This window comes from Vibrio antiquarius, from assembly GCF_000024825.1.
Lineage (GTDB): Bacteria > Pseudomonadota > Gammaproteobacteria > Enterobacterales > Vibrionaceae > Vibrio > Vibrio diabolicus.
Genome location: NC_013457.1, coordinates 1,671,512 through 1,786,854 on the forward strand (window position 1 = coordinate 1,671,512; position 115,343 = coordinate 1,786,854).

Sequence of the window (115,343 nt, forward strand, 5' to 3'; positions counted from 1 at the left end):
AAAGTGACGCTACCTTCAGGATCGACGCTGTAATCGCTGTTTGGTTCGCCCTCATTAGCGGTTGCGATATATCGGCCATCTTTCGAGAAGCCAACCATGTCTGGCAATGCGCCTGTTGGGAAAGTCATGACTAATGACAAATCGTCGGAGCGGTACAAACCAACAATACCATTCGCTTGTTTATTACTGTTTTCAATCGCAACCGCGACCAAACCATTGAATACAGCGACACTGTTTGCAGCGCCAATTTCAACGCCAGCCGCTTCGCCAGCGCTGTTGAGATCAATGAATGCGGTTTGGGTTGGTACGCCGTTGTCATCCATAGAAAGTACATCGACACGTTTTGCTTCAGCATTGACCACATAGAGCTTATCCGTACAGGCGTCATAACTGACGATTTCAGCTGCCGATGTTTCGAATGGGGCATCAGCAACGGATGTCCCGATAAATGTTAACCCTTGAATTGAAGTTTCCCCAGCAACGGGCGCAGTGGTAGGTTTGCATTGTGTAGCGAATGAAGCCACGGTATCTTCGGGTTGTGATGAACACGCGATGGCAAGTGATGACAATGCGAGTGCACCGATTGCCTTTAAAGGGGTGATCATGATATCTCCTTATCAATCCGATACGTTGTCAATCAGCATGGGGTTTATGCTTCTGTCCATTTCCGTAATTGGAATGATGGAACGCTGAATGACGTGTGATTTGGTAAGGCTCTGAATATATGTATGATTGATGACTCTTATATTGGCTTTTTATGAAACTAATGTGTCATCAAAATGATGAAGTAGGGATAGAGGAATAATGGAATTAAAATCGTTTTTAGATTTGTTGGCAGCTTCACCAGAGCAGGTCGAATTTGAAGCAACGATGGCGGTGATCGAAGAAAACTATACGTTTGAGCCAACCGCTTTTGTTAATGGTGAGACGCAAAACAACGCGGGTGAGAACAACGGTTCGTGTAAGATCTTCGCTTTCGGCTTGCTACATAACCTAGACAAAGAAGCGACACTAGCCTGCTTTGGCCGTTTTTATCGTGAAGATGTATTGCTGCATCCAGAGAATAGCGATCACCAGAATATTCGTAATTTTATGGTAACAGGGTGGGATGGTATTAGGTTTGAAGCACCCGCTTTAACCGCTAAATAAACACCAGTCTGAAAACGCAGAACAGTAAGCCAGTCGTATTATGCGACTGGCTTTTTTTCTAGACATTTTCGGCACAAACACAGCTGGTTGGCGCTTGGCTTGGGTAAATCACGGGTTTCAATAGTAAAGCACCAACAGGTTTCTTTGCCTGCGGCGATATCACAATGGGCTTGAGTCCCGCACTCAGGACAATTGTGCGTTGAATCTTTCCCTGCGATTTGTTCGATAATCGTATCTCGTTGGAGATCGGTTTTGTCTTTCCATTGGATGATTTCATCCATTGTTCGGTGACAACCAGAGCATATTCCGGCGTTATTTTTACATGCTGCTCGACAAGGTGACTTCATTGCTTTCTCGTTCTCATTTTTTATGCCGCGTACTCTAGCACAAAGCGAGTCAAGGCCGCCAAAATAAACGTGAGTGCGATTTGCTGGTGAGGAGAGGGCGGCAGTGATATTCTTGGACGAGTTACCTCAAATCTTTGTCACTTATGTTAGAAAAAGAAAACCTCATTAAACTCGCTAGAATGCAAATGCCATTTGGGAAATATGCAGGGCGAGTGTTAATCGACCTACCTGAAGAATACTTACTGTGGTTCGATAAAAAGGGCTGGCCAAGCGGCGAACTAGGGGATTTGCTCAAGCTGTGTTTAGCGCTCAAAATTGAAGGCTTAGATAGTGTCGTGAAGCCTTTGAAGCGTATGTAACTAGCCACAGAAACTGCCACTTTTAATGAAAAGACTTATTATGAATTTTGATATCGATGCACTGAAACACCACCAATTGGTCGAAGATGGTAAATTAGAGGGATGTTACATTCATCAGCCAGCTCAAGGTAGCCAGCAAGATGACAAAGCTGTTTTGGCAGAGCGCCAAGCGTTGGAAAAAATGGGGTATAAGGTAATACAGGTGAAAGCTAAAGGCGGGACAACAACGTTTGCCGAGGCGATGCAAAAGCTTGCGAAGGACACTGGTCACCTGCCTAAGGAGTAAGTGAGTGTAACCTGCACAGACTTACAAGTTATTTCACCAGACTATTTTTTTCATTCAAAAGAGCCAGACCGTTAGGCTGACTCTTTTTTGCTCCCAACCCGTTGAGAGCTTAAACATTGATCGTATCAATAAAGTCTGTCAGTAGAGAAACCAGTTAGTTGCATAAATAACGAGAAGGACTAGAAGACCTAGAAGGAATGGGAAGGTTAGCATCATTACGAACTTTTTCTTGAAGCTTGGTTTATCGAATACCACGCCTTCGGCCTCCCTTACTCTTCGCTCTTCATCAAAATGCCATTTAATAGCTAAGTAAGCTCCAATACCTAATACAATAAGCTTAAAAGCTCCAGCAAAGTACGGAAAGAAGTTAGCCCAACTGTCGTTCATTATCTATCTCTCTCAAATTAAATATGGGCTTTACGGTAGCAGAATCCAAGGTTTATGTTTAGTGCTCTCCCCAAGTCAGGTGCCCTGACTGGCACAAGCCTACTGATACTGCTAACTGTCCACAACTCTCTTTGCAATATCCTTGGTTATTAATGATTTAATAGAAAAGGACTAGAGCATTTATATTCAGAGGCGTGTCTGTATGGTTTGTAACGTCTTTGCCCCATTCCAATTTAGCTCGTTTGATCGTCTCTTTGCCTAATAGTTCCCATTTATAATGATCTTGCGTGGTTCAAGGCCCATTTCATCCAATGTTACCGTTGTCAGCCCATCAACATGTGCAGTATAGGGTCTGAGTTTTGAGTGGATACAATCTTCTCGGATTAGCCACCATATCGTTCACGATGACCAACAGCCAAGGTCAGGTCACGCGTTTGTCTCACAGCCCAAAAGTGCAAGTGAGAACCGCGGTCACAGTAAAGAATTTGTTTTGTATCATCTTGGGTTTGCCATCATGCCAAGATTTATGATGGAGAAAGAGTTAGCTCGAGGAGATTAAGTTCGCATCCTATTTGATGTGCACGACTTGGAGAACCCGACTTATGCGGTGTACTAATAGAAAGCTTCGATTCCGCTTCGAGTTGAGTTCTTGAAGAAAAAGGCCGGTGCGTTTGAATAGCATCGAACGCCACCTATTAAACTCAGTATTCCCAAAGCAAAGCCCACCGACAAGTGGGCTTTGTTCTCTTTCAATAACGAAAATAATAACTAGTAGCTCGCTTGAATGCTGACACCGCTATAGTTTGAGTAACCTTGAATCATGACGTGATAACGTCCACTTTGTGTCGCGCTGACCGTACATGTTTCATTGTTACCGTATTTGAAAGGTCGGCAGTCCCATGCATTCAGTGTCGGTTTTGCACCAAAACGGAGATACAAATCCGCATCACCGCTGCCACCATACATTTGTACGGTTAAGCGCTGCCCAGCTTCGACATCAACATAGTAATACGCGACTTGACCGGTTGAGCCACTTAAACCGCTCACTGGCACACCCGAGGTTAACTTACCTTCTGGATCCGGTGTTGGATCTGGGCCACCACAGTCTTGGCCACAATCAGCATCCGTTAAGCTATAAAGTAGCTTGTTCACGCTGCCTCTTGTGTCCGTCACCTTTCCGCTAGTTGCGCGGCTCACGATCAAGGCCTCTACTTGGCTTGGAGATAACGAACTGTTTTCTTGAAGATACAGTGCTGCTACACCCGCTACATGTGGCGTCGCCATCGATGTACCACTAATGGTTTTGTAACCACCGTCATACCACGCAGATTTGATTTGTGAGCCTGGCGCAAACACATCCACACAACTGCCCCAGTTTGAAAAACTCGAACGTGCATCCGTGCTTGTGGTCGAACCGACAGTTACTCCTGTAGCAACGCGTGCAGGAGAGTAGTTACATGCATCGGCGTTGGAGTTACCTGCTGCAAGCATAAAGCTGACACCTGATTGAACCGCACTTTGCACCGCACTATCGAGAGCGACAGATTGACCGCCACCTAAACTCATATTGGCAACTGAAGGTCCGGAAGCGTTCGCAGCCACCCAATCCACACCGGCGATAACACCAGACGTAGACCCCGATCCGCTACAGCTCAATACTCTCACGCCGACAAGGTTGACGTTTTTCGCAACACCATACAAGCTGCCGCCAATGGTGCCCGCCACGTGTGTGCCGTGTCCATTACAGTCACTTGCATCTGCATCATTATCGACAAAGTCATACCCAGAAACCGAGCGCCCACCAAACTCAACATGTGCATTGTTCACACCAGTATCGATAACATAAGCCGTTACACCAGTCCCATCAAAGTTGGCACTGTAGTTGTTATCGAGTGGCAAGTTACGTTGGTCGATTCGATCTAGTCCCCAAATGGCATTGGTTTGATTTGCGTCTGCCGAGACTATTGGGTCAAGCGATAGGATTCTGTCTTGCTCAATGTAGTCCACACGAGGATCAGAACGTAGATCTTGTAGCTGCTCAGGACTCAAGTTAGCGACAAATCCACTTATCGAGTGGTCAAAAACCGACTCCACTTTTATCGAATATAAACCGGACATGCGGTCTACAGACTGTTGCGTGAATTGCTCGAATTCCGGTGAGCTGCTCGCCATCATTTGCGGTTGTTGAAATACCACTATATAGCGATCTGCAATGGCGATGTCGTCCGGTGCAAGCATTAATGTGGCAGGCAATGTGTCGGGAGCTTGTTGTAACTCTGCACTGTCCGCAATCTCATTGGGTTGCGAAAAAGCGAGAGAAGAATGAAAACAGAGCGCGGAGGTGATACAACAACTTAGTAGTTTCTTTAACATAAAATGTTCCTTGAAATCATAGTCTTGTTGATTTTACCTAGTACCAAACTGTCAACACGAAAACACAGACAATCAGCGAAGTACGCTCAATACGTGCTGCAGTGACGTTACACAAATCAAACTAGACAATGAGCAGTTATATGCATAATTGATAATAATTCGCATACTCAGAAACATGATCAATAACCAAGCTTTATTGAAATTGAAATGCAAAGATTCATTTAGATTTAGAGCAAAATCCCTAAAATAGAATAATTCTACACGCCTGGCTTATTGCCTGTTATATGCACTATTCTTACCGATAATTTACGCAATAAAAACCTAACTATCCTTTCATTGGTCATGACTCAAATTGGTTGATAGATGTTAATATAGCCACCTGATTTCTGATGTTTTTTAACTCATGGCTACTATCCAAGTTCAATGTCGTTTCTGTAATAAAACAGAGCCCGTCCGTGAACATGGAAAAGGGCATTCTGGCTTTCCTCGTTTCAGGTGTATCGAGTGTCGAAAGGGCTTTCAACTCGATTAAGTTTACGAAGCCCGCAAGCCAGATGTAAAAGAAAAAATTGTCGATATGTCAATGAATAGCTCTGGAGTTAGGGAAACAGCACAAGTGTTGAATGTCGCATACAACACGGTATTGAGCACTTTAAAAAAATCTCGCCAAGGTAAGTAACCGCAATACCTTTCGATAGAGCAAATATAAGACTAATTTGTAAACTTGAAAGGCTTGCTGCATTGGTTGAGGAATATGAGGAAAAATACTTCCCCATTTAAGAACTGCAACACACCTTTGCTCCTTCCCGTGCCAGTGACGCTCAATCTCACAAATCACAGTGAGTGACTTTTCCTTGTCTGTGTAGTGTCTGGTAAGTCGGAGAACTATCATCTTATGCTTTTAAACGCCGTTAATTTTCATACGCATTGAGCGCTTGCAGCAGCAAAGGTTTAACGATGGGGTAAATTTGATTTAAACGCAACTGGTAGAAATCAAACGCTTCTTTCCAAGACTCTTCGTTCTGCCAGTCAAGAGTTATTACAGGTAGCGAGATTTTTAGCTTCTCTGGGACAAATTCAGAGTCCTCCGGCAATAGTGGCATCAATGACTCTCGCCTAGCATACAGGTACTCAAACAAGTATTGTCCAAGTGCGTCATTTCTGAATCTCACAAAGACACCCACCTCATTGGGTTTAGATCGGTAAGTTGTTATCCAACTATTGTGTGCCCTTGGTGGTAACTCGAACCATAAGTGCCCCTTAGCCGAAGGGGTTGGTAACCTTACACTAGTGTCATCAAGCTCAAGATAATCAAGCAATGCACTCCAATACTCATAGGATTGACTAGAACCTTTGTTTGTGGCTGATTCATTTTGCTCGTTGGTGGATTCCAGTTTCTCAGTAACTTCACTACTTACTTGATTAATCGAAATCACTCGGCGCTCAGTAATTTCAGTTTTGCGCATCACTTGAGGATTCACGAGCAGTTGTTCGCCTGGCATGTGGAAGATCTGCACCTCAACCATGGCAAAAGAAAACTCCATTGATGCATACGTATTAAGAAAGTCCTTTATCTCAAAAGCCCCCTCTCGAATACCATCGCCCACGACCAATAATAAGAAGCGGCCTTTTGAGAGGTTTCGCTGAACCGCATCAATGAATGAGGCTTCTAATACTTCATGGCCATCCGCCTCAACCAATTCAAAAAGCGACAGACCACCATTAATTGCACAAACCTTAGTATCAAGTTCGTCGTAGCTCCAATTCATCAAGTCTTTAGCGTAATCGAGTATCTGTCCAATCACTTCTCTACGAGATTGAGGATTACGATAGAGTTTGGTTTCCGCGATGACCAATCGGCCCGATGGCGTCACATAGATGCAGTCCACTCGACCCGACTTAGTGGCAAGCTCCATACACACTGGTATCGCACCGGTATAGTCCGCATCAATCTCATAAAAGGGTAATAGGTCAGCGTTGGCAAAGATAAGTTGCTGTAACCACTTCTCATCGTAGATACCTGTTGCCTGCAACTCGACTCGTTGAAGCCTCTGAACGCTGCTTTCGGGGGATACGATGATTGGACCATTGCTCATGAAAGAACTCCGTTGCTAGCTAAAAACGCTGAGAAAAACAAACTGTAAGGTTAGCCTAACTTATTACTTTACGGCGTTTACGAAGTCTCATTTACCTACTTTGACTTGCTTACTTCATTAGTCAGCAAGCAGTTCAGTACGCCCATAAGAGCAAGCTATTGCACTGTCGTGATGCAGTCGGATGGGAAGGCGTGTTGGCTAACTCAATTCTGCCCCTTTTCTATTTAGAGTCGTTGCTCGTAACACTTATGATGCTTTCTATTTGACCAAATATTTCTAATGTATGTAATATGAACTCAGGTGGTTATCGGGCTGGTAGAAATTAAGGATAGGGATAATTCTAATGACAAGAATACAGTTGCCTAAAAATGCTCTAACAAGGGTGAAAATGGGTCAATCGTTTGCTGAATATGATCTAATCAGATCTGATCCCCATCTATTCGTTACTACACCTGCGACGGTAAGTTCTATGGATCAAGAAGGAACTAACTGTTTTTACATCGGGAGACGAGGTGCAGGTAAAACCGCTATCACTTATGAAGTGCAGCGCAAGTTTCCCAGAACAGTACACATTACACCACAAATTTTTGATTTAATCGCTTTACCTTTAGAGCATGATGAATTTATAGATACTAGGCAAAGGCCATTTAAGTCACTAATGCATTCTATGGAGAGGGCATTGGTAGATGAAGTCATAAAAGCATGGGTTGATAGAGGAATTTTTAAATTTGATAAATCGTTCGATTCAATAAGGCGTGAACGAGGTCTTATTGAAGACTGTGATTTTGATTTACGTGTTCTTAATCTTACCGAAGAAATATTTGACGCATTTTCAAAAGAGAATGACAAACTATGGCTGCGCCAAGTAAAAAGAAGTAAAGAAATAGTAAAAGAAGCTAATGCGGTGTCGACGGGAGGAGGGTATGACTTTATTTTATTAATCGATAGGCTAGATGAGTCATGGGATGGTTCAGATTCAGCAATTATTTGTCTCATGGCCATGATGCATGCAGCTGTTCGCTTAAGAGCCTCAACAAACTTTCTTCGCCCTTATATTTTCATCAGAGAGAATATCTATGACCGAATTAGAACAATTGACAATGAATTTTCTAGACTAGAAACTTCTTCCGTTTTTTTAGAATGGTCATCAATAAAGTTAACTGAATTAGTTGAAAGAAGATTAGTTAAGCCTTTTAGCACAAAACCAAAGTTAGGAGGAGAAGCATGGAGCTACTTCTTTGAAGAAGATGAAAATGGATCATCCGTTGATCACGTAATGAAATTGTGTCAGCACAGACCACGCGATGTACTCATGCTTACAAGCTATGCTATAGATAATGCGATAAAAAATGGTAATAATAAAGTAGCCCCCAAGGACTTAACCGATGCTTCAGTAAGATATAGTACAAGTAGATTAAAAGATCTAGGCGATGAATATGCTGAAAACTTCCCAAACATCAGCTTAATATTAGAGTATTTTTACGGACTCGGTAACCAATACACAGTCAACTCAATCGAAGACTTTATACAGAAGATACTTGTTAATGAATCAATAGCTAAATATTGTAGTGATTGGCTCTATAAACAGACTACTCCATATAGGTTTATTGAGCTCCTGTTTGGTATCGGCTTTATCGGCATTCAGAGAAAAAACCATGTTCAATATAAGGAATCAGGTAAAGATTTGAATGCTAAACCAGCATTTGATAATAATTCAATATTTGAAGTACATCCTACTTATCATCAAGCTTTGAACCTTAGAAACGTATTAATAACAGACCTTTCAGATGGAACAATACTTAAGAATGAAGGGATACTAGAGGACTTACCTGAGAATTTTCAACTTGATGACTATAAGATGATCTTAGAAGACACTTTATCAAAATTGAAATTTTTACCAAAAGGTCATGAAGGTGCAAAAGACTTCGAAGACATCGTCGGGAAAATTATAGAATTATGCTTTTTTAGATCACTAAATAATGTCCAACCCACTGAGCGGACAAATGATGGTTCAACGATAAGGGACTGGGTTGCCTCAAACAGAGCTTCAGGTGGCTTCTGGGAAATGATAAGGAATAAATATGGGGCAACTCAAGTCGTTTGGGAATGCAAAAACTATGATAACCTGAAGTCGGATGATTTCCACCAAATTCAATACTACCTAAATGATACTTTTGGCCGTTTCGGAATTATTGTGTTCCGAGGTGATGAAGTAAAAGATTCACACATTAAGCATATTTCTAATATAGCAAATAAGAACAAAGCTGGATTAGTAATGGTTCTTACCCAAAAAGATCTCGAAGTATTCCTCCGACAATCAATTAAAGGGGCATTTAAAGAAAGTCATATACAAGACAAATATGACAATCTTATTCGAAAAATATCATGATGATCGTATGGATAAATTGTACAGCTAACACTCGAAGTAACAACTTGAGGTGTTACGTTCAATACATCCTGACACCTCGGCCGCACACTTTAAGTAATTCATAAACATCTAATTTAGCAAAATCATTGACTCGTTTATGTCCATCTATGAGTTAGCAACTCTGCTAACTCATAATTACCCCAAAGTGTGTTTCGGAAGTCATCAGCTTGACCTTAACCTTGTAATGCTTTGAGCGTCTGTGTAAATGTACAGACATAACGGATCTTTGCCATTATGGCAAAGTTTCGCTTCCGACTATGTAAATCGGTCGTTCTCGCTTTCTTTCGCGCTAGTCACAGAAATCTTGAAAAAGTGAGCGCATTATTATTATATATTTCATGTAATTAGTGGCCAAAGAAGTGAGAGTGCATTAGGTGCTTGTGAGTTACATGACCCAACAGTTTCACTAATAAGCGTTAGATTCCCATCAGAGATTTCCTATGGAACCAAAAGATTTACACGGATTTGCTTCAGATAGACCAATTACAAGAGTAGAAGAAGACTTGTTGGGTCGATCAGGGTTTTCCACCGACTTGGCAAACGCTATGGCAAGCTGGCACGGAAAAGATAGTTTGGTGGTTGCCTTGCATGGCGATTGGGGGGCAGGGAAGTCTTCTATTAAAAACATGGCGCTATCTCGATTGGAAGAAATCTCCGAAGACAAGCCAGATGTCATAGAGTTTTCTCCATGGGAATGGGCCGCCCAAGATAAAATAACAGCTTCATTTTTTCAGGAGATATCAAAATCTATTGGTCGCACTGATAAAAGCAAATCGGGGAAGAAATTAGCAGCGACTCTTAAAAAGTATGGCCTCTATCTTAATACCGGGGAAACTCTCGTTACTGGGTTTTCAGCGGCTCTACCTACACTCTTCGTGCTTGCAACACTTATCGGAGTTAGTGGAAATTTTTCCGATGAAGCTTGGGTTAAAAACGCTAGTGCTTCTATGCTAATTGCTCTAGGCGGATGGGCTGCGGCCTTAAAGTGGGGGAAAACATTCCTTGATAGATTAACTGGGAATATTGAGGCAACCGTAAAAGCAAATGAACAGAGCCTGAGCGATATAAGGCAGGATTTATCAGGATTATTGCTAGAAAGAAAAGCTCCATTGATCGTTGTAATGGATGACTTAGATAGGTTAACTACATCTCAACTAAGGATGGTGTTTCAGCTTATAAAAGCAAACCTAGAATTTCCGAACGTGGTATTCCTTCTTCTCTTCCAGCGAGATTTAGTAGAAGATAAGTTGAATGATGGTGCTCAACTAGGTCGCGATTATTTGGAAAAAATAATTCAAGTACCTTTTGACATTCCTCGGATAGAAACTACACGCCTTCACAGTTTGTTGTTTAATAAGCTGGACAAAATTATCGAGCAAGATGCCTCTGCCACTAAGATGTTTGACTCCGGTCGGTGGGGAAATATATTTCATGGTTCATTGAACACCTATTTCGACAATTTGCGAAGTGTCTATAGATACACCTCCACGCTATCATTCCACTTTACTTTGCTGAAAGGCAAAAGTGCCTTTGAGGTAAATCCGGTAGATCTAATAGCTATTGAGTGTCTAAGGGTTTTTGAACCGGATGTTTATAAGGAAATTGCACGCTCGAAAGAAATTTTCACTAAAAACGGATCAGATAGATATGGTGGAAGAGCCGATGCTACAGCTGACTTCATCAATCGGATCTTGGACAAAGCATCTCCTGATAAGCGAGATTCCGTTAAAGAAATGGTTGAGCAGCTATTCCCAACTATTCAATGGGCTCTTGGTGGGACGCACTATTCTGGAGACTTCTTCAGTACATGGTTAAGAGAAATGCGTGTTTGCCACCCTTCTAATTTTGATAAATATTTCCAGTTCTCTATTCCAAGTGGAGAACTCTCAAACTCCGACTTACAGGAAATGCTCAGCCTAACTGCTGATTCTGATAGATTTTCATCTTTTATTCTTTCACTTAAAGAGCGTGGAATTCTAAAAAATGCTCTTTCACAATTTGAATCTTTCACTGATGATATTCCACTAGGCAATGGGCACTCTTACATCAAAGGGATTCTAGATATTGGTGATCAAATCGATCATGAGTCAACAGGCTTCACGATGTTTAGTTCGAATACACATGCTGTAAGGCTTGTCGTCTGGTTCCTACGTCGTATTGATAACTTAGAAGAAAGAGGAAAACTGTTGCTAGAATGCTTCAAAGCATCAAGTGGGATTTCTATTGTTGAGCACATATTGCTGGGCGATGAAAATCGTAGAGAAAAGTCGGATGCAGACCAGATACTACGAGATGAAGAGTTTGAGCTACTTAAAGTGGAATTTGTTAGAAAATTGGACGAAATGTCTAAAAATAATTCTAACGAATTACTTTCTCACGAGCACTTAGTTTCCTTTTTATATAGATGGAAGCGTTGGGGCGATGAAAATAAGGTTACAGACTGGCTGAAACTTCAGACTAATACAGTTGAGGGCTGTATAACTTTATTGAAAGGTTTTGTAGGGAAGTCATCATCTCAAGCAATGGGGGATTATGTAGTTAAGATTACTACATACATCAAACTCGAGAGTATAGAAGACTTTTTGGAAATTGCACCAATCGAAGAAAAGTTAAGAGGTATTGATGAGAGTAAATTTGATTCCAAGGAAAGAGAAGCATTGAAAGCTTTCCAAGAGGCACTAGAAAAGAGGGAAAAAGGAATTTCAGATTACTGGTAAAGACTCTAACAAGGCCAACCTGAGATAGGACAACCAGAGGAACAGCCAAACTGTTGTGAGCTTCGGCTGTTCCTCTGGCGTCATTAACATTAACAATACTTTTCCTAATCTAACGCATTACCTTTAGAAGGTTTACGTTAACGCATTTTTGTCCAAAAGCTTGTTGGCGTAGTTCAAAGCAAACACTCGCTTTGGGTTACTCGACTCCAAGTAACTTTATTGCTATGTTTCGCAAAATATATGGAGAATCTCCTGCGCGTTATTTTTTCCAGATGCCGTGCAGAATAATGTGTTGACCGGCTGGGGTAAAAATGAAAACCAAAATAATAATGTCGTTTCTACTCGCTTCATTGTGTGTCAGTGTCAGCGCCAGTACGAATGGGCCGAAATACCATTCTGCGCTAACAGTCAAAACGGTATTCAGTGAAGACAGAGACAAGCCTGTAGAAGTCTACTACTGGTATCCCACAACGAATGAAAAAAACAACTTCACGTTTGGTAGGGGTAACATTTTTAAATCAGTCGAAACGCAGTTAGATGCCCCGTTAGCAAGTGGAAAATTTCCCGTTGTGCTTTTGTCGCAGGGCGGAACACGGTCAGCATTTTCCCATAGTGGTTGGATAGCCTCGAGCCTGGCGCAACAAGGTTATGTCGTTGTTGTACCAAAGCCTCCTGCACCGAACGAAATCAATGCAGAAATGGCTGTTGATGAAATCACATTCAGAACCAGTGAGTTGGTGCTTGGGCTGAACGAATTAAGTTCGGTCGGGATACTGTCCGGAGGCGTAGATACTGATGCAGTGCAGGGTGTCGGCTTTTTTCTGGGCGGGACATCTATGCTGATGCTCTCCGGAGCGCAAATAAGCCCGGAAAAATATCGAACATCGTGCCACAACGTCACCAATGTAGACTGTCATTGGTTACGTGAAAATAACGTTGATATTACCAACATCCCGGATCAAAAATTCCCCCGATTTCAGTCTGAAAGCAAACTGAAATCGGTCGTCGTTATCAACCCTGAGCTAACGAAAACTTTTGTCCCTGAAACTTTGGCCTTGATGAAAAATACCATCACCGTGGTGACGCTTTCTGATCGGGTACATCCCGCACTGACACCAGCCGAATCACTTGTTGCTCTTCCCAATGTGACATTTCAAGAGATTCCCAGTGCGAGTCAGTTTAGTGCGTTCGCAGAATGTACTGAGCGTGGCATTAAAATTCTCGCATCAGAAGGGGAGGAAGCACTTTGCCAGGAGCGTGACGAGGTTTCCAGAAAGGACAATCACCAGCAAATTTTGGATGTAATTCTGGCTAGCTTAACAAAGTCATAAGAGTGCAACAATGCGGAGCTTTCTTACACATTGTGTGCTTGGACCAGCAAAGCGAGAAGTAAGTTTTTCAGGTTTGTCCCCACAACATATTGCAAGACATACTGATGACTGTATTACTTGCCTTAATTAAGTACTTGTACCAGCATTTTAAAACTCAGAAGAACACACAAAATACCAACGATTTTCTTAAGAACTTTATTTGGGAAATACTCTGCGCAACGCACGCCGAGGCTAGTAGTTAAGTAGCTGCTAATGGAGAAGCTGATCATTGCAGGAAGGTATATGTATCCTAATACTAAGTTGTTCCAATCTGTATTTTCCCATCCGTTTAACATGTAACCGAGGCTTCCTGATAGCGCGATAGGGAAACCTATCGCAGCAGAGGTGCCAATAGCTCGTTTTACCTCAAAATTTTGCTGGACAAGATAGGGGATGATCAACCCCGCACCGCTTATAGAGACAAGTGCTGATACAGAGCCAATCACAGAGCCTACAGTGATATTACCGATAGCCCCATGTGGGTTAGGGTTGTACTCATTTTCAGTGTTGAGAAACATCTTATAAGCTACATACAACATGAATACGCTGAAAAAACCTGCCAGATAGATTCCCTGTAGATACGATGCTACGAATGTGGCGCAAAATGTTCCGACTAGAACTCCGCTCAACATTTTTACTACCATTGTCGAGTCTACATTCTCTTTTTTGTAGTGAGCGCGCATGCTGCCCAATGTTGTAATAATCATTGAAGCCATTGATGTCCCTAACGCAAGATGGACCACTTCTGTATCAGCTATTCCCTGTAGTGAAAACAGAAACGCAAAAATAGGGACGGCCATTCCACCACCACCAACACCAACGAGTCCAGCGAGAAAGCCAATGCCCAAGCCTGCTGTAATGTAATAGATAATAAAGATAGGTTCGTTCATGATGGTTCTGCCTTCGATAAAATGGTCGTTGCTAAAATGTTACTCGAACGCTAACTTGCTATGGTAACGTTAAGAGGACAGAAAATAATGAATAATGGCCAAAATGGAATTGAGTAAATAAAGTGACAAACTCTGATTACAGCGAATGGAAAAATGGAGCCGCACTGATCGCTAAGGAGTGGCAGCATGAAAGGAGCGACTTCAACCATTTGGAGCAACGGCCACATAATTGGCACAGTCATCATCGAGGCCAGCTACTGTGTATAGATGAAGGGCTAATACAGGTAAAAACCGATGAAGGAGCGTGGATACTACCCCCTCACCGAGCTGGTTGGATCCCCCCGGGTGCGATGCACAGTGTTTATTTTTGTGGTTCTCTGAAAGGTCGTTCATTACTGTTTACTCCAGAGAGTTGTGAGCGGTTTCCAATGAGACCTTGTGTGATCCAAATGAGCGATGTCTTGAAAGCCCTATCGGTTAGGGCATCGATATGGAGCAAAACAGACGAGCTATCCATACAGTCTTTACGTATTCTTGCCGTAATATCCGATGAAATCGTCAATAGCCCTCATGAGTCACTCCACATCCCACTGCCCAGAGATCCGAGACTGCAAAAAGTTACTCAAGCAATTTTAATAGACCCAAACAGCAAACATTCTGTGGAGCATTGGGCAAAGATCGGGGCAGTCTCATCTCGGACATTAAGACGATTGATTCGAAGTGAGTTAAACATGAGTTTTAGTGAATGGCGGCAACAAGCACTGCTAATACATTCGTTAGAAATGATGGCACGCGGAGAATCAGTAGGAGCGGTTGCACATGCTTTGGGTTATTCGACACCCAGTAACTTTATCGCTATGTTTCGTCGGGTATATGGCGATTCACCCACGCGTTACTTTTCGAGTCGTGGCATATAGTTGCCAAGAGCTTACCTAAATTAGGTTCGTTTTTATGTACTGAGGTTTTGCATACATTTACTCACCTAACATAAACAAGTGCTTCTCTCACCAATCTTCTGTTTGGGCCATTATCTCTAACATCCAGACGCGAAATAGCATAAGATACACGGCCTTTACTAGCACTGAGCCACCCATCGTAATGACAGATAAAACACAGCAAGCGACATTTGCCGATCTTGGCCTGATTCCAACCTTAGTCGAGCGACTAGAAGCGTTAGAATACAGCCAACCGACGCCCATTCAATCTCATACCATTCCTTATATCCTTGAAGGGAAAGATATTGTTGGCGGTGCCAATACGGGCTCTGGTAAAACCGCTGCTTTTTCGCTGCCAATTCTGCAAAAAATTGTTCAGCAAGACGAAACAAATCATCGCCGTGGTAACTTCGTTTCTCACCTGATTTTAGTTCCAACTCGTGAGCTGGCATCACAGGTGGCATATAACGTCAAATCTTACTCATACCATCTTAGAGATAAGATCAAAACGGTTGCCGTATTTGGTGGTGTGTCGGTGAACCCACAAATGCTGGCGCTTCGCGGTGGCTGTGACATTATCGTAGCTACGCCAGGTCGATTACTTGATCTGGTATCCAGTAACGCGATTAAGTTGGACCAAGTAAAAACGCTCGTGCTCGATGAAGCTGACCGTATGTTGAGCCTCGGATTTACCGAAGAACTCAATAAGATTCTTGCGTTACTGCCAGAGAAGAAACAGACGCTGCTATTTTCTGCTACTTTCCCTGATAAAGTCACGACGCTGTCTCAGCACTTGCTCCGTGACCCTGTTGAAGTTCAGTTGCAGAGCGCAGAAGCCAGCACTTTGGTGCAACGCGTGTTTAGTGTAAATAAAGGTGAGAAAACGGCGGTACTCGCGCACTTAATCAAACAGCATCAGTGGCGACAGACTTTGATTTTTGTGAATGCTAAGAATGCCTGCAACCATTTAGCTCAAAAGCTGTCAAAACGCGGTATTACTGCTGAAGTTTTCCATGGTGATAAAGGGCAGGGCGCTCGTACTCGTGTACTTGACGGTTTTAAGTCTGGCGAGATTCAAGTTCTTATTGCTACCGATATCGCAGCGCGTGGCCTTGATATTGAAAAGCTGCCAGTGGTGATTAACTTCGATCTTCCACGTAGTCCTGCTGACTATATGCATCGAATCGGTCGTAGTGGTCGTGCTGGTGAAGTGGGTCTAGGGTTATCTCTTATCGATTACGATGACTATCACCATTTCAAAGTGATAGAAAAGAAAAATAAGTTCCAACTTGAACGTGAGCAGGTAGAGGGCTTTGAAGTGGAAGACGACCAAAGTGAAGCCTACTTTTTACCGATGAAGCCGCGTGCAAAGCCAGCAGGTACAGGGAAAAAGAAGAAAAAGCGTAATCAATAGAAAACGTAAACTACATGTGAGTTTACTTATGGGAGGCGCTGGAGAAGGGGGCGCACTAGCTTGAGTATTCTCTTCTAGCTATTTCTTTAAAGAACAATAGAGCCTTGCTGGAGCCACCAGTAGGGCTCTATTGCTTTTCAAGGTAATGTGCTATCGACGCGTCGGACGTCCACGAGGTGAACGTTTTTTAAATGCGGATGCAGCTTTAGCTTGTGACTTAAGGATAGAGTCAACGGTTAGCGGCATTGGCTCTTTAGGTTCAAGACCATGAGGGAAAGTACGAGCTCTCGGTGGTAAATCATATTCTTCTTCACTTGCGCGTGGCATGCGCTTAAAGCGATAAAGGTAAAAGTTTTCTAATTTTTCTCTCGCCCATTCGGTCTTCTTTAAATACTTCACACTACTTGCAATCGAAGGCTTAGTGTTAAAGCAATTAAAGCGCATTGCTGTATCTAGAATGTCCCAGCCATAAAAATCCACCAACTCTTGCAACATAGTTTCTAGCTTTAACCCGTGCAGTGGGTTGTTCCGTTGCAGTTCGATTCTTTCTTCGTCAGTCATCATTTTAGGGGCCTTACTCATCAAAGGGTGGAGTTTAGCAAAGTATACATTACAGAGATATCTATAGTTAGGCAGCGTGGTTTGGGTTGCAACTCGATTTGATGTTGTTAGTGCGTACTTGCATGAGCAAAATTAACCAATTACCTGTGTGAATACGGATATGTTTTTTCTACCTTGAAAAGCACAGGTGGAGTTGCGACTGTTCCTCTTGTTGAATTGCTGTTCAAAAACTCTCACTAAAGATCAGCGTACTCTAATGTAATGTTAAATCTTTGTGCAATAAGTGAGATTTTTGTTGTTCTTTTACTAATGTCTAATATTCCTACCGATAGCAATACATGCTTAATAGGTTCAAATCAAAAATTAGCCATACCACTTTCTTGGTGTGACCTCGATGTTTGATGTGGGTGTTGTCTCGTATTGGTCTGTATACCAAGCGAAACTCTAGTTGGCATAGTTCAACGTTGAAATATAACAAAGGATAGCTCAATGTCTGACTCAAGTAAGACCTTTTACAGGGATGTGCGCAAGAAACCGCATGAATTTGAAAGTCGTGAAGACTTTCTAAACCATGATTTAACCATCATGAGCTTTCGTCGCTGGGGTATTCATTTGCCATCACGTGATTACAGTATTGAAATCGAAGACTGGGTGCCTGCATTGGCCGCAACCATTGGTAAAGTGGTGATGGTCACCGCCATGGTTGCTGCCTTTGCTGCTCAGTTCGGTTTATCTCCGGAGTTCGTTGCAGAAAACGTGCGTTACGAATTGCTTATCGCGGGTGCTCTGTTCGTTATTTTGTTTTCTGCCATCCTAAACCCGAACGCAAACCTAGCCGGTACCCACGGCCCAATGATACCGCTGATTCCCATGATTGCTGCCGCAGGAGGGCATCCTCTGGCGCTTGGCTTGATGGTATGTGCTTTTGGCTTAATTCTCGCTTTGACTAAAGGCGGTTCTAAACTCATGACCTTGACTGGCATTGGGGTTAGAGGAGGGTTACTGATCTACCTTGGTGCCGTTGGGTTGCTCGGACAGATTAATAAGACTGAGGCGTGGGCTGCTAGTACGGATCAAGGTTACATCTCGTTTGTGGTCATAGGCCTAACCGTTATGGTTTATGCCTACCTAGCTAAGATCAACAAGCGTTGGTTGGCAATCCCATTGTGCTCTGCACTCGCGGGTATTGTTGCTTATTTGATGGGCGCTGAATTTGCTTTTACCACAGAGCCGGGCCTGCCTAATTTCAGTCCATTCTACTGGTGGGGTGAAGATACAGGCTGGCAGCTAGGCTGGCCAACCCTAGAGCACTTTATTGCCGTGACTCCTTTTGCGCTACTGGCAGTCGCTATGTGGTCCCCTGATTATCTCGGCCATCGTGTGTTTCAAGAACTTAACTACCCAAAAGAAGCGAAAGGCGTACTCATGGATGTCGACGACACGATGGTCGGAGCGTCTGTTCGTCAGGGGGTTGGCTCACTATTAGGTGGCGGAAACCTAGCTTCTTCTTGGGGAACGTACATGATTCCAGCCGCAATTGCTAAACGTCCTATTCCAGGTGGCGCACTGTTAACGGGTTTCATGTGTATTGCTGCGGCGGTAATTGGCTATCCAATGGATCTAGCAATGTGGGAGCCTGTTCTGCGCGTTGCTTTGATTGTCGGTGTATTCTTACCACTTCTTGAGGCGGGCATGCAGATGATCCACAAGCATAAAGATTCACTCAGTGCAGGTATCTGTATTTTTGCCTGTGCATTCGTTAATCCAGTCTTTGGCTGGGCAATCACGATGCTACTGGATAACCTTGGACTTATCGGCGACCATGAGCGTGCCAACGAACTCTCGCGAAAAGATAAATACCTGATTCCTGGCACTGCATTTATCGTTTGTGCAGGTTCGCTTGCTGTCGTTGGTCAGCTTCCGGGTATTCCTGCTCTGATCGGTTAATCGAATTATGTTCTAAAGGACTAGTTGGAGTGGTAAGTAAGATGGCTTTCTCAAGCTATGCCTATTTCTCAAAAGTAAAAGGTTTGGACTGTGTAGTTAAGCCTTCAAAGCGCATGTAGGGAAAGTAAGGCTCAAACAAAAAGCTACCTAGTAATAGGTAGCTTTTTGTATAGACATTTAGCCTACGAAGTCGTGACTAAATAATTGATTCAATGCCATATTTTTCGCCGTAGTGTTCAACGACAAAATCAATGTCTTTGTCACCGCGACCGGATAAGTTGATCAGAATTGAGCCAGTTTCTCCTTGCTTCGCGAGTTTAATCGCGTAAGCGACAGCGTGTGAGGATTCAATCGCTGGAATAATCCCCTCTTCGCGAGACAGTTCAAAGAAGGCATCAATCGCTTCGTCATCAGTGATTGAGCCGTAATTGACACGGCCAATGTCCTTTAAGTAACTATGCTGAGGCCCAACCGATGGGTAATCCAAGCCACTTGCTACAGAGTACACTTCTTGAGGTTCGCCTTGCTCATCTTTAAGCATGTAAGACTTAAATCCGTGCATAATACCTGGCTCACCGAGTGTGAGTGTTGCAGCATGCTCGCCAACCTTTTGCAAAGAACGGCCCGCGGGCTCGACGCCGTGAATAGCGACTTGTTCATCGTCTAGGAAAGCAGTAAATAGCCCCATCGCATTAGATCCTCCCCCAACACATGCAACGAGATTATTGGGTAGCTTACCAGTCATTTCTTTGAATTGAACACGTGCTTCGTTGCCGATAATTGACTGGAAATCTCGTACCATTTTTGGGAATGGGTGAGGGCCAACGACGGATCCTATCGCGTAAAGTTGTGTGTCAGGATCTTTTAAGTAGGCTTCGAAGGCAGAATCAACCGCTTCTTTGAGAGTCTTGCGCCCGTGAGTAGCAGGGATGACATTGGCACCAAGGATTCTCATACGGACGACATTCGGGTGCTCTTTGGCAATATCAACTTCACCCATGTAAATATCGCACTTTAAGCCGACCAGTGCGGCGGCTGTCGCAAGCGCGACCCCATGTTGCCCTGCGCCAGTTTCAGCAATCAGTTTCTTCTTACCCATCTTTTTAGCGAGAATGGCTTCTCCTAAGCAGTGGTTAATTTTATGTGCGCCTGTATGGTTTAAGTCCTCGCGCTTTAGGTAGATGTCTGCTCCGTATTTCTTAGACAAGTTTTCTGCATGGAAGATTGGGCTAGGTCGTCCAACAAAGTGCTTATACAGGCGAGCAAGTTCCGCTTTAAATTCAGGATCTTTGCTGCATTCCTCATAAGCTGCGTTGATGTCACGCATGATTTGTTCAAGCTCCGGCGGCACGAAGCTGCCACCGTATTCACCAAAGTATCCTTCTTCATTGGGCATGGTGAGATCAAACGAGTTTTTCATTATTTACATCCTAGTTAACGAAAGTATTGATACTTTTATACCCAAAATTTAGAAGTAGTTGTGTGATCAGTTGCTTAAATAAGAGTTCGCGATCTAGTGAACTAGTTAAAAAGTACAATTTGTATGGTTGGTAACGGGTTGGATACAACATAAGGTAGGATTTAAGAGACGCAAAAAAGCCCCGAGAGATCCTAGGCTGTCATAAGAACCTCTCGAGGCAAACAGAGTGCTGGAAATACACTCTGCGATGGTGTCTGGAAACAAAAGTTAGATTCGTTTCCTTTGCCAGATATTAGGGTTTTAGAATGAGCTGATGTCAGCGAAATGTCACAAGTTAATCGCGGTATCTAAAGCTTATTTTTTATTTTTGAACAATGGGTTAGAAAATAGACTACAACAGACTAACCAACCGTGTGTTCTGCATCTTTTAAATTGAACATGATCTTTCTTTGTTTCGAATCGACGTCTTTAACTAACACGTGCACTTTAGTCCCTAAAGTAAACGTGGTGCTCTGGCTAGAAATTTTTTGTTTGACTGCATCAAATTCGAACTCACCATTTTGAAAACTTGATAAAGGAATGAGACCTTCGATTCGGTTTTCCTCTAACTCAACAAATACTCCGAAGTGTGTGACTCCAGACACCTTCCCCGTGAAGTGTTGCCCAATAAATGGCTTCATGTAATGACATTTCAGTGCAGACTCAACCTCTCGGCTCACTTCATCTGCCTGACGAGATTGATGCGAACAGTGCACGCTCAGTTGCTCGATTACTTTTGTATCGTAAGGGTAGTTGTTCGCAGCACCTGTCAATTGACGAATAGGTTTTAGTTTCATGAGCAGACTGCGTAGCTTGCCTGTTTTTTGCTCTCGAAGTTTAGCGCGAATGGCGCGGTGAACGAGTAAGTCTGGGTAACGACGAATTGGCGAAGTAAAGTGTGCGTATGCGTCATAGGCTAAACCGAAGTGACCCATATTCTTCGGCGAATACTCGGCTTGACTCTGAGAACGTAGCAGTAGGGTACGAATCACATCACACTCATCCAAATCTCGCACTTGTTCCAGTAATGCGTTGTAGTCATGAGAAGTTGGTTTATCACCACCCGCAAGCGTTAGCCCTTTCTCTGCAAGCATCATTCTTAATGAAGACAGTTTTTTCATCTGAGGACCAGAGTGCACGCGGTATAAGCTCGGTATTTTTTGTTGCTGCAAAAATTGAGCGGTGGCAACGTTGGCACACAGCATGAATTCTTCGATCATTCGGTGGGCATCATTTCGAACTACCGGAACGATGGACGCGATTTTCTTTTTATTGTTTAACGTGAATGAAAGCTCTTGCGTGTCAAAATCAATGGCACCACGGACTTGACGTTGACCAGATAGGTTCAAATACAAGCGATGGAGATTCACCAGATGCTGTTTAATGTTTTGCTTTGGGTTCTTACCTTGGTATTTTTTTGCTTCCGTTGATTGGGAAACAATGCGGTAAGCTTCGTTATAAGTTAAACGAGCATGCGAGTGAATGATCCCTTCAGAAAACTCTGAATCTAGCATGTTACCTTCGTCGTCAAAGGTCATCTCACATACCATAACCAATCGGTCTTCATTCGGGTTAAGCGAGCACAAACCGTTAGATAATGTTTCTGGTAGCATTGGTACAACGTATCCGGGGAAGTAAACGGACGTTGCACGAGATTGCGCCTCAAGATCTAAATGGTCGTTTGGCTGAACGTAGTGAGATACGTCTGCAATCGCAACGAATAACTTCCAATGCCCATTGTCCATTTGGTATGCGTAAACGGCATCATCAAAGTCTTTCGCGTCGTCCCCATCGATAGTGACGAACGGTAAATCTCGATAATCCACTCGGGACGTTTTGTCTTTTTCTTCTACGTGATTGCCAAATGCGGAGGCGGCGTGAAGAACTTCATCATCCCAATGATCATTGATGCCATGTCGACGTAACGCCAATTTAACTTCGATCCCTGCTTCTCCCGGACGCCCTAATACTTCTGCCACTTCAACCGTTGTTGATTGTCTGTGATCTGGGTAGGCCGTGACTTTACAATGAACGAGTTTACCGGCATTTTTGGCGATAAGATCATTTGGTGTGACATGAATGGTTTGAGTCAGTTTCGCGCTTTCTGGCACTAGATAGAAGTTCGAACCTTTTCTCTTTAACAAGCCCACGATGTGGGTTGTTTGTCGTTCCACTATTTTGATGAAACGATGATTTGAGCGTCCTTGATGCTGAGCATTGCCTTTCAGAACCAGTACGATATCGCCATCAAACACATGAGTAAGTTGGTGTTTAGGTAAGAAAAGGTCTTTTTCATTACTGTCGTAAGTGACAAACCCAAAGCCGTCTGCGTGAATGCTGACCTTTCCAGAAACCAAAGCGGTTTGATCGACTTTTTTATAACCACGGCGATGCGTGAAAATCAACTGGCCATCGCGCTCCATAGCGCGTAAACGTTTTTTTAAAGCGTCTTTTTGTGGTTTCTCATCTAAGCCAGTAGAGCGAGAAATTTGCTCGTGACTTAAGTGATTTTTAACTTTATCGAAGAGGCTAAGGATAACGTCTCGGCTAGGGATAATGTGCTCGTAATTATTAGAATTTATTGATTGTGCGGATATATTTAATTTCATTTTTTTCTCTTATATTCGCCAATCGCTTTTATTTTATAAACTTTATTTATATGAGCAAAGCATGAGGCGAAGTGATTCAGATATGAATCAGATTAATTTAATTCCAAACTGGAATTGCAAGGTAGGTAGTGTGATTACCTAAAGATGTATACCAAAGTGACTTTATGAAAGTGATTAATGACGGTGTGGGAGAGGTAAGTGATTTGGGTATATAAACTTAGATAGAGAATAGTAAGGACGGTAATAAGTGGAAGGGGATTGTGGCACCAACAACGTTGATGCCACACAAAGAATTACAGTGCAGTTACTTCAGCAGCTTGTAAACCTTTGTTACCTTGTTCAACAACGAACGATACTTTTTGGCCTTCAGTAAGAGTTTTGAAGCCTTCAGAAACAATAGAACGGAAGTGAACGAATACGTCATCACCGCCATTGTCTTGAGAAATAAAACCAAAACCTTTAGTTTCGTTGAACCATTTTACTGAACCAGTTAATTTATTAGACATAGATACCTCTATATTTGATTGTTTTAAATATTGAATTTTTAGCTAATATCAAGTGCTACTATATGATTTTAGAGATAACTATTTTGTCGCAGGAACGTAAACGAGGAATTCGATGTGGAACTGAGAGAAACTTTGATCTTTAATTACATTAATAGCTCTTTCCGTAAGAGCTGATGTGCAGTATACCGACAAAATTAATAAAGGCTAGCCTTTTCTTTTTTTATTTTTTTAGTACACCAAGCGCATTGCTTTCAAAGCATACGCTTGGTGTATAAGATGGCATGGTGTTATAGATGGTGCTGAGCGCTTAGTGTTTTCTGGTTGGGCCGTTACGAACGATGTCTTTACCATTGTCATATACGTGCTGCGAAACCCAGCGGCCAAGGAGCAATTGGTGCTTTTCTCCTAATACGGCAACAAATGGACGGCCATCGGTATTAGAGGTGGCTAGCGCAACGCCAGTGACACCTTCAAGACCCAGAGCGCCGCTTTCTACTAAATGCAGAAATGCCTCTAACTCTTCAATCGTTTCGATTACATGGTTATCAATATTCATTGTATTCAATCTCTTCGAATTGCATTGCGGTCGCGTACTCTACCTAAGTTAAGCGTGGAAACCAAGTTTCTGCGTGAGTCATGTAATGAGAGAGCCTCGTCCTGCCACTAATCATCGATAGTTAGTCTCGATAGTCCGGAACTTGTCTAGATTCAATAAAGGTGAAAACCCTCGCTGGTTAGACATGAGTCACATAATGTTGTCTGGTTTATGTCAACAATACTTTTGCTATTGGATGGGGTGAAGGGGAGTGCAATAATTTGTGAAACTCTTTTCCTAAATACTGTTATGAAGAAAGTCCTGATTACCGGTTTTGAACCTTTTGGTGGTGACGCCATTAACCCCGCCTTAGAAGCGGTCAAGCGATTAGAGGCTGCGGCAATAGAAGATGCCATGATCGTTACTTGCCCAGTTCCTGTGATTCGGCATGAGTCAGTGAATACCGTTATTGATGCAATAGAAGCGCACCAACCAGATTGTGTGATTACCGTTGGGCAAGCGGCTGGACGTGGCGCGATCACCCCAGAGCGTGTCGCAATTAATGTGGATGATTTTCGTATTCCAGATAACGGTGGTCATCAGCCGATTGATGAACCCGTAGTGGCTGACGGCCCAGATGCTTACTTCTCGACACTGCCGATAAAGCGAGTTGTTCAAACGCTGCAAAAGCAGGGGATACCTAGCCAGATTTCCAACAGTGCCGGAACATTTGTATGTAACCACCTTTTTTATGGCATTCAACATTATCTAAAAGACAGACCTATTCGTCATGGGTTTGTTCATATCCCATTATTGCCAGAGCAAGCAGCAGATGGCCGTCAGCCTTCCATGTCTCTGGAGATGATAGTCGAAGGGCTAAGGCTGGTGGCTCAAGTTTGTATTGCCAATGAAAACGACATATTGGTCAGCGGCGGGTCGATTTGCTAGTAAGCGTTTTACAGTCCACTAAGTATCTGAAAGCTAGTAATAAGTTCATCGTTTGATGTTGTAATAAATGTTAGCTTTGTCAAATTTCACAAGTAGCGAAAGGAGTAGCATTGAATAGTCAGGTTGGATGTTGTTCAAACTGGCGTTCCCCTAATACAGGAGGTGTTAGGGGCTACCCTTACGAAAGGCGAGTTATCATGAAAAGCAACAAAAGTAAGTCTATCGCACTTATCTCTGTCGTTGTTTTCGTATTGGCTATCGCTGCGCTTAAATTCGAAAACACGCTCGGAGTTCTTCCCATCGTAGTCGCTATTATCGCGTTTTTTACCTGCGTCATTTACACCAGTATGTATCTTTCTGATATGAAGCGTTCAGAGTTGATAAGTCACTCTGATCATTCTCAAAAAATGTGTACCCACGCATCACGCAATGAGCTTGATGAGCGCGATAAAAAGCGTTGAAGCGAGTCACATTCTCCGTATACTTTGCTGGAGCATTAATGCACTAACGTGTCGGAGATAAGCATGTCAAATCGAGTACCAACCAACATACTGACCGGATTTTTGGGTGTCGGTAAAACGACCACGATTTTAAATCTACTGAAGAACAAACCGGAAAACGAAAGCTGGGCGGTTTTGGTCAATGAATTTGGTGAGATTGGCATCGACGGTGCATTGATGACCGACCAAGGTGCGCTGATTAAAGAAGTGCCGGGTGGCTGTATGTGTTGCACGGCGGGCGTGCCAATGTCGGTCGGTATTACCGCGTTACTGCGCCAAAAACCGGACCGTTTATTGATTGAGCCGACAGGCCTTGGTCATCCAAAACAGGTTATCGCGACGCTTACCTCAGAACAGTATGAACCTTACGTTGATCTAAAAGCGACGATCGCTCTGGTTGATCCGCGTAACTTAAGTGATGAAAAGTACCTTTCTAACCAAAATTTCGTGGACCAGTTAGACAGCGCAGATGTGGTTATAGGCAGTAAGGTTGACCTTTGTACCAGTCACGACATTGATGTGTTTAATGACTGGGTGACGGACCAATCTCCCTCAAAAGTATTCAGTAAGCTTATTCATGATGGTGAGTTACCGATAGAAGTCTTGGATATCGAACGGGTTTACGGCAGCGCTTCTTCCCATATCGAGTCACATCATCATGAACATGCTCACCAAGAGCCTCAATTCCAGTTGCCGCCAGGTGAAACCTTTGTGCGCAAAGAGAACAAAGGGCAAGGGTATTTTAGCTGCGGGTGGTTGTTTGGGGCAGAGTACACGTTTGATTTTGATAAACTTTTCTCAATGCTTTCGGACTTAACGGCGGAACGTGTTAAAGCGGTGGTCAACACAGATCAGGGGTGTTACGCGTTTAATGTTGCCAACCGAGTCGTGTCGGTGAATGAAATCAGCTTAGAAGGGTTTGAATCACGATTAGAAGTGATAGATTCTCAGCTGTTGCCATGGGATGAACTTGAGCAAATTCTCCTTCAGTTGTCTGGCATCAAGCGTTAAATCGAACAAATGTTAAACGGAAACGGTGAACCTGCAATCTGTCTGCGTTCGCCGTTTTTGCTTTTGTAGCGTTTCAATGAGAAAAGTGAGATAAATCACTCAAATTCGGGTATAGTGCACGGCTAAATTTTTAAAGCTATTTTTAGTGGTTTGTTTAAGGAATACGCTCAATGTCATTTTCATCTCAAGGTTTTGCGCCAGAAGTGGTTAAAGCACTGGCAGAATGCGGTTATGAAAAGTTAACGCCAATTCAACAGAAGGCGATTCCAATGGCTCGCAAAGGCCATGATATTTTCGCTACAGCACAAACAGGTACTGGTAAAACGGCTGCGTTTTCTCTGCCTATGATTCAGCAGTTGTTAGACAGTAACCGTAGCGCTTCTCGTAAGACTGCTCGTGCACTTATCTTGGCTCCAACTCGCGAGCTTGCTGAACAAATTGCTGACAACATCAAAGCTTACACGAAGTACACCAATCTGTCGGTGGCGGCGATTTTCGGTGGTCGTAAAATGTCTTCTCAGGTTGCGGCACTGGAAAATGGTGTTGATATCCTTGTGGCTACACCTGGTCGATTGGAAGAACACATCGAACAAGGTAATGTCTCGGTGGCACACTTAGAGTTTTTGGTGTTTGATGAAGCAGACCGTATCTTGGATATGGGCTTTATTCATGCAGTTCGTAAGATCATGCTGGATGTGGATACAGATCCGCAAATCATGATGTTTTCGGCAACGACTTCAAGCCAGCTAAATCTGTTAGCGAAAGACATTCTGCGTAAACCAAAACGTATCGAAGTAGAGCGTGCAAATACTACGGCACAAACAGTTGCTCACGTGCTATATCCAGTTGATCAAGAGCGAAAAACGGAACTGCTTTCAGAGCTAATTGGTCGCAAAAACTGGAAACAAGTGTTGGTATTTGTGAACTACAAAGAGACCGCAAACGAAGTGGTAAAAGAGCTGAAACTTGATGGTATCAAAGCGGTGGTTTGTCATGGTGACCGTGCTCAAAGTGCTCGTCGTCGTGCGCTAGAAGAGTTTAAGTCCGGTAAAGCACGTGTCATGGTGGCTACCGATGTCGCTGCTCGAGGTCTAGATATTGAAGACTTACCTCACGTTGTGAACTATGACATGCCTTTCCTAGCGGAAGATTACGTTCACCGAATTGGTCGTACGGGCCGTGCAGGTAAACAAGGTCATGCTGTTTCATTTGTAAACCGAGATGAAGAGCTCACGGTGGTTCAGGTTGAAAATCTAATCCAGCAACGCATTCGCCGTATTGAGCTTGCAGGCTATGAACCAAAACAGCGTGAATCTTACATTGAAAAGCTGCACTCAAAACCAGCATTCAAGAATCGTCAAGGTCGTCGTAATAATCCGAACCAGTCAGCAACAGACCAAGGGTCGGCAGAGCGTCGTCTTGCTATGGTGAAGCGCCTGAAAGCGCGTCGTGGCGCAAAGTAAATTACATCAGTTTGTGATGAAAAGAGCCCCTCAATTGAGGGGCTCTTTTTGTTTGCCGTTTCGTGTTAATTTAGGCCAAGCATATTGGGTTCACCACGATAAATAATGCGATCGTTTCCTCGGTGAATACCAAACGTAACAATGACGGGTGGGTTTTCCTCTTCACTTGTAGAGCTATCCCAGTCGTATTTCAGCCAAGGGATGCGATTGCCTGAGCTGTCTAAATCTAGGTGGAATTGTATTTGCTCGCGCGCTGAGTCAATTTGGCTTGCAACGATATCGGTCATCCTGCCAATACTCATCGTTCCAACGCCAGAAAGCAGGGCGTTGTTTGCTGGCGCATGCGACCAAATTGGCGTGCTGAAGTAATATTCACCATTCGCCGTTGTTGAGCTGTCATCGAAGTTAGTCGTAAATCGACCGTTTTGCCAAATTTCCACATCAAGTGGCACTTTGATCACCATGCCTTGGTTGCCACCCACATCTTGAAAGTTCAAACGACCGAATCGAATGTCCGGTTGTTGAGTGAGCACTTCGCTGTTATCAAAGAAATTTACCTCATCAACGGCTTTAGTCGTGACTATACCTATTTTGCTGCTGTCACTGTTAGTCCCATTATTAAATGGACCATCAGGGTATTGTTTATCGGTTGTGTTCTTTTTCCAACATGGGCTATTGTTACAAGTCGCATTGGTCGAGGGCTTCTCGATCACAAACGTTCCAACACTCGCGTTACCCAGTAGTTTCCAGTCTACCTTCTTAGGCTTAGGCGGCAAAAACCGTTCGGAGTATGAGCTTAGTTCGCCTAAGTCGAAATGTTGTTGAAGGTTAGATGAAAAGTGGACGTAGTTCTTCACGTTTTCCTTATTCGCATTGAGTGCGACAACATCGTAAGTGACTTTCTCAAAAGGTTGATTCATGTAAGCAAAAGTTTGGCCATGTGGGTAGTGCCATTCTTGGTCTTGCACTTGAAAATATTTTGGGTAAAAACGACCGATGTAACGATAGCCTTCGTTAACAGTCATACCTAGATATTTACTTTCTAGGTTTGCTTTTACTCTCAAGCTCCCGACTTCTTCCCAATATAACCCATTAAAGACGAATTGATCATTCTTGGCTGAATTATGCGCCTGAGCCAGTGAGTCACTACTTTTTAGCAATTTCGAGGTTTGGTTCGCTGTCTCTGATGGCGTATGTTGCTCACTCGACAAGACTACCGATGCTGCTGGAGCGTCATCAAGCATAAAATTACGGGTGATAGAGGCATCACAATAACGTGCTGATTCCACAGAGCCACTTACAGAGCCGTCAGGTTGCCAAATGATGGGTTTCACTGTTAGAGAGAAAAGTTCTCCGGCAGCAATAAACCCATCTCCTTGTTCAGAGGTGCCAGAAGGCAAAGCACGTTGGTTGTCACAGATAGCCAATGTCCATGGTCGCGAGTACACATTAAATGTTCCTTTCACTTCCACTTTGCCTTCTTCTGGGCACTCTTCAAATCCCTCACATTCAAAATGATCGGACAATGTCACTTCAAATATGCCGGACTCGTTCGTGATAAGACCATGCTCAGACAAGCCGTCTTTAAATTCCGCTGAATAGCTAAAGTTTCCTTCACTTCCTCCTAATGGTTGAACCAATGGATGAAAAATCTTAGGAGTACCATTGTAGTTGCTTGCGACTACAGGTTCGCCGGTGGAAGCACAAGCCAGCAATCGCGTATGCACGTTTTCTGGTTTACCTGCAATAACGCGTATTTCATTTAAAGTTGCGCTTTTCGTCTTTGAGTAGGCCTCAAACATATATGGCGTAAACATAAAGCTAACCGTTTGATGCTTGCTGGTGTCTTCTGCCATAGTGAAAGTCAGCGTGTAGTTCGTATCTAACGCGATGGTATCAATATCGTTCGGGACCACTCGAACAACGAGCTTACCATTGTCGTCAGACATAAATTGGTTTGCTTTTAATGTCTGCTGACCTTTGACCACCTCTAAAGTGAACAAGTCAGGGTGTGATAGGGCAGCACTGACTTCTGCGCTTACAACTTCTCCATTATTGGTTGTTGTTGCTGTAAATTGCGGAAGATCGTCGCCGCACATCAGTGCCATGTCGTCCGATGGTGTGACGTTTAGGTCGAAGTCGTTCTCTGATGGAGGTTGCATGCTGCAATTCGGAATATCTTGAGGGGTGATCGGACAGAGCTGAGAAGAGTAGTGACAATCAGTGTCGCCCAATCCACAGTATTGCGTGTATTTGTTGTCTTGTGCTTTCGTTTGTGCACTTCCTGGCGTTTGTTGGATTTCACCACAAACTTGACTTGGCTGATTTGGAGCGTTGTTGAAGTTCAATGTTTGGAAGTATTTAATTGCTGTAGTAGAGTCATAGAACGAACCGTTCAATGCGGCAGATGCTCCTTTAGTCTCAGTAGTGCCGTAGATCTCCATGTCATCAATAAGCAGAGAACTGTGCGCCACAATATCACCGACGACGAAATGTCGTTGGAGAGGGTTCTTCGTCTTGAGATGCAATTGATGGCCTTTTGATTCAATGGTGCCACAAACGTTAGCATTGAATATATCGGTCGTGCTGTGTGTCGAAATATCACCAATAATGGTGTTGTGCGCTCCATCAATGTGAAGTGTCGAACCTGTTAGCTTAATATTCCCGTCTATGAGAATGTTATGCAGCTTTGTTGGATATGCCGATAGAAGATCACCATAGATAACAGTGTGCTTGTTTTGGTAATCGTCAATGCTTGAAGCTTTCTCATTGTTAACCGTTAATCCGGTAGCGAGTGCGTGTAGAGAGATACGCTTATTGGGGTCACCAATCGTATTGTTCCCCTCTAACACAATGCCATAATCTGCTTTTAACGTTATCTCTTTTTCCGGTAATGAGGAGATAATTTTGTCACCTGCGGGTAGGACTATTTCCCCTGTACAGCGATAAGTCGTGCCATCGCTTCCGATACTAAAACTCTTGTGTGAGCAAAGTTGACCTAACTCAGATAGATCTTTGACGTCATAAGTGGTGGCGTGTGAGGCTAGCGGTAAAACAAGAACCGCAGCGAAAATACTGCAAAGACGCATCATCAAATGTCCTAAAAAAGTGGAACAAGATGGCATCAAGCGAGCGTGAGCAAGTGCTCACAGAAGTTGAAATGTCGGCGGTGTTTTTGGTTTTTAATCCGCTTACTTATTGAACTTTGGCTATTTTTATTTCGTATGTCATACCAAAGCATAGTGGTGTTATTAGAACGTAAGTATGTGATTAGTTCAATAGCTAAGTGTGACATGAGTCGCTTTATTCATGTAACTATTTGTTGGTAAAAGATAATAATTAACCATGTTGGTTCAGAATCAGTAGCTTGAGCGTCCTGATTCTGAACAGAACTTAATCCTAGGCTGCGTGAACAATGAGTGGGGCCATTTGATATAACTCTTCTAGTATGGCTTTCGTTTGTCTCGAATAGACCAGACGATCGCGATCGCCAACGAGTTGAATGGCTCTGACTTTACCTGCAACCAGGCATTGCCTAATGGTGCGTAGAACCATTTGGATATCAATTTCTGAGGTACCATCAAGGCTGTTTTTGGTTTTTAGGGAGCCAAGGTCGATACTGAGGATTATTTGGTCGCAATGGTCGAGGTAATTGCCGATCAACTGCTTTACATTATTGCGATGACGAAAAGAAAACTCTTTATCGGTTACCCAGTCACAACCTTGATCCTCCGCGTATTCCCACGTTTCTTGCTTTGTATCTTGTTCGCTAACACCAGCAAAAAATAATCGCACGTTTTGATAGCGAGAAAGAGCAAAATGGAATGCGGAGCCTAAACGTGGTTCAAGTGTCGGCTTCAAGTTCATGTCATGTCCAATATTTACCACACCCACTTCGTCTCGATAGGACCCGACCACAGGTAACATGGACAAGATTGCCTCGGTACAGTTAGTTACTAAAACAGGAATTGAGTGGCGAGAAAGCGAAAGGCTTAACGCTTCCTGAAACTCGCCATTTTCCAGCTTGTCGTGGTTGAAGTGACCAAAGTTTTCAGCGGTTTCATGATCATGCTGTTGGTATAGCCAATCACTAGCATTTTCCAAACTTTGATCAGCTAATTCAAACGCGCCCTTAGACATGGGTGGCAAATACTCACACACTGTCATAAAAGAAAAAGGGTAATGCTGCGGCTGTTTCACGGTGTGGTGGAGTTTATAGCGTTTGAAAAAGCTTAACATGATGAATTACCTTTCTGGTGGTAGTGCCCTTGCCGCTTGCAACACATGCAAAATAATGCGCTGCTTATCCTTTTCGACTCGGTGGGCCGGAGCCATCACCGAGACCGCGCCGATCAGTTTGCTTCCTTTCATCACTGGTGCACTGATGCCAGAAACACCCGGGTCAATTTCTGAAGTACTGACGGCATATCCGTGTTTACGGATGGTTGTGAGCTCTTGTTCCCATTCGTCTCGTCGGTGATCTTGATTAAAGTATCTCAAGATTTTCTCGCATCGACTTTGAGGCATAAAAGCGAGCATCACTTTAGATGAGGCACCACGTAGCAGAGGTTGACTTTGACCCTGGACGAAGCTGCAACGCAGCGCCTGCATACTTTCTTTTTGTCTGACACAAAGCGCGCGATACCCTGCAGGTACCATATAAGCGGCCATTTCCCCTGTTTGTTGTACCAACCGAGCCAGTATGGTTTCGACCATATCTAAACCATGCTGTGCGGTCTCATAGCTATGCATGAGCAGCAATGCTGCCGGGCCAACGACAAATGTCTTGTCGTGTACGCTTTCTTCAATCAAGTTCCACTCTTTGAGCAGCTTCAAGTGTCGGTAGAGACTGCTCAAAGGAACGTTCAATTGCTCGCTTAGCGTTTTCGCAGAGACTGGGAATGGACTAACTGCAACTTGCATTAACAACTGCAGTGCTTTTTCGTTTACCTGGTTCGCATTAGCTTTGTTTGTCGTCATGAGAGTGTTGTAACGTGTTATATGAATTACGACAAATATAATTCTTAATCACTGAGAAAAGAAAAATAATTTTAATGGGTAATTCTCGTAGAGTGAGAATTTGACGACTGAGGGCTTACCTCGGTACCGATAGGCTCAAAAATGATGTCGTATTGACGTCTCAGGTTTGAGTCGTTTGATGCTAAATTGGAACAGGAGGGATTAAGGCATTGTTTAGTTTGCGGTATTACCAAGTGTTTCGCATACTGAGTTAATCTAAATAAATAATATTATAAACGAGAGTTGCTAGTGGGTATCAGAATCCAGATACCATCTCAGTAAATCGGTTTTATAAAAGGTTACTTTTATATGCTGAATAAGGCGCTTTTTAAAAAAGCCATCATTTTTTTGTTGCCCATTCCTTTGATTGTTGGCGAAGTCTTGTATTTAGCTCGTGAAAGCGTGCAAAACAACCTCAACCATCTATTAGAAAAAAACGTTCAAATCGCAGACGAAATTTTATTCCAAATAGAGACCGAAAACCGCACGGCTTTGTTGCATCCTAGACGATGTGAAGAGCTTCAGCAAAACTTGATGTTTGAACGAGATATCGAAGAAATGCTGATTGTAAAAAATGGGGTCATTACGTGTTCTTCTAAACTGGGCGTAATTTCTAAGCCGTTAGCCGAGCACATTATATTTCCCGAGGGACAAGCGTTAGCACTTGGAAACGTGGATAGCGTATATGACCAATTTTTGCTCGTCGTGACCGAAGGAGAGCACGGTTATCAAGCGGTGACGATTATTGATCATGACTACTTTAATGCGAAGATAGGATTTAATAACGATTTACGCTTAAAACGCTCTGCCTTATTTATTCATGACCAAGTTGCACCTGAAGAAGCGTTGAGAACGGGAAGTAATCCTATTGGCATCAAATCGTCGCAAATGTTTGAGTATGAAGCTTTGAGTGAAGCTAGCGATCTATTCGTCAAACAGAGAACACTTTCCTATTTTTTGTATTCAATTCCAATCATTTTTGTTATCTATCTTTGCTTATATGCGTTAAATAAATTTATCGATCCTCATCGAAGCTTGGTTCTGGATTTAAAGAAAGCCATAAAGAAAGGCGAGTTGACTCTGTATTACCAGCCCCAGATTAACGTCGATACTGGTCAACTATTTGGTTTTGAAGCCCTAGTGCGATGGGAACATCAGAATAAAGGGTTCATTTCTCCTGATGAGTTTGTGCCAGCGGCGGAGCAAAGTGGATTGGTCTTTCTGCTCACGGATTACGTTCTCGATAAAGCGGCAGAAGACTTTAGTAAATTAGACTTTAATCAGTCTGTTCACCTTGGTATTAATGTGCCGCCCGGTTACTTAGTTGGGCCAAACGCGATTAGAAAGATTCAACTCATTGATAGGAAGTTAAGTCAAAATAACGTCTCATTAGGCATAGAGATAACAGAACGTCAACTCATTGATGCTGAAGCCAGAAAGTGCATCGCAGCGCTGCGAGTACATGGAATTGATGTGTTGATCGACGATTTTGGTACCGGTCAAACCTCGCTGGCGTTTCTGCAGCACATGCGTATTGATTACCTAAAAATCGATAAATGTTTTGTCGAAACTATTGGTATACCTAGCCTTAGTGCTTCCGTTTTAAAAGCTATTGTTCACTTTGCGGAAGAGCTAAAAGTACAACTCATCGCTGAAGGTGTAGAAACAACGGCGCAAGCCGACCATTTGAAAAAGATGGGAGTGCGATATCATCAAGGATATTTTTACTCCAAGCCTTTACCTTATGATCAACTTGCTCAGCGAAGTCATTATGATTGGTAAACGTTAGCCCGATAACATTGGTTATTGTCATCAAAAACAAACTCTAACTCATTCTTGATGCTATCCAAGCGGTCTTCTTGGTAATGAGATACATACAATAGCTGGCTTAAATTTTCTCGGGCGATGAGCTCAAGTGTATTCTTAACTAAACGCCTACCAAGAAAATCTAACCCTTGATATGGCTCGTCCAAAATCAGTAATGTTGGTTGTTTAACGATGGCTCTTGCAATCAACAACAGGCGCTGCTGACCGTACTCTAATTGCTTGAATGAGGTTTTTCGGTATTGGCTCATATGTAGGATGTCGAGCCATTCGTTTGCGATGTCCACTTCTTTACGAGTGGGTTGGTTATACAACCCTATGGAGTCGTAAAAACCGGACAAAATCACGTCTAGCGCACTGTAGTTAACGCGGTATTGAAGGTGTAACGCTGAAGATACCATGCCTATGTGCTGCTTAATTTCCCAGATTGTCTCGCCAGACCCTCGCTTTTTACCAAAAATATCAATGTCATTGCTGTAGCACTGAGGATGATCACCAAAGATTAACCCAAGCAAGGTGCTCTTCCCACAGCCATTTGGGCCTTTGATCTGCCAATGCTGACCTTTGTCTATTCGCCAGTTTAAGTCAGTAAAGATCTTCTTATCAGTGTATTCAACAGACCCATTTGTTAGTTTAAATATTGGGTTGTCGAAGTGTGTCGAGTGCTGATGCTGACGTATCAAGTTCATCATTTCTTCACTCTGTTGCTCGGACTGAGATTTAATTTGTTCAATGACTGGATGATTATCCCAACTGGATTTATCCATCGTACTGTCCAGCTTTCCTGCACTGAAAAGCGCAACTCGATCAATCCACTCAGGTATATCAGACTCGCGAGAAAACGTGACCAGTAGCTGTACGGTTTGAGAAAGCGAGTGTAAATAGTGAGCGAGAGCTGCTCGATGGGCGATATCTAAACCAGTAAATGGGTTATCTAGCAGTAACAAATCAGGCTGTGTTGCTAAAGCGCGAGCTAGCATCACTCGTCTTGTTTCCCCTGTAGAGAGAACACGAAAGCCACTGTGTTTAAGGTGAGTTAGGTCGAGGTCGGTAATCAGTTGATCTATTAAATTAGCGTCTTGGCTGCGCTCCTGAATGAGTGAGTAAACGGTACTGCCTTGATCGATACGATCAAGAAAGTCTGTATCGTCCTTTTCTAATTCTCTTTCCAGTAATCGCTGTTGCTCTGATAACGACACTTGAGCAACGGACAGCCCATCAAGCTCAAGTTTCCCGCTTATTGGTAAAAGTTCACCACAAATAAGGTCTCCAAGTAGAGAACCAATATCCCCATCCGCGCTGAATATTCCCCAAGAGTGCTGAGTGTCTATTTTCCAATCGTCAATAAATAGGTGAGCCGTGTTTCCTTGAGCGGCAAGCTGACTAAAACGAATAGTCATATGTTTGTCTTCCTTGTTTTCGTTGTAATCGTTTATTTATAACAATTTACGAACTCAGTAAGGAAGCGCTTTTGTGTATTAATTTTAATCAATGCAGCATCTTGTGAGCACTCAAGGGTAGTGCTATTTGAGAGTGAAACCGCCACTATGTTTGCAGGTAATAAATTGACCTATCAGTAATTTCATTGAATTTTACAATGAGCTTATCATTATGCGCATAAATGTTATGCTGCTACACTCATACTTGCCGTTTATTTAATTAATCAATGTAAGGACACATGTTTATGAGTGAAACGGAATATGATTACCCTTCGAGTTACAGCCTAGTTTCTATCACCGATACGTCCAGCTATATCAAATATGCCAGTGAAAACTTTAATGAAGTCGCGGGGTTTGATGATGGTGAACTTATCGGTAAGCCTCACAATGTTGTACGCCACCCCGACATGCCGAAACAGGCTTTTAAAGATTTATGGACTCACCTGAAAACTGGAAAGCACTGGATGGGAATGGTGAAAAACCGACGTAAAAACGGAGGGTATTATTGGGTTGATGCGTTTGCTTCTCCTATCAAATCCAATGGTGAAGTTGTTGAGTACCAATCGGTTCGATTTAAACCTGAGCGTATACACGTTCAACGAGCGGAAAAAGCGTATTCAAAACTTCGGAATAACAGTAAACCATTGCAAATGTATCTTCCCCGTACGCGTTTGTGGATGAGAGCAGCCTTCTTTCTTTTCATTTCAAACCTTCTTGGCTTGCTAACTCTACAAATGAATCAATCACCAGCGGTGGCCTTTGGCATTGCTGCATTACTTTCCGTTTTCTCAATTTATGTATTAACAAGGCCAGTTGAGAAGCTCGCTAGACAGGCTAGGCAAGACTTCAATAATCCACTAATGGAGTATATTTATTGCGGAAAAATTAACGATCTGGCTGAAATTGAGCTGGGTATGAAGATGCGTAAGCAATTTGCAGATGCGCTATTAGGGCGAGTCGGGGTGTCTGTAAAAGACTCTTGCGAAGAAACGCGTGCAAGTGCCAACAGTGCTGCGACTAATAGCCAGCAAGTGACGGAAAACTTGAGTGCACAGAAAGTAGAGATCGACTCGGTCGCTACAGCGGTCAACGAGATGCAAGCCTCATCATCTGAGATATCAAATAATGCTCAAGCGACGGCCGATGCTACGCTGGAAGCGCAGAACACGATGACAGATAGCCGTAGCGTTATCGATAATGTTAACCACTCGGTACTAGAGCTGGTGGATGAGCTCGGCGAAATCTCTAAAGTGGTCATGCGTTTGAACCAACAAACCGAGCAAATAGGAACCGTTGTTGAAGTGATCAATGATATTGCTGAACAAACCAACTTATTAGCGTTGAATGCAGCAATTGAAGCGGCGAGGGCAGGCGAACAAGGGAGAGGGTTTGCAGTCGTTGCGGATGAAGTGAGAACCCTTGCTAAAAGAACACAGGAATCGACAACAGAAATTAAAGCGGCCATTGAAGGAATTCAAAAGGGCAGTAAATCAGCGGTTTCTGCGCTAGAGAAAGGCAATGAAATGTCGACCGGAACGGTAACATTATTAGGCACGGCTTTAGAGAGCATCCAACAGCTGCAATCTCTCGTTCAGGATGTAGTCGAGCGAAATCAACAAATTGCGGTAGCGATAGAAGAACAGGTTTACGTAACGGATGAGATTAACGAAAACATCCAGTCGCTTAACTTAAAGTACAGTGAATCGTATGATCTGATGACAGAAACGAATCAGATGAACTCTAAAGTGCAAAGTTGTACCAATGACCTATCTGAAATGATTAAGAAGTTTGCTTAAACACTAGAAAATAGAAATAAAGAGCCCGCTAATTTTTAGCGGGCTCTTTATTGGAATGTGGTGAAGTTCTGGGGCCGTATACGACTAGGGGTTCGAACCTCCGTCATTTTACAAGCGCTAAAACGACGAAAGCTCGCAATAAATGCGAGCTCTCTAAATAAGTGGCGGAGAGATAGGGATTTGAAAACTATCTACACTGAAACCTATAAAAATCAAAGTCTTTGACTAAATGGAGGTTTTTCCATCAAAATTAGAAAAGTCTAAGTTACAGTAATGTGTCATATTAGATGATACGCTACCAGATATCATTTACAAGCCTGATTGAAATGTTTGTGACATAGCAACTGCCTTTTGGCCATCGAAAGTGTCTCATTATCATAGAACTAACCAGTTATTTAAGGTTGACGCAAAAAACCATCAAACTTTATCTTTACGACAAATAACTCCTATCAATCAAAAGTGTATTTTTGATTTATATCAAAATTAGCGTTCATTTAATCCATAGAATGCACTGAATTTTTTACAACTAAACTATTTGGTGCATATGAAAGCTAAATTACTAGCGACACTTGGTCTAATCCTTTCTCTTTCTCTAACGGGATGTGCGAATATTCAGCATTATGAAAATATCAGCGTAAACCAGAACGTAAGTCTACAGACCTCTATCGGTGGTAGCGTGTTCCGCTTACAGAAGACTAAAGATCTCCCTAACGCTTTCGGAGGTGCTGATATCTATGGCGGCAAAGTTAATACAGGTTACTCTGATTTAAGATTCATGGGTATGTCTGACAATAATGAAGTGGTTTTTCGATTCACAGATGTTGTCGTTGAAAGCAATGAGACAACGATGTCTCGCTATGGCTCGGATCGTACTTACATGAGTGCTGATGCTTGGGGGAACGTATCAGCGACTACATACCGTAAGCAAGATGCTCAATCTACTCAATTACCACCAAATACAGTTGAGTTTAAAGTACCTATGACGACGAAGTCCTTCCCAATTGGTGGTTACAATATCGTGATTGAGCAAGCGACAAGTTACAGTCTGCAATACGTAGTAACTAAGTAAGGCTGATTGAATTAATGTTTAAGAAAATCATATTAGCGACTGCATTACTTGTTATTTCTGGCTGTGCAAATGTTGGACAGCCAGAAAAGATGCGTTCTAATGCGACTTTGGAGTGGGCAGACGGTCTCACTGAGCGTGCACTAGTCGCTGGCTCAAAGCGCTCTATTACTGTGCCATTTGGAGATCAAGTATTTGTTTTCCTCATCGATGAGCAAAGTATTGGTAAAGACTGCTTAGTTTACAGCTATAAACACGTTAGTGGTGGTGTAGCACAAGCAGATATCTGCTTTGGTAGTGAAATGACTCTATTTTTAAATGGTCAGGTGCTTAATAGTGGTAACATTTATCTAGACAACGGACAGACTTTTACTGAGGTTGCTCAGACTCGTGAATACGCTGCGAAATTAAAATTTCAAGAACAGTTAAAGCAAGAACAGGATGAGAAGCAAAAGGAACAAGCTGCGAAAGCTCTAGAGCAAGACTTAAAAGCTAAAGAGTTAGAGTTATTCATCATTGAGCAACAAAAAAAGCGTGTAATTGCTGAGACGAAGGCAATTGAAACTCATAGTGATAAAACTGACGAAAAAATTGATGCTACAAATGACCTAATCCGAAGTGTTGGAAAAGGTATTGAAAATCACGGTGTCAAATAGTTAATAAAAGTTAACGAGTAGAGCCTCATCAAAAGATGAGGCTCTACAATTTAAATAGAACCAATTTTTTAGATTAGAATTTTATATTCTATTTCAATAGCACTAATCTAATGCATGTCCCATCTAACCAAGCATTAATGCGGAAATCTGTATGGCTAAGATCTATCCTTCCTGGAGCAATATTGAAAGACTAACTGTTAAACCAACTGAAGGTGAACTGTATCTCCTGAAAAAAATAGATGAAAGTCTTGATGAATCATATGAGGTGTTTTTTAACCCATTTCTTGATGGAGACAGACCTGACATAGTTATCGTAAAAAGAGACTATGGGGCTATTATTATAGAGGTTAAAGATTGGTCAATTAATAACTATGTAGTAACAAAGGACAACAAGTGGTTAATCAAAGATAGCGTCATTCGCTCACCTCAAACACAAGTTTTCAGATACAAACAGAATATGTTTGAATTGCACCTCCCTATTTTAGGCTTAAAGGAGCTAGTAAATAGAAACTTTTATAATGTAATTAGTACGTATGTATATTTTAACTGCGCAAGCAAGTTAGAAATTAGAGAGCTATACCAAACTCCAGAAAATGAAGTAAGAATGGAGTTGAATTTACTAAATGCTTCTATAAAGAATCGAGAGATAGTTCATTTCGAGTATGATAAAAAACAAAAGTATTTGAGTAATAAGATAAAACAAATTTCTCGTGACGCTTACATCTCTTATGGTAAAGATAATATTAATGATCTTGTATCTAAAATAAAGAGAATGAGGAAGAATAATCTTTTTACGAATAACATATATCTTGACTTCATCCGTAGGTTATCTCCTCCTACTCACATTTTAGATCAAGGTTTACCTATAGTATTTGATAGAAAGCAAGAATCTCTAATTAATAGCGTATCTGAAAAACGTAAGGTAAAAGGGGTGGCTGGTTGTGGAAAAACTTCAATTCTCGCAAAACGAGCGATAAGTGCCTTTGAACGGCATGGTAGTGAAGTTTTAATTCTCACATACAACATTACTTTAAGGCATTACATTCGCGATAAGATTTCGCAGATTCAATGCAAAGGAGCAGGTAATCAGTTTGAAATCATGCATTATCATGGTTTTATCAATAATAAACTAAATGAGTATGGTTTAGATGTAGCTCCGTTGTTAGAAAAATACCAAGGCACAGATAAAGAGAAGCTTGAAAAACTGTATAAGGATCGAAACTTATTTGAGTCTTTACCTATAAATGAAAAATATAAGACAATATTTATTGATGAGGTTCAAGATTATGAACCAGATTGGATAAAGATTATTCGAGATTGCTTCCTTGAACCTAATGGTGAAATGATTTTATTTGGTGATCAATCTCAAAATATTTATGAGCGTGATGATAATAAAAGAGAGTCAGCGTTAGTACAAGGCTTCGGACGTTGGTTTAAGTTGAGTAAATCTTATCGATCAGAAATCGATACGCCTTTGATTCAGCTTTTCAAAGGCTTCCAGGAAGAGTTTCTGGTAAGTAAATATAGTGATGTATTTGAATCGAATTATACCCAAGGAAGTATGAACTTTGACTTACTAGCATATGAATCTTATGGTTCGATTATTAATACAGAGAAGGTTATTGACTTGATCAACTCTTATGTAAAAGAGAAGAGTATAAATCCAAATGATATAGCAATAATATGTTCTAAGGTTGAACCTCTTATTGCCATCGAAAAGAAAATACGAAGTATTGAAAAAACTAAAATTATGTTTGAGGATGCAGATGATTTAAGGCAGATTGAACATATTACAGGAAAGGAACGTGTCAATAGAATAGAAAAAATCAGAAGAAGGAAGAAATGCTTTTTCATGCAGAACTCTGGCGTTATAAAAATGTCTACTACCCATAGTTTCAAGGGGTTGGAGTCTGATACAGTGTTTTGCATTTTGTTAAATGATGATCACGAAGAAATGGTATATACAGGTATAACTAGAGCAAGGAAAAATTTGGTTACTTTTGATTGCTATGATAGTAAATATAAAGGATTTTTCAGTAGAAATATAAAACCGTGATGACCAATGTTACTAATTACTATTAATTTTTATTATAAACATGAAAAGAAAAAGTATAAATCAATTTAAGAAATATTTTATTATATTTCCTTTCCCTGGAATGGGAAAAATTGATTTCGCTGATTTTAAGTTTGACATTTGCTATACTGCCATAGGAAAACTTAAAGCTATAATTGTAAATCTTCCAATAATCATTATAAATTATTGGCACGTTACCTTATTAGGTAGGGAATACCTTAAACCAATAAAGGAGTTGGATCTTTCAATTAGTTCAGTTCGAGATTCAATAAGTGAAGCAATAATAAAATCAAACTATATTCGTAACAATAATAAATTTGTTTGGTTAATATTCTTAACCTTCGCATCACTTATGATGCTGTTAGCAATTCCGATTTTATTTGCTCACTTTATTTTCTCAGTTATCAAATTGTTCACTGCAATCATTAAACAGTTGACAAAGGGTATTTTCGTTGAAGAAAATGTGCTTGGTCATGTATCTCCTATCAAGGGAAATCTAATTTTTATAAATAATAAAGGCAGCAGGCGTGAAGAAAGAACAATTTCTCACGAACATATGCACTTAGTCCAATATTCAAGGGGCGATTTGGCTGAAGTTATATATGAAAATAAAACTAATCTTGAGAGATTATTATTGTCGAATAATCCTTCTTCTCATGAATTATATCTCTTCTCGAAGTTAGAATTAGAAGTTAGGCTTCATGAATTTATTAGATTTAATTACCATAATAATGGTAAAGTGCCTATGTCTCGTGATGAATTCTATAATGAGGTTCGTTTTTTCATGAATAATGAACACGACGAAGATGTACTAGGAAGTGATATTATAAAAATGTCTAATGTAATTAGTATTTCTGCATACGAGTTTTGTCGTAATAAAAATGGTCACATAGAATTAGATGAGCGGAAATTTAAAGAGTTTCTTGACATTGAGAATAAACTGTTAGATAAGTTTGTGCTTGAGATACTTTTTGTAAGTTATATAAAGCTAATTCGGTATTATGGTTATGGTGATTTATCCAAAAAACTTGGTAGCGAGGTGATGTTTCCAAACTTATATAACTTTACTTACGGCTCCTAACTTTGAACTGCATTAAGTAATTTATTAGTAAGATTGTTATAGATTACTTACTCTTAGCTATTGTCACCAGGTTAAATAGCAAATTTTTACTGATATTGGTACCACTTATTCACTATTTCAACTTAGAAATTTCGTGCTTGTAGTTCTCTCCCTTAGCCAGCATCGGCAACAGGTGAAGCTCTAATTGATAGACTCTAGCCAGGCATAACAAGGTTTCGATGGTGCAAGATGCTGGTTCATTTTCGATTTTAGATATCGTTGCTTGCCGTAGCCCGCTTAACTCTGAAGCCTGCTTTTGTGTCAATCCACTGTTTTGCCTTGCTTCTCGCATCCAGTTTGCCAACGCTAATGGATCACTCACGTACATCTTCTATCTTCCTTTTACCCAGTAATTCAAATCCTCATATACTCTATGGCGTATATTTTCTATTTATACGCTAAAGAGTATATTTGAGCCGTCAGCCTCGGGCGGATAGGTACTTGTAATAAGTTGCTCTACCTACACCCTGTGCTTTACATGCAGCACTGACGGTTTCACCGTCAGAAACTAGCAAATTAACAGTTCGGCACTTTTGTGCTGTCTCTGCGTTCACAGGTCGTCCTTTGTAGCGTCCTTCTACCTTTGCTTTTGCGATACCTTGCTGAGCACGTTTCTGGCGCGTTTCGTAATCATCACGAGCCATCGCTGCGCCCAGATCCAACATGAAGTTTGTTAACGCCTGCTGAATTGCCGAGACTGACACATCTGCATCAGATAAAGACTGGTGGGTCATAGGTTGATCTACAACTACGATTGATATCCCTTTAGCTTTGATTCGCGCTTTGAGGGTTTCCCAGATTTGGAACGGCAAGCGCGTCAATCTATCCATTTTTTCAATCAATAGGACATCGCCATCTTCAGAGTCTTCAATGAGCCGATCTAGCTCAGGACGCTCGGCTGCTGTACCTGATATATTCTCCTGATAGAAAGATGCAATCTGTAGATTATTGGATTTAACGAATTCTCGTAATTCCTGCTTAGCACGAGAAGAGTCTTGCTCATCAGTTGAGGCTCTTAAATAAGCTCTTATCATTTTCTATGTCCCTAGAATGGCATTTTGTCTGCGTTAAACTGTCTACAAAATAGTGTCTATTTTAAACTGTTTTTTAAATGAAGATTTGTGAGGAGTGACCTGTCTCTTTTGGGTATGGCTGTTTTAGGCGTTACTGGAAGTTTCCGCTTCTTCACAAAGAAGATGAAGTCTGTACAACGTTGCTTAAGCTGAACAGAAGATAGATGAGTAATGTTTTCAAGGCTTTTAGAGCGAATAAAATCATCTAATTCCGTTGCGAAGAACTTCGAGTCCTTAGATTGTTGTTCAGGTAAGGCTTCCACAGGAGTTGGTGGCGGAGTTTCGACGGTAACTGGCGCATGATGAGGCTCCATCTTCGAACTCGTCTTAAACTCCTCGCGTACACGCTTTATCAACACCAGGAGAATGGCTTTGAACGTTTTGTATGGCATGCACTGATTGAATGCTCTGTCAAAGAGAGAGCAGATAGCACTAGCTAACCGAGTATTGCGTTTAATCGCTTCACGACGCGTTTTAGTAAGCAGAGAGAAGCGAACTTCCTTCGGATAGTCATGGGAGTTTTGTAGAAAAGCAGGGGTGGCAATACGTGTGTAGTACACGCCAGAAGCCAGTTTTATCAAATACATATGTATCACCTATCTGTGTTAGGTGACTTTTCTATGCTTCAGATACGAAAAAAGCCTTTGATAATCAAAGGCTTTTTTCTAAGAATAAGTGGCGGAGAGATAGGGATTTGAACCCTAGATACGCTATTAACGTATGCCGGTTTTCAAGACCGGTGCTTTCAACCACTCAGCCATCTCTCCGTTGCGGAACGTATAATAGGGAGCATAGTCCGACTTGTAAAGTGCTGAATTATAATAGAAGTACTGTTTGCTCGTTTTATAGTCTCTGATGTGATGTTAAACAGTTTGAAAATGGGGTAAAAAAGAGACAAATAGTAGCGATTTATAGAGTTTTTACTTTATATTGGCGCAAGTCAATAAAATGGTGTTTTATTGCTATCTTTATGATATTTAATAAATAACTTGCTTTTAGGGTACAGGTGTTCGCCCGAAAGTATTTGCAAGACTTTGTGAACTAATTCAAAATTAACTGGTATAGCCAGTTGTGCTTAAATTTTTTAAGGGTGTTTATGAAGGTCACAAATCTATTTAAAGACAAAGTTGATGCGATTTCTGCTCATCAATCCGAGTTTATGAATTGGATGTCTCCAACGTTACGCGATTATTGGAGTGACTTTTTGGGAAAAGCTCAGAATAGCTTTCTTTTCTCAAAAGTTCGTGATCACCAACAGCCAGCTGTTAACGAAGAGGTTGCGCCTCAACCTGCACCAATCGTAATGGCACCTGAGGCTCAAAAGCTGTATGACGAGTTAAGTGAAAAAATTGGTGAAGTGATTCACACTGGTGACTGGGTGCATGTATCTCAAGAACGTATCAATCAATTTGGTGCGGTAACGGAAGACATGCAGTGGATTCACACAGATCCAGAACGTGCGTCAGTTGAATCTCCATTTAAGACAACCATCGCTCATGGCTTTTTAACATTAGCATTGTTGCCTAAATTGACTGACTCAGTGGACCCTGATAAGCCAATGTTCCCAACAGCCAAAATGGTCGTTAACTTAGGCTTAAACCAAGTTCGTTTCCCTTACCCTGTTAAAGCAGGAAACAACGTTCGTGCTGTCAGCACCTTAACAAAAGTAACGCCGATCAAAAAAGGTTTGGAGATCGAGCGTGAAATTAAAGTGGAAATCGAAGGTATTCGTCGACCTGGTGCTGTTGTCGTTTCTGTTATTCAACTGCATTTCTAATTCCAGAGCCAGATAGAAAACATATAAAAAGAGAGCATCAATATGCTCTCTTTTTGGTTTTATTGATTAAAGCTTTTTACTGGAGTGTAACCGTAATCAGCAATCGCTTTTTGTCCTTGTTCTGAACGAAGGAAGGTGACGAATCCTTTACCTGGTTCGCTAATCTTATTGACTTTGTAGAGTACTAGGAATGGCCGCGCCAATTTATATTTGTGATTGCTAATGTTTGCCGAAGTTGGGTCAATACCATCTAATTGAATCGCTTTTATTGAGCGATCTACTGATCCCACAGAAATAAACCCAATTGCACGAGTATTATGGTTCACGATGGTTTTTACCATGCTGTTGCTATTTACAACCAAGTTGTTCGGGCTGATATCTGAGACGAGGCGATCATTTACGATTTTGGTTAGTCCTAGCAGACTTTCAAAACTGTAGCGTGAGCCTGAAGACGCCTCTCTAGTGACAACAGCGATAGGTTGATCTGCACCACCAACCTCTTTCCAATTCTTGATTTTACCTTTGTAGATATCAAACAGTTGTTGTTGAGAAAGGTTTTTTACAGAGTTTGTACGGTTTACAACAACAGCTAGGCCATCATAAGCGATAGGATATACGTTGAGATCTTCACCTTTTTCGCTTTCTGTCAGATAGCGAGAGCTCATCCCAATCTCGGCTACGCCTTTATTAACCATTGTAATACCCGCACTAGAACCAATACCTTGAACTGCAATGTAATCGTCCGGGTGTGTTTTGTTGTATTCCTCTGCAAGTACATCCATTACGCGAGCAACCGAGGTTGACCCAGAGATATTAATTTCTTTTGCAATGGCGGGGAGGGAGACTGCTATGGCCAATAACGTCGCCACAGTAAAACGTAACATATTAAACTCCATATACGGTATAAAGCAGCGTTTATGATATTGCGTTCAGGTTACACTTTTGTGAACTGTCAGGTCTAAACAAGGGAATTCTTTCTAACCAAGAGGTGATGTAGGTAGCGTTTCCAAGTAAAGTGAGATGATAATCTGAGGAAATGAGAATATAGCCACCCTTTGTTTGAGGTAGGCAGATAATCAGCATCGGTGGTGGTGTAAAGGTTATATACTAGGATCGACAGCTCTAACTATCATCCATCGGGAGAACGTTGATGTCAGTGTCCCAAATGGCGACAAGTCGTTTATACAAATCAGTTCAATCGCTCTGCTCTGCGCGTAATGCTAACCTGCCTGTCGAGCAGGGTAAGTGCCTATATGAGCCAGTGGAGAATGGTGTCGAGCTTCATAGAGCGCATTTTCTTCTTGATTCACAGCACAGCGAATATACCTCTCCCGTCGCGAAGATCGTGTTTGATGAGGGCAATCAGCTTTGGTATTTCTACGTCCCAACGTATCGCAACGAATTATTAAGGTGGATACCTTATAAGCCACTTCCATACAGCCAAACGCTTGAAGAACTACTCACCGAATTGGAAAGCGATCCTCAAGCGTGTTTTTGGGAATAGGGAACGCTCCAATTCTAACAGCTGCCAATGTCGCCATAATTTATGCTTTGGATTTAACGACTTGGTTTCTAAAGTCTTTCGGCGTCATGTTGTAAACCGATTTAAATGCGGTACTGAAATGCGCTGCACTTTTAAATCCGGATTCAAACGCTATTTCTGTTATAGATTTTTCTGACATGCGCAGCTGGGTTGCGGCGAAGTTGATCCGCTTCACTTTTAATATCTGTGAAAATGAAAGATCCTCTGCGGCGAGGCGGCGTTTTAAGGTCGCGATAGACATGCTCATATGAGCCGCTAAGCCTTCCAGAGTGATATCTTTCTCGATATTGTTCTCAATATACTTGATGGCCTTTTGAGAGTCGCTTAGGCTGCTTGCATCATCTATGATTGATAGGATGTTTGGCTCTACCTCCACCATTAACGACAGCAGTGCCATTGCGATATGACCTTGTGTGTAGTCTGGAGCATTGCGACTCGCTAAGTTGACCAATGTGTCTTTTAGTTGTGCTACTTCGCTGCTGGCTTGCGCTGAAAAAGGATAGAAGCGCCTTTCTTCCGTCTTGGAGCGTAGCATTGGGTGTGCTTTTTTAAAGTCACAGAATAGATTTGGGTTGAAGACTAGGGCCAGTGCTTTAAAGCCTTTTTCACTAGGGATAGCTTCTGCGCTGCTCAAATCAGCGGAGTTGTAGAGAGTAAAATCTCCTGCTTTAAGTTCAAACTGTTCACCATTTGGTTGATGAACTAATAGGGCACCTTCTTCCACAACATATAAGCCATTATGTGTTGCGGTGTAACGCTCACTTTTGCGCGCAGTGAAGTGATTAAAGCGAATGATCTCAATGTTCGGCATATTCGTTCTTATCATTTTTACATAACAAATAAAAAAGGCGCTCAATAGAGCGCCTTTTAACTTCATTCGGTATTATTCACTTACAGTTTGTTCTGCTTGTGCTGCTGGTTGTTCAGCAAATACCTGGGTTGGCTTTGCAACTAAACTGCGGTTCTCTTGGTTTACGTCCGCAAGGACAATTTCCAATGTATCACCAAGTTTGTATACGACCTCTTTATCGATAGAGATGGTACCGTTGTCGCCATTGCACTCAATTCTTTCTTTATTATCAAGAATTAGTGCACCAGGAATAAAGGCTGCTGCGCCATTTTCGAGAAGTCGGACACGTGCACCAGCACGATTAATATCGAAAATCTCACCTGTGAAACAAGTTTTCTTGTTCGGCTCATCAGCAAGCGTACGTGCATATAACCAATCTGAGACATTTCGCTCAGCAATTTTATGATGTTTACGGTGCAGAGCTAGTTCTTCACCGACTTGATCATCAGGTTTTTGCACTGGCTCTTTGCCTAGGATGACGGCCTTCAACATGCGATGGTTGATCATATCGCCGTACTTACGAATTGGTGATGTCCAAGTCGCATAGATATCCAGCCCCATAGCGTAATGAGGAAGAGGCTGATTACCTACCTCACTGTAGGCTTGGAACTTACGAATACGATTATCTAGGTAAGAGGTTTCTTGCGCAGCCAACCAGCGACGCAATGCAGCAAAGCCTTCTAGAGTAGTAATTGACTCCGCTGTGAATTCCAGTGCACCTTCTGGATTGACAAGTTGAACCACTTCTTCAATCTTCTCAGTCTTAATGCCAGCGTGAGTATTGAAAACACCTGTTTCAAATTTATCGCGCAGTGTACGACCTGCACAGATGTTTGCGGTAATCATTGACTCTTCAACCAAGCGATTTGCACTGCGGCGCATATCTGCATGAATAGCAACCACATCGTTGTCTTCACTCAGCTCAAAACGGTAGTCAGGGCGGTCTGGGAAGACCACTGCGTTTTTCTCACGCCATTCTGCGCGAGCAAGGGAAAAGTCGTAAAGGTCACGAACGATCGTCGCGATCTCTTCAGATGGTTGCCATGCTTCTGAGCTGCCGTTTTCTAGCCAATCAGACACGTGATCGTATGCTAGGCGTGCGTGTGATTTGATGTTTGCTGCAAAGAACTTGATATCGTCGCCAATTACGCCGTCTTTATTTACGGTTACGGTACAGCAAATAGCAGGGCGGATTTCGCCTTCAATCAGAGAGCATAGGTTGTCTGCTAGATCGCGAGGCAGCATTGGAATATTGCGGCCCGGAAGATAAATAGTATAGCCACGCTCACGTGCTACTTTATCCATTTCATCTTCTGGTGTGATGTAGGCGGTTGGATCTGCGATAGCGATAGTCAGTTCGAAATCGCCAGATTCGGTTTTCTTCGCGTACAGCGCATCGTCCATATCTTTGGTTGATTCACCATCGATAGTCACGAAAGGAACGTGTGTCATGTCTACGCGTTCTAGATCGGCGTCGTCTTTTAGTTCCCAGTTCTCGATGCCTGCTGGCTCAGAGTTTGGTAGATCGTTTTGAGCAAGCGTTACCCACCAAGGTGCAATTTTGTCGTTCGCGTCTGTGATTTTTTCAGAAATTTCCACGAAGAAAGAGTTATCGCCTTTTAGAGGGTGGCGAATAAGATGTGCGACAACCCAATCTCCCTCAGCGAACTCGTCAGGTTTTAGACCTTTCTTTAGTTTCGCTTTAAGAGAAAGCTTTTTAAGCTGTGGGTGATCAGGTGCTACGTTTAGCTTGCCTTTGAACATTTTGACTCGACCAATAAAGCGAGTCACGGCTTGTTCTAACAGCTCTTGTGGCTCTGCAACTTCGCGTTCATTTTCTGTGCGGATAATGGCGACGACTTTGTCACCGTGCATGCACTTTTTCATGTACGCAGGTGGGATGAAGAAGCTAGTCTTGCTGTCCACTTCCAAAAAGCCAAAGCCTTTATCTGTGGCTTTTATTGAGCCTTCTTTTTTCGGCAGGTTTTCTTGGATTTGCTGCTTAAGCTGAGCGAGTAGTGGGTTATCTTGAAACATCTTTTCTTAAATTACCTATGGAGTTGGGCACACTATAATCATTGCGAGCTATTATTACTACCTGTGGAGCGCAATTTCGCCGTGAATTTTGCTGATCGAATTGCAGGAAATCGGCTTAAATATTGATGAAAAACTCATCTGCGAGCTGCGCAAATCTACGGGGAATGGTGGGGCTGGTGGAAAAATATGCTAAAAATGCCATTATTGAGAATAAATTGTGATGTAATTCAATTTTTTCTGGCTTTTTTTATGCTTTTAAGGAATAATCCGCGTCCCTTAGTCGTCCCTAATGGCTTATCGCGGTTGTGTACTGTGCTGTGTTCCTGTCTGAATGGAATCAGTAACTGGATGAATCAGTATCGAATTGGAAGAGCATATGGGACTGTTTTTTTGTTTAATTAAGTAGGATCCCAATGCAAGATTCTGTTATTCAATTCAGCGATTTATCTCTGAATGATTCTATCCTTTCTGCTCTAGACGGAATGGGTTTCGTGTCACCAACTCCAATTCAGGCTGCGGCAATCCCACACCTGTTGGAAGGTGCTGACGCGCTGGGTAAAGCTCAAACAGGTACAGGTAAAACGGCAGCGTTCTCTCTGCCTCTTCTAAATAAGATCGATCTCAACCAACGTAAACCACAAGCTATCGTTCTTGCGCCAACGCGTGAGTTAGCGATTCAGGTTGCGGCTGAAATGAAAAACCTTGGTAAGAACATCAAGGGTCTTAAAGTTTTAGAGATTTACGGTGGTGCTTCTATCGTAGATCAGATGCGTGCTCTTAAGAGCGGTGCACAAGTTATTGTTGGTACTCCAGGTCGTGTACAAGACCTTATCAACCGTGAACGTCTACACCTAGATGAAGTAAACACGTTTGTACTAGACGAAGCTGACGAAATGCTAAACATGGGTTTCGTTGATGACGTTACTGCGATCATGGAACATGCACCAGAGTCTGCTCAACGCGTTCTATTCTCTGCAACAATGCCTCCGATGCTTAAGAAAATCGTTGAGCGGTTCCTACGTGAGCCTGTAATGGTTGACGTTGCTGGTAAGAACCACACTGTAGACAAAGTTCAACAGCAGTTCTGGGTAGTGAAGGGTGTAGAGAAAGATGAAGCGATGTCTCGTCTTCTTGAAACGGAAGAAACTGATGCATCAATCGTCTTCGTACGTACTCGTCAAGACACTGAGCGTCTAGCTGATTGGCTATCTGCACGTGGCTTTAAAGCGGCTGCTCTGCACGGTGACATTCCTCAGTCTCTACGTGAGCGTACTGTTGATCACATCAAACAAGGTGTTATCGACATCCTAGTTGCAACTGACGTTGTGGCACGTGGTCTTGATGTTCCACGTATTACGCACGTATTCAACTACGACATCCCATTCGATGTTGAGTCTTACATCCACCGTATCGGTCGTACTGGCCGTGCTGGACGTAAGGGTAAAGCTATCCTTCTAGTTCGCACTAACCAAATTCGTATGCTTCGCACTATCGAGCGTGTAACTAAGTCATCTATGGAAGAAATTCAACTTCCTCTACGTGACCAAGTTGCTGAAGCTCGTCTAGCTAAACTAGGCGCTGAGCTTGAAGCAGAGAAAGAGCACAAAGCTCTAGACAAATTTGCTGAGCTGGTAGAGAAACTACAAACTTCTCTAGACATCGACCCAGCAACGCTTGCTGCTATGCTTCTTAAGCGCCAGCAAGGTAAACGTCCTCTGTTCTACATTGGCGAAGATCCAATGGTTGAAGCGATTGAGCGTGATAAGCAACGCCGCAAAGAGCGCCGTGAAGGTGGTCGTGACGGCGGTCGTAACTTCAACAACCAAGATTGGGATACTTACCAGCTTCAAGTTGGTCGCGAGCAAGGTGTTCAAGTTAAAGACATCGTTGGTGCTCTAGCGAACGAACTAGGTCTAGGTAAAGGCTCTATCGGTGCGATCAAACTAGCACAAGGCCACACATTCGTTCAGTTACCAAAAGCAATGACTTCTGAAGCTGCGGGCAAGCTAAGCAAACTACGCATCCGTCAACAAGATGTTGGTGCTGTAGTATGTGACTTCGATGACTTCCGAGAGTCTCGTGGTGGTCGCCGTGACGGTGGTCGTCGCGATGGCGGTCGTCGTGATGGCGGCGGTTACCGTGGCAACCGCGAAGGCGGCAACCGTGGTGGTGATCGTCGTGAAGGCGGTCGTCGCGAAGGTGGCTTCCGTGGTAACCGTGACGGCAACCGCGATGGTAACCGTGAAGGTGGCGAACGTCGCTTCGATCGTAACCGTGGTGGTGATCACCGTGGTAACCACCGTGGTGAGCGTGGTCACGGCCGTGGTCGTCGCACTCAAGAAGCATAATCACGAATCAGTGATTAGAGCAATTGATTAAATTGCCGTAAGAATTGAAAGCCGAGCGAAATGCTCGGCTTTTTTATGCGCGTCGAATACGGCTTTGTTTTTCATCGTGCTCATTTACCCAGGTTATTACTTCGTTTAAGGGTAGGGCTGGGCAGAACAAGTAGCCCTGAATGATGTCGCAGCCACGACTGCGTAAAAAATGCAGTGTATCCATGTCTTGAACGCCTTCTGCGACGACTGAATACCCTAGACCATGCGCTAACGCTATTGTGTTCTCAACGATAGAGCGGGTGCCCTCTGTCCGGCTTGCGGTACAAAGAAATGATCGGTCGATTTTAATTTGATCAACTGGGAGATCTCTCAAAAGCGACAGAGATGAATACCCGGTGCCAAAGTCGTCCAAGCTGATCTTAATACCCAAGCCTTTGATTTGGTGAATTAGGGGGTTGAGCTCAACAACTCTATCAATCGCCATCGTTTCAGTAATCTCTAAGCTTATAAGGTCAGCAAATTGAGGGTTTACTTTGAGCAGTGTTTCCAAGCGGTTGAACAATAAATTAGACGAGAGATCTTTTGCAGATAAGTTAACGTGGACAGGAAGCTTGATGTCTTTTTCTATAAAGGTCTGGAGATCTTTTTCAACTTGGTTTAGGACCCACATGGTGATGTTGTGCACTTGATTACTTCGCTCCGCGATGGGGATGAAGTCGTTAGGCGAAATCGTTTTACCATTTTCATCATGCCAACGGATCACGGCTTCAAAGCCGACAGCTAAGTTAGTATGTGCGTCAATCAACGGTTGGTAGTATAGCTGGAACTCCTCTTTTTCCAGCGCACATTGAATACGAGAAGAGATTTCGAGCTGGTATTTGGCCCCGACGTTCATGTCCTCATTATAAAATGCAAAGAGATTGCCATTTCGTTTGGCGTGATACATGGCAATGTCCGCGTGCTTTATCAATAGATCATTGGACAGAGCGTCATAAGGGTAGGTACTGACACCGAAAACAACGCGGGAAGAGACTTGAAACTCATCTAAATGGAAGCGATTAGACAGTGCCGAATCTAACTCTTCGATGAGACTTTTGCCTGTTTCCTCGCATGCTGACGAGGTGAGGATGACAAATTCATCGCCACCAACGCGGAAAATTTTGTCACTGCCTTTAAGTTTCTCTTGGAGACGTTGCCCAATTTGAATCAGCAGTTGGTCTCCACAAAAGTGTCCCATAGCATCGTTGACTTGTTTAAAGTTAACGACATCGAAAAGGATCACTGAGAAAGGGTCTCCAGACTGTATTCTATCTTCGATTAACTCAAAGCAGTATTTACGGTTAGGGAGTCCAGTAAGTGCGTCGTGAACGGCATTACGTTTCTCTTTTTCAGCAACGGTATGAAGTTCTAGTATGGAGTCGTTGCTCCATTTGATAACCAGCACCACAAAAATGCTGCCACCGAATAAAATGAGAGAAACTCCGGTTTCCAAGAGGGAAGCGATAGGTTTTTGCATTATAGCGTGTAAAAAAGCGGCATACGCAAAAATGAAACAGCTGATTAACAACAATAGGAAAGTCCACCCGGGTACGTCAGTTCTCGAGCAGATGTTTTTTGTCATCTGCCATCCCCAGCAGAGCAAAATCAAACCTAAGATCACTAATAGAAATGCAATAGTGGGCACATTATTACCCCGATTTATTGATTGGTTTATTATTTTTGTTCACCCAATAAACAACGTAGCTCATATCTCTGAATTTGTACAAATTGACCTATTCATAAATTATGTTTAACAAGTCATATTTTTTAGTCTTCAAATAAAATCAAAACTTGCTACAGATCAACAAAATTTGTTCAATCAAATCGCTTTTACTAAAAGATTGTTGAAAGATTAAAAAATTATTGAATAATAGAGGGGCAAACAAGAAGTACGCAGCGCACAAGCGCTATTACAACCTCTGCTCTACAACAGGATAACTATTTCATGTCTAATTCGTTTGTACTGGTGATCAACTCTGGTAGCTCTTCATTAAAATTTGCTGTTATTGATTCTGAAACCGGTGAAGCTTTGGTATCAGGTATTGGTGAGTGTTTTGGCCTACCTGAAGCTGAAATCAGTTGGAAATATCAGGGAGAAAAAACCGTTGAAGCAATTCCTGCTGGCGGTAACCATCATCAGTACGCTGTTGAGCGAGTGGTAAAACTACTCGAGACTTTGGGTTTGAGCTCAAAATTTGTAGCTGTAGGTCACCGCATTGTTGCTGGTGGCGAAACCTTTAAAGGCACAGTAAAAGTCGATGAAAAAGTTATTCAAGAAGTTGAGCGTCTTGCTGAGCTAGCGCCACTTCATAACAAAGCGAATGCAGAAGGCATGCGAGCAGCAATGGCAGCATTCCCTTCACTGCCTCAATTCGCTGTGTTTGATACTGCTTTCCACCAAACAATGCCTGCCAAAGCGTTTATGTACGCGCTTCCTTACGAGCTTTACGAAGAGCATAAAGTGCGTCGTTACGGTGCTCACGGCACAAGCCACTACTACGTAAGCCGTGAAGCAGCGAAAATGCTAGATAAGCCGGTTGAAGAAAGCAGCTTTATCACCGTGCACTTAGGTAATGGTGCATCAGTGAGTGCGGTTAAAAATGGCGAATGTGTTGATACAAGTATGGGTTTGACGCCGCTAGCTGGCCTAATGATGGGCACTCGTTGTGGTGACCTCGACCCAAGTGTTATCGAGTTCCTTTTCCGTAAAGGTTGGGAAAAAGACGAAGTGTTCGAGATGATGAACAAGAAGTCAGGCTTCTTAGGTGTATCCGGTGTAACAAGTGACGCACGTGGTGTACTAGAAGCCATGGAAGCGGGTAACTCACGTGCGAAGTTGGCATTTGAAATCTTCACTTACCGTGTTGCGAAATACATTACTTCTTACCTAGCTGCTCTGGATTCATTAGACGGCATCATCTTCACTGGTGGTATTGGTGAAAACTCACTACCAATTCGTCGTGAAATCTTGAAAAACCTAAAACTGCTAGGTTTTGTTGAAGATGAGAAAGGCAACGAAGATGCAAGATTTGGCAACGCAGGTGTTATTGCAACATCTGAGTTGCTCGGTGCGAAAGCACTAGTTATTCCTACCAATGAAGAGTGGGTAATCGCTCAACAGTCGGTGGAACTGCTGTAAAACGGCAAAAATTTTGGGAACTAAGTCAAAGCCCTTTCCTTTATGGAAAGGGATTTTTTTGATCCAAATACATCCTTTCTCCATACAACTATCCGCATTAATACGGATCTCTAATAGCTGCCAATTGCCTTAATATTGATAAATATATAAACAACTTGGGCGGTGAAGAAATTTCAGTATACTGCGCTTAAGTCATACCAAAGAAAAATAGCCTTATGTCATGTAGGTGTCTCAGCTCGGAGACAGGAATTGCGTTTGAAGAACGATCAAACGAAATCGTATCTTTGCAGGCTATTGGGCATATAAATAATAAACCGTTGACTAGTTCGAAAATTAGTCAAATGAGAGAAAGTTATGTTTTTTAATAAGTCGCTTCAGCAAGAAAACCAACGATTAAAGCAGGATCTGCAACGCTTGCAGCAAATCCAACACAGTTTAGATGAAGAAATGCTTCGCTTAACGCTGGATAAGAAAGGCTGCATTACCTCTGTAAATACAAAACTTCACCAACAACTCTTTTTCGCTGATGCGGATATTTTAGCGAAACCGATTACCGAGTTGGTACCGTCAAATTCGCGCAATACAGATCACTTTCATCGAATGAAGAGAGCCGTTCAGGAAAAAGTCTTTTGGAATGGCGCGATGCAAGTACTTAAAGGCAACGGCGAAGAAGCGTGGTTACGAACGGTTATCCAGCCTGTTTTAAACGAACATCAAGAAGTCGAAAGCTTTTTTGTGTTTGCTTCTGAGCTTACGCGAACGATCAAAGCATCGCGTGAGCAAGAGGACATGCTGAATGCGTTGAGCCGTTCTATGGCGGTTATTGAGTTCACGTTAGATGGTAATGTATTAAAGGCCAATGATAATTTCCTTAGTACGATGGGTTATACACTGGATCAAATTAAAGGTAAGCATCATCGTATGTTCTGCGATCAGGAAGAGGCTGGTTCTGAAGCTTATCGCGAGTTCTGGCAACGTTTGGCAAAAGGACAGTTTGCTTCAGACCGATTTAAGCGAGTTAACCGTTACGGTGAAGAGGTATGGTTAGAAGCCTCCTATAATCCTATCCATAACGATAGAGGAGAGCTCTACAAGGTCGTCAAGTTCGCGACCGACATCACCCAGCAGGTGATGCAAGAGCAGCAAATGGCTCAGGCTGCGCAATTGGCTAATGAAGTTTCTCAAGAGACCGGAACACAAACACTGCAAGGTCAGCAAGTGATAGGTTCGACGCTAGAAAAGGTGCAAACACTGTCTGACCAGATGCAGCAAGCGAATACGGCCATTGACGAGCTCAAAGCGCACTCATCACGCATTAGTGAACTGGTTAATAGCATCAGTGGTATTGCAGACCAAACTAACTTACTAGCGTTAAATGCGGCGATAGAAGCAGCTCGCGCGGGTGAGCATGGTAGAGGCTTTGCCGTGGTGGCTGACGAGGTGAGACAGCTTGCCACAAGAACCAATGCGACCACTGATGAAATTGTCACAATGGTAACTGAAAACTTAGAGCGAACCGATAATGCTGTCCAACTGATCGCCAAATGTCAAAAAGAAGCACTAGATACGCTAGAACTTTCAGAAAAAGCGGGGAATGTGATGAACGAAATACAAGATGGCGCTAGCCGTGTCGTAGAGGCTGTGGAGCAATTTAACCGCTCATTGTAGTTGGTTCTTCATGCTATCAATGGCTTTTTTCAGTTCCGATATAATCAACTTGTTTACTACTGCTGCTCATCGCCAATAAAGCGCTTTTTTTGGTGATGAGAAAGCCAATTATTTCCCTCCTTAATATTTCGTATTTCTATCTTAACGTGTCGCTATTTTACAATACTGTTAATAAAAAGTAGCGTAATTTAATCTCCTGTTAACTTGGTTGCGAATCACAGTTGGGGGAGACCTACTTGGACTTACTAAATTTCACCATAGATAACTTAGCGCTGCTAGGTACGCTTACCATGGAGCACATCTCTTTGGTCGCTCTGGCTGTTGGGCTTGCCATCCTAACTGGCGTACCTATCGGCATTCTTATCACACAAAATGAGCGCGTTGCGAAAGTGGTGCTTTACGTAGCGTCCATCATTATCACCATTCCTTCAATCGCACTGTTTGGTTTGATGATTCCTCTCTTATCGACCATTGGTCATGGGATTGGCTACGTGCCCGCCGTGATTACCGTACTGCTTTATTCTCAGCTGCCTATTATTCGCAACACTTATACCGCCATTCACAACGTAGAACCGTCACTCCGAGAGGCTGCTCGCGGCATCGGGATGACGCCTTTTCAGCGTTTGAAAATGGTGGAAATTCCATTGGCGATTCCGGTGATTATGGCGGGTGTGAGAACGGCAGTAGTAATGAATATTGGCGTTATGGCGATCGCCGCGTATATCGGAGCAGGAGGGTTGGGCGTGTTTATCAGCCGTGGCATATCGCAAAGTGATCCTCGACAACTGATCGTTGGTGCCATCGCCGTCAGCCTTCTGGCTATCATCGCGGATTACGGATTGATTCGACTACAAAAAAGATTAACGCCACCGGGACTAACCGCTGCTTGATAAAGGACAAATAATAGGGACATTCAAATGATCAAAATTGACAAGCTAACCAAAATTTTTGAAACGCCTAATGGCCCGGTGACTGCCGCAGATCACATTGAGATGGAAGTTCCCAGTGGTGAAATATGTGTGTTACTTGGCCCATCCGGTTGTGGCAAAACCACCACGCTGAAAATGGTCAACCGAATTATTCCCGCGACATCGGGCAAGATCTACCTTGGTGGTGAAGATACTTCTGGGATGGATACGGTCACTCTGCGCCGCAACATTGGCTATGTTATTCAGCAAATTGGCTTATTTCCCAACATGACGATCGGCGAAAACATCGCGGTGGTTCCCAAGTTATTAGGATGGGATAAGGCAAGGTACATGACGCGTGCAAAAGAGCTATTGGAGATGGTGGCTCTTGATCCTAGTGTCTTCCTTAATCGTTATCCAAATGAGTTGTCTGGCGGACAGCAGCAACGAATTGGTGTTGCCCGAGCGCTAGCTGCGGATCCTCCCGTTATGCTGATGGATGAACCTTTTGGCGCGATTGACCCGATCAACCGTGAAGTAATCCAGGATGAGTTCCTTAAAATGCAGCAAGAGCTCAATAAGACCATCATGTTTGTCAGTCATGACATTGATGAAGCGGTCAAAATGGCCGATAGAATCGCGATTTTCCGTGATGGTCACCTGGTTCAGTACGATACGCCTGACGATTTGCTCGCACACCCGAAAGATGGTTTCGTGAAAAACTTTGTCGGAGATGATCGCGCACTTAAACGTCTTCGCTTAGTGACGGCTGAATCCGTCATGCAGACCACTTTTGCGTACGTGAAACCTAACGATACGCTTGCCGACGCTCTAACCAAAATTGACGCGTATGGGTATCGCGACGCCGTGATATTAGTGAATGACCAACACCAACCTATCGGTTATGTGCCAAAAGCTACCGCAATCAATATGAAGGGGTACTGCGGTGAACATTATGTCGGCCTGAAAACAATCGCCCGAACCACGGATGATCTGCGTAAAGTCGCGTCGAAGATGTTCACGCACGACATTGTTTGGATGCCGTGTGTTGACGAGAATGGCCGCTTAGTGGGCGAAGTCACACAGCGCGGCATTACCCATTATCTCGGTGCAACTTATCAGCGCGATACCTCTCCTAGCCAGCCACAGCCATTGCATCAGGCTAAGGAGGCATCGTGACCAATCAGCTAAAACAAACCTACTATTTCGTTTTATTGGCGTGTGTCTTTGCGTTGGGTATTTATTTACAAGGCGCGGGTACGATCGATGATTTTCTTTACTACCAAGAAGACATTGTTTATTTGACGGTTCAGCACATTGAACTGGTGCTGCTGTCTGGTGGATTGGCGATCCTAATCGCGATTCCCGTCGGCGTATTGCTCAGCCGTCCCCGTTTTCAGAAAGTCGCAGAATCGGCGATGCAGGTTTTGAATGTGGGGACCACGATTCCTACTTTAGCCATTCTCGCGCTGGCAATGAGCTTTCTTGGCATTGGCACCGTGCCTGCGGTATTTGGACTGACGATTGCCTCGTTGTTGCCGATTGTCAGAAACACCTACATCGGGCTGAAAGAAGTGCCCGCTCATTTAAAAGAAGCGGCGTCAGGCATTGGTATGACCGAGTTACAAATGTTGTTTCAGGTTGAAATTCCTAATGCGCTGTTCGTCATTTTTGCCGGTATCCGCACGGCGTTAGCTGTCAACGTGGGCACCGTTCCACTGGCCTTCTTAATTGGTGGCGGTGGGTTAGGGGAGCTCATTTTTACCGGTATTGATCTGGATGAACCTATCATGATGCTGGCAGGCGCTATTCCTACAGCGATGTTGGCTATCGCCATCGACAGTGTGGTAGGAGCCGTTTCCTATGTCACTGTACCTAAAGGCTGTAACCCTATTAGAGCTAGACAATAACAATCCTAAAAATTGAACACAGACAGGAGTCAAACATGTTAAAGCAAATTACTCGCCGCTTGCTGGCCGTTGGTGTACTGCTTTCAAGTTTTCACGCATCCGCGGAAATCGTCGTAGGTGGTAAAAACTTTACAGAACAACAGCTTTTAACGGAGATCACGTCTCAATATTTAACCAAAAAAGGCTACGACGTTGATAAGCGTTCGGGCATGGGCAGTGCGGTTTTGCGTAAAGCGCAAGAAAACGGCCAGATTGATCTTTATTGGGAATACACGGGCACATCACTGATCATTTACAACAAAGTCAAAGACAAGCTCCCAGCAGAGCAAGTGTATCAACGCGTTAAGGAACTCGATGCCAAGAAAGGCCTAGTTTGGCTTAACACTTCAAAAGCGAACAACACCTACGCGCTCGCTATGCGCAGTGACGATGCGAAACAACGTGGCATCTCAACCTTATCCGACTTCGCCGAGCAAATGCGCCAAGACCCGCCAATGACCATTGCTTTGAATGCGGAATTCTATGCACGAAAAGATGGCTTCCGACCTTTACAGAAAACCTACAAATTCAAAGCTTCACGAGACCAAGTGAAACGCATGGATACTGGGTTAACTTATGATGCGCTAAAAGGGAAAGAAGTCGATGCTGCGCTCGTATTCGCAACAGATGGTCGTATCAAAGCATTTGGTTTTACCGTTTTAACGGATGACAAACAGTTCTTCCCTGATTACGCGATCACTCCTGTGGTTCGCCAAGAAACGCTAGATGCGAACCCAGAGCTTGCCGAGCAAATGAACGCGCTTTCTGCGGCGATCGATGGCGATACGATGTCGACTTTGAATCAACAAGTTGATGTGGAGCGACGTTCGATCTCAGAAGTCGCAAGCCAGTTCCTATCTGAGCATAACTTGGGGTAATACCATGACTATCCTGCAAGTCAGTGTGGCCCAAATCAACGCCCAGTTAGGCGATGTGAATGCCAATCTGAATACTCATCAGGATTACATAAAGCAAGCTGCGGCCTTGGGGTCGCAGCTATTGCTGTTTCCTGAACTCTCCTTGACCGGATACCAGCTCCAATCTTCTGTGCGTGAAGTCGCCATGAAGCGTGATGATGCTCGGCTTAAAGAGCTTGCGCAACTTGCGCCGCACATGTCCGTGATTGTCGGCTTTGTGGAACAGGTTGCTCCGGGAGAATACTACAACGCGATGGCTTGGTTGCTCGGTGGTACGGTGGTTGCTGTGCATCGCAAAATCAACTTACCAACCTATGGTGGGCTTGAAGAGGGCAAGTGGTTTCATTCGGGAGATGCCACCACCAGCGTTTCTCTTGATGATAATTGGCGAGGCTCGGTTTTAATTTGTGCCGATTTATGGAATCCACCTTTGGTTCATTGTGCGCTACTCGATAAGCCTGAAATCTTGCTCGCGCCGATCAACTCGGCCAGCAGTATTGTCAGTAAAGACTTTTCCAATGAAGACAACTGGTTAGTTAACGTTAAATTCTATGCGGTGCTCTACGGAACCCCAGTTTTGATGGCCAATCGTTACGGGCCAGAGGGCGAAGCGTGGTTTTGGGGAGGAAGCTGTATTTTGTCTGCAACGGGCGAGCTCTTGGCGCAGGCAGAAGACGGTGAAACCTTGATAACTGCGACCTTGTCATTGGACGATATTGATAAAGCCAGATTCGAGCTGCCTACCATGCGAGACAGCAATACACCATTGATCACAACGCTATTGTCGAAGGCAAAACGCTAAAACTGGAGCAGTAGATGATGCAATCTATTCATCGATTTATTCACGAATTAACCTTTGAACAGCTTCCTGCTGACGTTATTGAACAAGCGAAATATTGCGTCTTGGATTTGTTAGGTGTCGCCGCAGCTGGTAAAGCGACGCAGCTGCAAAATATGGTAGCCAAACTCGCGCAGAAGCAGTTTGCCGGCGATACGCCGATGCTGTTTTCTGATCACACGGCCAGTGGTTGTGGGGCGACTCTATATGGCGGCATGTTGATTGACAGTATGGACGCGCACGACGGCCAAGTCCTGACGAAAGGCCATGTAGGCGTTGCTGTTTTGCCGGGGCTGCTCGCCAGTATGCATGAGTCAGCAGTTACGGGAGAAGAGTTATTAACGTCCCTCGTCATTGGCTACGAAATAGCAACTCGCGCCGGAATCGCGCTGCATCAAACCGCTTGTGACTACCATACTTCTGGTGCTTGGAATGCGCTGGGCGTCGCCGCAGTATCTGCAAGAAGAAAAGAATTAACGGAGGCACAAACAGGGCATGCGCTCGGCATTGCTGAGTTTTATGGTCCACGCAGCCAAATGATGCGTTGTATTGAACATCCAACCATGCTCAAAGACGGCTCTGGCTGGGGAGCGATGGCGGGCTTTGCCAGTGCAGAGCTAGCAGAAGAGGGCTTTACTGGTGCGCCAGCCGTGACTCTGCTGGACCAACAAACTCACGCTTTGTGGGCAGATTTAGGGCAGCGCTGGTATATCCTGGAGCAATACTTTAAACCGTATCCGGTTTGTCGTTGGGCTCAACCCGCGGTTGAAGCAGTGAGAGCGCTGCAACAAGAAAATAAACTAGAACCTGATGAGATTGAACTTATCGAAGTTCACAGCTTTCATCAGGCGGTGTGCCTGCATACCAAGCGCCCAGAGACAACCGAGCAGGCTCAGTACAGTTTGCCATTTTCAGTCGCGAGTGCGGTTATTGATAATACGGTTACGGTAGAAGCCGTCACCAAAGGACTGAAAGATCCTGCTCGCTTGGCACTTACGGAGCGGATGAGGTTAATTGAAGAGCCCGTTTACAATGATAAGTTTCCAGCCGAACGCTGGGCGCATGTCGTGGTGACGTTGAAAAATGGCGACAAACTGACTTCGCCTCCCTGTATTGCGCGAGGTAATCCTGAAAATCCGCTCAGTCGAGACGAGATGCGAGGTAAGTTTCGTACTTTGGCAGAGAAAGAACTACCCGCTTCGCGCGTGTCAGCGATAGAAGAGGGCTGTTTGCAACTTGATAAAGCCAGTAAAGAGCGGGTACTTGCTTGGCTATCATTGCTTTACCAAGGCACTTTGTCTGATAAGCCATCTGACACGTCGCCTAGCAAGTCACTATGAGATCGAACTTCTTTTCTCTTACTCAATCTTAAGCTAAACGTCGCTCTTCACGCGGCGTTTTTTCATAACGTTTTTTGTAGCAGCGCGCAAAATACGATGTAGAACTGAACCCACAAGCGGTGCTGATTTGAGTAATGGACAGCATGGTTTGCAACAACAAATGTTGAGCGCGTTCTAAGCGCAATTGAAGGTAGTAATTACCTGGTTTGTCTTGCAAGTATTGCAAAAATAATCTTTCCATCTGCCTGACCGATAATCCTACTTGTTCGCCAATTTCATAGCATTTTAGCGGCTCTTCCATGTTGGCTTCCATGATCTCTACAGCGTCGAGCAGGCGCGGGTGGCGGATGTTATGTTTACGGATTAACGACATACGCTGATTATCATGCGCTGGTCGAATCGCAGGGTGAATGCATTGCTCAGCCACTTGATTCGCCAAGTCACTCCCATGTTGGTTTGTAATTAAATGAAGCATCATATCCAAACCGGCTAGGCCGCCCGAACAAGTTGGTGTGCGTGGGTCGAATTCGTACAACTCGCTGGTCACGTTAATGTTTGGAAACTCCTCTGCCAGACTATTGGCGGACTCCCAATGCACGGTACACGTTTTGTTTTTTAACAGGCCAGCTTTTGCTAACAACACGCTGCCTGTCGAAGTCGAGCCCACGGCGATACCTTGACGAAGCGCTTGCTTTAACCACTGATTCACCGAGCCACTCGCAGCAGCAACATGGGCGCCAATACCTGCCACAACCAGCAGCAAGTCTAAATGGGCAATGTTGTTGACTGACTGTGTTGGCGAGAATGAAACGCCATTACTGGCCGATACTTCTTTATCTTCGAATCCATAAATATCCCACTGATACAAATCGCAACCAGCGAGGCGGTTGGCCATTCGAAGAGGTTCGATAACCGCCGAAAAAGAGAGCATCGAAAAATCAGGAATAAGGAAAAAACCAATGCGATACGTGTGTGTCGTTTTCATTCTCTGTGGTCACCAAGTGGGCAGTTCATCTATGTCGTATTTCTGGATAAGAATGTCGCAATTGTTAAATTATTGCTATCAAAATTCGAACATGATGTGACTTAAGACAAGGACTTCTTTGTCGAGCATACACATTCATTTGGACGAGATAATTATGATTGAACAAAAAGCCCCAGTAATTAGTGATGGTCTACGCCTTGATGGCGCTTTCTTTACTGACGAGAACGTTAACAACCCAGACTTACCGATCGTTATTGTCTGCTCAGGCTTTACTGGGCAAAAAAATATTCACCCAGAGCGTTACGCGAGAGCCTTAACTGCGAAGGGCTTTACGGTATTCGGATTTGACTACCGTGGCTTTGGCGAATCTGAGGGCATTCGTGAGCGAGTTATTTTGGATGAACAAGTACGCGACATCGCGAACGCGGTTGCGGTTGTGAAACAGCGCGCTGACGAGGAAGGCCGCAAAGTCGTACTGGCTGGCTGGGGCATGGCGGGGGGATTAATTCTTGATGCTTACCGAGTTTGCCAAGATGCGATTGATGGCCTTATCTCCATGAACGGCTTTTATGATGCGGTACGTGTTCAGGTTGCTCAACGTGGCGAGCACGGCTGGAAAGCGTTCCGTCAATTTATGTTAGAAGAGCGTACACGTCTTGCTCTTGGTGGAGAAAAGCAGGGGATTGATCCATTTGAAATCTACCCGCTTGATCCAGTAAGCCGCGAATATGTATTCACTGAACTGGTCAAAGCGCCGGGCTACGGCGTGACATCTGATCTGGATTTTGCGGATTCTCTCATCAATTTCAAACCGGAAGCTCTACTGGACGAGCGATTTGCAGACGCGCCAATCTTGATTGCGCACGGTGCAGAAAACGACCTTCACCCAGTGACCGAAGCAAAGTCGCTGTACGCGAAATACCCTGGACCGAAATCTCTATTCTTACTGCCTGAAGGTGGTCACACTGAGTGGATGTTGGACGACGATCCTAAGTTTATTCAGTTCTCTGGCGTGATCGCGAACTGGTTGAGTGAGAACTTCAGTTAAGTCTTCAAGAGGTGCTTTCACTGATGGCACCTCTATCTTTCTGACAGGATGATTTTCGATGAGCATAATTCCATTTTGTGAAGCGGCTGACCCATTTGTAAATAAACCAACAATCGCGATTCCTGAAGGCGCGGTTGATTGTCATGCCCACGTTTTTTCTTCACGTTATCCGTACTGTGAAACGCGAACCTACACGCCACCCGATGCCAGCGTCGGCGCGTACCTGCATTTGCACCAGCAATTAGGCATCCGTCATGGCGTGCTGGTTCAGCCGAGTGTGTATGGCAATGACAACCAGTTGCATCTTGATACATTACGGTATTTACGCCAGCAAGGTTACGACTACAAAGGCCTCGCGGTCGTGGATGCGGATGTGTCCGAGCAAACGCTGGATGAGCTACAAGCAGCCGGATTTTGTGGGGTGCGGATGAACCTGCTGTTTAAAGGTGGTATTGAGTGGCGTGATGTTGAACGTTTAGCGGCTCGCCTTGCAGAGCGACACTGGCACCTTCAATGCTTAATTGATGTTTCGCAGTTTGATGACTTATATCAGCGATTAAGGGCTTTACCCGTGCCCGTAGTGATTGATCATCTTGGACATATGCCAACAAACAAGCTGATTTCTCATCCTGGTTTTCAAACCTTATTGAAGCTTAAGGCCGAAGGGAAAGTGTGGACAAAATTGTCGGCACCGTATCGTTTGTCGCTTCAATCTCCGCCTTATGATGACGTTTCTTCGTTTGCTCAAGCTTTGTTAGAAGCGAATGAAGAGCAATGCGTCTGGGGCTCGGATTGGCCTCATCCATGTTTTGCTGCTGAGATGCCAAATGATGGCCAGCTATTAGATACCTTGTGGCACTGGACGCAAGATACGACACTGTTTGGCAAGATTCTGGTCGATAACCCCAAGCGCCTCTACCACTTTTAACTCCGCATTCATGTTACGAACCTAAAAAGACAACCGTAAGGCACCGATTCAAATTATGCTTCCTGCACTTCCGCTACAGGTTTCCTCTGATCCTGTGGTTATCAAGTTCTTTAACACCCTTAAACAACTTGGTTTCAAGGGGGATACTGATGCTCGTTATACCACTCGATTGAGTATGGCGACTGACAACAGCGTCTACCAGCAACTTCCTTTGTCGGTCGTCTTTCCTGCCAACCATCATGATGTGGTAATACTTGGCAAGGTCAGTGCACGTGATGAATTTAAGCACCTGACCTTTTCGCCCAGAGGAGGCGGAACGGGCACCAACGGACAATCATTGAACTCGGGGATCGTGGTTGATCTGTCTCGCTACATGAATCGAGTGTTAGAGATTAACGAGCAGGAAGGCTGGGTGAGAGTGGAAACTGGGATAGTCAAAGATCAACTCAACGACATCGTTCGCCCTTATGGTTATTTCTTCTCGCCAGATCTGTCGACCAGCAACCGCGCAACATTAGGTGGGATGATTAATACCGATGCATCAGGCCAAGGCTCTTTGCAATATGGTAAAACCTCGGATCATGTGTTGGCGCTCAAAGCCGTATTGGCGGATGGTTCGGTGCTCGATACCGAAGCAATTCAACAAAACAAATGGTTAAACAGTGATGTAGTATCGCGAGCGTTAAAAATTACGGAGGAAGTTTGTCGAGACAAGCGTCAACAGATTCTGGATAAGTTTCCTCCTCTGAATCGATTTCTTACTGGTTATGACCTAAAAAATGCCATAAACGACAAGAGTGAAGAGTTTGACGTCACGAGAATATTATGTGGCTCTGAAGGTACGTTAGCTTTTATCACTGAAGCCAAGCTCAATCTTACGCGAATACCTACCACGCGACGGTTAGTGAACGTTAAATACGATAGCTTTGATTCTGCATTGCGAAATGCTCCCTTGATGGTCGCAGCAGAGGCGCTATCGGTAGAGACGGTTGATGCAAAGGTGCTTAATCTTGCAAGAGAAGACATTGTCTGGCACTCGGTAAAACACGCGATCTCAGATGTGCAGGGCAAAGAGATGCAAGGGATTAACTTTGTCGAGTTCGCAGGCAGTCACAACGATGATATTGAGGATAAAGTTGAACGCTTACTTTCAATTCTCGATAAAGAAATGGCTCACCGCCGCAGTGGTATCATCGGTTATCAAGTCTGTCGTGAACCCCAAGACATCCAGGCTATTTATGGAATGCGCAAGAAAGCGGTTGGGCTGCTTGGCGCGACCAAAGGTCAGGCAAAGCCGATTGCATTCGCGGAAGATACCTGTGTGCCGCCTGAAAATTTGGCGGACTTTATCGCGGAATTTCGTACGTTGCTAGACAGCAATAACCTGCATTATGGCATGTTTGGGCATGTGGATGCTGGCGTCCTTCACGTGCGTCCGGCGCTCGATATGTGTGACCTTGGGCAAGAAGCGTTGATGCATCAACTATCCGATGATGTGGTCGCGCTGGTGGCAAAATACAATGGTTTAATGTGGGGAGAGCACGGTAAAGGATATCGTTCAGAATATGGACCTGCCTTCTTTGGTGATGAGCTCTTTACTGAATTAAGGCGCATTAAAGCGGCGTTTGACCCCGACAATAAAATGAACCCGGGCAAGATTTGCACGCCACTGAATAGCGACGCTGAAATGGTAAAAGTCACAGCGACCAAGCGTGGCTACTATGATCGTCAGATCCCCGTAGAAGTCCGAGAGTCGCTTAAGCCCGTGCTGTCTTGCAATGGCAATGGGCTGTGTTTTAATTACGATGCTGATAGCCCAATGTGTCCATCATTTAAAGTAACAGCCGATCGTCGCCACTCTCCGAAAGGGAGGGCTGGGATAATGCGTGAATGGCTGCGTCGCCTTAATGACAGTGGCTTCGATTTGCTCGCTAACGAACAACAGCTTCTCAATCAAACGTTATCGGTTAAGCTTTTGGCTCAGAAGCTGAGTCAACTGATATCTCGCCCCACATCTGATGACCTATCGCATGAAGTTTATGAGGTGATGAATGGCTGTCTAGCGTGCAAAGCGTGTGCGAGTCAGTGCCCTGTTAAAGTTGATGTGCCTGATTTTAGAGCGCGTTTTTTACACCTCTATCACTCACGTTATCGCAGACCTCTGCGCGACTATCTGGTGTCGAATATTGAGCAACTGCTGCCGATTATGGCAAAAGCCCCCAAGCTGGTTAATCAAATTGCATCTACTCGGCCCGTTACGCAGGTATTAGAGACATCCATCGGTTTTATTGATTCGCCAGTGCTATCTATCCCTACGTTGCAAAATCGATGTCAGGCACTTGGCGTGAGCCCGTTTGACTTTGCGTATCTAGAATCGCTTTCCCCAGAAGTGAAGCAAAATTACGTCTTGATTGTTCAAGATCCATTTACCAGCTTTTATGAAGCCGAGTTGGTTGCGGACTTTATTCAGTTATTGCAGCGGTTAGGGAAACACCCTGTTGTTCTGCCTTTCAAACCTAATGGGAAAGCTCAACATGTAAAAGGTTTCCTTAAGGCATTCGCCAGAAATGCACAAAACACTTCGGATTTTCTCAACCAAGTTGCTGAGCTTGAAATTCCTATGATCGGTATCGATGCTGCCTTAGTGCTTTGTTATCGTGATGAATACCATCAGGTTCTAAAAGAAAAGCGGGGCGAATTTACAGTTTATACGGCTCATGAATGGCTGGTGGATACACTCAATGAATGGCCAGTTGTACGCGCATCGGATGAAGAGCCTTGGTATTTGATGGCGCATTGCACAGAAAAGACCAAAATACCGCAGACTGAGAAATCTTGGCAGTCTATTTTTCATCACTTTGGCTTAAAACTGCATGTGATACCTGCGGGATGTTGCGGTATGGCAGGGACATTCGGCCATGAAGTGGATAAGAAAAGTACGTCTGAAGCTATTTATCAACTGAGTTGGAAACCGAATATAAAGAACCTGCCCACTGAGCGTGTGTTAGCCACGGGGTACTCCTGCCGCAGTCAAGTTAAGCGTTTTGAAGGGGAGGTCGTTCGACATCCGGTCCAAATTTTAGCCAGTTTGTTTAGTGCATAAGATGCTTAGGCAATTTAGTATACGAAAACGCTTGCCTTAAGACTTTACCTGCCTTTAATGTATCCGACCGCAGAACTTCAATCTGCTTAACAACAACACAGGAGAGAATCGGGCTTTCACTTCCGCTCGACAGAAACTCCTTTCAAATTGATACAACAGCGCAGCAAACTTCCCTTGCTGCGATACTGTGTTCCATATTTTGTGAGTACTTATGTTTAACTCAGAACGCAAAGCGACGGTTATTCTGGTTGCGACAACGATGATCGCGGCACTTGGTTGGATCTTTTCTAAGGAAACAATACAGGGTTTACCACCTTTCGGCTTTATCGGGGCGCGATTTACTATTGCATCGCTCTGTCTGCTGCCGTTGTGCTATCGACCTTTGCTCAAAGCGAATTTGAAAGATGTGCTTTCTGCTGGTGGTGTCGGGCTCCTGTTAGGCAGTGCCGTTATGACATGGATTTACGCCATCTCCATCAGCGACACGCTCGGGGAAGGCGCATTTATCATGAGTCTCTCCATGCTATTTGTGCCTATTGTTGCGTGGGTTATGTTTCGTCAACGACCACAACGAATTTTCTGGCTCTCTTTGCCTATCGCGGTATTAGGTCTCGCCTGTCTCTCTTTAGTTGGCGGTTGGAAGCAATCGGCCAGTCAATTTTGGTTTCTTGGTGCAGCACTGGTTTTGGCGCTTCATTTTAATGTGAACAGCAAATACTCTCAAAAACTACCTGTGTTGCTGCTTACTTGCGTGCAGCTTTTTTCTGCTGGTTGTTTAGGTTTGTTGGTTTCTTTCTTTATGGAGTCTTTTCCGGCAGAGGTTGACTCCTCCATTTGGTGGTGGTTCGCGTTGAGCACTTTGCTAGCGACGAGCTTGCGTTACGTAATGCAAACCATGGGGCAAAAATTTGTTCAGGCAGGTAATGCTGCCTTGATCATGATATTAGAGCCAGTTTGGACCGTCATTCTAAGCGTGCTGTGGTATGGCGAAGTGCTAACGGCAAATAAGCTAGTAGGCTGTGTGCTTATCTTATTTTCTCTAATTATTTATCGTACTGGCGGGCGGTTTCGCTTCCCTACCCGAAAGTAGAGCAAATTAACTTGGGTTGGGAGAATTTGAGGTGCCGGATGGCCTTCTACGAAAGTGATAATACGCGGTTACGCAATGCTAATGACACTTTTGATGTAGGCTGCCGACCCAGCTCTTCGCTGATCATCCAGCCAGCTTTAGCCAGTAGCTCTAAGTCGATCCCCGTCTCTATTCCTAACCCTTGGCATAAATACAGTACATCCTCCGTTGCGACATTCCCTGATGCGCCATGAGCGTATGGGCATCCACCCAGCCCAGCTACACTACTGTCGATGGTGTTGATGCCCATACTCAGTGCCTGATAAATGTTGGTGAGAGCTTGTCCCCATGTGTCGTGGAAATGGACAGCAAGCTGGGGAAGAGGTGCAACCAACATGACGGCTTCCAGCATAGCAGCAATTCGATTTGGCGTGCCTGTGCCGATTGTATCGCCTAGGGATACTTCATAGCACCCTAAATCGATGAGCGATTTGGTCACGCTCGCCACCTGTTTAGGGGCTGTTGGACCGTCGTAAGGGCAATCTGCAACGCAGGATAGATAACCTCGAACAGGGATGCTGTGTTTGGTGGCTAATCGCATTACAGGCTCGAAGCGAGTTAAACTTTCTGCAATCGAGCAATTGATATTGTGTTGGCAGAATCCTTCTGATGATGAAGTGAAAATTGCGACCTGATTGGCACCAGCCTCCAAGGCTTGTTCGAAGCCTTTTAGATTTGGTGTCAGGGCAGAATAAGTAACATGATTTCGCCTTGTTATTGCTTTCATGACCTCTGTTGAGTCCGCCATTTGTGGCACCCATTTGGGCGAAACAAAAGAGCCCGCCTCAATATGCGTTAGCCCAGTATCAGAGAGTAAGTTGATCAACCGGATTTTAGTCTGGGTCGCAACAGGAGATTCATTTTGCAACCCATCTCGTGGACCTACTTCGACAATATTTACTTTGGAAGGCAGCATTACTTGTCCTGTGATTTGGTTACCCAACTTGGGTTTCGTTTTTCAAGAAACGCTTGCAAGCCATCTTGGCCTTGTGGCGATACCCTAATGTCCGCAATGAGCTTGCTGGTATAGTGAATCAGTTGTTGATCGATGGGGTTTTGATGACATTGGTGACAGAGCGTTTTCGCTTTGCGCATCGCATCTGGGCTATTAAGTAGTAACGTCTTGATCACGCTATCGACCGCATTTTCAAGTTGTTTGGCTTCTTTCACTTCGTGCACAATACCAAACCGTTCGGCATCCTCGGCTGAAATGACTTCACCACTTAAGATATAGCGTCTAGCTTGTCGATTCCCCATCGCGCGCATGACGTAAGGCGCAATGGTTGCCGGAACTAAACCAAGCTTAACTTCACTTAAGCAAAAGTTAGCACATTGGCTTGCGATGGCGATATCACTGCAACAAATCAATCCCAGCGCGCCGCCATAAGCGGAGCCTTGTACAACCGCGATGGTGGGTTGAGGGAACGAATCTAGTGTTTCCATGAGTCTTGCCAAGTTTTGGGCATCAACGAAATTATCTTGCCTCGTGCTGTCGGCCATCGACTGCATCCAATTCAGGTCGGCCCCGGATGAAAAGTGCTTGCCGTTACTTTTTAATACCAAGCATCGCACATCCGTTCGTAAAGCGAGATAATCTAGGCGGTGGATCAGCAAGTCGATCGTACAAGCATCAAAAGCATTGTGCTTGGCTGTTCTGTTTAGAGTGATGGTCGCTACGCCATTGTCATCGACATGCCAAAGAACGTCATCTTGTCTTTGGGCGTTGGGAATAATGCTTGGTTGCATTTCCTGCATACTTACTTCCTTAATTTATCTCTGGATATTTACATTCTGAAGACGCCAAACTCGCTATCAGGAATGGGGGCATTTAATGCTGCCGTCAGCGCATGACTCAACACCTGACGCGTTTGTTTGGGGTCAATAATTCCGTCATCCCATAGCCGAGCGCTCGCAAAATAGGGATGTCCTTGTGTTTCATACAAGTCTATGATCGATTCTCTAAAAGTGTGTTCTTCTTGCTCTGACCACGCTTCTCCCTGGCGTTCCTTCGCGTCTTTTCGAACTTGTGTTAAGACGCCTGCCGCTTGTTCTCCGCCCATCACAGAAATACGAGCGTTCGGCCACATCCACATCATGGTTGGATCATAAGCTCGGCCGCACATGCCATAATTGCCAGCGCCGTACGACCCACCGATGATTACGGTAAACTTTGGTACGTCAGCACAAGCGACGGCCATCACCAGCTTGGCGCCATGTTTTGCGATGCCTTCTTCTTCCACCTTTTTCCCGACCATAAATCCGGTAATGTTTTGGAGAAAGATAAGCGGTATTTTCCGTTTGGCGCAAAGTTCAATAAAGTGCGCGCCTTTTTGTGCCGATTCAGAAAACAAGATGCCGTTGTTTGCCACAATGCCGATCAAGTGTCCGTGAATGCGAGCAAAGCCACACACTAACGTTCTGCCGTACAAGGCTTTGAATTCGTCAAAATCAGAATCATCGACGATGCGGGCGATGATTTCTCGGACGTCGAATGATAGTCGTAAGTTGGCATTCACGATTCCGTAGATTTCTTCAGCATCGTAGCGGGGAGGTAGCACGGTGTTTTCCGGCTTAATCGGTTTCGCTCTATTGGCATTGGCAATGGCTTCTCGGGCAAGCATTAGGGCATGCTCATCATTTTCAGCGTAATAATCAGCAACACCAGATTTACGACAATGCACGTCTGCACCGCCGAGCTCTTCACCCGTCACGACTTCGCCAGTGGCCGCTTTCACCAGAGGCGGTCCCGCCAAAAATATGGTGCCTTGCTCTTTGACCATAATGGACACATCCGCCATGGCAGGAACATATGCGCCCCCAGCAGTGCAAAGCCCCATCACAACAGCAACCTGAGGGATGCCTTTTGCTGACATCCTCGCTTGGTTAAAGAAAATGCGACCAAAGTGTTCTTTGTCGGGGAAGACGTCGGACTGATGAGGGAGATTTGCGCCACCGGAGTCCACCAAGTATACGCAGGGGAGTTGGCAACGTTGGGCTATCTCTTGCGCTCTAAGGTGTTTTTTTACCGTGAGTGGGTAGTAGGTTCCGCCTTTTACCGAAGCATCGTTGGCGATGACCATACATTGAATCCCCGCTATGAAACCAATGCCGGCGATAACGCCAGCGCAGGGGATGGATTCGTCATACACTTGCCAGGCGGCAAACTGGCTAATTTCAAGAAAATCAGTGTTGTCATCAAGCAAGCGCGCGATGCGTTCTCGTGCGGGGAGTTTTCCTTTTTGCCTCTGGTGCTGAATGGCTTTTTCACCGCCTCCTTGTTTGATGGTCTCGATATGTTGATTCAGTTGAGTGACCAACGTTTCCATCGCAGCTTTATTGGAAAGAAATAACTCGTCAGTTGGCTTAGTTTTACTTTTGATAATGGCCATAATGACTTCCTTGTCGTATGTTCCTTTAGCGAGATTCTTCGAACAGTTCTCGGCCTATTAACATGCGGCGAATCTCTGAGGTACCCGCGCCGATTTCATAAAGCTTTGCATCACGTAGCAAACGACCAGCAGGGTATTCATTGATGTAGCCATTCCCACCGAGCAACTGTATTGCATCAAGTGCCATTTGTGTGGCGAGTTCTGCACTGTACAGAATCGCTCCTGCGGCATCTTTGCGTGTTGCGTTACCTCGATCACAAGCCGCTGCGACGGTATATACATACGCTTTTGCTGCACTCATTCGAGAGTACATATCGGCGATCTTGCCCTGAACTAACTGAAACTCGCCAATGGATTTTCCAAACTGCTCTCGTTCATGTACGTACGGGACCACAATGTCCATGCAAGCTTGCATTATCCCGAGTGGTCCGGCAGCAAGGACGACGCGCTCGTAATCTAGTCCACTCATTAACACCTCGACGCCTTGATTCAGCTCGCCAAGAATATTCTCTTTCGGCACTACGCAATTGTTAAATACAAGTTCGCAAGTGTTCGAGCCCCTCATGCCTAGTTTATCCAGCTTTTGAGCATGGCTGAAACCTTCGACGTTGCGTTCAACAATGAATGCGGTAATACCTCGTGAACCTGCATTGACATCCGTTTTAGCGTAAAGCACCACTATGTCAGCGTCGGGACCGTTAGTGATCCACATTTTGTTGCCATTCAGTACAAAATGGTCACCCTTGTTCTCCGCTTTCAGTTGCATGCTTATCACGTCTGAACCGGCATTGGGCTCGCTCATAGCTAGGGCGCCAACGTGCGTACCATCGATGAGTTTGGGAAGGTATTTCTTGCGTTGAGAAGGCGTGCCATTGCGAAAGATCTGATTGACGCACAGGTTAGAATGAGCGCCGTAGCTTAAAGCGACAGACGCAGAGGCACGGCTGATTTCTTCCATTGCAACAACGTGAGCGAGGTATCCCATGTCTGCACCACCAAATTCTTCATCGACGGTGACACCGAGCAACCCCATATCTCCAAACAAAGGCCACAAATGCTTCGGAAACTGGTTATCGCGGTCTATATTTGCGGCGATGGGAGCAATATGTTCCGTAGCAAAGGCATTAACGTGGTCTCGGAGCATATCGATGGTATCACCAAGTCCGAAATTGAGTGGGGTGTAGGTGCTTTTCATAACGTCTCCCGATATCAGAGGTAAGGTGGAAAAGCCGATTGCAGTGTCGCTATTTGAGTATAGCGGTTATGTCTCTTTGCTTTTGAGTGTTTGAATACAGCGTTCTTTAGCGGCATTCAACTCTGCCATTACGACGCTGATGTCATTGAGTTGCTGTTGTAGGACGGCTTGTTTCTCTTCAATGATATTGAGCATTTTCAATAACTGTCCTTCGGTTTGTTGCATGTCATAGAGCTCGAAAAGTTCACGAATTTCTGCCAGTGAAAAACCGAGCCGTTTCCCTCTTAAAATCAGTTTGAGACGAATTTTATCTCTGCGTTGATAAACGCGCATGTTGCCTTTTCGCTCTGGTTCAATCAGACCTACGTCCTCATAAAACCGGATACTGCGAGTGGTAATATCAAACTCCTTGGCGAGGTCACTGATCTTGTATTTTTCCATAACATACTTACCTCGAATAAAAATCCAGTTTCTGGAAATCGAACCTTCATCGGAAAGGCCGAACGCAAATTTTGAAAGATAAACGCCTACTTGGTGTGTTTTTTCATCTCATTGTAAAGGCTAGTGCTATGCTTACGTAAACGTCAAGAAATCGCAGTATGAAAGTTTGTCAGTGAGAAAGGGCGACAAAGACTGGCGTAGCACTTGGTAAGCAATGTCATGCAAGGGCGTTATCAGTCAGTCTAGTGTTCACATATACCTCAAGGGAATGCGAATCATGGAAAAAGACATCTGGATTGTCAGCGCGAAGAGAACGCCGATCGGGCGCTTTCAAGGAAAGTTGCAAACTTACTCCGCTCCCCAATTAGGCGCACTGGCGATCAAGGCGGCAATGCACGAAGTGAATGTGACATCTGTAGATGAAGTCTTCATGGGATGTGTGCTCCCTGCGGGTTGTGGGCAAGCCCCGGCGAGACAAGCGGCAATTGGTGCGGATTTACCCATGAGTGTAGGGTGCACGACTATCAATAAAGTGTGTGGTTCCGGCATGAAGAGCGTCATGTTGGCGCACGATCTTATCAAAGCTGGAACGATTCGAACGGCCATTGCTGGTGGTATGGAGAGTATGACCAATGCGCCGTATTTATTGAAAGAGGCGAGAAAGGGAATGCGCATGGGCCACCAGTCGACGTATGACCACATGTTTCTCGATGGATTGCAAGATGCGTACGAAGGGCACTTAATGGGTGTTTATGCTCAGCACGTCGCAGACAGGCTTAAGTTCACCAGAGAGCACATGGACGAATGGGCAGTGATGTCGGCAAAACGTGCGTTGGAAGCTCAAGAACGAGGTTTATTTGCCGACGAGCTCTCACCGATTGAATTCAACACCAAGTCTGAACAAGGAACGCTGGATTACGATGAGCACCCGCGCTCGATTGATCTGGATAAAATCCCTCAACTCAAACCTGCATTTGATAAAAAAGGCACGGTGACCGCTGCGAATTCGAGTGCGATTTCCGATGGCGCTGCAGCGCTTGTTCTAATGGATGAAGAGACTGCGATCCACCAAGGTCTTGAGCCACTCGCCGTTATCAAGTCTCACGCCACACACGCCAGAAAACCTGCTGAATATACTTTGGCTCCCGTTTATGCGATTGAACAGTTGTTGTCCCAGTTGGATTGGTCAATTGACGAAGTGGATCTGTGGGAAATCAATGAAGCCTTTGCTGTCGTGACACAAATCGCGGTAGCAGAACTTGGGCTTGATATGAGCAAAGTCAATATTAAAGGCGGAGCGTGTGCACTCGGGCATCCGATAGGCGCAAGTGGCGCACGAATTCTGGTGACATTGATTCATAGTTTGCGTCAGCTACAAGCTTTAGGTACCGACGGTGATCTAGACGCCAAAAAAGTGATGCGAGGCGTTGCGTCACTTTGTATCGGTGGTGGAGAGGCAACGGCGATAGGCATTGAAATACCGCTTTAATTGAAATCAGAAAGGAGTAAATGATGACTCGTTTGGTTCCCTTGTTTATTGGTGGAGAGTTTCGTGAATCTCAAACTTCGGATTGGGTTGAGGTGACCAATCCTGCCACCAATGATGTCATTGCGTACGTTCCCTGCTCAACGGATCACGAGATGGAAGCCGCCATTGATAATGCGAAAGAGACATTCCAATCCTGGAAGGAAGTGGCAGTATCCGAGCGTGCCAGAGTCATGCTTCGTTATCAGCACCTTCTCAAAGAACATCATGATGAGCTTGCCACACTGCTTTCTCATGAAACGGGTAAGATTTTAGCGGATGCTAAAGGCGATGTGTGGCGAGGTATAGAGGTTGTTGAGCAGGCTGCAAACATTGCCAGCAATATGATGGGCGAAACCGTCGAAAACGTTGCCACGGATATTGATAGTTACTCAATGATTCAGCCCCTAGGTGTGTGTTGCGGCATTACGCCGTTTAACTTTCCTGCCATGATTCCGTTGTGGATGTTCCCAATCGCCATCGCGGCGGGCAATACGTTTGTGCTTAAACCCTCCGAACAAGTGCCGTTGACCTCTATTCGTTTAGCCGAACTATTTGAGCAAGCTGGCGCGCCGAAAGGAGTGTTGCAAATTGTTCATGGTCGCAAAGACCAAGTCGACTTTCTGCTGGCTCATCCTGACATTCGAGCGGTGTCATTTGTTGGCTCGGTTCCTGTTGCCCGTTATATCTACACCACAGGGACTAAACATTTTAAACGGGTTCAAGCTTTTGCTGGTGCTAAAAATCACATGGTGATCATGCCTGATGCGAACAAAGAACAAGTGGTGAATAACCTAGTGGGGGCCTCCGTTGGGGCGGCGGGGCAACGTTGTATGGCGATTTCTGTCGCGGTATTTGTCGGCGATTCAAAACAATGGATTACAGACCTCAAACAGGCAATGGCGAAAGTACACCCAGGGCCTTGGGACGATGAGCAAGCTGCTTATGGCCCACTCATTAGTGAACAAGCTAAACAACGCATATTGGACCTAATTGAAGATGGCAAACAACAAGGCGCAGTGTGTGAACTCGATGGCAGTCAGTGTGAAGTGGAAGGCTTTCCCGATGGAAACTGGATTGGCCCAACCTTGTTTAGCGGTGTAACAGCGAATATGTCGATTTACACGCAAGAGATATTTGGCCCTGTTTTGGTTTGCATGGAACTGGATACGTTACAAGAAGCCATTGAGTTAGTGAATCGCAACCCATACGGGAACGGCACTTCCATTTTTACGGCTAATGGCGCTGCTGCAAGAAAATATCAGCATGACATTCAAGTCGGTCAGGTCGGGATCAATGTGCCTATTCCGGTACCTTTGCCATTTTTCTCTTTTACAGGCTGGAGAGGCAGTTTCTATGGCGATTTGCATGCGTATGGTAAACAAGCGGTACGTTTTTATACCGAGACTAAAACGGTGACGGCACGTTGGTTTGATGACGATATTCCAACGGGGCCCAATTTGACCATCCAACTGCGCTGAGTGAATAGAAGGAGTTTTTATGGACTTTGAACTTAATGAAGATCAACGTGCATTTGCCGATACCGCTCAGCAATTTGCCGATGAGCGTTTAGCGCCGATGGCGGCGGAGTGGGATGAAAAACAGATCTTCCCCAAAGATGTATTGAGAGAGGCTGGAGAGTTAGGCTTCCTGAGCCTCTACACTCCAGAAGCGCAAGGTGGCCTAGGGCTGAGTCGCTTAGATGCGTCAATTATCTTTGAACAACTGGCCATGGGATGTACGTCTACTACGGCGTTTATGACGATTCACAACATGGTCAGTTGGATGATAGCCAGTTTTGCTACTGATGAAGCCAAAACGCAGTTCTGTCCGAAGTTAGTTACGGGGGAGTGGTTAGGCTCCTATTGCTTAACCGAGCCCAACGCAGGATCAGACGCCGCTGCACTGACCACTTCCGCTACAAAAAAGGGGGATAAGTATGTGCTCAACGGTGGCAAAACCTTTATCTCTGGCGCAGGAGAGACAGATGTTTTGGTCGTGATGGCGAGAACTGGAGAAGCGGGTGCCAAAGGCGTGTCTGCATTTGTTGTTCCTGCTCAAGCAGGTGGTATCAGCTATGGGCGCAAAGAACCCAAAATGGGTTGGAATAGCCAACCAACACGAGCGGTTACTTTTGAAAATGTCGTTGTTCCAGCTAGCCATTTACTGGGCGAAGAAGGGCAAGGTTTTGTCTTTGCGATGAAAGGGCTTGATGGAGGGCGTATAAATATTGCGACCTGCTCCGTCGGTACGGCTCAACAGGCCCTTAATCAGGCGGCATGGTATATTCAAGAACGTAAGCAGTTCGGCAAGCCGCTTGCGCAGTTTCAAGCCTTACAATTCAAATTGGCAGACATGGCGACAGAGCTAGTGGCTGCGCGGCAGTTGGTGCGCTATGCCGCCAGTAAGCTCGACCGAAATGACCCAGATGCCACTGCTTATTGCGCGATGGCAAAACGGTTCGCAACCGATGTGGGCTTTCAGGTTTGCGACCAAGCGCTGCAGCTTTATGGCGGCTATGGTTATATCAAAGAGTATCCAATGGAACGTCATTTCAGAGATGTGCGTGTGCATCAAATTCTGGAGGGAACGAACGAAATTATGCGTTTAATCATCGCGCGCCGTTTGCTCTCTGAGGAGTCGACCTTGCTGTAGCGAAGTATTGGATTTGTTCATTGAGAAAGGATTCATATATGCCATTAACCCAAGAAGCCATTCAACATACGATCGCTAATCACGTTGCGGTGGTGACGATGAACAACCCGCCAGCCAATACGTGGACAGCAGAGAGCCTCAAGGCACTGAAGTCGCTGATACTCACACTTAACGATGATAAGCAGGTCTACGCACTGGTTTTAACCGGCAGTGGAGAAAAGTTTTTCTCTGCTGGTGCGGATCTCAAGCTATTTTCTGATGGTGACAAAGCGGTTGCGTTAGACATGGCGCGATGCTTTGGTGAAGCGTTTGAAACACTCTCGGAATTCCGTGGTGTTTCCATTGCCGCCATTAATGGTTACGCCATGGGCGGAGGTTTAGAAGTAGCATTAGCTTGTGATATTCGAGTAGTTGAAGAGCAAGCGGTACTTGCTTTACCTGAAGCCAAAGTCGGACTTTTGCCCTGCGCTGGCGGTACCCAAAACCTCACAGCGTTAGTAGGAGAAGGCTGGGCAAAGCGCATCATTTTATGTGGAGAACAAGTTAGCGCTGACAAAGCAAAAGAACTAGGCTTGGCTGAGGAGTTGGTTCCCAAAGGCGAAGCGTTAAGTAAAGCGTTGGAGCTTGCTGAATCTGTTGCGAACCAGTCACCATCTTCTGTCGCCGCATGTAAGGCGCTCATTCAAAATATGCGCTCTGCGCCACTTAAGCACGGCTTAATGAAAGAGCGAGAGTTGTTTCTGAATCTTTTTGATACGGAAGATCAAGTTGAGGGTGTTCGCGCCTTTTTAGAAAAACGCCCACCGCAATGGAAAAATCGATAGGAGGCCACATGGCAGGGATGGTAACCATCAGTGAAATAGAGTGCTTAGATGGCGTGCACCGCATTGGTATCGCAACGTTAGACAACACCGCTTCATTGAATGCATTGACGTATGACATGTTGGTCCAACTCAACGATCAGCTTATCAAGTGGCAAGATGATCCGCATGTGACTTGTGTGGTACTAACCGGCGCTGGAGAAAAAGCATTCTGCGCTGGTGGCGATGTTCGAGCTATGTATCACGTCATGCATAACGAGAGTAAAGAAAAAATCGTAGAGTTCTGTACGGACTATTTCTCGTTGGAGTATGAGTGTGACTATCTCATTCACACTTACAACAAGCCCATTATCGGTTGGGGAGAAGGTATTGTCATGGGCGGTGGAATGGGACTTTTTATGGGAACCAGCCATAAAGTTGTGACAACAACATCACGCCTTGCTATGCCAGAAATCAATATCGGACTGTATCCTGATGTGGGAGGTACGTGGTTTTTAAGCCAGATAGATCCGCAAGTGGGTTTATTCCTCGGATTGACAGGTTCAATGGTGAATTCAAGTGACGCTGTCACTATTGGTTTGGCCGATTGGTTACTGTTGGAAGAGCAGTATCCCACCTTACTGGATGAGCTAAAGCGGCTCCAGTGGGGCAAAGAAGATGCGAAAGAGTTGGTAACTGCGCTACTACAATTAATGGAAGAACAGGTTATTGATAGCAAACCAACCACGCAAATTTGTCCATACTTAGATCAGATAGAGGAAGCGTGCAAAGGCTTTGATCTTAATGCGATAGCACAGCGAATCATGGCTATCGAAGGGAACAGTCAGTGGATAGAAAACGCGAAACAAACGTTCGCCGCGGGCAGTCCAATCACCGCGCATATTTGCTTCAGACAAGTGAAAGAATACCACAGCTTACCACTTGCAGATTGCTTCCGCTTGGAGCTGAGTATATCGGTTCGCAGCGCCTTATTAGGTGAGTTTAAAGAGGGCGTCCGTTCTCGGCTTATTGACCGGGATGGCGAACCTAACTGGATGTTTAACAGTGTCAGTGAAGTCGATGAAGATGTCATCGATACCTTGTTTACCTCACTTTGGCCGGATGACGAACATCCGCTTGCTGATTTGGGTGAACAAACACTAGGTCAATAAGGAGAATGATCATGAGTACCATCGCATTTATCGGTTTAGGAAGAATGGGGCATCCGATGGCGCAAAACCTATTAGCGTCTGGATTTAACGTGCAAGTATTCGATGTCGATAGCGAAGCGGCAAAGCAACTTGCACCTTTTGGTGCGGTGGTGGCGAGCTCTATCGAGGAAGTCGTGGATGGTGCAAGCACGGTCATCACGATGCTACCAGCAGGATCTCACGTTCGTTCCGTGTATCTTGGCGACTTACACGGCGGCGTAGGTGTCCTCAATCTTGTCTCGCCAAGTACCTTGATGATTGATTGTTCAACCATTGATCCGGACTCCGCGCGATTAGTCGCGAATGAAGCGGCAAATAAACGCGTGTTGTTTGTCGATGCGCCCGTTTCGGGTGGTGTTGCCGGCGCTAAAGCGGCGACATTAACCTTTATTGTTGGTGGCTCGGATGAAGCGTTTTCTAAAGCCAATGCCATTTTGCAGTACATGGGAAAAAATGTTTTCCATGCCGGTAAAGCGGGCGATGGTCAAATGGCGAAAATCTGTAACAACCTTATGCTTGGCATTTTAATGTCCGGTACGTGCGAGGCGCTAAATCTAGGTATCGATCATGGGCTCGATCCCAAAGTGTTATCAAACATCATGCTGCAAAGCTCTGGCCGAAATTGGGCATTGGAGCTTTACAATCCTTGCCCAGGAGTGATGGACAGTGCACCAGCCAGCAACGATTACCAACCGGGCTTTATGAGCAAACTCATGTTGAAAGATCTCGGTTTGGGGTTAGATGCGGCGTTACAAACACACTCTTCGGTTCCGATGGGCTCACTGGCGCGTAATTTATATTCTTTCCACAACGCGAGCGGCCATGGCGAGCTCGACTTCTCAAGCTTGTTTGAGTTTTACAAGAGTAAGAAGGGCTAGACTGAGTTTTGCTACAAAACCGTCTGAAATGGTGAAGTAAAACTCATCATTTCGGACCTCCTAAACAGGCTTGAAATAGGGAACATTATTAGCGACGGAGTGCAGTAACTATGGATATTAAAAATAGTGTCATTGCCATTACAGGTGCAGGGCAGGGACTTGGGCAAATGATGGCAATTACGCTTGCTCAAGCCGGTGCAGATTTAGCGTTATTAGATGTAAACGCTAGCGGCTTAATGGAAACACAAGAGCAGTGCCGAATGCTGAGCGCAAAAGCGTTGACTTATCAAGTGGATGTAACGAGCGAAATCGATGTTGAAAACACGTTTGAAGCGGTTATCCAAGATTTTGGCCAACTCAATGGGCTAGTCAATAACGCTGGCGTGCTAAGAGATGGGTTACTTGTAAAATCAAAAGACGGCGTGATCAGTAAGATGTCTTTGGATCAATTCAATTTGGTCATGAACGTCAACGTTACGGGGACATTTTTGTGTGGGCGTGAAGCTGCCGTCAAGATGATTGAGAGCGGTTCACAAGGCGTTATCATCAATATTTCTAGTGTCGCGAGAGCAGGGAATATCGGTCAAACCAATTATTCTGCATCTAAAGCGGCGGTCGCAACCATGGCAACAACGTGGGCCCGTGAGTTAGCAAGATACGGTATCCGCGCGGCGGCGATTGCACCAGGTGTGGTACATACCGCGATGGCAGAGCAAATGAAACCAGAAGCCATAGAACGGCTAGAAAAGATGATCCCAATTGGAAGGATGGGTGAAACAAGTGAAATCGCGCATGCAGTAAAATACATTCTTGAGAGTGATTACTTTACTGGCAGAGTTTTAGAAGTGGATGGAGGCATTCGTATGTAAAAGCTCTAGGGTTAGGTCCCACAGACCGGAATGACAAGCTTCTTTCCCTTTCAGCATTTCCTATTTTTCCGAGAGCCAGTTCTGGGTAACGTAAGTGTTTATTACTCATATTTGGATTCGCCCTGCGAATGGTTTGCCAAAAGTAAATAATGAGAAGTAAATACCACTCAAATACTAAGTGAAATCATTAATTTGATATTGATCACAATTTTCCACTTTTAATTTCCCCTTCGTACTCAAGCTATCTATGTAAATGCAGTTGATAGTCAGTCTCATCAAAATGAATTTGCAACTGTCTGTTTCAAAAGACATTAACTTTGAAGCACGTGAAGTTCGTGTTGAGGTTAATGTCCTCTTGAAAGAGTGTGAGTTTCATTAATGGAAGGTTAGTTTCCAGTTGTGGCTAATGAGCTTTAACTTTTTACTCCTCATAATGCGCCAAATGTAACATTGTGTTTCAAAGTGTAACAATAAACTCACACTAATAGTGTGGTTTTGATCTCCACTCAATTCCGTTTTGTTTCGCTCTGATCCCGACGTTACTCATGCTCAACACATAAACATTCTAATGACTATAACAACTGGTTCTTAGCTTGATACCAATCGTAGCAAGTAATTGTTCATTCTAGCTGGTTAAGATGCTTGATAACGGCGCTGAAAAATTTGTAAGTAGAATAAATACTTATCAAAATTTTTGCCTTTTTATCAAACATTCCCCTGCGCTGTTTCTGAGCTCTTATTTACTGTGATTGGCATTGGTTTTTAAACCAGACAACCATCGAGAAAGTTAATGGAAGCCTCAAGATATAAACGCATCTTGTCGAGGGGAAGTTTGGCGTCCGTCATACTTATGCTCTCAGGATGTAATTCAGCTTTACTTGACCCCAAAGGTGCCATTGGTGTGCAGGAAAAAGAGCTAATTATTACTGCTCTTTTGCTGATGTTGATCGTTGTAATCCCTGTGATTTTAATGACGATTTACTTCGCTTACCGATACCGCGCCTCTAACACTGAAGAAGAGTACGCTCCCGAGTGGTCACACTCGACCAAAATCGAAGTGGTGGTATGGACAATTCCAATCATCATCATTGCGATTCTTGCGACGATCACATGGCGTTCGACTCATGAACTAGAGCCCTCCAAACCATTGGAAAGTGATGTTAAACCAATGACCATCGAAGTGGTGTCACTCGATTGGAAATGGTTGTTCATCTATCCAGAAGAAAACATTGCGACGGTGAACTATGTGGCGTTCCCGAAAGATGTGCCAGTACAGTTCAAACTGACTTCGGACAACATCATGAACGCGTTTTTCATCCCTCGCTTAGGTACACAGATCTACGCGATGCCAGGCATGGTAACCAAGCTTAACCTGATAGCGAACCACGAAGGTGACTACAAGGGTTTTGCATCGAACTACAGCGGCGAAGGCTTTTCGCAAATGAAGTTCACAGCTTCAGCAATGTCTGATCGTGCTGCGTTCCTAAATTGGGTGCAGAAAGTGAAGGCGAGCCCTGATCGTATTGAAGATTGGGAGCAATACAGCTCACTGGCAGCGCCAAGTATCGCAGAGCCAGTCACTTTGTTCTCTAGCGTTCCTCCGTTCTTGTTCACCGACGTTGTGACTCAGCATCCTGGTTCAATGAACTGTTTGCCTGAAAACCAAGGATAATCGTAATGTTTGGAAGATTAACTCTTGATTCAGTTCCATTCCACGAACCTATTATCGTCATCACCTTAGCGGTTGTGGCGCTGGTTGGTTTAGCCGTAGTTTACGCGGTAACTAAAGCCGGAAAGTGGCAATATTTGTGGAATGAATGGTTTACTTCAGTAGACCATAAAAAACTTGGCTTCATGTACATCGCAGTAGCGATGGTGATGCTTGTTCGTGGTTTTGCTGACGCAGTCATGATGCGTAGTCAGCAACTCCTTTCTTCTGCGGGTGAAGGAGGTTACTTGCCACCGCATCACTACGATCAAATTTTTACTGCCCATGGCGTGATCATGATCTTCTTCGTAGCGATGCCATTGGTTATTGGTCTGATGAACATCATCGTGCCATTACAGATTGGTGCGCGTGACGTAGCTTTCCCGTATCTGAATAACTTGAGCTTCTGGCTGTTTGTTGTTGGTGTCATTCTAACAAACATGTCTCTCGGCTTAGGTGAATTTGGTCGCACCGGTTGGTTGGCGTATCCGCCGCTTTCAGGTATTGAGGCCAGCCCAGGAGTCGGGGTCGACTATTGGATTTGGGCGCTGCAGATATCAGGTGTCGGTACGACGTTAACAGGCGTGAACTTCTTCGCGACCATTTTGCGTATGCGTACACCGTCTATGCCAATGATGAAGATGCCAGTTTTCACTTGGGCGTCTCTGTGTGCAAACATTTTGATCATCATTTCATTCCCAATCCTAACGGTGACTATCGCTCTGCTAACGCTGGATAGATACCTAGGCATGCATTTCTTTACCAATGATCTTGGCGGCAACGTAATGATGTACGTCAACCTGATTTGGGCTTGGGGCCATCCAGAAGTGTACATTTTGATCTTGCCAATTTTTGGTGTGTTCTCAGAGGTCACCGCAACCTTCTCACGTAAAAAGTTGTTCGGTTACACATCGCTAGTTTGGGCTACCGTAGTTATCACGATTCTTGCGTTTGTCGTTTGGCTACACCACTTCTTTACGATGGGATCTGGCGCGAACGTAAATGCCTTCTTCGGTATTGCCACGATGATCATTTCTATCCCAACTGGGGTGAAGATCTTCAACTGGCTATTCACCATGTACAAAGGCCGCATCCGCTTTACGACGCCAATGATGTGGACAGTGGGCTTCCTGATCACCTTTACTGTTGGTGGTATGACAGGCGTACTAATGGCTGTTCCGGGCGCAGATTTCGTTCTGCATAACTCAGTATTCCTGATTGCTCACTTCCACAACGTTATCATCGGTGGTGTGGTCTTTGGATGTTTCGCTGCGATCACTTACTGGTTCCCGAAAGCGACAGGTTTCACCATGAATGAAACTTGGGGCAAACGTGCGTTCTATCTTTGGATTATTGGTTTCTTAATGGCGTTCCTACCGCTTTACGCGCTGGGCTTTATGGGTATGACTCGTCGTTTAAGCCAAGACATCAACCCTGAATACTTCCCACTGTTATCGATTGCCGCAGCAGGTACGGTTGTGATTGCACTGGGCGTATTGTCTCAGTTCATCCAAATTTACGTGAGTATCCGTGACCGCGAGCAAAACCGTGACCTAACTGGTGATCCGTGGGGTGGTCGTACTCTTGAGTGGGCAACATCGTCTCCACCGCCGTTCTACAACTTTGCGCACCTGCCAAAAGGTGATGTGCTGGATGCCTTCTGGTACCAGAAACAAAGTGGCGAGTTCGATCCAACTAAAGAAGTGGAATACGAACGTATTCATATGCCAAAAAACACGGCAACAGGCATCTACGTGTCGGCTTGGTCGCTCCTATTTGGCTTCGGCATGATTTGGTACATCTGGTGGCTAGCGGCAGCAAGTTTGGTCGGTATTATCGTGACGTGTATTCAGCACAGCTACAACGATGACGTGGATTACTACGTGGAAGTTGAAGAGATCAAAGCAATTGAGGCCGAGCGTCGAGCTCAGCTTGAAGAAGCGAAGAAAAACTCAGTGAAAGACAGCGAAAGTAAAGATGATCTGGAGGTGACGTATGCAAACTAATATCGCAGCACATCACGACCATGATCACCACCATGACACGAATGGCAACAAGCTATTTGGCTTTTGGGTTTACCTGATGAGTGACTGCGTACTGTTTGCGACCTTGTTCGCGACATACGCTGTGTTGTCGAGCAATTCAATTGCGGGCCCAACAGGTAAAGACATTTTCGAACTCCCATTCGTGTTTGTAGAAACCATGCTGCTGCTGTTTAGCAGTATCACATTTGGTTTTGGCATTATCGCGATGAAGCGCAACAACGTTGCTGGTCTCAAACGTTGGATGTTAGTAACGTTCGCGTTTGGTCTTGGCTTTATCTGTATGGAGGTCTATGAGTTCCATCACCTGATTGAAGAAGGCTATGGTCCACAAACAAGTGCATTCCTATCGGCATTCTTTACGTTGGTTGGTACGCACGGCCTGCACGTAACCTTTGGTCTGATTTGGTTGGCGGTAGCATATCACCAACTGTCGACGAAAGGTCTGAACGACAATATGGCAATGCGCTTTAACTGCTTAAGCCTATTCTGGCACTTTCTAGATATCGTCTGGATTTGTGTCTTTACCATCGTTTACTTACTGGGGGTAATGTAATGGATCAACATGTAGAAACCAGTGCGTCAGATTACGTGAAAGGCTTTATTGCCTCACTGATTCTGACGGTAATTCCGTTCTACTTTGTTTGGACGAAATCATTACCAGATACAACAACCTATGCGATTCTATTTGGATGTGCATTAGTGCAGATATTTGTTCACTTCAAATACTTCTTGCACATGGAAACAAAAACATCCGACGGACGTTGGAACCTTGTATCACTGATGTTTACCGCTATTGTTGTACTTATCCTTATCGCTGGCTCGGTATGGATCATCTACAACATGAACGTCAACATGAAGTTGTAGGCCAAGGTATGCTGAAAAGTTATTTGTCTATCACCAAACCGGGCATTATTTTCGGCAACCTGATTTCTGTTGCGGCGGGGTTCTTCCTCGCCGCAAAAACAGAACCAGCTAGTCTAATGTTGTTCGTTACAACGTTAGTTGGTGTGGGGTTAGTCATCGCTTCAGGTTGTGTGGTGAATAATATTTTCGATCGTGATATCGACCAAAAGATGGCACGTACACGAAATCGTGAAACAGTGAAAGGTAACATCAATATCGATATTGCGTTTGTTTATGCGCTTGCTTTATTGCTGGTAGGCACCGCACTGTTATTTATCCGAGTGAACCCACTATCCGCTGTCGTCGTTTTGCTTGGCTACGTGTATTACGTGTTCTTTTACACGATGTGGTACAAACGTAACTCGGTGTATGGAACCTTAGTGGGAAGTATTTCAGGCGCAGTCCCGCCATTGGTGGGTTACTTGGCGGTAACAAACTTCATTAGCTTGGAAGCGATTTTACTCTTTACCATGTTCTGTCTCTGGCAAATGCCGCACTCGTACGCGATTGCCATGTTCCGCATGCAAGACTACCGAGAAGCCGGGATTCCCGTATTACCAGTTAAAGAGGGCATTCATAAAGCGCATCGACACATGAAAGCGTATGTCGTGGCGTTTGGCGCAGTATCGTTGGGATTATTTTTACTTGGTGAAGCTGGGTATGAATACTTAGCGGTTGCGGCGGTCGTTTGCTTTATGTGGACGAAAGTGACCTTTCGCAGCATTGATGACAGCAACTACATCGCTTGGTCAAAGTCGGTGTTTAAAGTCTCACTGCTAGTGGTGATGGGGATCAGTGGTGTACTAGGATTAGAGCTTATTCCGTTGCCATTTATTTATTGAGTTTGAAATTCTTTAATATCACTTCCATGTAGCTCCCATTCTGAGAGCTACATGCTTTGCTAGACTCGAATTCATGCCTAAAAGAGATAATATGATTATCCCTTTTTACTATGGTCTTGGTTCATGTTTCGTCGTTTTACTCTTCTTTCAATTGTTGCAATTTCTTCATGCGTATTAGCCCAAGTTCCGTCCTCGGTTAGCTCCGTGGAAACTTATCGCGTTGGAGATATTCTTGTCAGGCTTATTATCCACCACATGGAGATTAATCCAGTGATTGAAGTCGATACAATTAATCGTTCAGATTATGAAATAAATGATGTATTTCGAGTTTCCTCCATTTCTCTAGATAATGAAAAACTGGATTTCAACCAGAGTGCTGGCGTTTTTGTAGAAGAGTATGGAGAGCGTGATAATAAAGTATTTTTCGTGCTTGATTACTTTTACCTACATGGGGGAGGAAGCGTTCTCGTGGATTGTGAAGTTTCATTCGAAAAAGAGAAGATCTTACCCCCAGAATGTAGAGTGAAGGTAAACTGAGAAATAGGCCGAGTTGCTTTGCTTACAAGCTTATCTCACTAAACCTTAATCCAGATTAAAGTTTTGTCACTCACGAGGCATTAAGGTGCGCCTGTAGTTTGCAGGTCTCACGGATTCAGAGAAGGAACAGCCATACGTTGTGTATCGCTGTTCCTTTTTTGTTCTTGGTTACTTGGGAAAAGATAGAACCATAAAGACAACTTTAAGAGGACTGGTTTTGAGCATTTTGTTTTCCGAAGCCCGCATTGGCAACATGACCCTAAAGAACCGTTTTGTGCGCAGCGCAACGTGGGAGAACATGGCGACCGAAGATGGCCACATGACGGATAAGCTTTACGATATTTACGAAGAGTTGGCGAAAGGTGAAGTGGGTTTAATTGTTACTGGTTATGCCAATATCGTGGAAGAAGAGAAACCCAACGCTGGGATGATGGGGATCTACAACGACTCTTTTATTGAAGAATACAAAAAGCTAACAGAGCTAGTACATCAACACGATTCTAAAATCGTAATGCAAATTGCTTACGGTGGAACCAAAACCACCTACAACGTCGGTGAGCGTGTCATCTTCGCTCCGAGTGACGTGCCTGAGCGTGGCACGAATACGCAAGGCAAAGTGATGACTAAGGACGAAATCGACTACATCGTAAAGGCATTCGCATTGGCGAGTAAACGTGCTCAAGACGCTGGTTTTGACGGCGTAGAGATTCATGCGGCGACACTTATTTAATTAACCAGTTTTTAAGCCCGTACTATAATCGTCGCGAAGACGAATACGGTGGTGGCTTAGAAAATCGCATGCGTGTCCTTTTAGAAATTTTTTCTGAAACCAGAAAGCTGGTTGGGAGCGAATTTCCCATCCTCGTTAAACTGACGGCAACAGAGTTCTTTGACGGCGGTTTAACGTTCGATGAAACTCGCGTCGTCTGTAAGAAACTTGAAGAAGTAGGCGTTGATGCGATCATCGTATCTGGCAATGTTCACGGCAAAGCAAACGAACTTGTTGGTGAAACGTTCGATGGTTATACACTACAAGAAGAAGGTTACTTTCACGAATATGGGCACGTGATCAGTCAGGACGTTAACATACCGGTGATTACTGTCGGCGGATTGAGTGACATTGATGCGATTGAGAAAATTGCAGAAAACACAGATATCCAATTTTTCGCTGTGTCACGTCCTTTATTGGCTGAGCCTCAGTTAATAAAGCGCTGGAAAGAGGGTAATCGAGCGCCAGTGGATTGCGAACGTTGCTCAAAGTGCCGTACCAAACGTGGTAACTTTTGCGTAGTGTATAAGAACCGAAATCGTCGTAAATAACCCACCTTAAGTGACGGTATGTCACTGATTAATAATGCAATAGTCTTCTAAAATACTAAGAAGGCTATTCTATTTAATTCAATATCACTGCCTCTAACGGCTATTCACTATTCGCAGTCCGAAATATTTTTATAATCCTATTTAATTGATAAATAAAGGTAATATAATTAATTATTAAAAATATTAATTATAAGACAAAGTTTCATATCTGAAACTAAATTGCATTCTAAACTTACAATGAACTTATTAATAATTAGGTGCGAGTGTCACGCAGGGTAAAGAATACAGAAGGTGCTTTGAGGTGCGGTATCATTGCGATAACTATCTGATTTTTATAACTGTGTTTCAGCTTTATCGAACCCAAGAGAGTAAGGGAATTTGTGACCCTGCGGTATCGTTACTGTGGGGCCTTGTTTATTTGCTGAAAATAGCTACTCAAACGTCACGTTTAATTGTGAGGGACTTGTATTAGCTTGTCGTTGCATTGTGCTTTGCAAGCCTCATGTAAAACGTGAGAGGCAACTAATATGAATAGTCTAGAAAATGCAACCATTGAACACTTCAAAAATCAATTTCAGGGTGATGTTGTTTTGCCCGGAGATCCTACGTACGACGAAGTTCGTCAAATCTGGAATGGCATGATAGATCGCAGTCCCGGTGTTATCGCTCGCTGCAAGTCTGCCGATGATGTCGTGATGGCGGTTAACTTTGCTCGGGATAACAATCAGCTACTTTCGGTCCGAGGTGGCGGGCATAATATTGCGGGCAATGCGGTTTGCGATCATGGTGTGATGATCGACTTGTCGCTTTTGAATCATGTTCAAGTGGATGAAAGCGAAAGAAGGGCTTTCGTTGAACCTGGCTGTACGTTGGCTGATGTCGATGAGGCCACACAAAAATATGGATTAGCAACGCCTGTCGGCATTAATTCAACCACGGGAATTGCGGGGTTAACGCTTGGTGGTGGTTTTGGTTGGTTGAGCCGAAAATATGGTATGACGATAGACAACTTGGTCTCTGCAAATGTCGTAACTGCAGATGGTCGTCAACTGCTCGCGAATGAGACAGAAAATGCCGATTTGTTCTGGGCGTTACGTGGGGGCGGCGGTAACTTTGGTATCGTTACGCGTTTTGAATTCCAGCTACATCCTGTCGGTCCAGAGGTGTTAAGTGGTCTCATTGTCTTTCCATTTGAGCAAGCGAAATCCATTATCACCCAGTTTGCGAAATTCACTGAGTCGGCCCCTGATGATCTAAGTGTCTGGATGGTGAGTCGGAAAGCGCCGCCACTCCCATTCTTACCTGAAAGCGTTCACGGAAAAGAAGTGGTTGTACTCGCGATATGTTATGCGGGTGACCCGGCTGAAGGTGAGAAGTTAATTGCACCGTTGAGAGAGTTTGGTGATGCACATGGTGAGCATGTTGGTGTACAGCCATTTGCGGCGTGGCAGCAAGCGTTTGATCCATTGCTTACTCCGGGCGCACGTAACTATTGGAAATCGCACAATTTTAACTCGCTAAGCGAAGGTGTGATTGATGCGGCGATAGAATACGCAGGTAAGTTACCATCGCCTCAGTGTGAGATTTTTATAGCCTCTCTTGGCTGCGCTGCCTCTAGACCTGAGCCCGAGTCTATGGCTTATTCTAGCCGTGATGCAAACTATGTGTTAAATGTGCATGGAAGATGGGATTTAGCAGAAGATGATGAAGCTTGTATCGCGTGGGCGAGAGACTTTTTTGCCAAAACCAAACCGTATGCCAGTGGAGGTGCGTATATCAACTTCCTTACACAAGACGAAGCTGAACGTACAGAGTCTGCCTACGGTCCAACCTTTGCGCGTTTACAAGAAGTGAAGAAGAAGTTTGATCCAAATAATTTGTTCAGAATGAATCAGAATATCAAGCCAGAATAAGTGCAATAAGAGCGTCGTCATTTCATATGACCGGATCTGTCACTTAATATCAAATAACAGTGGCTCTAAAATCTAATGGAGCCACTGTTAGCTAAAACCTTCGAACTACGTTTCTTCATCTTGATAGTTTAGATAACGTACACACAAATCATGAAACGCTTTAGCTTGAGGCGAGATCGTGCGGTCGGTCAACGTAAAGATACCAATTTGCCTTTCAAGCGGTGGATCGATAAGCGGGATCCAAACCAAGCGTGTTTCATTGGTTGGGAAAGCAAGCTTCGGTAGGGTCGTGACACCAATCCCAAGTTCTAAGACAGAAAACAGCGAAGTGATATTCTCGACCGAATAGAGTGCTTGCTCACTCAATGCTCTGGCTGGGGTTGGATCGAGAAGCGTACAGGTGCCGTTACGAATGAAAGGTTGTTCGAGCAAAGTTTGCCACTCGATTCCCTCTGTTTGATCGGCAATAGGGTTATCTTTTAAACACACCACGCCAATGGGGTCGGACAACAGCGGCGTAAAGTCAATGCCGCCCTCATCGAGGTGAGAGGGGTTACCGAGCGCTAAGTCAACCTCACCGGAGAGTAGGCGAGCCTCGACGCCCGCCGCGTTATCATCGATTAAGCTTACTTCTACATTTGGATACTGCTCGCAAAAGGCACCCAACACGCTCGGGATGAGTTTCGCTGCAACAGAAGGAACGCTCGCAATTCGCACTCTCCCTTGCTGTCCGGCCGCGGCAGCTTTGAGATCGTTGTCCAGCGCACTGTAGATATTGAGAAACTGAACCACCTTGGGCAAACAAATCTCACCAAAAGGCGTTAATTTGGTTTTGTTGCCGGGCTCAAACAGCGTTTGTCCTAGCATTTTCTCTAGCTCTTTTATCGACGTGGAGAGCGCAGCCTGAGATCGATTTGCACGATGTGAAGCGGCTCGAAAGCCCCCTTCCTCGACTACCATCACAAAATGCATTAATTGTTGAAGCTTAATACTCATCCCTAATGCCTCTTAATCCCTTTATTTACGTTATTCTCAATGAGGTGATAAGTTTTATTTATCAAATGTAAAAAATTTACCGTTAGATTTATCGCCTGTCAATGTGCATCATTTAACTGTATTGAAACAAAGCTGTTACAAAGGTTGAAAGGCACGTGAATACTTCTACTAAAAAACATCCAGTAAAAACCAGTCTATTTGCTTCTAAAGCGCCGCTTGAATGGGCGATTGTTAACAATGGAACTCTGTATACAGCACAAATTCCTATTGATGATACAGGCGCGGTTGTTGAAGGTGGCATCGAAGCACAAACACGCCAAACCTTTAACAATCTCATTCACACCCTGGAGTGTGCAGGGGAGTCTTTGGACTCTGTATTGCAGGTCCTGATTTACGTGACCGACAGAGAATACTTAAAAACCGTTAACCAAGTGTACGCGGAATATTTTGAAGCGCCGTACCCAAATCGCGCCGCCATGGTGGTTGCAGGGTTAGCACGAGAAGAAATGTTGGTGGAGTTTGTCGTCTACGCGTCGGCAAGCCAACCAGAATAAATCCAACAAGAATAATTGAGATCAGTGAGTGGGTGGCTTGCCATCACAAATCGGAAGAACAAGGAAAGAACCATGACTTTTATTAACAATGTTCAAGCAGAAAAATCCCTCTATATAGCAGGTGAATGGCAATCGGGCATGGACACCATCGCCAATATTAACCCTTCTGATATCAGCGAAAACATTGGCGATTTCGCACAAGCGAGTGTGTCTCAAGTAGAGCAAGCGATTCAAGCGGCTAAATCAGCGCAGCCAGAGTGGGAAAAAACACCAATCGAGCGCAAACAAGCAGTGCTGCAAGCGATTGGTGATGAGCTCATTGCACGATGTGACGAATTGGGCACCTTGCTTTCGCGTGAAGAAGGCAAGCCATTTGCTGAAGGTCGAGGTGAGATTTACCGTGCCGGCCAATTCTTCCAATACTTTGCTGCTGAGGTACTGCGTCAAATTGGCGATAACGCTGCTTCCGTCCGTCCAGGTGTCTCCGTTGAAGTTACTCGCGAAGCCGTCGGCGTTATCGCCATTATCTCTCCTTGGAACTTCCCAACAGCAACAGCGGCTTGGAAAATCGCGCCAGCACTTGCGTTTGGCAACAGTGTCGTCTGGAAGCCTGCCAACCTAACTCCAGCAAGTGCCGTTGCACTGACTGAGATTATCCATCGCCAAGGTTTACCTGCTGGCACGTTTAACCTCGTTTTGGGTAGCGGTTCGCAAGTAGGTAATACCCTTATCAATTCGAAAGACGTGAACGGCGTTAGCTTCACTGGTTCTGTGGACACTGGCCGTAAAGTAGCGGCGGCAACGGCACCAAACTTTGTGCGTTGTCAGCTAGAAATGGGCAGCAAGAACGCGCTCGTAGTGGCAGATGATGCAGACATTCAAATTGCCGTTGAAGCCACAATCGCAGGCTCATTCTCGGGTGCGGGTCAAAAATGTACTGCGTCTTCTCGTCTTGTGGTTATGGACGGAATTCACGACGCGTATGTTGAAGCGCTAATCAAACGCATGAGCGAACTTAAAGTGGGTCACGCACTAGAAGAGGGCGTATTTATGGGCCCTGTTGTTGATGGTAACCAGCTGAATGCGAACTTTGAGTGGATTGAAAACGCACGCCAAGCAGGCGCGGAGCTGGCTTTCGGTGGTGAGCGTCTGAGCCTAGAGCATGACGGTTACTACATGTCACCAACCCTGTTCTTGAACACACAAAACAACTGGGAAGTGAATCAAGAAGAAGTCTTTGCACCAATGGCAAGCGTGATTCGCGTTTCTGATCTGGATGAGGCGATTGCAGTCGCGAACGATACGCGCTTTGGCCTGACAGGCGGCATTATTACGCAAAGCCTGCGCAATAGCGCGATCTTCAAACAGCAAGTCCAAACGGGCTGCGTCATGGTTAACTTGCCAACTGCGGGTACAGATTATCACGTCCCATTTGGTGGCCGTAAAGAATCTAGCTTTGGTCCTCGTGAGCAAGGTCAGTACGCCAAAGAGTTCTACACCGTGGTGAAAACCGCTTATCAGCGCCCTTACTAAGAACAGCAGGGTAGCTGATGGTGTCAGTTACCCGAACTAAAAGGCTAAGAAATTGTTTAAGGAGTGGTTATGTACCAACAACGGATTGTGATTGACGGATTGCAGTACTGCAATTGGGATCGAGAGTATTTCCAAACGCTTAAGGCGAGTGGCATTACCGCCGTTCATGCCACCATCGTCTACCACGAAACTGCGCGCGAAACCTTAACGCGTTTTGCTGAGTGGAACTTGCGCTTCGAGCAAAATGCGGACCTCATCATGCCTATTTATTCAATGGCAGATGTAGAAAAAGCCAAAGCAGAAGGCAAAGTCGGCATCTTCTTCGGCGCGCAGAATTGCTCACCGATTGATGATGAAATTGGCCTGATTGAAGTGATGCGCCGCCAAGGCCTGCTGATCATGCAACTGACCTACAACAACCAAAGCTTACTGGCGACAGGTTGTTACGAACAAAACGATTCCGGCGTAACTCGTTTTGGTAAGCAAGCGATTGAAGAGATGAACCGAGTCGGGATGATCATTGATATGTCCCACAGCGCAGAGCGTTCAACGTTGGAAGCTATCGAGCTCTCTTCGCGTCCAATTTGTATCAGCCATGCTAACCCGACATTTGCGCATGACGCACTGCGCAACAAGTCCAACACCGTGATCAAAGCACTGACGGAGCGCGGTGGTTTGATTGGATTCAGTTTATATCCGTTCCATTTGCCAAATGGCAGCCAGTGCACGCTGGATGATTTCTGCCAGATGGTTGCGAAAACCGCAGACATGTTTGGCGTTGACCATTTAGGTATCGGTAGCGATTTGTGCTTAAACCAGCCGCAACAAGTGTTGGAGTGGATGCGCAACGGTCGTTGGTCAAAAGCGATGGATTACGGCGAAGGTTCGGCAAGTAACTCGGGATGGCCAGATGCGCTGCCATGGTTCTGCGGCAGTGCAGGGATGGAGAACATCTACAACGGATTAATGCGTCACGGATTCAGTGAATCTGAGGCAGGAAAAATATTGGGTGAAAACTGGTTTAACTTCCTCAAAGAAGGATTAGAGCCTATTTCATAGTACACCCAAAATTAGGAACCGCCTGCCTACATAACAACAATACGGCAGGCGTAAAACTCACATTTGTAGCCAGTCTTTGGCAGCTGCAAAGAACCTCTGGAGCCAGAGTATGTCTGATTTAACCAATAGCATGAAAGCTTCCACGATGAGCGTGTCATCGGGCAAGTCAAAAGCAACACACAACACATCAACAACAGAAAACACGACGGACAAATTAGGACTGAATAACCCGGCCTTTTGGTATAGCGGTGGTTTTATCGCGTTGTTCGTTGCTATTGCACTTTATGACGGCGAGTTGTTATCTACGATCGTTAACGCCGGCTTTGGCTGGGCAGTTCAGGTGTTTGGTCCTTACTGGCAGTTACTGCTGCTTCTCACTTTTCTTATTGGTCTTGGCTTGGCTGCAGGGCGAACAGGCAAGGTGATGTTGGGCGGGATTGCGAAACCAGAAATGGATTCTTTCCGCTGGATGGCGATTATTTTCTGTACCTTATTGGCTGGTGGTGGCGTTTTCTGGGCTGCGGCTGAGCCTATCGCGCATTATGTTAGCCCACCTCCTCTATACGGCGCGCAAGATAACCCGCAGCAAGGTGCGGTGAATGCGTTGTCGCAATCCTTTATGCACTGGGGCTTTTTGGCTTGGGCGATTGTCGGTAGCTTAACTTCTATCGTGGTGATGCACCTGCATTACGACAAAGGTTTGCCACTAAAACCCCGTATTTTGCTTTATCCAGTGTTGGGCGAACGAGCGCTTAAAGGCCAGCTCGGTGCATTGATTGATGCGTGCTGCATTATCGCGGTAGCCGCGGGCACCATCGGCCCAATTGGGTTTCTCGGCTTGCAGGTTAGCTATGCGTTAAATGCACTGTTTGATATTCCTGATGGCTTTACCACTCAGCTCATCATCATTTTATTTGCGATTGCGCTCTACACCTTGTCTGCGCTCAGCGGATTAAGCCGAGGCATGCAACTGCTTAGTCGTTATAACGTGATTCTGGCCATGGCATTGATGGTTTACATTCTGCTTTTTGGTCCGACGAACTTTATCTTTAACGGATACATTCAAGGCGTAGGTAGCATGCTGGATAACTTTATCCCAATGGCGACCTATCGCGGTGACGAGGGTTGGCTAAGCTGGTGGACAGTATTTTTCTGGGGCTGGTTCCTTGGTTATGGTCCGATGATGGCAATCTTTATTGCGCGTATTTCTCGTGGTCGCACTATTCGCCAAGTTATTTCAACCATCAGTATTGTGGCTCCGCTCACCACCTGTTTTTGGTTCACGATTGTAGGCGGCTCTGGCCTTGCGTTTGAAATTGCTGAGCCGGGTAGTGTGAGTGCGGCGTTTGAAGGCTTTAACTTGCCAGGTGCTTTGCTTGCGGTGACTCAGCAACTACCAATGCCAATGCTGACTTCAATTCTATTTCTGATTTTAACCACGATCTTCATCGTCACGACGGGCGACTCAATGACCTACACAATCAGTGTCGTGATCAGTGGTGAAACGGAGCCGAATGCGATCATCCGTACCTTCTGGGGCGTAATGATGGGTGTAACAGCTCTGATCCTGATTTCGCTTGGCTCTGGCGGCATCTCTGCACTGCAATCTTTCATTGTGATTACCGCGGTTCCGGTTTCGCTGATTCTGTTGCCGTCACTTTGGAATGCACCGCAAATCGCAATCAAAATGGCGAAAGAGCAAGGGCTATAACAATTATCTAATTCAAACAACGTGGAGCTTGTGCGGGTGTTTTCCTCCTGCATCCGCACAAACCCTAGTATTCTTACAATAACAAATAGGTGGTGAGCAAAATGGATGCACATCGTTCTACTTATACGGAAGCAACTATGCGCGATGCAGCGATTGTCATGGCAGCCGAAAGGCTTGGCGCAATGCACCAAAACCGAATCAGCTTTGTTCGTAGTCTGATTCGTAATATGGCAAGCCAAAATTGGCAAGTAACCAAGCATGAGTGGCAACTTTGTCCGCGTGGTTATGGTCACGTTATTTACAAATTGACCACGCTAGAGCACGTTTATCATTTGGTGGTGTTCTGTGATGAAATTGCTGATGACGAGCGTAATGACCGCGTCATTGCTGAAAAGTGGGACGTCACATTCGCACTGGTTCAAGGCGATGTTGATGTTACTTTGTTGGAAAGATTGCGAGCAAATGTACCGCTGCAAGAAGCGGGACGTAATCCAAACAACGTACTTGTTCTGGCTCGCGCAAACAAAAGCGTGCGCGTGTTTGAGCACATTGTTAGCGCTCTTTCTCAAGGCAAGCAGCCCGAGCCAAAAGAGTTGGCGGAAGTGGGGTATATCCTTCGTACCACTGCTGTGTATGGTAACGGAAAGTTTGGTATCGCCGATTTCAAACTGTTAGAGAATAACCCAGATTTCAGCCAGTCTTTTAGTGCGCAAATGTGTGCCGTATATATGTTGCGTGAATTCAGCCTGGATTGGGTGCACTACCTGGCACTTCAGCAAGGAGGCGACAACGCGGTGGCTTTGCATCGTGGCTTGCAGCGCTACCTTGGTGTCGGCAATGCGACTGGCTTGGGCATGGCTCCATACTTGATTAATCACCCGTGCATCGTTGACCAATGGATGACCTCTCGCGAACGTGCGGTAGCGCGAGTCTTTGCGATGCCGTGTGAAGCGTCGTTCCATGCTCCTTTGCAAGGATTGCTTCAAAAAGCACAGCGTCATTTAGAGCAAGTCATCACCATCAATGAACATCAAGACAGGCTCAATCATCAAGCGATAGCAGACATCAAACAACTGCTATCGGAGCTAACAACGTTAATGGCATCACATCCGAACTGGGCGAGTTTGGTCGAGCATAAGAAAACAATGAGTGTGGAAGCCCAAGAAATCCTCACCTCTTGCTTGATTGAACTCTACCCATCTTTGGTGGACGAATTTGCCAGCCAAATGAATACGGATGAAACGTTATCGATTCCGGGCGGGAAAAAGATCCATGACTTACTTGAGGTGCTGCAAAGCAAATACCGCTGGGCGATTAATGCGGATTACTCACTAGCCGAGAACAACTACTGGTTCTGGTATCGCTCACAAGACAAAGAAGAGCCAAGGCTTGGTGTTCGTGGGGAAGAGGCAGGAGAAGAAAAAGAATTACCGCTTGATATCGGCAGACAAGTGAATCGCTTGTACCACGCCTTGCTTGGTTGTGATGAAGAAATGTCCGTAGCGGAGTTTTTGTTGCAGAACCCGACTTATCGTTCGATCACACGTCGTGTATGGACGTTAGGTAACCGAGCAATGGGTGATATTCAAATGAACGTGCTGCGCCAAGATGCACTGCCAATGCACTTATTGCGCTGTAAGTTGGCGATCTTTGGTGCGACTAAGTTTGATCCGCGCTCGGATCGTTGGGTTCGAGTAACTTTCTTCCAAGGTGCGCCGCTGTTAGATGAAATTCACGATCCAAAACTGGCGGACACATGGATTTTCCCAAGCATGCCGGAACGAGAAGAAATTGCGCAAAGTGACAATCTAAAAATCAACGGAGGATTTGCATTATGATCGTCTCTCACAACGAATTGGTGGCCGCGGTTAATAAGGCATTTCTTGGCATGCGCCGTCACTGTGGTGAGGCGGATGTAATTGCGAACATGGTGGCGGACTTGCAAATGGTTGGCTTGCACGGGGTGCGTCACTTTAATAACGCCAGCCTGTTTCTTGGGTTAGATTCGGACTGCGCCGTATCGGTGACCAACAGCACGTCAGCGAGTATCGAGATAGATTTGCACAATGGCAGTGTGGCGTGCCACTTACCCGCCGTGTTGGATTTCGCACTTGAGAAAATGATTAACAGTAAGTCGATTACTATCACGTTGAAGCAGTGCCATAACCGTTGGCTAGGTTTTAGTGAGTTGTTGAAGCTCTCTGCAAAAGGCATTGCGTGCCGTGCACAATGGGTCAATGGCTCTAGTCCAAAACGAACGCTTTATGTGTTAAATCGTGGACGAATCGCGCCAGAAGTCTTTTTCTCGGATCAGTTTGATGGGCATGATACGGATTTGCATAGTATGGTTATCGAACTCTCTGTGAACGATTTCGATATCGAGAAAAGCGCACAAGGATACACCATTCACATTGAAGGCGATGAGTTAAGCAACACGCAACAAGCCTCTTGGCAAAATGGTATTTTTGTCGAAGACCAAGAGTGGGAAACATTGAAACAAACCGCAACCGCGTTGCTAGTGGAGAACAGTGAGCGTTCCATGCAGGGCGCTGGTGGTGTGGTTTAAGCTCTGAAGGGACAGTGATTCCAAGTTTCAAGTGATGAAGGCTGCGGTTTAGCGGCCTTTTTTGTGCACGATGTTCGGTCACTTCTTAGGTTCTAAGGCTATGATTATCGTTAAATACCAAGTAGAGCGACATTGGGAAGAAAAATGGACCTGCAAGAGAACAAAAGAAATGCCATTGCGTTTTACGAAATCGCCTATCGAGGTAACCCAAGAAAGGCGGTTGAAGACTACGTTGGCGATGAGTACATCCAGCACAATCCATTAGTTGGAAATGGCCCCGAGGCTTTTATCGAGTATTTTGAGCGGATGCAAAACGAGTATCCCAATAAAGACATTACGTTTGTGCGAGCCATTGCTGAGGGGAATTTGGTGGCACTACACACTCACCAAACATGGCCTAATGATATTGAATACGTGACGATGGATTTCTTTCGTTTTGATCATAATGGGAAAATCGTCGAACATTGGGACGCTCTGCAAGAGATTCCTAAAGAAACATTGAATGGTCACACCATGTATTAACGAATCGTTGATTAGCCTCCAATACTATTTATTCAAACGGTATGGGAGGCTAAATTATTTGGTACGAGTTAGACGTCAATCACTAGAGTGCTTTTTCGATCTTCATCGCTACGTCTTCAGATACCCAACCTTTCCATAAGTCAGGGTAGGTATTAAAGAAGTAAAACATCGCTTCTTCACCATCTGCGTAGTTATCTTCCATCCAGGCCAGCATTTCACTCATTTGCTCGTTGGTAAATCCGCGTTTCTGCAAGTACGCGAATGCTTGGGGTTCTTTGTTCGCAAATGCCTCAGTTGTTACTGTGCGAACTGGAGAAGGTGGGTACATTGTTACTTTTGGTGAAGCGCAATCAGGCTGGGTGGTACAGTTGCGATACTCTTCCAGATCCGTTCCGCTACCAAAATCCACTTTGACCATATCATACTTGCCCAATACGGGTGTTGGTGACCAGTAGTAACCAAACCAAGGCATTTTGCGATCATAGGCTTTGGCGATGGTGCCAGCTAATGCTGCGCCAGAGCCTGGGTCAACCATCTCAAAGCCGTGCTCACTTAACCCTAATGCATTAAACAAGTGACCGGAGGTGATTTGGCATGTCCAACCAGCAGGGCAGCTATAAAAGGCGAACTTGTCATCATCCTCAGGGTGTTCAAACAGCTTGGCGTGTTTAATGACGCCTTCTATCGTCGCGAGCTCTGGATACTGTTTTACCAGATAGGCGGGAACCCAAAACCCTTCTTCACCGCCATTGACAAGCGACTCACCAGCGATGCGCAAGCGCTTATCAGCAATGCCTTTATCAAGCGCTTCTTTAATGCCGTTTGTCCATAACTCTGGCGCAACGTCAGGTTGTCCCTTTTCAATCATAGAGGTGCCTGTAGGAACGCTATCACCAGGGATCAATTCCGCATCGCACTGGTAGCCTTCATTTAAGACAAATTGGTCGATGTGCGCCATTAAGCTGGCCGAATTCCAATTCATGTCTGCGATGGTTATTTTTCCGCATTCATCCGCATTTGCATGAGTAGATAATGCTGATAGCAGCAGAACAGAGAGCAGTGAAGGTGTCGTCTTCATGTGACTGAATTTCCTTGTCGTTGTCATTTACTTCAGTATATACATCGGTTTATAAAGATTCAGTGAACAAGGTTTTTTCAGTGACGTTAAGCATAAAAACGGCGATTTATGAAGCGTTTAGTGAGAGTGGTTGAAAGGGAGTTAATACAGCAAGAACACCCCTTCGTAGCCGCCGATCTCAATGTGAGAAACATAGTCGCCGATGTTACCGTCTTGATCTACAGGTCGCATAGGCTCTGGAAGTGCGATAGTTATCTTCGGTGAGGAGAAATAATCGATATTCTTGCCAAAGAAATCAGTCCGATACAGCACTCGGCCTTTGGTGAATTCGCGGGCTAACACCATCTCCGTAGGGCCATGCATCACTACCGTATCGTCTGAGCGATACGCAAAGTACGTATGGGTTGGTAACAAATCGATAGCGCCATTAGGCAAGTCAGGATGAGCCACTTTGCTCATAGAAGCATCTCCAATCACCGTGTAATCGGCGGAATAGGGCGTGCTGGTGGACATCATTACCGGAGTCGCCTGATACCCCTCTGGTATTTGATTGGCAGGCTCTCCCAAATCAACGGCAAGCAAGGTGCTAGGTTGATAAGCAATATTCTTTGGTACGCCTGCCTTCCAGAAGTTGTCACCTGTTGTGTTATTACTTCCATATACGTAGCCATTGTTCCACTGACTAAAGTAACTGCGCTCAGGGTGATAGTTTAAGTAGAACACTACTAGTGCAGAATATTGGTCCTGCTTCCAATTGTTTTCTGTGTTACCAAAGTATTGGACGCGACCATAACGAGTTGTTGCTTGATAAATCACGTTCTGGCCAACTTTGGCGAGAGCAGAGTTATCCCAAAACTTAGCCAAGCCAGCATAGCCACTAAAGCCAGTGGAAGGGAAAAGGTAGTGCTCGCGCAAGTACAAGGAGCCAGCACCAACCAAGTGGTTTTGGCCGTTACGACCGAATAAGTTGGCCGTGTCTATGTTGAGGCCAATTAACGCATCCGCATCCAGCGTCGCCAATTTGTTTAAGAACGCCGAGAATTGCGCTTTGTATGCATCATCAGCGGCTTGGCTTCCCGCCAACAAACCAAGCTCATCCACCCCACCACCGGAATAAACGTAGAACTGATTTTCTCCGAGTAACTTATTCGTATCGTCGTTGTACGCACCGTTTAAACCTTGTTTTGCCCATTCAGCTTGATAATAGTGGCGCATTGTATTGGCAAAATCGGGATTGCCGAGATTGGTCAATGCCCAAGAAGAGGTTTGATTCCACATGCGACCAAATGGAATAACGCGTGACTCCCAACGAAATCGTGCTGTTGCATTCTTATTTGAGCGGCTCTTGAACTCTTGCCAAGAAAGATAATTATCTTGGTTTCGATCAGCTGATTCGTCAAAACCTCGAATTTGTCGCCAGCGCTGAATGGTTTGACCTTCAGGTGTCTCCGTTGGTGCTCCTGAGACATTGACGACAGGGAAGCTATCTTTGAGTTGAATGTTTTCGAGACGTGGGCGGTTTTCTATGTTGTCGTCATGCCAAGTCACTCGCGCCACGTATAGACGGCCACCATCGCGTAAAAAAGTGGAACCAAAGTACTGACCGCCACCATAGGTTTTTCCGCTACCATCATGCGTTGTTGCGCGAACCCAATCCGAAGGAACAGACCAGTTTACTGTTTTGTCTTTGGTCATGCCCTGTGTTCTATCTTTCTTAATATCAAAGGGCTTCCACTCCGATACCTGACCAAACGAGTCGATAGCAGAAGGGTATTCAATGATGAAACTGCCACCTTGAGCAAACTGAGAGAACGTAAAGGTTAAGCGGTCGAACTTCTCTGAGTGATAGACATAGAGGGCTCCACCATTATTTGCCTGACCAAATACATCAGCATCCCATGGCGGTGGTTGATATAGCCAAAAACCGGCGTGGTCAGCGCTGGCGGTATAGCCAACGATCATCGGTTTTCGATTGAGTAAGGTATTTTCACCATGGCTTGAGTCGACTTCAGCTAGGATAGTGTCTTCCGAAAAATGAAGAAAAAAGCCCTCATAATCGATGTTATTTATTTCTGCTTGGTTACGTATATCGTTTTCCAGCCAACCTGAGTTAAGTTCCAGCTTTTGGTTGTACATGTAACCAAGCGCTTTTACACGCTCGTTATCACTCTTATTTTCGTAAGCTCCAAACACGATATCGGCATTATCCAACTCCCATTCAAGTGCAGCGGCAGCAGAGATAGGCTTATCTTGAAGATCAATACCCTGTTCATGCAACCCAGGTAACACGATTGCTGTTCTACTCCAAACGTTGGGTACAGAAAGCAAGCTCAGAGAAGCGAGTGTAACGAGAGAAAAACAATGCGACTTCAACATGGAGTTATCCCATTAATACTTAGATGACTCAAATTAAGAGTCAGATACAAAAAGAAATTATAGTCCATTCGCGAAGTCGTAATCAGGACCCTGCCATAGAGGACTTTACAGGAAAACTAACAGGGGATGCTGTGCAAAAATGAGCGGGTGTACTTGGAATAGATCATCCTCATAGACTCAAAACTTCCTCTACACTTCAGCACAAAAGTAACCACCATTTTAACCTTGTTTCGGTCGTCACCATGTTGTTGGATTTTTCTTCAACAAATTCAGTTAAAACTGACTCTTCAAACCAGTCAGATGCTCTGTCTTGGTGGTTGCTGTTCATACAAAAAATTAACAAATTAAATTTTTATACATTTTTATTGCATAAAAAGTCCAGTTGAGTAATATAAATACCAAGTGACAATTAATGCGGTATGTCAGCATGACTATTCAGGTAAGCGGAATCAATAAATCCTACGGTGAGACACAAGTGCTTCACGATGTCAGTTTTAATTGTGAAAGCGGTGAAACGCTGGTTTTACTCGGTCCAAGTGGCGCAGGGAAGAGCTCTCTACTACGAGTTCTTAACCTTCTTGAAGGTGCGGATAACGGCAAGTTAAACATCGCAAATGATGTCTTTGATTTCTCTACTGAAATCAAAGAGAAACAAGGTTTAGCACTTCGTCGTAAAGTAGGCATGGTGTTCCAACAGTACAACTTATGGCCGCACATGACAGTAATGGAGAACCTGATTGAGGCTCCGGTAAAAGTATCTGGCATGGATAAAGAAGAAGCGAAGAACCAAGCAATGCAAATTCTCGCAACGCTGCATTTGGCAGATAAAGCAGATGCATGGCCGATGCAGCTTTCTGGTGGTCAGCAACAACGTGTGGCGATTGCTCGTGCACTGATGATGAAACCGGAAGTCTTGCTTTTTGATGAACCGACCGCAGCGCTTGATCCGGAAATTACTAACCAAGTCGTTAAGATTATTAAAGATTTAAGCGAAACTGGCATCACCCAAGTCGTAGTAACGCATGAGGTCGATTTTGCTAAGAAAATCGCTAGCCACGTACTATATCTAGAAAAAGGATACATCGTCGAGCACGGCACAAATGATTCGTTTTCTAACCCGCAAACCGCCCAGTTTGCTGACTACCTAAATCACTAAATTACGTTTTTAAAGTTCAGTCTATTTAACAGATAAGCTCGGCTGTCATTGCGAGTGTCAGCCCACTAAGTACACACGGAGTATTGCAATGAAAAAGATTCTACTGGCTTCACTAATCGGCCTTTCTTCTGCAACTATGGCAGCAAACGCAGCAGCACAAGAAGAGATCAAATTCGCGATGGAAGCGACGTACGCACCATTCGAATACATGGATGAAAACAACCAAATCCAAGGTTTTGACGTGGATCTGGCGAACGCACTATGTAAAGAAATGGAAGCCAAATGTACCTTCCATAACCAATCTTTTGACAGCCTGATCCCTGCATTAAAATTCAAACGTTACGATGCGGCGATCTCTGCAATGGATATTACTGAGGCGCGTTTGGAGCAAGTGAATTTCACGAATGCATACTATGAGAACTCAGCAGCGTTTGTTTCTATCAAAGAAAAAGCTGCTGATCAAAAAGCACTAGAAGGTAAGCGCGTTGGTGTTCAAAACGGTTCAACACACCAAAGTTACCTGATTGAGCAAATGCCGGGCGTAACAGCGGTTCCTTACTCTAGCTACCAAGACGCATTCATCGATATGAAGAACGGTCGTATTGATTCTGTATTTGGTGATACAGCAGTCGTAGCTGAATGGTTCAAGAAAGAAGACAACCTAGCGTACGTGGGTGAGCACGTAACTAACCCTAAATATTTCGGTAACGGTTTCGGTATCGCAGTAAACAAAGGTAACGATGAGCTAGTGAACAAGCTGAACACGGCACTGAAAACAGTGAAAGCGAACGGCGAATACGACGTAATCTACAACAAGTACTTCGGTAAGTAATATGGCACTAACGGGTTACTCTTTATCGCTTGTTCAAGCTAGTTGGATGACTGTCCAGCTAGCCTTCACAAGTCTTTTAGTCGGTTTGATTCTGGCAGTGGTATTCGCCAGTGGTGAAATGTCTCGCCGCGTTTTCGTTAAATGGCCAATGACGGCATTTGTGACGATTGTACGTGGCTTGCCAGAAATCCTTGTCGTGTTGTTTATCTATTTTGGTTCGACGCAGGTTCTGTTTTTAATCACCGGCGACTTTATTGAAGTTAGCCCGTTCTTGTCTGGTGTAGTGGCGTTGTCGTTGATCTTCGCTTCTTATGCTTCTCAAACTCTACGTGGCGCATTGAAAGCCGTTGGAAGAGGGCAAAGAGAGGCAGCAAGTGCACTAGGCATCAGTCAGGCACATGCTTTCGTTCGCATTGTTTTGCCACAAGCAGTAAGACACGCGCTACCAGGTTTAACTAACCAATGGTTGGTTCTGTTGAAAGATACCGCGCTTGTATCACTGATTGGCGTAACGGATTTGTTGAAACAAGCGCAGCTAACGTCTGCTGCGACGCATGAAGCCTTTACATGGTACGCAACTGCTGCGGCGATTTACTTAGGCATTACTTTGATTACGCAACGTGCCGTAAAACTGATTGATAAGAAGTTCTCAATTCAAGGCATGAGTATGGGACAGGAGGCAACCGCATGAACGAACAACACGTTTGGCAAATGTTGGATGGCTTAGGTACTAGCCTCCAATTGACCGTCGCTTCCTTGGTTGTGGGCTGTCTCTTAGCTCTGATGATGACGCTAACTCTGATCCTACGTACTCCGGGTTTGCATTGGGTAAGCCGTGGCATCATCACCTTGTTTACTGGTACGCCTTTGTTGGTACAGATCTTCTTGGTTTACTACGGTCCGGGTCAGTTTGATGTAGTGAGAGAAAGTGTTTTTTGGACATGGTTAAGCCAACCTTGGTTCTGTGCGATGTTAGCGTTAGCGCTTAATACCGCGGCGTACAGCACTCAGCTGTTTAAAGGCGCGTTTAACGCGATTCCTTCTGGTCAATGGCAAGCGTGTCGTGCTCTAGGGATGAACAAAACCGCAACGCTAAAAGTGCTGCTGCCATACGCTATTCGTCGTGCCGTTCCGGCTTATTCGAACGAAGTGATTTTGGTCTTCAAAGGTACGTCACTAGCAAGCACGATTACGATCATGGATCTGATGGGTTACGCGCAGCGCATTAACGCACAAACTTACGATACGTTGACGGTATTTGGTATTGCTGGCGCATTTTATTTAACGGTAAATGGTGTGCTAACTCTTATTTTCCGTCAGGTAGAGAAGAAAGCACTAGCCTTTGAAGCCGTTTAATTATTAGTAGCTAATTTGTAAATGCCTCTGTTCAAGCGTTGCCCTGAACAGAGGCATATTTGTTTTAGTGTGCTGCTATGCTGGAAAAATCATCAAGAATCACCAAACTTAAGTAAGGTAAACAATCACTGGTGATGATATGGAACGTCGACACTTCTTAGCTTTATGGTCGCTAATATTTGCGCCTTCGCTAAAATCCGCTAGCCCAATGAAGCCGACACCGCCTCAAACGGAAGGGCCATTTTATCCCGTGGTTCCAGTGCCACTTCGTCAAAATTTGATTTTGCAGTCGAAAGGTCTTATTGGTGAGCCCATTTTTCTTCAGGGTAAGGTAATGGATACAGCAGGAAACCCATTGTCTGAAATGAAAATAGAAATATGGCAATGTGATGGACAAGGCATCTATGATCACCCGAATCAACCTAACAATAATAAGTTTGATCCTCACTTTGCAGGCTTTGGTGCAGTTTTAACTGGCGAAGATGGGAATTACCTTTTTCAAACGTTATTTCCGGTTCCATATAGCTCTCGACCTCCCCACATCCACGTAAAATTGTGGCGTGGAGAGAAAGAGCTGTTAACGACTCAGCTTTATTTGAAAGGGCGAACTGGTAACGAGTGGTGGGGCGGAAAAGCCCGTGATTATTTGCAGTTTGAGCCTGTCAACATTGATGGTCGAGTCGTCGGTGAGTTCAATTTTGTGCTCGCTTAGTGTGATTAAGCATTATTTTGAAAACTCACATCGTAGATTACAAAAGTAATTAGCAAACAGAAGCTTCTAACAGATTAGTCTTGTCCGGCTCTGACTCTTAGTTTGTAGAAATCACTGTACCCAGATTTACGGAGTTGAACACCGCTTACACCTTTCGCTCTGGTGATTTTTTCTTGCCCCCAGAACAATGGTAAAATTGTTGTATCAGCTCTGAGCTCCGAGAGTATTCCCTCCAAACGTTTTTCAGGCGTGGGATCTGAGACTGCATCGTGTACGTGATTAACATGCTGTTCAAATTCATCAAAGTGAAGAGCAAATCGAATACCTGTACCTGTTAATAGCCACTCATAAATTCCATAGGTTAAAGGTGGCTCAATGACATCTTCGACAAAGAGCAAGTCGGCTTGTTCTTTTACAAGTTGAGGATTACTAGCGTCAGTTAGCTCCACAAATTCTACATGCAACCCAGTTTTACGGATTAAATCTACGATCCATTGGTTCGCTTTACTTAAATAATCAATCGTCCACTTTGGATGGGTTATGACCAACGTTCCCTCAAGCTGAGGAACATTCTCGTTGTGAGAGTTATCATCGAGAATGTGCATCGTTTCCAAGCCATTCGCTTTGGCAAATTCAAATCTACGACTCTCGATAAAAGAAAATAGGCGCTGCCAAGTTTGCTCGCTTAGTGAGCACTCGGCGCGACGGTTACGTGCTAGAAAAGAAAATGCCTGAATCATATAACATTCGGTATCGTCAGTTTCCTGATTATAACTGATGTATTGATCCAGCTCAGTCCCCTGATGAGAGAGCGTGATTTGCTCCAATAATGCCTTTTTTGCGAAATAGTTATGATGTTTTTTCAGTACTATTTTGTCGGTATCCCAATGCCTAAGTACAAACGGGCCAGTACCTATTGTGATACTGCGACCTTTAAAGCTCTTCTGACGTCGAGTAGTGATAGACGCATTTGCGGTTGCTAAGCAGTAAATGAATAAGTTATTAGGCTGCTTTAAGTCAATACGTATAGCTTGTTTGGCATTATCGAAGCTGATACGAGTGACTTGCTGAAGTAATTTTTGGACGGGACCATCTGTTGTCATGAGCTTATTTAAAGAGTGTACGACATCTTCTGCTTGTAATGTTAGCCCATCGTGACAGTAGATATCAGGGCGGAGCCAAATATATATACAACTGCCTTCATTTTTGTACTCACAAGCGAGGTGATTTTTTAATTGACCGTAGTGATCAACGGTAAATAGGGTGTCATACAAGCTGCGTATTACCTGCAGTTCTGAAAAGCGATAAGTCAGTGAAGGGGTTAGCTCATCTACCCAAGGATACTGGCTGACGATGAGTGTATTTGAATCTTTGTTTTCTTCTGAAACTTCTGCGAGTGCTTGGCTAAGTGCGCTTACAGCAGTGCTACGGTAATGCTCAAGTAACCTCGAGATGACGTCAAAGCTACCATTGTTGATTTCATTACGAATCGTAAAGTAGAGGGCTTGATGTATTGTTACCGTCACTTTTAGTGTGCTGGCTTTCCCACGGCCACGACCTGGCTCCCAATGGATCCAATTGTAGCTGTCAAGTATTCTCAGTATATTAGATATGTTGCGTCTAGAAGTTGAAAAAACCAGTTCTAAATCGTCGAGGTTTACCTGATACGTTTGAGAGTGTTTGTAATGTTTTAATAACTGGCTCAATCTACGAAGACATGTTTCTGTCATGTTTTATTATGTTTCCTCAATAGATGATTGATTTATTAAAGCTATATAATAAATTGATTTCATATTGTGGTGAAGAAAGGTGATTGCTTAAACCCCTCAGTGTTATTGATTGGCTTATCTTCTTCCCATTTAAAAGTATTGGTGGTTTTCATTTTGACTCTAATATATTACTACTAATATAGAGTAAAGGCTCACTTTTTAATTTTTGCCATAATATTAGTGAGTTATGATTAATGTTAGTGTTTGTTTTATTAGTTGTGTCTAATTAGTTAGGCGTAATGACATGAAAATACCCCCACTCATCTATGCAAATAAGCAGGGGTATAAGTTTATTTTACTTCTGGGAAGGTAGTGAATATCGTCCACTCATCTTTAACCATTCCTTGCTGGCCGACAACAGTGGCAGTAACGCGGCGGTTTAATGCGTGGCTGACACGATCCATACCCGGCTCTGCTAACTGTGTGTCGCCAAAAGCAATAATTGCTAGGCGGTCACCCGGGATTCCTTTTTCTATCAATAGATTGCGTACATTCTCTGCACGATGGCGAGATAGGTTTAAATTGTATTCTGCACGTCCTACCTTACTTGCGTATCCTTGTATCTCTATAGAAGTGGTTGGATACTTTTTAAGAAATGCAGCCAACCCATCTATCTTGTTTTTAAAAATTTGGTTAATAAGAGCAGAGTCATTATCAAACAAAATCTTAAGTTGGTATTGCTCTTCTTTATGCAAATAGGTTTCACAACCATCATTGTCCACTTCTGCCCCTATTGGAGTGCCTGCGCAAAGATCACGAGCGTTTATCACACCATCTTTGTCCAAGTCGTTTAGGTCAGCAATCTGATTCGCCTTTGGTATAGGAATGTACGCCAGCTCATCTTTTGCGTATGCACTATGATGACTCATTATGACTAAAGCCAGAGTGATTAGAAGATTCTTTTTCATTGTATTTAGTACTCCACCGATTGAGTCCACGCTTCCGGTATGTCGACGCGCAATGCGTCTAAAAGCTGCCCGGTTGAAGTCAGGGTTCGATATTGTGCGTATTGCTGCGCAAATTGTGTTTCTAAGTAGTTTTTGCGTGATTCAAACAACTCGTTTTCAGTGTTCAGCAGATCAAGTAGGGTGCGCTTTCCAATACGATATTGTTTTTGGTATGCAATAACGGTGTTTGACATGGAATCAACGTGTTGTATTAAAAAAGACTTTTGTTGTTTAGTCAGCTCAAGAGCGCTCCAAGAAAGGCGGAGCTCTTGCTCCACACTTCGGTATGCTCGCTCTCTGAGGTCTTTCGCTTTATTGAGTTGGTAGGCCATACTGTCACTGTTTGCAGAGTCTCGGCCACCGTTGTAAAGGTTGTATCGGACACGGAGCATTGCTTGTGTTTCAGAGTTGAGACCATTTACTCCTCCTACATCATCGTTCCAGCTTTGTTTCGCTTCAAATGAGATGACTGGGAAATAGTTTGCATCCGCTTGTTTATATTGGAACCTGGCAGAATCGACATCTGCGAGTGCTATTTTTATGACAGGATGATTGTCAAAAGCCTGCGATTGGGCCTCGTCTAGAGAATTGGGGATAAAGTTTTGGTCTGCGTGCGGAAAAATAAGGTTAGTTGGTGCTTCACCAACTAAGCGAAAGAATGCTGTTTGAGCGTCTTTATGGTTATTTTGTGCAGCTAAAACATTACTTTGAGCTTTTGCTAAACGAGCTTTAACCTGGTTAAGGTCGGCAACTGAGCCAATTCCTGACTCTGTACGCTTTTTAATATCAGTATAAATTCGCTTATGTGTGTTTAGGTTGCTAGTGGAAAGCGCAGTCAGCTTTTGTGTTTTTACTACATCCAAATAAGCTTTAATGACTTCTAACGCAACATTTTGGGCATCTGCAAGTAACTGATAACGCACAGACTCTGCATCTGCAGAGGTACGATCAATGTCATATAGGGTTTTTGAACCATCCCAGATCAACTGGGTAAGAGTAATTGCCATATCTTTACGGGTCATCTCGGTATCACTCTTACCAGTAGAGTCGGAAGGGTGAATGCTCTCGTAACCGATACCCGCGTCAATATCGAGACTAGGTTTATATGCTCCACGTGATTTATCGATAATATAACGACTACTCATATACTCGTTAAACGCACTTTTGATATCAGGGTTCGTTGCAAATGTTGTCGCTATTGCTTGTTCTAAAGTTTGTGCGCTAGAAACCAGTGGTATTAGCAAACCAAAACACGCGATACTAATATTACTTAGCTTCACTAAAATCTCCCCAAATAATTTAACGCCAGTTATTTTTCAAAAATAAATATTAAAGATTACTAATATTACCCAAGGCAAACGTTTCCTTTTGCTTGCTTTTTTGGAATGTAAGCTGCTATTTCAATGAAAATTTAATGACAAGTTTAAAAAATATTAAAAATAGGTCGCATAACATATGTTTTTACGGTGCAAAATAAAACAAATTTAAAACATGAAAATTATTGATAGGATAATTGCGTGTTTTAGATGGGTTAATTGATGCTAGCTTACGCCCAATTGTGTATATCGCTTCTTGAAAATAAGTCTTATTACTTTCTTAGTTTTATGGACTTTGAGATTTTTGTATTTACTAAATGAGGTATAAGCTCTTGGTTGGACCATCAAAATTAACCGCACAAACCTATGTTGTAATCGGCCTAGATGGTCAAATTAAAGCTTTTGCGTCTAAAGAAAACTTGTTACCGGGAGAAGTGGTCGTTGAATTAGTAGAGGGGAAGATCCAACCTCAGCATGTATATATTGCTGACACAGAAGGTGAAGCTCAAACTGATTCTACCGACAAGCTTGCGAAAATATTAGAGGCCATCGAAAAAGGACAAGACCCGAGTGAACTAGGTGATGAATATGCTACTGAAGCTGGTGAAGTTACGGGTTCAAGTTTGACGGCCTCTGGTACTGTTGAACGAACGGGGGCAGAAGTACTAGCAAGTACTTTTTTTGAAACCGCCGGCGTGACGACAGAGCAAAGTACAACGCTATTTAATATTTCTCGATTCACAACCTCAGAGCTTGGTGAAACTGAAGCGTTGATTGATGGTGAAGATAGAGGTGCCGTTCAAGAAGACGTGACGCTTGGAACTTCTGGCAACCTCAGTGTTACTGATCCAAATACAGGTGAAGCATTATTCCAATCACAGAGTGAGGTTCAAGATAGTTATTGGGGCGTCTTCTCAATTGATGCTTTCGGTAACTGGAATTATCAGCTGAATAATGAGCACGAAGAAGTGCAGGCTTTGGATCATGACAGTGACCCAATCATCAGAAGTATTACCGTTTTATCTGTAGATGGCACTGAGCATGAAGTTGTGATCTCTATTACGGGCACTGAAGATGCGCCAGTCGTGACGGGCACGTTCACGGGCAAGGTGATCGAAGGCAATCTCGGTGATTTTGCGACCGCAACAGGCACCATTGCTATTACTGATGTCGATAATGGTGACGATCCGATTTTTGCAAACACCACCGTTACGGGCACCTACGGTGAGTTGGTATTGGTGGATGGTCAGTGGACGTATACGCTGGACCAAAGCCAGGTTCAACATCTGGACGAGGGTGATCAGGTGCAAGATATCATCACTCTCACGGCGAACGATGGCACCCAACAAAAGATCGTGATTGATATTACGGGCACCGAAGACACGCCCGTTGTGACGGGCACGTTTACGGGGTCGGTGACCGAAGGCAATCTCGGTGATGTCGCGACCGCAACAGGTACCATTACTATCTCTGATGTTGATAATGGCGATGAGCCAGTGTTCAGCAACACTACCGTTACGGGCACCTATGGTGAGCTAGCATTGGTGGACGGGAAGTGGACGTATACGCTGGACCAAAGCCAGGTTCAACAGCTGGACGAGGGTGACCAGGTGCAAGATATCATCACTCTCACGGCGACCGATGGCACCCAACAAAACATCGTGATTGATATTACGGGCACCGAAGACGCGCCAGTCGTGACGGGCACGTTCACGGGCAAGGTGACCGAAGGCAA

General features: G+C 44.4%; 95 protein-coding genes, 1 tRNA gene and 2 pseudogenes (2 of these 98 running past the window's edge). 63 read left to right on the forward strand and 35 right to left on the reverse strand.

The window, feature by feature from the left end; genetic code table 11:
* Nucleotides 1–605 carry the start of a choice-of-anchor I family protein gene (locus VEA_RS22355; protein WP_006742037.1) on the reverse strand. 1,165 nt of this gene lie to the left of the window's left edge, so only the first 605 of its 1,770 coding nucleotides appear in the window; the start codon lies at nucleotides 603–605; its stop codon lies beyond the left edge, outside the window.
* A gap of 199 nt (nucleotides 606–804) precedes the next feature.
* Between VEA_RS22355 and VEA_RS22360 the strand changes: the two genes are divergently transcribed.
* Complete coding sequence (locus VEA_RS22360; RefSeq protein ID WP_006742035.1) at nucleotides 805–1,149, forward strand: HopJ type III effector protein; 345 nt, start codon at nucleotides 805–807, stop codon at nucleotides 1,147–1,149.
* Nucleotides 1,150–1,187: 38 nt separating this feature from the next.
* On the opposite strand, the gene VEA_RS22365 is transcribed toward VEA_RS22360, so the two are convergent.
* Nucleotides 1,188–1,496, reverse strand: a complete 309-nt coding sequence (locus tag VEA_RS22365) for a cysteine-rich CWC family protein (protein ID WP_080955956.1) — start codon at nucleotides 1,494–1,496, stop codon at nucleotides 1,188–1,190.
* 143 nt (nucleotides 1,497–1,639) lie between these two features.
* Here VEA_RS22365 and VEA_RS22370 point away from each other — a divergent pair, with 143 nt between their 5' ends.
* Together VEA_RS22370 and VEA_RS22375 are read left to right on the forward strand one after the other, a co-directional pair.
* Nucleotides 1,640–1,855 carry a DUF3820 family protein gene (locus tag VEA_RS22370; RefSeq protein ID WP_005375557.1) on the forward strand — a complete coding sequence of 72 codons (216 nt, stop codon included), beginning with the start codon at nucleotides 1,640–1,642 and terminating at the stop codon, nucleotides 1,853–1,855.
* Nucleotides 1,856–1,895: 40 nt separating this feature from the next.
* On the forward strand, nucleotides 1,896–2,141 hold the full coding sequence (locus VEA_RS22375; protein ID WP_006742033.1) for a hypothetical protein: 246 nt from the start codon (nucleotides 1,896–1,898) through the stop codon (nucleotides 2,139–2,141).
* Between the two features lie 138 nt (nucleotides 2,142–2,279).
* Here VEA_RS22375 and VEA_RS22380 read toward each other — a convergent pair whose 3' ends face one another.
* Together VEA_RS22380 and VEA_RS22385 are read right to left on the reverse strand one after the other, a co-directional pair.
* Complete coding sequence (locus tag VEA_RS22380) at nucleotides 2,280–2,528, reverse strand: hypothetical protein (protein WP_012842472.1); 249 nt, start codon at nucleotides 2,526–2,528, stop codon at nucleotides 2,280–2,282.
* A 768-nt stretch (nucleotides 2,529–3,296) separates the two neighbouring features.
* Nucleotides 3,297–4,901, reverse strand: coding sequence for a S8 family peptidase (locus VEA_RS22385; protein WP_006742030.1), 1,605 nt, complete (start codon nucleotides 4,899–4,901; stop codon nucleotides 3,297–3,299).
* Nucleotides 4,902–5,304: 403 nt separating this feature from the next.
* Between VEA_RS22385 and VEA_RS23690 the strand changes: the two are divergent.
* Nucleotides 5,305–5,573, forward strand: a pseudogene (locus tag VEA_RS23690) (IS1-like element transposase); the annotation flags it as partial.
* A 239-nt stretch (nucleotides 5,574–5,812) separates the two neighbouring features.
* Here the strand turns inward: VEA_RS23690 and VEA_RS22390 are convergent.
* Complete coding sequence (locus VEA_RS22390; RefSeq protein ID WP_006742028.1) at nucleotides 5,813–6,997, reverse strand: hypothetical protein; 1,185 nt, start codon at nucleotides 6,995–6,997, stop codon at nucleotides 5,813–5,815.
* A gap of 343 nt (nucleotides 6,998–7,340) precedes the next feature.
* On the opposite strand from VEA_RS22390, the gene VEA_RS22395 reads away from it, so the two are divergent.
* The 3 genes from VEA_RS22395 (at nucleotide 7,341) to VEA_RS22405 (ending at nucleotide 13,473) form a co-directional block, all read left to right on the forward strand.
* The gene (locus VEA_RS22395) at nucleotides 7,341–9,386 is read left to right on the forward strand and encodes a P-loop ATPase, Sll1717 family (RefSeq protein ID WP_006742027.1); all 2,046 of its coding nucleotides are present in this window, start codon (nucleotides 7,341–7,343) and stop codon (nucleotides 9,384–9,386) included.
* A gap of 479 nt (nucleotides 9,387–9,865) precedes the next feature.
* A complete protein-coding gene (locus tag VEA_RS22400) occupies nucleotides 9,866–12,142 on the forward strand; it encodes a KAP family P-loop NTPase fold protein (protein ID WP_006742026.1) in 2,277 nt (758 codons plus the stop codon).
* Nucleotides 12,143–12,453: 311 nt separating this feature from the next.
* Nucleotides 12,454–13,473: an alpha/beta hydrolase family protein gene (locus tag VEA_RS22405; RefSeq protein WP_006742024.1), complete on the forward strand. Its 1,020-nt coding sequence runs from the start codon at nucleotides 12,454–12,456 to the stop codon at nucleotides 13,471–13,473.
* Nucleotides 13,474–13,595: 122 nt separating this feature from the next.
* Here the strand turns inward: VEA_RS22405 and VEA_RS22410 are convergent, their stop codons facing one another.
* Nucleotides 13,596–14,402, reverse strand: coding sequence for a sulfite exporter TauE/SafE family protein (locus VEA_RS22410; protein ID WP_006742023.1), 807 nt, complete (start codon nucleotides 14,400–14,402; stop codon nucleotides 13,596–13,598).
* 122 nt (nucleotides 14,403–14,524) lie between these two features.
* Between VEA_RS22410 and VEA_RS22415 the strand changes: the two genes are divergently transcribed.
* Nucleotides 14,525–15,319 (forward strand): AraC family transcriptional regulator, encoded by a 795-nt coding sequence (locus VEA_RS22415; protein WP_006742022.1) that lies wholly within the window; start codon nucleotides 14,525–14,527, stop codon nucleotides 15,317–15,319.
* Between the two features lie 181 nt (nucleotides 15,320–15,500).
* On the forward strand, nucleotides 15,501–16,751 hold the full coding sequence (locus tag VEA_RS22420) for a DEAD/DEAH box helicase (RefSeq protein WP_006742021.1): 1,251 nt from the start codon (nucleotides 15,501–15,503) through the stop codon (nucleotides 16,749–16,751).
* Between the two features lie 150 nt (nucleotides 16,752–16,901).
* Here VEA_RS22420 and VEA_RS22425 read toward each other — a convergent pair whose 3' ends face one another.
* Nucleotides 16,902–17,315 (reverse strand): VF530 family protein, encoded by a 414-nt coding sequence (locus VEA_RS22425; RefSeq protein WP_005391068.1) that lies wholly within the window; start codon nucleotides 17,313–17,315, stop codon nucleotides 16,902–16,904.
* 486 nt (nucleotides 17,316–17,801) lie between these two features.
* Here VEA_RS22425 and VEA_RS22430 point away from each other — a divergent pair, with 486 nt between their 5' ends.
* The gene (locus VEA_RS22430) at nucleotides 17,802–19,259 is read left to right on the forward strand and encodes a DUF3360 domain-containing protein (protein WP_005391067.1); all 1,458 of its coding nucleotides are present in this window, start codon (nucleotides 17,802–17,804) and stop codon (nucleotides 19,257–19,259) included.
* 196 nt (nucleotides 19,260–19,455) lie between these two features.
* Here the strand turns inward: VEA_RS22430 and trpB are convergent, their stop codons facing one another.
* The 4 genes from trpB to VEA_RS22450 all read right to left on the reverse strand — a co-directional run bounded on the left by trpB (nucleotide 19,456) and on the right by VEA_RS22450 (nucleotide 24,389).
* Complete coding sequence (gene trpB / locus VEA_RS22435) at nucleotides 19,456–20,679, reverse strand: tryptophan synthase subunit beta (protein ID WP_012842473.1); 1,224 nt, start codon at nucleotides 20,677–20,679, stop codon at nucleotides 19,456–19,458.
* Nucleotides 20,680–21,080: 401 nt separating this feature from the next.
* Complete coding sequence (gene rnr, locus VEA_RS22440) at nucleotides 21,081–23,327, reverse strand: ribonuclease R (protein WP_006742018.1); 2,247 nt, start codon at nucleotides 23,325–23,327, stop codon at nucleotides 21,081–21,083.
* 293 nt (nucleotides 23,328–23,620) lie between these two features.
* On the reverse strand, nucleotides 23,621–23,833 hold the full coding sequence (locus VEA_RS22445) for a cold-shock protein (RefSeq protein WP_005375644.1): 213 nt from the start codon (nucleotides 23,831–23,833) through the stop codon (nucleotides 23,621–23,623).
* A gap of 307 nt (nucleotides 23,834–24,140) precedes the next feature.
* Nucleotides 24,141–24,389, reverse strand: coding sequence for a hypothetical protein (locus tag VEA_RS22450; RefSeq protein ID WP_005375646.1), 249 nt, complete (start codon nucleotides 24,387–24,389; stop codon nucleotides 24,141–24,143).
* A 288-nt stretch (nucleotides 24,390–24,677) separates the two neighbouring features.
* On the opposite strand from VEA_RS22450, the gene pcp reads away from it, so the two are divergent.
* From pcp to VEA_RS22470, 4 genes are all read left to right on the forward strand, one after another.
* Nucleotides 24,678–25,316: a pyroglutamyl-peptidase I gene (gene pcp / locus VEA_RS22455; protein ID WP_012842474.1), complete on the forward strand. Its 639-nt coding sequence runs from the start codon at nucleotides 24,678–24,680 to the stop codon at nucleotides 25,314–25,316.
* Nucleotides 25,317–25,513: 197 nt separating this feature from the next.
* On the forward strand, nucleotides 25,514–25,777 hold the full coding sequence (locus VEA_RS22460; protein ID WP_006742016.1) for a hypothetical protein: 264 nt from the start codon (nucleotides 25,514–25,516) through the stop codon (nucleotides 25,775–25,777).
* 63 nt (nucleotides 25,778–25,840) lie between these two features.
* Nucleotides 25,841–26,827 carry a CobW family GTP-binding protein gene (locus VEA_RS22465; RefSeq protein ID WP_006742015.1) on the forward strand — a complete coding sequence of 329 codons (987 nt, stop codon included), beginning with the start codon at nucleotides 25,841–25,843 and terminating at the stop codon, nucleotides 26,825–26,827.
* A gap of 170 nt (nucleotides 26,828–26,997) precedes the next feature.
* A complete protein-coding gene (locus tag VEA_RS22470; RefSeq protein WP_005386186.1) occupies nucleotides 26,998–28,290 on the forward strand; it encodes a DEAD/DEAH box helicase in 1,293 nt (430 codons plus the stop codon).
* Between the two features lie 65 nt (nucleotides 28,291–28,355).
* On the opposite strand, the gene VEA_RS22475 is transcribed toward VEA_RS22470, so the two are convergent.
* The 3 genes from VEA_RS22475 to VEA_RS22485 all read right to left on the reverse strand — a co-directional run bounded on the left by VEA_RS22475 (nucleotide 28,356) and on the right by VEA_RS22485 (nucleotide 33,270).
* Nucleotides 28,356–31,382 (reverse strand): DUF6701 domain-containing protein, encoded by a 3,027-nt coding sequence (locus tag VEA_RS22475; RefSeq protein ID WP_012842475.1) that lies wholly within the window; start codon nucleotides 31,380–31,382, stop codon nucleotides 28,356–28,358.
* Nucleotides 31,383–31,689: 307 nt separating this feature from the next.
* Complete coding sequence (locus VEA_RS22480) at nucleotides 31,690–32,529, reverse strand: arginase family protein (protein ID WP_006742009.1); 840 nt, start codon at nucleotides 32,527–32,529, stop codon at nucleotides 31,690–31,692.
* 6 nt (nucleotides 32,530–32,535) lie between these two features.
* A complete protein-coding gene (locus VEA_RS22485; RefSeq protein WP_005391048.1) occupies nucleotides 32,536–33,270 on the reverse strand; it encodes an IclR family transcriptional regulator in 735 nt (244 codons plus the stop codon).
* Nucleotides 33,271–33,618: 348 nt separating this feature from the next.
* Between VEA_RS22485 and VEA_RS22490 the strand changes: the two genes are divergently transcribed.
* Nucleotides 33,619–35,091 (forward strand): EAL domain-containing protein, encoded by a 1,473-nt coding sequence (locus VEA_RS22490; protein WP_006742008.1) that lies wholly within the window; start codon nucleotides 33,619–33,621, stop codon nucleotides 35,089–35,091.
* On the opposite strand, the gene modF is transcribed toward VEA_RS22490, so the two are convergent.
* Nucleotides 35,079–36,533: a molybdate ABC transporter ATP-binding protein ModF gene (gene modF / locus VEA_RS22495; protein ID WP_006742007.1), complete on the reverse strand. Its 1,455-nt coding sequence runs from the start codon at nucleotides 36,531–36,533 to the stop codon at nucleotides 35,079–35,081. The genes VEA_RS22490 and modF overlap by 13 nt on opposite strands.
* Nucleotides 36,534–36,817: 284 nt before the next feature.
* Here modF and VEA_RS22500 point away from each other — a divergent pair, with 284 nt between their 5' ends.
* The 5 genes from VEA_RS22500 (at nucleotide 36,818) to VEA_RS22520 (ending at nucleotide 43,245) form a co-directional block, all read left to right on the forward strand.
* Complete coding sequence (locus VEA_RS22500) at nucleotides 36,818–38,368, forward strand: methyl-accepting chemotaxis protein (protein ID WP_012842476.1); 1,551 nt, start codon at nucleotides 36,818–36,820, stop codon at nucleotides 38,366–38,368.
* 544 nt (nucleotides 38,369–38,912) lie between these two features.
* Complete coding sequence (locus tag VEA_RS22505; RefSeq protein WP_006742005.1) at nucleotides 38,913–39,437, forward strand: hypothetical protein; 525 nt, start codon at nucleotides 38,913–38,915, stop codon at nucleotides 39,435–39,437.
* A gap of 14 nt (nucleotides 39,438–39,451) precedes the next feature.
* Nucleotides 39,452–40,090: a hypothetical protein gene (locus tag VEA_RS22510; RefSeq protein ID WP_006742004.1), complete on the forward strand. Its 639-nt coding sequence runs from the start codon at nucleotides 39,452–39,454 to the stop codon at nucleotides 40,088–40,090.
* Between the two features lie 151 nt (nucleotides 40,091–40,241).
* Nucleotides 40,242–42,146 (forward strand): nuclease-related domain-containing DEAD/DEAH box helicase, encoded by a 1,905-nt coding sequence (locus VEA_RS22515; RefSeq protein WP_006742003.1) that lies wholly within the window; start codon nucleotides 40,242–40,244, stop codon nucleotides 42,144–42,146.
* 40 nt (nucleotides 42,147–42,186) lie between these two features.
* The gene (locus VEA_RS22520) at nucleotides 42,187–43,245 is read left to right on the forward strand and encodes a hypothetical protein (RefSeq protein ID WP_006742002.1); all 1,059 of its coding nucleotides are present in this window, start codon (nucleotides 42,187–42,189) and stop codon (nucleotides 43,243–43,245) included.
* Between the two features lie 112 nt (nucleotides 43,246–43,357).
* Here VEA_RS22520 and VEA_RS22525 read toward each other — a convergent pair whose 3' ends face one another.
* The 4 genes from VEA_RS22525 to VEA_RS22540 all read right to left on the reverse strand — a co-directional run bounded on the left by VEA_RS22525 (nucleotide 43,358) and on the right by VEA_RS22540 (nucleotide 45,124).
* Entirely contained in the window at nucleotides 43,358–43,612 is a 255-nt protein-coding gene (locus tag VEA_RS22525; RefSeq protein WP_006742001.1) for a helix-turn-helix domain-containing protein, read from the reverse strand.
* Between the two features lie 91 nt (nucleotides 43,613–43,703).
* Entirely contained in the window at nucleotides 43,704–44,318 is a 615-nt protein-coding gene (locus tag VEA_RS22530) for a recombinase family protein (protein ID WP_012842477.1), read from the reverse strand.
* Nucleotides 44,319–44,374: 56 nt separating this feature from the next.
* Nucleotides 44,375–44,944: a DUF6538 domain-containing protein gene (locus VEA_RS22535; protein ID WP_006741999.1), complete on the reverse strand. Its 570-nt coding sequence runs from the start codon at nucleotides 44,942–44,944 to the stop codon at nucleotides 44,375–44,377.
* Nucleotides 44,945–45,033: 89 nt separating this feature from the next.
* Nucleotides 45,034–45,124, reverse strand: a tRNA-Ser gene (locus VEA_RS22540).
* A 329-nt stretch (nucleotides 45,125–45,453) separates the two neighbouring features.
* On the opposite strand from VEA_RS22540, the gene VEA_RS22545 reads away from it, so the two are divergent.
* Nucleotides 45,454–46,134, forward strand: a complete 681-nt coding sequence (locus VEA_RS22545) for a MaoC family dehydratase (RefSeq protein WP_005391037.1) — start codon at nucleotides 45,454–45,456, stop codon at nucleotides 46,132–46,134.
* Nucleotides 46,135–46,193: 59 nt separating this feature from the next.
* On the opposite strand, the gene VEA_RS22550 is transcribed toward VEA_RS22545, so the two are convergent.
* Nucleotides 46,194–47,018 carry a phosphate ABC transporter substrate-binding protein gene (locus VEA_RS22550; protein ID WP_005391035.1) on the reverse strand — a complete coding sequence of 275 codons (825 nt, stop codon included), beginning with the start codon at nucleotides 47,016–47,018 and terminating at the stop codon, nucleotides 46,194–46,196.
* Nucleotides 47,019–47,284: 266 nt separating this feature from the next.
* Here VEA_RS22550 and VEA_RS22555 point away from each other — a divergent pair, with 266 nt between their 5' ends.
* A complete protein-coding gene (locus tag VEA_RS22555; protein WP_012842479.1) occupies nucleotides 47,285–47,638 on the forward strand; it encodes a DUF3024 domain-containing protein in 354 nt (117 codons plus the stop codon).
* A 40-nt stretch (nucleotides 47,639–47,678) separates the two neighbouring features.
* Here VEA_RS22555 and VEA_RS22560 read toward each other — a convergent pair whose 3' ends face one another.
* A complete protein-coding gene (locus tag VEA_RS22560) occupies nucleotides 47,679–48,488 on the reverse strand; it encodes an AraC family transcriptional regulator (protein ID WP_012842480.1) in 810 nt (269 codons plus the stop codon).
* 72 nt (nucleotides 48,489–48,560) lie between these two features.
* Complete coding sequence (rnb, locus tag VEA_RS22565) at nucleotides 48,561–50,564, reverse strand: exoribonuclease II (RefSeq protein ID WP_012842481.1); 2,004 nt, start codon at nucleotides 50,562–50,564, stop codon at nucleotides 48,561–48,563.
* A 413-nt stretch (nucleotides 50,565–50,977) separates the two neighbouring features.
* Here rnb and VEA_RS22570 point away from each other — a divergent pair, with 413 nt between their 5' ends.
* Entirely contained in the window at nucleotides 50,978–52,912 is a 1,935-nt protein-coding gene (locus tag VEA_RS22570) for a DEAD/DEAH box helicase (RefSeq protein ID WP_012842482.1), read from the forward strand.
* 73 nt (nucleotides 52,913–52,985) lie between these two features.
* Here VEA_RS22570 and VEA_RS22575 read toward each other — a convergent pair whose 3' ends face one another.
* Nucleotides 52,986–54,524: a putative bifunctional diguanylate cyclase/phosphodiesterase gene (locus tag VEA_RS22575; RefSeq protein ID WP_031780182.1), complete on the reverse strand. Its 1,539-nt coding sequence runs from the start codon at nucleotides 54,522–54,524 to the stop codon at nucleotides 52,986–52,988.
* Between the two features lie 363 nt (nucleotides 54,525–54,887).
* Here VEA_RS22575 and VEA_RS22585 point away from each other — a divergent pair, with 363 nt between their 5' ends.
* The 8 genes from VEA_RS22585 (at nucleotide 54,888) to VEA_RS22620 (ending at nucleotide 63,701) form a co-directional block, all read left to right on the forward strand.
* Nucleotides 54,888–56,081 (forward strand): acetate/propionate family kinase, encoded by a 1,194-nt coding sequence (locus tag VEA_RS22585; protein ID WP_006742422.1) that lies wholly within the window; start codon nucleotides 54,888–54,890, stop codon nucleotides 56,079–56,081.
* 354 nt (nucleotides 56,082–56,435) lie between these two features.
* Nucleotides 56,436–57,749, forward strand: coding sequence for a methyl-accepting chemotaxis protein (locus VEA_RS22590; RefSeq protein WP_006742423.1), 1,314 nt, complete (start codon nucleotides 56,436–56,438; stop codon nucleotides 57,747–57,749).
* A gap of 290 nt (nucleotides 57,750–58,039) precedes the next feature.
* Nucleotides 58,040–58,639 carry an ABC transporter permease gene (locus tag VEA_RS22595; RefSeq protein ID WP_012842483.1) on the forward strand — a complete coding sequence of 200 codons (600 nt, stop codon included), beginning with the start codon at nucleotides 58,040–58,042 and terminating at the stop codon, nucleotides 58,637–58,639.
* A gap of 27 nt (nucleotides 58,640–58,666) precedes the next feature.
* Nucleotides 58,667–59,836: an ABC transporter ATP-binding protein gene (locus VEA_RS22600; protein ID WP_006742425.1), complete on the forward strand. Its 1,170-nt coding sequence runs from the start codon at nucleotides 58,667–58,669 to the stop codon at nucleotides 59,834–59,836.
* A complete protein-coding gene (locus VEA_RS22605) occupies nucleotides 59,833–60,567 on the forward strand; it encodes an ABC transporter permease (protein WP_006742426.1) in 735 nt (244 codons plus the stop codon). The genes VEA_RS22600 and VEA_RS22605 overlap by 4 nt, the downstream gene beginning before the upstream one ends.
* 35 nt (nucleotides 60,568–60,602) lie before the next feature.
* Entirely contained in the window at nucleotides 60,603–61,484 is an 882-nt protein-coding gene (locus tag VEA_RS22610) for a glycine betaine ABC transporter substrate-binding protein (RefSeq protein WP_006742427.1), read from the forward strand.
* A 4-nt stretch (nucleotides 61,485–61,488) separates the two neighbouring features.
* Entirely contained in the window at nucleotides 61,489–62,325 is an 837-nt protein-coding gene (locus VEA_RS22615) for a nitrilase-related carbon-nitrogen hydrolase (protein WP_006742428.1), read from the forward strand.
* 14 nt (nucleotides 62,326–62,339) lie between these two features.
* On the forward strand, nucleotides 62,340–63,701 hold the full coding sequence (locus VEA_RS22620; protein WP_006742429.1) for an MmgE/PrpD family protein: 1,362 nt from the start codon (nucleotides 62,340–62,342) through the stop codon (nucleotides 63,699–63,701).
* Nucleotides 63,702–63,729: 28 nt separating this feature from the next.
* Here VEA_RS22620 and VEA_RS22625 read toward each other — a convergent pair whose 3' ends face one another.
* Nucleotides 63,730–64,686 carry a GlxA family transcriptional regulator gene (locus tag VEA_RS22625; protein ID WP_006742430.1) on the reverse strand — a complete coding sequence of 319 codons (957 nt, stop codon included), beginning with the start codon at nucleotides 64,684–64,686 and terminating at the stop codon, nucleotides 63,730–63,732.
* Between the two features lie 154 nt (nucleotides 64,687–64,840).
* Here VEA_RS22625 and VEA_RS22630 point away from each other — a divergent pair, with 154 nt between their 5' ends.
* From VEA_RS22630 to VEA_RS22645, 4 genes are all read left to right on the forward strand, one after another.
* Nucleotides 64,841–65,734, forward strand: a complete 894-nt coding sequence (locus tag VEA_RS22630; RefSeq protein ID WP_005375755.1) for an alpha/beta hydrolase — start codon at nucleotides 64,841–64,843, stop codon at nucleotides 65,732–65,734.
* A gap of 58 nt (nucleotides 65,735–65,792) precedes the next feature.
* Entirely contained in the window at nucleotides 65,793–66,662 is an 870-nt protein-coding gene (locus VEA_RS22635; protein ID WP_006742431.1) for an amidohydrolase family protein, read from the forward strand.
* A gap of 55 nt (nucleotides 66,663–66,717) precedes the next feature.
* Nucleotides 66,718–69,765 carry a D-2-hydroxyglutarate dehydrogenase YdiJ gene (gene ydiJ, locus VEA_RS22640; protein WP_006742432.1) on the forward strand — a complete coding sequence of 1,016 codons (3,048 nt, stop codon included), beginning with the start codon at nucleotides 66,718–66,720 and terminating at the stop codon, nucleotides 69,763–69,765.
* Nucleotides 69,766–69,976: 211 nt separating this feature from the next.
* A complete protein-coding gene (locus VEA_RS22645) occupies nucleotides 69,977–70,855 on the forward strand; it encodes a DMT family transporter (protein ID WP_006742433.1) in 879 nt (292 codons plus the stop codon).
* Between the two features lie 46 nt (nucleotides 70,856–70,901).
* On the opposite strand, the gene VEA_RS22650 is transcribed toward VEA_RS22645, so the two are convergent.
* The 5 genes from VEA_RS22650 to VEA_RS22670 form a co-directional block, all read right to left on the reverse strand.
* Nucleotides 70,902–71,810, reverse strand: a complete 909-nt coding sequence (locus VEA_RS22650; protein WP_006742434.1) for a hydroxymethylglutaryl-CoA lyase — start codon at nucleotides 71,808–71,810, stop codon at nucleotides 70,902–70,904.
* Entirely contained in the window at nucleotides 71,810–72,649 is an 840-nt protein-coding gene (locus VEA_RS22655) for an enoyl-CoA hydratase-related protein (RefSeq protein ID WP_006742435.1), read from the reverse strand. Before VEA_RS22655 ends, VEA_RS22650 begins: the two co-directional genes overlap by 1 nt.
* A 29-nt stretch (nucleotides 72,650–72,678) precedes the next feature.
* Nucleotides 72,679–74,283: a carboxyl transferase domain-containing protein gene (locus tag VEA_RS22660; protein ID WP_006742436.1), complete on the reverse strand. Its 1,605-nt coding sequence runs from the start codon at nucleotides 74,281–74,283 to the stop codon at nucleotides 72,679–72,681.
* Nucleotides 74,284–74,308: 25 nt separating this feature from the next.
* On the reverse strand, nucleotides 74,309–75,478 hold the full coding sequence (locus VEA_RS22665) for an isovaleryl-CoA dehydrogenase (RefSeq protein ID WP_006742437.1): 1,170 nt from the start codon (nucleotides 75,476–75,478) through the stop codon (nucleotides 74,309–74,311).
* A gap of 66 nt (nucleotides 75,479–75,544) precedes the next feature.
* Entirely contained in the window at nucleotides 75,545–75,919 is a 375-nt protein-coding gene (locus VEA_RS22670; protein ID WP_012842485.1) for a MerR family transcriptional regulator, read from the reverse strand.
* Between the two features lie 277 nt (nucleotides 75,920–76,196).
* Between VEA_RS22670 and VEA_RS22675 the strand changes: the two genes are divergently transcribed.
* The 15 genes and pseudogenes from VEA_RS22675 to VEA_RS22745 all read left to right on the forward strand — a co-directional run bounded on the left by VEA_RS22675 (nucleotide 76,197) and on the right by VEA_RS22745 (nucleotide 93,125).
* Nucleotides 76,197–77,408: a thiolase family protein gene (locus VEA_RS22675; protein WP_012842486.1), complete on the forward strand. Its 1,212-nt coding sequence runs from the start codon at nucleotides 76,197–76,199 to the stop codon at nucleotides 77,406–77,408.
* A gap of 23 nt (nucleotides 77,409–77,431) precedes the next feature.
* Entirely contained in the window at nucleotides 77,432–78,925 is a 1,494-nt protein-coding gene (locus VEA_RS22680; RefSeq protein WP_012842487.1) for a CoA-acylating methylmalonate-semialdehyde dehydrogenase, read from the forward strand.
* A gap of 19 nt (nucleotides 78,926–78,944) precedes the next feature.
* Complete coding sequence (locus VEA_RS22685) at nucleotides 78,945–80,099, forward strand: acyl-CoA dehydrogenase family protein (RefSeq protein ID WP_006742440.1); 1,155 nt, start codon at nucleotides 78,945–78,947, stop codon at nucleotides 80,097–80,099.
* Between the two features lie 38 nt (nucleotides 80,100–80,137).
* Nucleotides 80,138–80,923: an enoyl-CoA hydratase gene (locus tag VEA_RS22690; protein ID WP_006742441.1), complete on the forward strand. Its 786-nt coding sequence runs from the start codon at nucleotides 80,138–80,140 to the stop codon at nucleotides 80,921–80,923.
* An 8-nt stretch (nucleotides 80,924–80,931) separates the two neighbouring features.
* Complete coding sequence (locus VEA_RS22695) at nucleotides 80,932–82,071, forward strand: enoyl-CoA hydratase/isomerase family protein (protein WP_012842488.1); 1,140 nt, start codon at nucleotides 80,932–80,934, stop codon at nucleotides 82,069–82,071.
* Nucleotides 82,072–82,082: 11 nt separating this feature from the next.
* Nucleotides 82,083–82,988, forward strand: coding sequence for a 3-hydroxyisobutyrate dehydrogenase (gene mmsB, locus VEA_RS22700; RefSeq protein ID WP_005390978.1), 906 nt, complete (start codon nucleotides 82,083–82,085; stop codon nucleotides 82,986–82,988).
* A gap of 110 nt (nucleotides 82,989–83,098) precedes the next feature.
* Nucleotides 83,099–83,857: an SDR family oxidoreductase gene (locus VEA_RS22705; protein WP_005390975.1), complete on the forward strand. Its 759-nt coding sequence runs from the start codon at nucleotides 83,099–83,101 to the stop codon at nucleotides 83,855–83,857.
* A gap of 790 nt (nucleotides 83,858–84,647) precedes the next feature.
* Nucleotides 84,648–85,529 carry a ubiquinol oxidase subunit II gene (cyoA, locus tag VEA_RS22710; protein WP_005388604.1) on the forward strand — a complete coding sequence of 294 codons (882 nt, stop codon included), beginning with the start codon at nucleotides 84,648–84,650 and terminating at the stop codon, nucleotides 85,527–85,529.
* Nucleotides 85,530–85,534: 5 nt separating this feature from the next.
* Nucleotides 85,535–87,571, forward strand: a complete 2,037-nt coding sequence (gene cyoB / locus VEA_RS22715) for a cytochrome o ubiquinol oxidase subunit I (protein WP_006742444.1) — start codon at nucleotides 85,535–85,537, stop codon at nucleotides 87,569–87,571.
* On the forward strand, nucleotides 87,561–88,163 hold the full coding sequence (gene cyoC / locus VEA_RS22720; protein ID WP_012842489.1) for a cytochrome o ubiquinol oxidase subunit III: 603 nt from the start codon (nucleotides 87,561–87,563) through the stop codon (nucleotides 88,161–88,163). The genes cyoB and cyoC overlap by 11 nt, the downstream gene beginning before the upstream one ends.
* Nucleotides 88,163–88,474: a cytochrome o ubiquinol oxidase subunit IV gene (cyoD, locus tag VEA_RS22725; RefSeq protein WP_012842490.1), complete on the forward strand. Its 312-nt coding sequence runs from the start codon at nucleotides 88,163–88,165 to the stop codon at nucleotides 88,472–88,474. Before cyoC ends, cyoD begins: the two co-directional genes overlap by 1 nt.
* The gene (gene cyoE, locus VEA_RS22730) at nucleotides 88,435–89,355 is read left to right on the forward strand and encodes a heme o synthase (RefSeq protein WP_031780178.1); all 921 of its coding nucleotides are present in this window, start codon (nucleotides 88,435–88,437) and stop codon (nucleotides 89,353–89,355) included. The genes cyoD and cyoE overlap by 40 nt, the downstream gene beginning before the upstream one ends.
* Nucleotides 89,356–89,478: 123 nt before the next feature.
* Nucleotides 89,479–89,892 (forward strand): hypothetical protein, encoded by a 414-nt coding sequence (locus VEA_RS22735; RefSeq protein WP_154647397.1) that lies wholly within the window; start codon nucleotides 89,479–89,481, stop codon nucleotides 89,890–89,892.
* 217 nt (nucleotides 89,893–90,109) lie between these two features.
* Nucleotides 90,110–91,212, forward strand: a pseudogene (locus VEA_RS22740) (NADH:flavin oxidoreductase).
* Between the two features lie 527 nt (nucleotides 91,213–91,739).
* Complete coding sequence (locus VEA_RS22745; protein WP_006742448.1) at nucleotides 91,740–93,125, forward strand: FAD-binding oxidoreductase; 1,386 nt, start codon at nucleotides 91,740–91,742, stop codon at nucleotides 93,123–93,125.
* Between the two features lie 105 nt (nucleotides 93,126–93,230).
* Here the strand turns inward: VEA_RS22745 and VEA_RS22750 are convergent, their stop codons facing one another.
* Complete coding sequence (locus VEA_RS22750) at nucleotides 93,231–94,121, reverse strand: LysR family transcriptional regulator (RefSeq protein ID WP_006742449.1); 891 nt, start codon at nucleotides 94,119–94,121, stop codon at nucleotides 93,231–93,233.
* 155 nt (nucleotides 94,122–94,276) lie between these two features.
* Between VEA_RS22750 and VEA_RS22755 the strand changes: the two genes are divergently transcribed.
* The 7 genes from VEA_RS22755 (at nucleotide 94,277) to VEA_RS22785 (ending at nucleotide 102,066) form a co-directional block, all read left to right on the forward strand.
* Entirely contained in the window at nucleotides 94,277–94,675 is a 399-nt protein-coding gene (locus VEA_RS22755) for a RidA family protein (protein WP_012842492.1), read from the forward strand.
* A gap of 72 nt (nucleotides 94,676–94,747) precedes the next feature.
* On the forward strand, nucleotides 94,748–96,208 hold the full coding sequence (locus tag VEA_RS22760) for an aldehyde dehydrogenase family protein (RefSeq protein ID WP_012842493.1): 1,461 nt from the start codon (nucleotides 94,748–94,750) through the stop codon (nucleotides 96,206–96,208).
* Between the two features lie 69 nt (nucleotides 96,209–96,277).
* Nucleotides 96,278–97,267, forward strand: coding sequence for a membrane dipeptidase (locus tag VEA_RS22765; protein WP_006742451.1), 990 nt, complete (start codon nucleotides 96,278–96,280; stop codon nucleotides 97,265–97,267).
* A 109-nt stretch (nucleotides 97,268–97,376) separates the two neighbouring features.
* Nucleotides 97,377–98,978: a BCCT family transporter gene (locus VEA_RS22770; RefSeq protein ID WP_006742452.1), complete on the forward strand. Its 1,602-nt coding sequence runs from the start codon at nucleotides 97,377–97,379 to the stop codon at nucleotides 98,976–98,978.
* A gap of 101 nt (nucleotides 98,979–99,079) precedes the next feature.
* The gene (locus VEA_RS22775) at nucleotides 99,080–100,816 is read left to right on the forward strand and encodes a hypothetical protein (protein WP_006742453.1); all 1,737 of its coding nucleotides are present in this window, start codon (nucleotides 99,080–99,082) and stop codon (nucleotides 100,814–100,816) included.
* Nucleotides 100,813–101,544, forward strand: coding sequence for a DUF3726 domain-containing protein (locus tag VEA_RS22780; RefSeq protein ID WP_006742454.1), 732 nt, complete (start codon nucleotides 100,813–100,815; stop codon nucleotides 101,542–101,544). Before VEA_RS22775 ends, VEA_RS22780 begins: the two co-directional genes overlap by 4 nt.
* A gap of 144 nt (nucleotides 101,545–101,688) precedes the next feature.
* Complete coding sequence (locus tag VEA_RS22785) at nucleotides 101,689–102,066, forward strand: nuclear transport factor 2 family protein (protein WP_012842494.1); 378 nt, start codon at nucleotides 101,689–101,691, stop codon at nucleotides 102,064–102,066.
* Nucleotides 102,067–102,148: 82 nt separating this feature from the next.
* On the opposite strand, the gene VEA_RS22790 is transcribed toward VEA_RS22785, so the two are convergent.
* Both VEA_RS22790 and VEA_RS22795 read right to left on the reverse strand, forming a co-directional pair.
* On the reverse strand, nucleotides 102,149–103,144 hold the full coding sequence (locus VEA_RS22790) for an ABC transporter substrate-binding protein (protein WP_012842495.1): 996 nt from the start codon (nucleotides 103,142–103,144) through the stop codon (nucleotides 102,149–102,151).
* A 141-nt stretch (nucleotides 103,145–103,285) separates the two neighbouring features.
* On the reverse strand, nucleotides 103,286–105,520 hold the full coding sequence (locus VEA_RS22795; RefSeq protein ID WP_006742456.1) for a hypothetical protein: 2,235 nt from the start codon (nucleotides 105,518–105,520) through the stop codon (nucleotides 103,286–103,288).
* A 427-nt stretch (nucleotides 105,521–105,947) separates the two neighbouring features.
* Between VEA_RS22795 and artP the strand changes: the two genes are divergently transcribed.
* The 5 genes from artP (at nucleotide 105,948) to VEA_RS22820 (ending at nucleotide 109,576) form a co-directional block, all read left to right on the forward strand.
* Nucleotides 105,948–106,676, forward strand: a complete 729-nt coding sequence (artP, locus tag VEA_RS22800; RefSeq protein ID WP_012842496.1) for an arginine ABC transporter ATP-binding protein ArtP — start codon at nucleotides 105,948–105,950, stop codon at nucleotides 106,674–106,676.
* Between the two features lie 88 nt (nucleotides 106,677–106,764).
* Complete coding sequence (locus VEA_RS22805) at nucleotides 106,765–107,508, forward strand: arginine ABC transporter substrate-binding protein (protein WP_006742459.1); 744 nt, start codon at nucleotides 106,765–106,767, stop codon at nucleotides 107,506–107,508.
* A 1-nt stretch (nucleotide 107,509) separates the two neighbouring features.
* Nucleotides 107,510–108,199, forward strand: coding sequence for an arginine ABC transporter permease ArtQ (gene artQ, locus VEA_RS22810; RefSeq protein ID WP_005388570.1), 690 nt, complete (start codon nucleotides 107,510–107,512; stop codon nucleotides 108,197–108,199).
* Nucleotides 108,196–108,864: an arginine ABC transporter permease ArtM gene (gene artM / locus VEA_RS22815; RefSeq protein WP_006742460.1), complete on the forward strand. Its 669-nt coding sequence runs from the start codon at nucleotides 108,196–108,198 to the stop codon at nucleotides 108,862–108,864. The genes artQ and artM overlap by 4 nt, the downstream gene beginning before the upstream one ends.
* A 139-nt stretch (nucleotides 108,865–109,003) precedes the next feature.
* Complete coding sequence (locus VEA_RS22820) at nucleotides 109,004–109,576, forward strand: protocatechuate 3,4-dioxygenase (protein WP_012842497.1); 573 nt, start codon at nucleotides 109,004–109,006, stop codon at nucleotides 109,574–109,576.
* Nucleotides 109,577–109,650: 74 nt separating this feature from the next.
* Here the strand turns inward: VEA_RS22820 and VEA_RS22825 are convergent, their stop codons facing one another.
* The 3 genes from VEA_RS22825 to VEA_RS22835 form a co-directional block, all read right to left on the reverse strand.
* Entirely contained in the window at nucleotides 109,651–111,306 is a 1,656-nt protein-coding gene (locus VEA_RS22825; RefSeq protein ID WP_006742461.1) for an ABC transporter substrate-binding protein, read from the reverse strand.
* A gap of 329 nt (nucleotides 111,307–111,635) precedes the next feature.
* On the reverse strand, nucleotides 111,636–112,253 hold the full coding sequence (locus tag VEA_RS22830; protein WP_006742462.1) for an OmpA family protein: 618 nt from the start codon (nucleotides 112,251–112,253) through the stop codon (nucleotides 111,636–111,638).
* A gap of 5 nt (nucleotides 112,254–112,258) precedes the next feature.
* Nucleotides 112,259–113,572, reverse strand: a complete 1,314-nt coding sequence (locus tag VEA_RS22835) for a TolC family outer membrane protein (RefSeq protein ID WP_005390923.1) — start codon at nucleotides 113,570–113,572, stop codon at nucleotides 112,259–112,261.
* Between the two features lie 368 nt (nucleotides 113,573–113,940).
* Here VEA_RS22835 and VEA_RS22840 point away from each other — a divergent pair, with 368 nt between their 5' ends.
* Nucleotides 113,941–115,343 carry the beginning of a VCBS domain-containing protein gene (locus VEA_RS22840; RefSeq protein WP_012842498.1) on the forward strand. It continues 6,829 nt past the right edge of the window, so only the first 1,403 of its 8,232 coding nucleotides appear in the window; its start codon is at nucleotides 113,941–113,943; its stop codon lies beyond the right edge, outside the window.

Bases quoted from the DNA above. Each gene is read 5' to 3' on its own strand.
- VEA_RS22545 (WP_005391037.1), top strand. From the start codon at position 45,454: ATGAAGGTCACAAATCTATTTAAAGACAAAGTTGATGCGATTTCTGCT.
- VEA_RS22470 (WP_005386186.1), top strand. From the start codon at position 26,998: ATGTCATTTTCATCTCAAGGTTTTGCGCCAGAAGTGGTTAAAGCACTG.
- VEA_RS22625 (WP_006742430.1), bottom strand. From the start codon at position 64,686: ATGAAAACGACACACACGTATCGCATTGGTTTTTTCCTTATTCCTGAT.
- VEA_RS22360 (WP_006742035.1), top strand. From the start codon at position 805: ATGGAATTAAAATCGTTTTTAGATTTGTTGGCAGCTTCACCAGAGCAG.
- VEA_RS22425 (WP_005391068.1), bottom strand. From the start codon at position 17,315: ATGATGACTGACGAAGAAAGAATCGAACTGCAACGGAACAACCCACTG.
- VEA_RS22370 (WP_005375557.1), top strand. From the start codon at position 1,640: ATGTTAGAAAAAGAAAACCTCATTAAACTCGCTAGAATGCAAATGCCA.
- VEA_RS22745 (WP_006742448.1), top strand. From the start codon at position 91,740: ATGAATAGTCTAGAAAATGCAACCATTGAACACTTCAAAAATCAATTT.
- VEA_RS22645 (WP_006742433.1), top strand. From the start codon at position 69,977: ATGTTTAACTCAGAACGCAAAGCGACGGTTATTCTGGTTGCGACAACG.
- artQ (WP_005388570.1), top strand. From the start codon at position 107,510: ATGGCACTAACGGGTTACTCTTTATCGCTTGTTCAAGCTAGTTGGATG.
- VEA_RS22480 (WP_006742009.1), bottom strand. From the start codon at position 32,529: ATGTTAAGCTTTTTCAAACGCTATAAACTCCACCACACCGTGAAACAG.
- VEA_RS22770 (WP_006742452.1), top strand. From the start codon at position 97,377: ATGTCTGATTTAACCAATAGCATGAAAGCTTCCACGATGAGCGTGTCA.
- VEA_RS22380 (WP_012842472.1), bottom strand. From the start codon at position 2,528: ATGAACGACAGTTGGGCTAACTTCTTTCCGTACTTTGCTGGAGCTTTT.
- VEA_RS22690 (WP_006742441.1), top strand. From the start codon at position 80,138: ATGCCATTAACCCAAGAAGCCATTCAACATACGATCGCTAATCACGTT.
- VEA_RS22535 (WP_006741999.1), bottom strand. From the start codon at position 44,944: ATGTATTTGATAAAACTGGCTTCTGGCGTGTACTACACACGTATTGCC.
- VEA_RS22485 (WP_005391048.1), bottom strand. From the start codon at position 33,270: ATGACGACAAACAAAGCTAATGCGAACCAGGTAAACGAAAAAGCACTG.
- VEA_RS22475 (WP_012842475.1), bottom strand. From the start codon at position 31,382: ATGATGCGTCTTTGCAGTATTTTCGCTGCGGTTCTTGTTTTACCGCTA.
- artM (WP_006742460.1), top strand. From the start codon at position 108,196: ATGAACGAACAACACGTTTGGCAAATGTTGGATGGCTTAGGTACTAGC.
- cyoB (WP_006742444.1), top strand. From the start codon at position 85,535: ATGTTTGGAAGATTAACTCTTGATTCAGTTCCATTCCACGAACCTATT.
- VEA_RS22570 (WP_012842482.1), top strand. From the start codon at position 50,978: ATGCAAGATTCTGTTATTCAATTCAGCGATTTATCTCTGAATGATTCT.
- VEA_RS22670 (WP_012842485.1), bottom strand. From the start codon at position 75,919: ATGGAAAAATACAAGATCAGTGACCTCGCCAAGGAGTTTGATATTACC.
- VEA_RS22400 (WP_006742026.1), top strand. From the start codon at position 9,866: ATGGAACCAAAAGATTTACACGGATTTGCTTCAGATAGACCAATTACA.
- VEA_RS22685 (WP_006742440.1), top strand. From the start codon at position 78,945: ATGGACTTTGAACTTAATGAAGATCAACGTGCATTTGCCGATACCGCT.
- cyoC (WP_012842489.1), top strand. From the start codon at position 87,561: ATGCAAACTAATATCGCAGCACATCACGACCATGATCACCACCATGAC.
- modF (WP_006742007.1), bottom strand. From the start codon at position 36,533: ATGACTATTCGTTTTAGTCAGCTTGCCGCTCAAGGAAACACGGCTCAC.
- VEA_RS22375 (WP_006742033.1), top strand. From the start codon at position 1,896: ATGAATTTTGATATCGATGCACTGAAACACCACCAATTGGTCGAAGAT.
- VEA_RS22500 (WP_012842476.1), top strand. From the start codon at position 36,818: ATGAGTGAAACGGAATATGATTACCCTTCGAGTTACAGCCTAGTTTCT.
- VEA_RS22460 (WP_006742016.1), top strand. From the start codon at position 25,514: ATGAAAAGCAACAAAAGTAAGTCTATCGCACTTATCTCTGTCGTTGTT.
- VEA_RS22395 (WP_006742027.1), top strand. From the start codon at position 7,341: ATGACAAGAATACAGTTGCCTAAAAATGCTCTAACAAGGGTGAAAATG.
- VEA_RS22525 (WP_006742001.1), bottom strand. From the start codon at position 43,612: ATGTACGTGAGTGATCCATTAGCGTTGGCAAACTGGATGCGAGAAGCA.
- VEA_RS22585 (WP_006742422.1), top strand. From the start codon at position 54,888: ATGTCTAATTCGTTTGTACTGGTGATCAACTCTGGTAGCTCTTCATTA.
- VEA_RS22465 (WP_006742015.1), top strand. From the start codon at position 25,841: ATGTCAAATCGAGTACCAACCAACATACTGACCGGATTTTTGGGTGTC.
- VEA_RS22785 (WP_012842494.1), top strand. From the start codon at position 101,689: ATGGACCTGCAAGAGAACAAAAGAAATGCCATTGCGTTTTACGAAATC.
- artP (WP_012842496.1), top strand. From the start codon at position 105,948: ATGACTATTCAGGTAAGCGGAATCAATAAATCCTACGGTGAGACACAA.
- VEA_RS22550 (WP_005391035.1), bottom strand. From the start codon at position 47,018: ATGTTACGTTTTACTGTGGCGACGTTATTGGCCATAGCAGTCTCCCTC.
- VEA_RS22680 (WP_012842487.1), top strand. From the start codon at position 77,432: ATGACTCGTTTGGTTCCCTTGTTTATTGGTGGAGAGTTTCGTGAATCT.
- VEA_RS22505 (WP_006742005.1), top strand. From the start codon at position 38,913: ATGAAAGCTAAATTACTAGCGACACTTGGTCTAATCCTTTCTCTTTCT.
- VEA_RS22820 (WP_012842497.1), top strand. From the start codon at position 109,004: ATGGAACGTCGACACTTCTTAGCTTTATGGTCGCTAATATTTGCGCCT.
- VEA_RS22705 (WP_005390975.1), top strand. From the start codon at position 83,099: ATGGATATTAAAAATAGTGTCATTGCCATTACAGGTGCAGGGCAGGGA.
- VEA_RS22780 (WP_006742454.1), top strand. From the start codon at position 100,813: ATGATCGTCTCTCACAACGAATTGGTGGCCGCGGTTAATAAGGCATTT.
- VEA_RS22615 (WP_006742428.1), top strand. From the start codon at position 61,489: ATGACTATCCTGCAAGTCAGTGTGGCCCAAATCAACGCCCAGTTAGGC.
- rnr (WP_006742018.1), bottom strand. From the start codon at position 23,327: ATGAAATTAAATATATCCGCACAATCAATAAATTCTAATAATTACGAG.
- ydiJ (WP_006742432.1), top strand. From the start codon at position 66,718: ATGCTTCCTGCACTTCCGCTACAGGTTTCCTCTGATCCTGTGGTTATC.
- VEA_RS22665 (WP_006742437.1), bottom strand. From the start codon at position 75,478: ATGAAAAGCACCTACACCCCACTCAATTTCGGACTTGGTGATACCATC.
- VEA_RS22600 (WP_006742425.1), top strand. From the start codon at position 58,667: ATGATCAAAATTGACAAGCTAACCAAAATTTTTGAAACGCCTAATGGC.
- VEA_RS22750 (WP_006742449.1), bottom strand. From the start codon at position 94,121: ATGAGTATTAAGCTTCAACAATTAATGCATTTTGTGATGGTAGTCGAG.
- trpB (WP_012842473.1), bottom strand. From the start codon at position 20,679: ATGAAAAACTCGTTTGATCTCACCATGCCCAATGAAGAAGGATACTTT.
- VEA_RS22620 (WP_006742429.1), top strand. From the start codon at position 62,340: ATGATGCAATCTATTCATCGATTTATTCACGAATTAACCTTTGAACAG.
- VEA_RS22430 (WP_005391067.1), top strand. From the start codon at position 17,802: ATGTCTGACTCAAGTAAGACCTTTTACAGGGATGTGCGCAAGAAACCG.
- cyoD (WP_012842490.1), top strand. From the start codon at position 88,163: ATGGATCAACATGTAGAAACCAGTGCGTCAGATTACGTGAAAGGCTTT.
- rnb (WP_012842481.1), bottom strand. From the start codon at position 50,564: ATGTTTCAAGATAACCCACTACTCGCTCAGCTTAAGCAGCAAATCCAA.
- cyoE (WP_031780178.1), top strand. From the start codon at position 88,435: ATGGATCATCTACAACATGAACGTCAACATGAAGTTGTAGGCCAAGGT.
- VEA_RS22520 (WP_006742002.1), top strand. From the start codon at position 42,187: ATGAAAAGAAAAAGTATAAATCAATTTAAGAAATATTTTATTATATTT.
- VEA_RS22795 (WP_006742456.1), bottom strand. From the start codon at position 105,520: ATGTTGAAGTCGCATTGTTTTTCTCTCGTTACACTCGCTTCTCTGAGC.
- VEA_RS22510 (WP_006742004.1), top strand. From the start codon at position 39,452: ATGTTTAAGAAAATCATATTAGCGACTGCATTACTTGTTATTTCTGGC.
- VEA_RS22410 (WP_006742023.1), bottom strand. From the start codon at position 14,402: ATGAACGAACCTATCTTTATTATCTATTACATTACAGCAGGCTTGGGC.
- VEA_RS22830 (WP_006742462.1), bottom strand. From the start codon at position 112,253: ATGAAAAAGAATCTTCTAATCACTCTGGCTTTAGTCATAATGAGTCAT.
- VEA_RS22555 (WP_012842479.1), top strand. From the start codon at position 47,285: ATGTCAGTGTCCCAAATGGCGACAAGTCGTTTATACAAATCAGTTCAA.
- VEA_RS22650 (WP_006742434.1), bottom strand. From the start codon at position 71,810: ATGCTGCCTTCCAAAGTAAATATTGTCGAAGTAGGTCCACGAGATGGG.
- VEA_RS22790 (WP_012842495.1), bottom strand. From the start codon at position 103,144: ATGAAGACGACACCTTCACTGCTCTCTGTTCTGCTGCTATCAGCATTA.
- pcp (WP_012842474.1), top strand. From the start codon at position 24,678: ATGAAGAAAGTCCTGATTACCGGTTTTGAACCTTTTGGTGGTGACGCC.
- VEA_RS22595 (WP_012842483.1), top strand. From the start codon at position 58,040: ATGGAGCACATCTCTTTGGTCGCTCTGGCTGTTGGGCTTGCCATCCTA.
- VEA_RS22695 (WP_012842488.1), top strand. From the start codon at position 80,932: ATGGCAGGGATGGTAACCATCAGTGAAATAGAGTGCTTAGATGGCGTG.
- VEA_RS22655 (WP_006742435.1), bottom strand. From the start codon at position 72,649: ATGCAGGAAATGCAACCAAGCATTATTCCCAACGCCCAAAGACAAGAT.
- VEA_RS22445 (WP_005375644.1), bottom strand. From the start codon at position 23,833: ATGTCTAATAAATTAACTGGTTCAGTAAAATGGTTCAACGAAACTAAA.
- cyoA (WP_005388604.1), top strand. From the start codon at position 84,648: ATGGAAGCCTCAAGATATAAACGCATCTTGTCGAGGGGAAGTTTGGCG.
- VEA_RS22675 (WP_012842486.1), top strand. From the start codon at position 76,197: ATGGAAAAAGACATCTGGATTGTCAGCGCGAAGAGAACGCCGATCGGG.
- VEA_RS22575 (WP_031780182.1), bottom strand. From the start codon at position 54,524: ATGACAAAAAACATCTGCTCGAGAACTGACGTACCCGGGTGGACTTTC.
- VEA_RS22405 (WP_006742024.1), top strand. From the start codon at position 12,454: ATGAAAACCAAAATAATAATGTCGTTTCTACTCGCTTCATTGTGTGTC.
- VEA_RS22825 (WP_006742461.1), bottom strand. From the start codon at position 111,306: ATGACAGAAACATGTCTTCGTAGATTGAGCCAGTTATTAAAACATTAC.
- VEA_RS22760 (WP_012842493.1), top strand. From the start codon at position 94,748: ATGACTTTTATTAACAATGTTCAAGCAGAAAAATCCCTCTATATAGCA.
- VEA_RS22590 (WP_006742423.1), top strand. From the start codon at position 56,436: ATGTTTTTTAATAAGTCGCTTCAGCAAGAAAACCAACGATTAAAGCAG.
- VEA_RS22765 (WP_006742451.1), top strand. From the start codon at position 96,278: ATGTACCAACAACGGATTGTGATTGACGGATTGCAGTACTGCAATTGG.
- VEA_RS22660 (WP_006742436.1), bottom strand. From the start codon at position 74,283: ATGGCCATTATCAAAAGTAAAACTAAGCCAACTGACGAGTTATTTCTT.
- VEA_RS22560 (WP_012842480.1), bottom strand. From the start codon at position 48,488: ATGCCGAACATTGAGATCATTCGCTTTAATCACTTCACTGCGCGCAAA.
- VEA_RS22610 (WP_006742427.1), top strand. From the start codon at position 60,603: ATGTTAAAGCAAATTACTCGCCGCTTGCTGGCCGTTGGTGTACTGCTT.
- VEA_RS22390 (WP_006742028.1), bottom strand. From the start codon at position 6,997: ATGAGCAATGGTCCAATCATCGTATCCCCCGAAAGCAGCGTTCAGAGG.
- VEA_RS22365 (WP_080955956.1), bottom strand. From the start codon at position 1,496: ATGAAGTCACCTTGTCGAGCAGCATGTAAAAATAACGCCGGAATATGC.
- VEA_RS22530 (WP_012842477.1), bottom strand. From the start codon at position 44,318: ATGATAAGAGCTTATTTAAGAGCCTCAACTGATGAGCAAGACTCTTCT.
- VEA_RS22385 (WP_006742030.1), bottom strand. From the start codon at position 4,901: ATGTTAAAGAAACTACTAAGTTGTTGTATCACCTCCGCGCTCTGTTTT.
- VEA_RS22450 (WP_005375646.1), bottom strand. From the start codon at position 24,389: ATGAATATTGATAACCATGTAATCGAAACGATTGAAGAGTTAGAGGCA.
- mmsB (WP_005390978.1), top strand. From the start codon at position 82,083: ATGAGTACCATCGCATTTATCGGTTTAGGAAGAATGGGGCATCCGATG.
- VEA_RS22735 (WP_154647397.1), top strand. From the start codon at position 89,479: ATGTTTCGTCGTTTTACTCTTCTTTCAATTGTTGCAATTTCTTCATGC.
- VEA_RS22490 (WP_006742008.1), top strand. From the start codon at position 33,619: ATGCTGAATAAGGCGCTTTTTAAAAAAGCCATCATTTTTTTGTTGCCC.
- VEA_RS22805 (WP_006742459.1), top strand. From the start codon at position 106,765: ATGAAAAAGATTCTACTGGCTTCACTAATCGGCCTTTCTTCTGCAACT.
- VEA_RS22420 (WP_006742021.1), top strand. From the start codon at position 15,501: ATGACAGATAAAACACAGCAAGCGACATTTGCCGATCTTGGCCTGATT.
- VEA_RS22630 (WP_005375755.1), top strand. From the start codon at position 64,841: ATGATTGAACAAAAAGCCCCAGTAATTAGTGATGGTCTACGCCTTGAT.
- VEA_RS22515 (WP_006742003.1), top strand. From the start codon at position 40,242: ATGGCTAAGATCTATCCTTCCTGGAGCAATATTGAAAGACTAACTGTT.
- VEA_RS22635 (WP_006742431.1), top strand. From the start codon at position 65,793: ATGAGCATAATTCCATTTTGTGAAGCGGCTGACCCATTTGTAAATAAA.
- VEA_RS22775 (WP_006742453.1), top strand. From the start codon at position 99,080: ATGGATGCACATCGTTCTACTTATACGGAAGCAACTATGCGCGATGCA.